Source organism: Leucobacter sp. WKLB1 (genome assembly GCF_059696215.1).
The window spans coordinates 280,180-393,929 of sequence record NZ_AP046115.1 but is presented as its reverse complement, the minus strand read 5'-3'; the positions used below and the strand labels follow the sequence as shown (position 1 = coordinate 393,929).

Genomic DNA, 113,750 nt, shown 5'->3' with positions numbered 1-113,750 from the left:
GTGCCCGCCAGGGTGTATTCGAAGAGCTTCTGCGCACCGTGCGCGGTGAAAATCACGCCGAGAGCGATGCGGATGACCAGGATGCCCCACGAGGTGGCGGTGGCATTCGAGGCGGACTGTCGGGACATGAGTGAAGCTCACTTTCTGTGCGTCGGCAGGTGACCTCTCCACGCTAGGAGCGGCGAGCTGCGCGACGCTGTGACTTCGGAACTCTGCGACACCCCTCGGCGGGCTTCTGGCATCTCGCGCGAGACGGTCGTCTCGCGCGCCGCGTCAGGAGCTCTCGGAGCGCACGTACCCGCGCGGCACGCGCGAACCGATGCTCGTGAGCACCTCCCACGAGATCGTGCCGGCCGCATCGGCCCACTCGCGGGCGTTCGGCCGCCACCCCAGTGACGGCCCGAAGAGGAGCACCTCGTCGCCCTCGGAGACCCCGCGAGGGTGCTCGCCCAGGTCGATGACGAACTGATCCATGCAGACCCGACCGACGCTCGGGTAGCGCGAGTCTCCGATCACGACGTCGAACTTGCCCGACATGATGCGCGGCACCCCATCGGCGTAGCCGAGGGGCACGAGCCCGAGCGTCGTATCGCGCGGCGCCACCCAAGTGTGACCGTAGGAGACGCCGTCGCCCGCACGCACTTGCTTGATGAGCGTCAGCGGGGCCTTCAGGGTCATCGCCGGCGTGAGGCGCTCGGAGGGCTCGTCGAACGGCGAGTACCCGTACATGGCGAGCCCGGGGCGCAGCACGTCGAGGTGCAGGTCGGGTCGCGCGAGCGCGGTGCCCGAGTTGCCGAGGTGCATCTGCTGCACGGCGATCCCGTGCTGGGTGAATCGCGCACGCGCGTCGAGCAGCCGCTCGAGCTGCGCGCTGTTCAGCGGGTGGTCGGGAACATCGGCGTGCGACAGGTGGCTGAAGAGTCCGTGCACGCGCACCGCTCCCTCGGCGACGAGCGCACCGAGATCGCGAAGGAGCTCGGGCAGTTCAGCGTCGGTGACCCCGTTGCGGCTGAGCCCGGTATCAACCTTGACGTCGATGTCGGCGGGCCGCCCGGCCTCGCGCGCCGCAGCGGCGACGGCCGCGAGCTGGCGCGCTGAATTCACGCCGAGCCGCACGTTCGCCGTGATTGCATCGGCGTACCCGCTGGTCGAGAGCCAGCTCAGCACCGGGGCAGTGATACCGGCCGCCCGGAGCGCCAGCGCCTCGGGAATCGTGGCGACGCCGAGCGAGTTCGCCCCGGCGGCGAGCGCGGCGCGGCCGACTTCGATGGCGCCGTGACCGTAGCCGTCGGCCTTGACGACCGCCATGAGTTCGGCCGTCGGCGCGGCCTCGGTGAGCACGCGGATGTTCGCGGCGATGGCGTCGAGATCGACTTCGGCTACGGGTTCGGTGATCATCGGAGCAGCCACACCTCTTCTCTCGGCAACGCCGCACCGGCATCGCACGATGTCAGGGGCTTCGGAGCTTCGGCCGCCGTCTGCGGTGCCGAGCATTGAGCTCCAGTCTAGGCCGCACTGCCATGGCACTCCTGAAGCACGGCGCTGACGAGGCGCCCCGCATCCAATCGCAGCACGGTGTCGGCCGCCGCAATCGCTTCGGAATCGTGCGTGACGCACACCACCGCAGCGCCGCGAGCCGCCTCTTCGGCGAGCACCGCCTGCGTGCGCTCGCGGCTTTCGGCGTCGAGACCCGAAGCGGGTTCGTCGAGGCAGAAGATGTCGGAGCGCCGTGCGAGGCCCTGGGCAAGCAGTGCACGTTGCCGCTGGCCGCCAGACAGCGTCGCGAACGGCCGATCGGCCAGGTCGTCGAGCGCGACGCGAGCGAGCGCGGACTCGATGCGCGCCGCGCGATCCGGTGCCGCGTGATCCTGTCCCCCGCGGCGCCGGGTGCCGCTCGGGTGCCGTGCCCACGTGCCCATCGCCACGACCTCGCTCACGGTGACGGGCAGCGCTTCGGGCGCCAGAATTCGCTGCACGACGAGCGCGATGGATCCGCGGCGTTCGATGCGGCCCCCGTTGAGCGCGCGCACGCCGGCGATCGCCTCGAGCAGCGTCGACTTGCCCGCCCCGTTCGGGCCGACGATTGCGGTGACTGCCCCGCGATCGAGGGCGAGCGAGATGCCGGTGAGAATCGGCCGACCGTCGATCGCCACGTGCACGTCGGTCGCGATCACGGAGAGGGAAGCACTCATGAGTTCAGCGTACCCGATTTTGATAATGATTATCGTTTCCGAATAGGATGACCGAGTGCTTCCGTTCTTCGAATCCACTCTTGCCGCGTTCTCGGCCGACTTCGTGCTGCGTGCGCTCATCGGCGGATCGCTCGTCGCCGTCATCTGCGGCGTCGTGGGCACGTGGGTCGTCATTCGCGGCATGGCGTTTCTCGGCGAGGCACTCGGTCACGGCATGCTGCCGGGAGTCGCCCTCGCCACCGTCATCGGAGCGCCCGCGATCGCCGGTGCGGCGCTGAGCGCCATCGCAATGAGCGCACTGATCGGGTGGCTGCAGCGCCGCGGCAAGCTCTCGTACGACACGACGATCGGCCTGCTCTTCGTCGCCATGCTGTCGCTCGGCGTCATCATCGTCTCGCACTCGCGCAGCTTCGCCACCGACGCGACCGCGATGCTCTTCGGCGACATTCTCGCGATTCGCGGCGGGGATCTCTGGTTGCTCGCCGCCGCCGCACTCGTCACCGTTGTCGTCGCCATCGCTATGCACCGCCGCTTCGTCGCCGCAACATTCGACCCGCGCATCGCTCAGACCCTCGGTCTGCGCCCCGCCCTCGCACACACGGTGCTCGTCGGGCTCGTCACCCTCGCCGTGGTCGCGTCGTATCAAGCGGTCGGGTCTTTACTCGTCGTCGGCCTGCTGCTCGCTCCCGCCGTAGCCGCCGGGCTGTGGACACGTCGCATCGCCCCGCGCATGTGCCTGGCCGTCGCCTTCGGGGTGCTTGCCGTCACCACGGGTCTGCTCGCGTCGTGGCATTTCGCGACCGCAGCCGGAGCTTCCATCGCGGGTGCGTCGATCCTGCTCGCGGCAGTGTCAGCGATCGTCGCACGACTGCTGCGCCCGCTCACCTCGCGTGCCGCACCCGCCGCACCCGCCGCACCCGCAGCAGTCGCTGCACCGCCCCACTCCGCACCCGCATGAAAGGCACGATGAACCCCCTCCGCTCACGCACCGCCGCAGTCACGGCAACCGCACTCGCGGCCCTGATGCTCGCCGGATGTTCGGCTCCCTCGGCCGCACCCGACGCCGCCGACGAGACCGCGTCCACCGACGCACCTACCGCCGGGCGCGGCGCGGTCGCGGGCGCGGCCGAAGCCCCCGAACCCCCATTGCACCTCGTCACCATCGACCGATCGGGTGAGGCGGCACTGCTCGACCTGCTCGACGGCACCGAAACGGCGTTGGATCGCGTGCGCGCTCCCCAGGCGGTCTCGACCGATGGCAGGTACGCGTTCGTCGCCGACGAGACTGGCGTCGACGTCATCGACAGCGGCGCCTGGACCTGGGATCACGTCGACCATTTCCACTACTACCGCGCCGAGCCGGCGATGCCCGGCTCCGTCGCAGGCCCGGGCATCGCGACGGTCGCGACCGGAATGCTCGCGACCGCGGGCGGCACCGGGCTCTTCTTCCCCGAATCGGGCGAGGCCGTGCTGCTCGACAACTCCGCACTCGCCTCGGGCGAGATCAGCGAGACACTGCGCCTCGACGTCGGGCCGCACCGGGGTCTCATTGCGCCGCTCGGAGACGGGGCACTGGTGAGTGCGCCAGCACCGGCGACGAGTGACGGGGCCGCGGGCCACCACGCAGCGGCCAATGCGCCTGCCGCGTCACTGCGCGCCGTCGACGCATCGGGCGACGAGATCGACGACATCGACTGCCCTGCCGCGTCGGGCACCGTGACGACCCGCATCGCGCTCGTCGTCGGGTGCGCTGATGGCGCGGTACTCGCTACGGCGAGCGCCAACGGGTCGATCGCCCTCGACAAGGTCGCCTACCCTGAAGGTGCCGCCGCACCGGCAACCGAGTTCTCAGCGCGCAAGGGCCGCCCCACGGTCGCAGGCCTCGGCACCGATGCCGGCGTCTGGCTGCTCGATACCCGGGCGCGCGCGTGGTCGTGGGTCGCCACACCTGAACGCCCCGTGGCGGCGAGCGCCGTCGACGACGAGGCCGAGCACCTCATCACGCTGACCCCGGCGGGTGCGGTCACCGTGCTCGATGCGTCGGGTACGAACCTCGGCACGACCGAGCCGCTGATCGCCGACGCGGGCGCCGACACCAGCACGCTGACGGTCGATGCCCAGCGCGCATACGTCAACGACCCCGAGACCGGCGAGGTCTTCGAGATCGACTACGCCGATGATGCACGGGTGGCGCGTACGCTCACCACCGCCGTCGACGCCGCATTCTTCGCGGAGACCGGCCGATGAGCGCCGCACTGCACATCAAGATCACGGCGCTCGCCGTCGTAGCGATCGCTGCGAGCGTGGCGCTCAGCGGTTGCGCACCAGCCACGGATGGCGGCGCCGCAGATGACCGCCCGCACATCGTCGTGACGACGAACATCCTCGGCGACATCGTCGGCGAGGTGCTCGGCGACCAGGCCGAAGTCACGACGCTGATGCAGCCGAACGCCGACCCTCACTCCTTCGAGATCTCGGCGCAAGAGGCCGCGATGCTCGGCGACGCCGACCTCGTTGTCTCGAGCGGACTCGGGCTCGAGGAGGGCCTGCAGCAGCACCTCGATCGCGCAGCCGATGCCGGCGCAGAGCTCTTCGTCGCCGGAGACGTTATCACCGCACTGCCGTACGCCTCCGGCGACGCGGCAGGCACCCCCGACCCGCACTTCTGGACCGATCCGAACACGGTCATCGATGTCGTCGACGCGATCGAGAATCGCGCAGCCGATCTCCCCCGCATCGATCGCGCGACGCTCAGCGATTCGGCTGACGCCTATCGCGCATCGCTGACCGCGCTCGACGCTGAGATGACCGAGGCGTTCGCGGCGATCCCGAAGCCGCAGCGCGCACTCGTGACGAACCACCACGTCTTCGGATACCTCGCCGATCGCTACGACTTCCGCATCGTCGGCGCCGTCATACCGGGCGGCACGACGCTCGCGGCGCCCAGCGCCGCCGACCTGCAGCAGCTCAGCGACGCCATCACCGAAGCAGGGGTCTCCACGATCTTCGCCGAGTCGTCGCAGCCCGATCGTCTCGTGCAGGTGCTCGCGAGCGAAGCCGATCTCGATGTGGCGGTCGAAGAACTCTTCACCGAGTCGCTCACCCAACCGGGCGGCGGCGCCGAGACCTACCTCGAGATGATGCACGCCAACACCGAACGCATCGCCACCGGGCTCTCATCCTGACCTCATCAGAAACACCTCACCACAGAAAGCAGGACACCACCATGACCCGACGACACCTCCGATTCGGAGCGCCCGCAGCGCTGCTCGGCCTCGCGCTGCTCGCGACCGGCTGCTCGGCGACCACCGCGGGTGACGCCGCAGCCGACGACACGTCAGCGAGCGCCTCGAGCGAAAGCGGCGCATCGCACGACGACGATCGCCGCGTCGCCGTCTCGTACGACGGCGGCATCGCCGTGCTCGACGCCGACACCCTCGACGTCGTCGACGAGTTCGACAGCGAAGAGTTCACGCGCCTGAACGCCGCCGGTGACGGTCGGCACATCTTCGTCACCACCTCTCAGGGGTTCCAGTTGCTCGACACCGCAGCCCCCGCGCTGACCGACCTTGTGGTCGAGGCCTCGGCCGCAGGCCACGTCGTGCGCCACGGCGGCAAGACCGTGCTGTTCGACGACGGAGCCGGCGAGACGACGATCTTCGACACGCACGACCTGGCGCACGCCGACGGCGCGCTGCCCGAGACGGTCACCTACACTGCTGAGCACGCGCACCACGGGGTCTCGATCGAACTCGAGGACGGCACGCTGCTGACCACCGTCGGCGACGAGACCGCGCGTACCGGCGCGGTCGCACTCGAGCCCCACGACGACCACTGGCACGAGATCACCTCGAGCGATCAGTGCCCGGGTATCCACGGCGAGGGCACCGCGGCCGACGAGGCCGTCATCTTCGGCTGCGAAGATGGCGCGCTGCTCTTCTCGGACGGCACGTTCACGAAGCTGGACGCCCCCGACGAGTTCGGCCGCATGGGCAACGCCTTCGTCTCGGAGACGAGCCCGATCGTGGTCGGCGACTACAAGACGGACCCCGACGCCGAAGGCTACCTGCTCAGCGCCGTGACCCTGATCAACACCGAGACTCAGGAGTTCAAGGTCGTCGATCTGCCCGAGAACGTGCGCTACACCTTCCGCGACGTCACCCGCGGCGCCGACGATCTCGCCTACATTCTGTCGACCGACGGTTCGATCCACGTGCTCGACCCCGAGACCGGCAAGCTCGTGAACGAGTTCCCCGTGATCGACGCGTGGGAGGGCCCGGCTGAGTGGCAGGACGCGCACCCCGCCATCATCGGCAACGGAGACACCGCCTACGTGACCGATCCGGCGGCGAACGCCGTGCACGCGGTCGATCTGCGCAGCGGCAAGATCACGGCGACCGCCGAACTCGAACACACGCCGAACGAGTTCGCCGTGGCGCTCGGCGAGCACTGATCTGACGGTCGGCGCGCATGCCGCGCCCGCCGTGCCGACCGACCCCACCCGCCCAGCTCTGAATCGGTGTCACTTTCTGCGCGTTCTGCGATCGATTTCGCGCAGAAAGTGACACCGATTCGGTGCGTGCGGCGGTCAGGGCAGGCGGCGGTCAGGTCAGGTCAGGGCAGGTCAGGCGGGGCGGGCATGGCCGCAGCAGGTGGGACGCAGCCCGGCGACGCGTCGGCCGCTTCAGTCGCGCTCGGCTGCGGCGGCCTCGGCCCAGGCGACGCCGCTGATGTCGATCTCAGACGTCATATCGCGCAGAAAGCGCTCGACGACGGCGCGCTCCTCCGAGGTGAGCCGCGCGGCCGCGTTGAACCGGTTGGCCTGCTGCTGCCCCACGGTGCGCTTCGCCGCCTCGTGCGTATCGGGGGTGATGCGAATGACGAGGGCACGCCGGTCTTCGGGGTGCCGCTCGCGCGAGATGTGCCCGCCGCGCTCCAGGCGATCCAGCAGCTTCGTCGTAGACGCGCTCGAAATGCCGAGGTGCGCCGCGATCGCACCCGGCGTGGGCAGCACGTCGGTGTTGCCCGCAACGATGAGGAAGTGGAGGGCGCGCATGTCGACGCTGCTCAACTTCATGTATTTGAGGGAGGCCTGCGAGAGGCGTTCTTCGGCATCGCGCAACTGGCGCAGCGCATCCATGAGGTGCGCGATCTCCTCGAAGTCTCGGGGCTCGAGCCCTGCAGTGTCGACCATTTCGGCCCGCGGGTCGGTGTGGTCGACTCGGTAGAGCGCGGCCGAGCTTCCGTCGGTGCCGCGCTCCGTTGCAACCCGCTTGTCTTCCGTCACAGGAGAATATTATCCTGAAGTTGATCACTCGCTAAGTGAGTAATCAAGATTTCTACACGAGCGGGGGACGACGTGGCCGATCAGCGAGAGGTGCGCGCAGTGCTCACCGCCCCGGATCCGCCGACCGACCTCGAGCGCGTGCACGGCCGCATCGACGACTTCTTCGCCACGCGCGTGCGCGAAGCCGAGGCCTATCACCCCGCCTACGCGCAACTCTGGAAGGTCTGCGGCGAGCGCACCTGCGGCGGCAAACGCATTCGGCCCCGGCTGCTGCTGGACTTCGCCGCAGCACTCGGCGCGCACCCCGATTACGGTCGGGCTGATTCGGCAACCGCGATCGACCTCGCCGCGGCGGTCGAGCTGCTGCACACCTCGTTTCTGCTGCACGACGACGTGTTCGACGGCGACCTCACCCGCCGCGGCATCCCGAATCTGATCGGCGTGCTCGCGACTGAGGCGATCGCCCATGCACCTGCGGGGGCTCCCGACACGCGTGCAGACGCGACCTCAGCCGGCACCGGCACCGATTCCGCCCCCACGTCTTCGGCGCAGCGCCTGCACTGGGCGCGCAGCTGCGGCATTCTGATGGGCGACCTGCTGCTCGCCGAGGTGCACCAGATCTTCGCGCGAGTCGAGATCGACGTGACGGCGCGCACCGCACTGCTCGATCTGCTCGCGCACGCCATCACCGAATCTGTGGTGGGCGAGCAGATCGACATCGGCCTCGAAGACGGCACGGTCGTGGCCGACACCGCGACAGTGCTCGAGATGTGCCGCCTGAAGACGGCGACCTATACGTTCGAGCTGCCGCTGCGGGCAGCGGCGACGCTGGTCGGCGCGACGGACCCCGCACTGCACGCCGCACTCGCGGCGGCCGGGGCGCACCTGGGGCTCGCGTTCCAGCTGCAAGACGATCTGCTTTCGACGTTCGGCGACCCCGATGAGCACGGCAAAGACGCTTTCTCAGATCTGCGCGAGGGCAAAGAGACCGCCGTAATTTCGGCCGCGCGCCTCACCCCGACCTGGCCCGAGATCGAACCGACGTTCGGCACCGGAGACCTCGACTTCGCCGAGGGAGTGCGATTGCAGAGCCTGCTGCGCGACTGCGGCGCCGAGCAGTTCGTGCAGCGACTCATCGACGACCAGACACGTGCCCTGCACGAGACGCTCGCCGATCACGCGAACGGTCTGCCCGACGCCGCTCGACGCTGCCTGCTGGCCCTCGCCGACCGACTCGAAGGCCGCCGCGCATGAAGCCGCAGAGTCCCCTCGATCGCTACTCGCGCTCGGCGATGCGCGCGTCGGCGGTCGTGATCCGCAGCTATTCGACCTCGTTCGGCGCGGCGACGCGCCTGCTGGGTGCCCGGCACCGCGCACACGTGCGCAACATCTACGCCCTCGTGCGCGTCGCCGATGAACTCGTCGACGGCGTCACTGATGGCGCCGGTCTCAGTCCGAGCGCACAGCGCGACGCGCTCGACCGGCTGGAGGCCGAGGTCGGCCGCGCCATCGAGACCGGCTACTCGAGCGACCTCATCGTGCACGCCTTCGCGCAGACTGCCCGGGAAGCGCGCATCGACGCGACGCTCACCGCCCCGTTCTTCGCGTCGATGCGCGCCGACTTGCCGCGACCGGCCGACCCAACGGCGGCAGACGCAACGCCGACCGGCCCGGCGGCAGCAAGTCCGACAACCGCCGGCACAGCACCCGCGAACGACGCGGATGCACCGCACCGCGTGCGCGGCTTCAGCGCCGAGCAGCACGGCACCTACGTGTACGGCTCCGCGGAGGTCGTTGGCCTCATGTGTCTTCGAGTCTTCACCCGCGAGCAGCGACTCGACGCCCTGCAACAGCATCAGCTCGAACGCGGAGCGCGCAGCCTCGGTGCCGCGTTCCAGAACGTCAACTTCTTGCGCGACCTCGCCGACGACACCGAGCGACTCGGACGCAACTATCTGGGCTCGGGCGAACGACTCACCGACGCCGATCGCGTCGACTGGCTGCGCCGTATCGACGCCGAGCTCGCCGATGCACGCGCAGTGCTGCCGCTGCTGCCGAAAGATGCGCGCACGGCGGTGCGATGCGCGCTCGATCTCTTCGCGTGCCTGAGTCGCCGGATCGCCCGCACGTCGATCGACGAACTCTATGCGCGGCGGGTCCGCGTTCCCGACTGGCAGAAGTCAGAGATCATCGCGCGTGCGATCGCGCGCACGGCGGTGGAGGCCCGATGAGCGACGCACCTCGGCAGGCGACGGGCGCCGGCAGTACCCGCGCCCGCGGAGATGCCACCGCCCCCACCCGCACCGTGGTGATCGGTGCGGGCATCGCCGGCCTCGCGACCGCAGCGCTGCTCGCCCGCGAGGGCCATGCGGTGACCATGCTCGAGCGCGGATCGCGCGTCGGCGGTCGCGCGGGCTCGTTCGACCGCGACGGCTTCCGGTTCGACACGGGCCCGTCGTGGTACCTCATGCCCGACGTCTTCGACCATTTCTTCGCGATGCTCGGCACGAGCACCGCCGAACAGCTCGACCTGCGACTGCTCGACCCGGGCTACCGCGTCTTCAGCGAGCCAGCGGCACCGACCGCCACGCCAGCACCGGCGGCAGCACCGGCGCCGCAACTTCCGCCCGTGACCATCCCCGCCGGGCGGGCAGCCGCCCGCGCGGCGTTCGAGCGACTCGAGCCGGGCAGCGGCCCCGCGTTCGACGCCTACCTCGACTCGGCGATCGAAACGACGGCGATGGCCGAGCGCTACTTCCTGTACAACCCGTTCACGCGCTGGCGCACGCTCGGCGCCCCGCCCGTGCTGCGCGCGCTGCCCCGTCTTGCGCGGCTGCTCGGCACGTCGCTGCGATCCTTCGCTGCGCAGCGCTTCACCCACCCCGTGCTGCGCCAGATTCTCGGGTACCCCGCGGTGTTCCTCGGCACGAACCCGAAAGACGCGCCGGCGATGTACCACCTCATGAGCGCACTCGACCTCGATGAGGGCGTGCGCTATCCGATGGGCGGTTTCGCGCACCTCGTCGAGCGCCTCGCCGTGCTCGCCCGCGAGGCGGGGGTGGAGATCGTGCTGGGCGCCGACGTCACCGAGATCGAGGTGGCGCGCGGCGGGTCCGCCCACCCGTACTCCGCGACCGCGGTGCACTGGCGCGACGGCGACGGCGATGCGCACCGCCTCCCCGCCGACGTCGTCATCTCGGGCGCCGACCTGCACCACACGGAGACGCGGCTGCTGCCCGAGGCGGCGCGCAGCTACCCCGAACGGTGGTGGCGGCGACAGGTGAGCGGCCCGGGCGCCGTGCTGGTGCTGCTCGGCGTGCGGGGCGACCTGCCCGAGCTGCCGCACCACTCGCTGTTCTTCACGCGCGACTGGGATCGCAATTTCGACGACATCTTCGGATCGGCCCCACGCATTCCCGACCCGGCCTCGATCTACGTGTGCAAGCCGAGCGCGACCGACCCGGATGTCGCACCCGAGGGCCATGAGAACCTCTTCGTGCTCGTGCCGGTCCCCGCCGAACCCGGGATCGGCTCGGGCGGCACCGACGGCGCCGGCGACGACGCCGTCGAACGCACGGCCGATGCCGCCGTCGCGCAGATCGCCGAGTGGGCGGGCGTGCCCGACCTGCGCGAGCGCATCGTCGTGCGGCAGACGATCGGGCCGCGCGACTTCGTCGACGACTATCACTCGTGGCGCGGGGGCATGCTCGGGCCGGCGCACGTGCTGCGGCAGAGCGCGATGTTCCGCGCGCAGAATCGGTCGAAGAGAGTCGGCAACCTCTTCTACGCGGGCGCGACGACCGCTCCGGGGGTCGGCATTCCGATGTGCCTGATCAGTGCCGAGCTCGTGATCAAGCATGTGCGGGGCGACCATTCGGCGGGGCCGCTGCCCGAGCCCAGCCGACGGTCGGCGGCGGGCGCGGCTCGCAACGACGCCGCGGTCGAGAAGCAGGCCTGACCATGGCGTTCCTCTACCTCGGCTCCCTCGTCGCCACGATCGGGTGCATGCTGCTGCTCGACTGGCGCTTTCGCCTGTTCTTCTGGCGCGATTGGCGCGCAGCCTCGGTGGTGCTCGTGCTGGGCGTCGGGTTTCTGCTCGCGTGGGATCTCTGGGGCATCGCCAGCGGCGTCTTCCGCCTCGGTGAGAGCCGCGGCATGACCGGCGTGCTCATCGCGCACGAACTGCCGATCGAAGAGCCCGTGTTCCTGGCGTTCCTCGTGCTGTGCACCATGGTGGCGTTCACCGGGGCGTTGCGCCTGCTGAATGCTCGCCGAGATCGACGAAATCACCATGCGCGGGTCCGCTCATGACGTACGCCCTCATCAGCATCCCGTTCATGCTGCTCGCCCTCGCGGTCGCCCTCGCGTTGACCCCGTGGCGCGATCGGCCGGCCGCACGGCGTCTCTGGGCCGGTATCGGGTTGGCGGCCGCGGCGCTCGCGATCCTGACCGCTGTCTTCGACTCGCTCATGATCGCATCCGATCTCTTCACCTACGGCGACGGGCACACGCTCGGCCCCACCATCGGGCTCGTTCCCGTGGAAGACTTCTGCTACCCGATTGCCACCGCGCTGCTTGCTCCGGCCGTCTGGTTCCGCCTCACCGCACGCAAGGAGCGCCGCGATGCCGACGACTAAGACTTCCGGCTGGAACGCACAGCTGCTGCACCAGGCGTTCGTCGCCTCGCGCCCGGTGAGCTGGATCAACACGGCCTACCCGTTCGCCGCCGCAATGCTGCTCACGACGCGCGAGATCGACTGGGTGCTTATCGTGGGGGCGTTCTACTACCTCATTCCCTACAACCTCGCGATGTACGGCATCAACGACGTCTTCGACTACGCCTCAGATATCAACAACCCGCGCAAGGGGGGCATCGAAGGCGCCCTCCTCGCACCGCGGTATCACCGGCCGATGCTGTGGCTCGCGCTGCTCACGAACGTCCCGTTTCTGCTCGTGCTCGTCGTCGCGGGCGGCCCCGTCGCCTGGCTGCCCCTCGCCGTCAGCACCTTCGCGGTGATCGCATACTCGGCACCGGTGCTGCGGTTCAAGGAGCGCCCGTTCCTCGACTCGGCCACCTCGAGCACGCACTTCGTGAGCCCGGCGGTGGTGGGCCTCAGCGTCGCCGGGGCGCAGTTCACCCCGCAGCTGTGGCTGGTGCTCATCGCGTTCTTCTGCTGGGGCATGGCGGCGCACGCATTTGGTGCGGTGCAAGACGTGGTGCCGGATCGCGACGCCCGCATCGGCTCCATCGCGACGGTGCTGGGCGCCGCCGCCACCGTGCGCCTCGCCCTGGGGCTGTGGGCGCTCGCCGGCGCGCTCATGCTGTTCACCCCGTTCCCCGGGCCGCTCGCCGCGATCGTCGCACTGCCGTACCTCGCGAACTGCGCACCGTATGCGCGAGTCACCGACGCCGACTCGGGTCGCACGAATCGCGCCTGGCGCCGGTTCATCTGGCTGAACTACGCATCGGGTGCCGTGGTCACGATGATCCTGATCCTCTGGTGGGTGCAGACCGCCGGCTGATACATATGGCGCGGCGACGGGTTCGTCAAGGGCATTATCGTGATCGGCACGCCCCCGTAGTCTGATTTTGCGGCCAGCTCATGCGTGAGGTGGTCTGGTCGAGGGGGAACGGGGAATAGGGAGCGCGGTGCTTCACGCACTGCGCTGGTTCGCCGCGCTCCCGCAGTCGGCGTCGATTGCGGAAGTTGCGCCATGCTGCGCGCTTGCCGCTGCAGTGAGAAAGGAGCGGCATGGATCACGCGTTACCTCATCACAGCGGAGCAGTCGCCCCGGTGATCATGCGCGGAGAGACCCCTCGAACGCTGGGCGTCGAAGAAGAGCTGCTGCTCGTCGACCCCCGAACGGGTCGCACCTCGCCGGCCATCGAACTCGTGCTCGAAGCTGCTGCGTCGGCCGATGTCTGCGCACTCGTACCCGAAGCCTACGGCCTCACCAGTCTCGAGCGCGAGGCGAAGCGCGAGCAGATCGAGGCCATCTCAGTGCCGCACACCACGCTCGATGCACTCGAACGGAGCGTGTTTCTCGGGCGAGCCTTCGCCGACGCTGCGGCGCAGCATATCGGACTTCGCGCCGTCGCCATGGGCACGAGTGCCACGGTCGTGCAGACGCAGCTCACCGCATCGAAGCGTTACTCGGCGATCGCGGAACGATTCCAATCGACGATGCGCGAGCAGCTCACTTGCGGCCTCCACGTGCACGTTGGCGTCGCAGACGATGACGAGGGCGTCGCAGTGCTCGATCGCCTCCGACCCTGGCTGCCGCTCGTGCTCGCGCTGAGCACGAACTCGCCTATGTGGGGCGGGGAAGACAGTGGCTATTCCAGCCAGCGCTACCAGGTGTGGAGCCGTTGGCCCACTTCTGGGCCGACCGATATCTTCGGGAGCCCAGCCAACTATCACCGTACCGTCGACGCGCTGCTCGCGACCGACGTTCCCCTCGATGACGGCATGGTGTACTTCGACGCGCGACTGAGCCCGAGATATCCGACCGTCGAGGTACGCGTCGCCGATGTCTGTCTGGAGACGACGCATTCCGTGGCGATTGCAGGCATCGTGCGCGCTCTCGTGTCGACGGCAGCTCAGGAGTGGCGGTCCGGGTTCTCCCCCGACCCGATGCCCACCGCCGTGCTGCGTCTCGCCATGTGGTCGGCAAGTCGGTACGGCGTCTCCGGCGCGCTCCTCAATCCGATTCTCGGCCAGCCCTGCGCGCCACGCGTCGCGATCGATGCCCTCCTCGCACATATCACCCCAGCGCTTGCGGCGACCAGGGACCTCCCTCGGGTCTCCACGATGGTCGACGAAGTGTTCCAGTCTGGCTCGGGGGCCGAACATCAGCGCCGCACCATGCGTGAGCGACGCAGCGCTCGAGCGGTCGTCATCGACGCCGTTGAGCGCACACACCGCCCCATCACCCCGACATCCCCAATCCTCGATGCACTGCCGATCTGAGCCCGCTATGTCATTGAATGCTTCCGAGCCCGTGCCGCTCGCCATCGCCCCAACTGCTGCGTCGGCGCCGCTCGCCCCCGCACCGCCCGTGGGCGCGAGCGACGCCGTCTCCGCGGACGCGCCTACAGGAATTTCGGTTCACGTTTCGCAGGAAATGCCACCGCCGCGGTCGCTGAAACTTGCCGGCCTCGCCGCGTTCTTCGGGCTGCAGCAGCGACGCCGCACCGAGAAACAGGCGATCGCGCCGCACGACGACCCCTACGCCGCCTATCTGCGTTGGAGCGACGGCAGCCTCTCAGCTCTCGACGATCGCGAATCCCCGGCCGCGTAGGCGCGCACGCTCTTCGGCGAGAAAACTCACCAGGCGCTCCCGCGTGCCGGCCGTATGCTCGGCGATCAGTCGTGCCGCATCGTCGGCATCGCGTGACGACACCGCCGCGAAGATCGCCCGATGGTCGTCTCGCACATGCGCTCGCGACTCCGGGGTGCGCACGACCAACCAGCGGGGGCGTGCCAGACGGGTCAGCGTCGCCGCGACCGCATCGAGCAGGAACGGGTTGCCGGTGAGCTCCGCAAGTGCGAGATGGAACGCACTGCCACTCTCGAGCCATGAGGCCGGGTCATCGGCGTGCTGCTCGGTGATGAGCGTCGGCTCGAGTGAGGCGATCTCGGCGTCGGAGGCGCGCTCGATCACGTGCCGCACCACCCCGATCTCGACCGTCTCGCGATACTCCATCACGGCGCGCACCTCGGTGAGATCGATCGGCGCGACCACCCAACCTCGGCCTTCTCGTCGCGTCAGCCCCTCGGGCTCGAGCCGCATGAGGGCTGCTCGAATCGGCGTGCGCGAGGCCTGCAGGGCTTGCTCGAGCCCGCGCTCCGAGAGCCGCTCGCCCGGCATGAGGTCGAACTCGAGGATCGACCTGCGCAGTTCCGCATAGGCTCCGCTGCCCGCAGCGCTCGTGTCTTCGACGGCGTCAGTCATGGATTCATCTTGCCATACCGAAGTGGTATACCATTGCGGTGTTCCAGTGAACGGAGAGTGATTTGATGAGCGTGACGACACCGGCGGCTTCACCCGGCACGGCTGCGGCCACCGCACACGGCGATCGCGTCCCTGCGAAATCGTGGGCGATGCTCGCCCTCGCCCTCTTCGCGCAGGCCGCTGCGACCATGCTCATTACGGCCCCCGTGTATCTGATTCCGATGCTGCACCTCGAACAGGGCATTCCTCTCGCCGTGGCCGGCACCCTCGCCGCCGCGCCGACCGCCGGTATGGTGCTCACCGCAGTGCTCTGGGGTGCCGCGGCCGACCGCTTCGGTGAGCGCTGGGTCATCGCGGGCGGGCTCGCTCTCACCGCGCTCGCCGCGTTCCTCGCCGCGAATGACACCGGGCTCCTCCCCCTCGCGCTCGCGCTGGTGTTCGGCGGCGCGGCCGGCGCCAGCACGAACGCCGCGAGCGGGCGCGTGGTCGTCGGCTGGTTTCCGCGGCACCGGCGCGGTCTGGCGATGGGCATACGCCAGATGTCGCAGCCGCTCGGCACCGCCGCTGCCGCGTTCGTGGTGCCTCCCTTCGTCGGCGTTGCGGGCGTCTCGGGAGTCTTCGTGCTTATCGGGGCACTGCTCACCGTGATGGCGGTTGCCTGCGCGATAGGAGTGCGCAATCCGCCTCGACCGACCGCTGCACCTCACGCGCCCGGCGATCCGGCACCCGCGACCGCCAACCCATATCGCGCCAGTGCGTTTCTCGTGCGCATCCACGCCGTCTCGGTGCTGCTCGTGCTGCCGCAGTTCGCCCTCGCGACATTCGGCATGGTCTGGCTCATCAGCGGCCTCGGATGGAACCCGACCGCCGCAGGGCTGCTCATGGGTGCCGCGCAATTCGTCGGCGCGGTGGGACGCATCGTGGTCGGTGCGATCAGCGACCGCGTCGGCGATCGCGTGCGCGTGCTGCGCTGGGTCGCGGCCACCGGAGTCGCCGTGATGGCCGCGCTCGCGCTCATCGGCGCGGTGCACGATTTTCCCGGCGGCTTCGTGATCGGCGGCATCGTGCTCATCGTCGCCACCGTGATCAGCGTCGCCGACAACGGTCTCGCCTACACGTCGGTCGCCGAAGCCGCGGGTAGCGGCTGGGCCGGCCGAGCGCTCGGCATCCAGAACACCGGGCAGTTCATCGCATCGTCGGCGGTGGGGCCCGGTCTCGGCGCCGCGATCACTCTCCTCGGCTATCCACTGGTGTTCGCCCTCGTGGCGATCGCGCCGCTCATCGCCTACCCGTTGATTCCGAAGCAGGATCGCCACGCCTAACAGCCGTCGCGTATCGGGGCAAGCCCGCTGCCCCCAGCTCACCGAGCACGTACCGTGGACGGTGAAGGAGGAACCTCATGCACACCCCAGCGGATCATCCCGAAACACCGCACGCGGACGGGAATGACGAGGACGACGCGCCGACCGAGCTCGATCGCGACGAGGGAGCCGACGCATTCGAAACTCCTGCAGAGGCCGATACGGCGGCGCGCGAAACGCACGCCCACTCCGATGCTCCCCGCGACGATCTGCCGCACATCAACGTCGACACCCCCGACTGAGCGCCCCTCGCGGTCCGCTCGTCTACGCGGCGTCGCCGGGCCCACGGCGATCCTGAGCGCCCTCATGACGCAGCACGAATCGGGGCAGCACCGCCCACAGGGCGATCACGACGACCACACCGAGCCCAAGCGCGATCATGCCCGCGACGCGGCCCACCGCGAAATCGAACACCAGCGCCGTGACTCCCGCCGCGAGCAGCGCGAGCACCACGAGGTCTGCGATGAGCAGACGCCCACCCAAGCGCACGATGTCGGGTTTGCGGCCGCGCCCGAAGAACGTGCGGTGCAGACTCACCGGGGCCAGCCCCAGCACTGCAGCCACCCCGGCAAGCGCGACGAGCACGAGGTACCACGACAGTTGCACGGGGTCGAGATCGTGGAAGCGCGGTTGAAAGGCGACCGCGAGCAAAAAACCCCCGAGAATCTGCGTGCCGGTCTGGGCGACGCGCAGCTCTTGCAAGATCTCGTTCCAGTTGCGGTCGGCTCGCTGATTCGCCGTTTCGATGCGGCCATCGCCGTCCACGTCTTCCATGCCGAGAATCTACCCCCGTCAGTACCTCAAGCGCGCGGCCTTGACGCCGGCCTGGTCCCCTCTGCGTCAGAACGCGGGATCGACATAGCCTTCGCTCCAAGCGATGCGCCCCAGATCGAGCTTCGACCGCACCGGTACACCGGCGTCGGAGTACTTCCGCTTCACCCGGTCGAGGTATTGCTTCGCGGTCTCACGGCCGATGTTCATCGCCGCGGCAACCTGATCGACGGTGAGCCCTGAAGCGTAGAGCACCAGTGCGCGCTCCTCTTGGATGCTCAGTTTCGGCCGCTCGGGGTCGCCGGCGATGATGCCGGCGAGTTCCGTCGTCATCCACTCCTCGCCGCGCAAAACCGCGTGGATCGCCGCGAGAATATCGCTCTCGGAATCCCGCTTGCCCACAATGCCCGAAACGCCGGCGCGCACGATACCGCGCACCAACGGAGGCGAAGCCAGTGCCGACAGCACGACGATCTTCAGCCCGGCCGCGAGCAATCGTTCGACGAGCGCCACATCGACGCTCGGCTGCCGGTCGACGAGCAGATCGAGAATGAGCAGGTGCGGGCGCTGTTCGCGCGGGGCCTCGCGCACCCAAGCCATGAACTCGGGCGCCGATGCCGCACTGAACACGATCTCGAACCCGGGCTCGGCACCGATCAGCTCTTCCGTACGCACGCGCTGCAGCACATGGTCTTCGACCAACGCGACACGACAGACGTTCTGCGGGGCTTGCGTGTTCATCGTGCACCTCGGTACTCGGCTCGACGCTCGTCGGCAATGCGCGACGCGACGAGGCGTTGGTCGCCAGTGTATGTCAGTTCGAGCAGGTCGACAGACCCGAGGCGTTCGAAGCGCGCATCCGCGGCGTCTGGAGCGACATCGCCGAGGTGGGTGCCGAGCAGCGTCATTCGCAAACCGGAGTGCACCGGAAACAGCGTAGCCACCAGCCGACCGTCGTGCGGCGTCACCGCGATGCTCCGCTCCAGCGCCGTCACGATGCGATGGGCGGTCGACTCGTCGGGGGCATCGACCTCGCCGATGCGGAAATCGACATCGATGCGCCGTCGCCGCGCCCGGGAGAGGCTCGCCATCAGGCCGCTGCCGAGATGCACGAGGTCGGGGCTGATCTGCAGCAGTTGCCGCAGATACCGCTCTTCGTCCGCACAGAGTCGTCGGGTCGCCTCCGCATGCGGGTCGCGCCCGGCGGCGAGTTGCTCGAGCAGCACGACCGCTTCATCGAGACCCGCGGCGAGCCACCGACGGTAGCTCGATTGCGCGGCGATTTCGAGTTCGCGCTGCAATCGCGCGGCAAACACGCGCCTCCGGGCGATCGCCGCCTGTTCTCCGCGCGCCACGACCAACGACTGAAACGCGCTCCACACGACCGAGAACCCGAGCCACACGATTCCGGCGACCGCGGTGATCTTCGACGCAACCGGGTCGACGGGCAGCACCGCCAGGGCGACCACGACAACGAGTATCGCCGCCGCGGCACCGGCAGCGATCGTCGTTCGACGGCTCGGGCCGGTCGCCAGACACAGCACCACCGGCGCGGTCGCGGCGAGCGCTTGCCAGTGCACGGGGTCAACGGTGCCAAATCCAGTTGCGCCCGCAGCGAGCACGAACACCACCCCGGATGCGACGAGCAGCGCCGCGCGCGCGACCCGCCCGCCACGCAACCCTCGCTGCCGCATCACCCACCAGCACGTCAGCATGAGGGCGATCATCGGAGTCAAGAGGTACCCCTCGTTGGTGCCACCACCGACGGTGAGCACGACGCTTACACCGGTCGTTCCCAGCGCCCAGTACGAGGCGGCGCGTCGTGTGAGCTCGGCCACCGGAGTGATGTCGATGCCGGTGTCGTCGGCGTGCACCGCGGCGGTCAGCCCCGCAGCCGCGCTGCCGGCGGCCACAATCGGCACGGTCAGACGCACACGCGTGCCCCGCCCCGGCTGGCTCTCGATCGCCGCCGAGAACCCCGCTTCACGAGCGCGGGCCTCGATCGATCCGGCGATCCCGCGCACCCTGGTGTCGGCTGCCGAAGCGTTCAGCCCGAGCGCCGGCCGTGAAAACCCGACGCCGTCATCGAGCACCTCGACGATGAGCGCCGCATCACCACCACTCGGAGCCTGCAGCCTGGTCTCGACCACGACGTGATCGGCACGCGAGTGCTTGGCCGCATTGGTGAGCGCCTCGCGCACGCACCCGACGATCGCTCCGCAGATGCCGGATCCGATCTCGGCTTCGAGTACCAGCAACCCCGCGTCATCGATACCGCGACGCTCGATCGGCAGCCCCGGCAGTGCAAACAAGTCGGTCAATCCGAGCGTCTCGGGCACCGCCTCAGACCCGCGCAACACCTCCAGCAGCCGAATGTCTCGTGCGCACTGTTCACGGACGCGCTCGGCGTCGGCGAGGCCGGCCGTGCCGTTGGCGATCGCCCCGAGAGTATTGATCGCCGTGTCGTGCAGCACCCGCGCTTCTTCCGCGATCGCCGCACTCGCTCGTCGGGTCACTTCGGTCGCCGCTTCTGCTCGCTCCGCGGCATCCGTCGCAGCGTCGACCTCGCGCGACAGTGTGATCAATGCCGGCAAGCCAAGCCGCATCGCCATGACGATCGAGAACTGGGTCACCACGATCGACACCGGCAGCTGCAGGCCCCAGTCAGGCAAACAGACCGTCATGGCTACCGACACCGCTGCCGACGCGCCGAGTACGACCCCGAAGACCGCGCGACTCATCAGGGTCAGCGCGGCGATGCAACTCGCGAAGTTGATCTGCCAGCACGCCGCGAACGCGAGGGTGGAATCGATGCGACCGCTCACGAGGTAGCCCCAGAGAGCCAGCCCCATCATGGCGAGCGGCACGATCGACGCGTGCAGGGTGTTCCGCAGCGACCACCAGGAAACCGCGGCGAGTACGAGCTGCGCACACGCGAGCGCGATGCCGTCGGCCCCCAGCGTGGTCACGGTGGCTGCGGCCATCACCACCTGCCACACGCCCGCGGTCGTGATCACGACCTGCCGGATGGAGCCTACGAGCGATTCCGTGGCCCAGCGCGCGTTCGACGCATCGCTCTCATCGTCGCGATTCGGGCGCAGGTCGGTCACCAGCAGCGAGCGCAGGCGAGTGAGCATGTTCGATCTCTGGAGGTCAGGGATGGGCCTCGGTGGTTCATCCTGACGGGAGACTATCGCAGACCCCCGACAGTGGCAGCGCCGCCTCGCATTCGCTCGATCACGTGTGACCCCCGCAGCGGGGTCACCTGCGATCTCGGCATCACCGGGGCGCTGGTTCCTGCGAGGTGCGAACTTATGATGAGGATCCCGGCCCACTGAGCAGCCGGCTCGAAGCAGAAGGAGCCCGCCATGAGCGACACCCAGATTCCTGCGGCGGTGCAACGCGTCGTCGATGCGATCAATACCGCTGATGTCGAGGCATTCGTCGCAGCGTTCACGGCTGACGGATTCGTCGACGACTGGGGTCGCGTGCTGCGCGGCCCCGAGGGAGTGCGCCAGTGGGCGCACTCGGACGCCATCGGCGCCGGGGCCCGGATGACCGTGCTGGAGGCCGACACCGAGGGCGATGTCACCGAGATCCGATTCTCCTGGGTCAGCCGGGTCTTCACCGGAGAATCGACGGCGTTCGTCACGCTCGTCGGCAACCGGGTCGCATCGTTCCAGATCCCGCCGCACGCATGACGTCGGCACTGCTCGGCCGCTTCGGCCTGGTACGCATGTCGGGCCGCGACCCGCACGAGCACCACCGAGTCGCGAGTCCGCTCGAACTGTTCTTCGACCTCGTCTTCGTCATCGCTATCTCCCAGGCCTCGCAGAATCTCCATCACGGCATCGTCGAGGGGCACGCGGCAAGCACCACGCTCTCATACGCCATGATCTTCTTCGCGATCTGGTGGGCGTGGATGAACTTCACCTGGTTCGCCTCGGCCTTCGACACCGACGACTGGCTCTACCGCATCACGACGATTGTGCAGATGGGCGGCGTGCTCGTGCTCGCCGCAGGCGTGCACGACGCCATGGCCGAGGGCGACTGGGCGACGGTCACCTGGGGCTATGTGATCATGCGGCTCGCCATGGTCGCCCAATGGGTGCGTCTCGCAGTGTCGGATCCGCAGCTCCGGTCGGTCGCGGCGCGCTATGCGATCGGCATCGTCGTCGTGCAGGCGCTCTGGCTCGTGCGCATCGCGTTCCCGCCAGACGTGCAGTTCTGGACCTTCTGGCCCGCAATGCTGCTCGAGATACTGGTGCCCGTGTGGGCGGAACGCTCACGCAATACGCCGTGGCACCCGCACCATATCGCCGAGCGCTACAGCCTGTTCGTATTGATTCTGCTCGGCGAGAGCCTGCTCGCCTCGGCGAACGCAATCATCGACGCGATCAACGAGGGCGAGCACATCGAGGGCATCATCGGTCTTGCCGCCGCAGGGCTCGTGCTCGCCGCGGGGGTCTGGTGGATGTACTTCTCGCACGAGTACGGCGACCGCCTCGACTCCGCGCGCACCGGCTTCGGCTTCGGGTACGCGCACTACCTGCTCTTCGCGGCCGTCGGCGCGATCTCGGCCGGCATCGAGGTCGAGCTCGACCTGCTGTCGCATGCGTCCGAGCACCTGCACGCTTCGACGGCATCGCTCGCGCTCGCAGTGCCCGTGGCGGTCTTCATGATCGTCGTCTGGCTGATCCTGCTGCGCACCCGACTCTCGGCGCTCGCATCGACCGTGTTCGTCATCATGGCACTCGCCGTGCTTGCCTGCGCACTCCTGCCGGTCGTGACCGTCGTCGGTTCGGCGATCTGCGTCGTCGTCGCAGTCATTGCGCTCGAGACGCACCGGGCGCGCGCCCAGCGGTCCGGGTGATCACGCAGTCGGCGGCCCACGCTGACGAGACAGGCGCAACGGTCCGCACTTCCCTGCCCCGCGTTGCGGTCATCGAAGACCATCGACTGCAGCGCATCGGACTGGTGCACCTGCTGGCCGGCTCCGGTCGCCACCGCACCATATGCAGCGTCGAGACCGCGGCTGAATTCGCCGCATGGCTCGACGTGTGCCCGGTCGAGCACCGCCCGCACCTCGCGATCCTCGATCTCCGCGTCGAACGCGGCTCCGACGTGGAGATCGAGTTCGTGCGCGGCCTGCTCGCGTCGCGCATCCGAGTGCTCGTGTGCTCCGCGTTCTCGAACCCGCAGCAGGTGCAGCGCGTGCTCGCGATCGACGCCGTCAACGCAGTCAGCAAGCACGATACTCCCGCGACGGTGCTGTCGGCGATCGACGCCACGCTGCGCGGAGATCACTGGCGCACCGAGGCGCTCGCTCACGCCCCCTTTCTGCACCCCGACCGGCCCAAACTCAGTCAGCAAGAGGTGCGCGCGCTCGAGCTCTATGCGTCGGGCCTGTCGCTCGCGGCCACGGCAGCGTCCATGGGCATCGGGCGGGAGACCGCGAAGCAGTACGTCGACCGGGTGCGCGCGAAGTATGCCGCATCCGGGATACCGGTGCACTCGCAGTTCGACCTCGCCCGCATGGCCTGGAACGAGGGGTATCTCGAGCACGGGTTGCCGCGCATCTAACGGCGGGACACACCGCCGGTGGCGGCGTGCCCTCCGAGCCGCGCCTGCCCTGCGCCTGCCCTGCGCCTGCCCTGCGCCCGCGCCGAGCCGATCCGCGCCTGCTCTGCGCCTGCGCCCGCGCCGAGCGCACCGGTGATGCGCGAATGCACCAACAAATTACACATGCGCTCGCGAGAAACCGGTGCGCTCGGCGCCGCGGCTGAAGCCGGCGCCCCGGCCTCGCCACCCCGCACACCTGCACAGCAAAAAGCCCCCACCGAAGCAGGGGCTTTTTGTGTTGTTCGACTGGCGGAGACGGGGGGATTTGAACCCCCGGTCGAGTTAACCCCGACCCTTCATTAGCAGTGAAGTCCGTTCGGCCGCTCCGGCACGTCTCCATACGCGAACAACGTCACCCATTCTAACCGGAGGATGCGGCCCGGTGGAAATCGGGGTGGATCACTGCGCGCGGCGGCAATACACACCGATTCCCGATCAGTAGACCGTGCGGCCGGCTGAACAGATCGACTTGTCGGCGGTGACACCCGTGACATTGTCTGAGAGCGCGGTGCCGGTACCGTCTGTGGTTCCGCTCGCGCCGGTGCCGTCGGCGGTACCGCTCGAGTCATCGACGGCGCCAGTTGCCCCCGCACTCGAATCGTCGACGGGGGCGGCGCCGTCGGCTGCCGCGCTCGAGTCGTCGACAGGCAGGCCCGTATTGGGGTCGATCGGCAGACCCGTGGTCGGATCAATCGTCGTGCCGTCGGCCGCGGTACCCGTGCCGTCGGCGGCAGCCGCAGCGTCCGCAGCGGTTTCGCCCTCGACTTCGACCCCCTCGCCCAAGCTGTCGACCGAGAATGGCTGACCAGCCTTGATGAGTTCGAACAGCGCGTCACCGCTCGCGTAGTCGGGAGTCAAGCGCCCCTCTTGGTAGGGGTGGTCGAACGACGGGTACTGCACGAAGTTGATGTGCGACAGGTCGATGTCCTTCACCGTGTTGGCAACCTGCTGCATGAACTGCACACTCGCCATTCCCTTCGAGAGGGTCATATTCTCGACCGCTGCCTTCGCCAGGCCATAGACCTTCACCGGGTCTGAGAGTGTGTCTGCGCTCTTCAGCTTCTGCACGAGCGCCGACATGAAGACCTGCTGATTGCTGATGCGACTGGTGTCTCCACCGTTGCCGACGCCGTGGCGCGTGCGGAGGAACTGCAGCGCCTCCACACCGACCAGCGTATTCTCGCCCGCGGCCAGATCGAGGTCGGTGTACTCGTCTTGGATCGGCTGGGCCAGGCACACGTCGACGCCGCCGATCGCGTTCGATACCCCGACGACCCCATCGAAGGTGATGAGGGCGGCGTTCGGCACATCCATACCGGTGAGTTCGCTGATGGTCGAGGCGACGCAGGGCAGCCCTTCCGAGAGCGTAGAGTTCAGCTGCTGCTCGCTCATGGCGGAGTACTCTTCACCGTTGGGCCCGGTGCACGCCGGAATCGCGAGCATCAGGTCACGTGGGAAACTCACGACGGTCGCGTTCTGGTGATCCGCCGACACGTGCAGCAGCATCGTGACGTCGTTCAGTTCGCCTTCTTCGCCGTCTTCGATCGCCGACTGCCCGGCGCGCGAATCCGAGCCGACGAGCAGTACGGTGAGCTCTCCATCGAGCGCCTGATCGCCGACACCCACTCCGTCGGCCTCGTTGCCGAGATCAACGGTGTCGATGTTCTGTACGAGGCCCCACACCGCGTAGGCCGCGGTGGCGACACCGCTGAGACCCACAACGATTGCAGCGGTGACGAGCACGCGAAGCGCGTTGCCCCATGCGCTCGAACGACGCAGCTTGCCGTGTCGCACGAACGACTGGCGTTCGAGCGTTGCAGCAGGTTTCTTCATCATTCAGCTTCCCGAGAGTCACACGGGTCGCGCGACTCGCTCCCGACAATAACGATTCAATGTACTCGACGCGTCTGGGCGAGTCCTGGAGACGGGTACCAGGTTCGCAAACGATGCGCGAAGTGTCAACGCTTGTCGGAGTGCATCGACGCCCGGTTGCGCAGCATCCACTCCTGCAGTTCGTCACGATTCTCGACGCCGATCTTGCGGAAGGCGTTCGAAAGATGCGTTTCGACTGTGCGCGGCGAGATCGTGAGTCGCTCCGCGATGAAGCGGCTCGTATGCCCGAGCCCGGCGAGCAGCACGATCTCGCGTTCGCGCTGGGTGAGGTTCGGGCCCGGGGTGATCGGAATCCACACGCCGAGGTTGGCGAGCAGGCGGATATCGGGCTCATCGGATTCCGACGGCCGACCGGTGACTCCGCGCCCGATGCGCACGAGGTGAGCGATGAACGCGCTGGCGAGGTCGTCGTCGACGTGCTCGGCGAGCTCGTGCGCGCGTTCGAGCCCGCTGGTGCTCACGGAGCCGGTTTCGACGGCGTGTAAGTGTCGGGCGAGCAGCTCGATGAACGGCAAGTGCTCCTTCGCCGCCCACTCGGCCAAACGTATGGCTTCATCGGCGGTGGTCGGGTCGCGCAGCCAGTGACGCGCGCGCAGAGCAAGAACGCGTCGGTGCCCGCTCAGCACCATGGCAAGCCCAGGGCCCGGGTATTCCGAGGCGACGATTGCTCGGATCGCCGCATCACGCTCACCCAGAACCGCGAGCGCAAGCGCAAGCGCGGCTTGCAGCAGAGGCGCAAGCCCATAGGGGTCGCTCTGCGCGAATCGGTTCAGTTGCTGCTCGGCGGCGAGCACCGCTTCCGACCAGCGCCCCTCTTGCACGCTCAGCAGCACTCCGCAGGTCTCAACGAGACCCGAGTGCTGCGACTCGCCATGCACATCGGTTGCCGTCTCATTGACCAGACCGTCGTAGACGCGTCGTGCACTCTCGCGACTGCCATTCGTCCAAAAGCCCATCAGCCAGGCGAACCCTTGCAGATCGACCATGTCGCCGCGAGAGCGAGGGCCGAGCTGATTGAGGGTGCGCGAGTGCGACGTGCTCTGCACGGCCTCGTCCAGCGCCCCCTGCTGCTCCAGAATCAGCGCAGAGAGTGCTCTGCTCGGGGCGCGCACCCACTCCGTGCGCAGATCTTGTGAGATCCGTTCGGGTGGCAACACCTCGGCGGCCTCGCGCAGACGGCCCGTGTGCGCGAGCAGATGCACGCGGGTCGCATCGATCATCTCCGTGGCCTGACCCGTCGGGTACGCAGCGCGAAGCGCATCGAGCTCTTCGAGTGCGGTCTCGGCATCGGCCCCATCGCGCACGCGCTCGCGCAGCAGCGTCGAGTGCAGTGAGATCGCCAGCGTGTCGGGCATCTGCTCCACCAATTCGGCGACGGCGAGAATCTCGGTGACTCGATCGACGATGCGCATGCGAGCTGCGTCTTCGCCGAGCAACCGACTGAGGCGCAGGGCGTGCAGCGCCGCCGAACCGGCCTGCATTCCACTCGCCTCGCTGCGGTAGGCGATCACCTGAGCGAGACGCAGCATGAGCCGCGGGTCGCCGCCGTGCACCATGGCTTCAAATGCGCTCCAGAGCCACTCGAACGGCACCTTCCGATCGGCAGCGACGCCGAACACCACGATGCGGGTGAGCCGTTCGATGTCGAAACGCGGGTCGTGCATGCCCGGGTCATCACTCAGCAGTTCGTACAGCCGATCGTTCAACTCGATACGACGCACCGGCGACATCCCTGCGCGAATCGATGCGCCGAGCAGGGAATGACCGGTCTCCAACGATGAACCGCCGCCACGAGAGCGGGAGATCACGAGGCCGCGCTCGAAGAGCATGGTGAGCACAGCGGCGTCGATGCCTCGCAGCAGCACGGTTTCGACGACCGGCTCGGCTTGCGCGATGAATTCGAGCGCACGCCATTCTTCAGCGGTGCACGTCGATGCGAGCATTTCGGCGTAGTCACCGGTAATGAACTCGTCTCGCGACGCCACCCAGGCCGTGCCTCGACTGCGCTTGAGTTCGCCGTTGCGGTCGGCGGCGAGCGCGATGACCGCGAGCGCGTACCCGTTGCCGCGCGATGCGTCGTACCAGCGTCGCAACGTGCCCGAGTCGATGGTGTCGACGCCGAGCAGTGAGGCGAGGAATGAACCCGCCTCGTCGAGTTCGAGCGGCGCCACGGAAATGCGTCGCACCTGAGTACTCAGACCGATGCGTTCGAGCCCGCTCGTGAGTTTGCGCGCCGTGGCGATGATTCGGTAACGCCGCGAGCGCGCAAGCGCGTCGAGAATACTGAGGTCATGAGGCGTATATTCATCGACGTTCAGCGCAACGAGCACCACCGATCGCTCGGGGTATCGGCCCCGAAGATCGCGCTCCAATACCTGCACGGCGAGTTGGCTATCAACGGGTGATCCGTCCCACGTCTCCCCGCCGATACCGGACGGCACCGTCTCAGCGCTGAACACCGACATCAGGCCGTCGCCGGGCTGTGGGGCACGGGAGAACACATGCACCGACGTCGCCGGCTCGTCAGCGGCGATCTCCTCAGCAGCGCGCTCGGCGAGGTACGCCTTGCCGTTGCCCGAATCGCCGAGCAGTGTGACGAACATTCCGGCTTCGCGGGCCGCCGTGACGACTTCCCCGATGCGTGAACGCGGCACCGCGACGGACGGCAGGTTCGGACTCGGTTCTGCAGCAGTCATGTACCGACCTCCTCCCCAGCGGGAATCGTGTTCTCCAGTGTATCCACTCTGAGCACCAACTTCGGACCATCGTCCAAATCCCGTCGTGCCGCGGCCGGTAGGCTTTCGGGCATGCGCATCGCCACCTGGAACGTCAATTCGATCCGCACTCGATTCGGCCGGGTGGTCGACTGGCTCGTTCGCGAAGACATCGATGTGCTCGCGATGCAAGAGATCAAGTGCCGACCCGATCAGTTTCCGATCGAGGCGTTTGAACAGGCGGGGTACACCGTCGAAATCCACGGCCTCAATCAGTGGAACGGCGTCGCCATCGCGAGCCGCCACGAGATGACCGACGTTGCGCGCGAATTCGCGGAGATGCCTGGCTTCGGCAAGCCCGTCAAGGGCCAGGAAGACGTGCAGGGCACCGGCCCCAACGGCCTGCCGCTCGAGGCCCGCGCGCTGGGCGTCACCGTGGGCGATTTGCGCCTCTGGAGCCTCTACGTGCCCAACGGCCGCTCGCTCGACGACCCCCATTTCGCGTACAAGCTCGCCTGGTTGGAGGCGCTGCGCGAAGACACGCGGGCGTGGCTCGATGAGGATCCCCAGCTGCCGATCGCATTGATGGGCGACTGGAACATCGCGCCATTCGACAGCGACATGGCCGACCCGTCGTTCCGGGTCGGCGCGTCGACGCACGTGTCCCCCGAAGAGCGCTCGATGTTCGCCTCCTTCGAGGAGCTCGTCACCGACGTGGTGCGCCCCATCGTGCCCGAGGGCTTTACGTTCTGGGATTACCAGGCGGGCAAATTCCCGAAAGACCAGGGCATGCGCATCGACTTCATCATGGGCTCCCCCGCCTTCGCCGACGCGGTGACCGGCGCGACGATCGAACGCGAGGAGCGCAAGGGCGACGCCCCGAGCGACCACGTGCCCGTCGTCTGCGAGATCGATGTCGATCTACTCGGCGGCACCTTCGAAGACGAGTACGACCGCCCGATGGTCTTCTAAGAACGCCGACGCGACCGGCGGGCGGGTTGCCGACTCCCGACGCCGGCAACCCTCCCGTTCAGCGCGAGCCCGCGCCGAGAAAGCGCAGTGCCACCGCGGTGAGCGCCCGGGCTCCGCGCCGCAGCCCCACCTCGGGGTCGGGCGCAAACGTCGGCGAGTGCCCGCGCCGCGCCTCGTCGGGGTGGGCGGCGTCGGGCGACACCCCCGCGTCGAAGTGCCAGTACGCCGATGGGGCGCCCCAGTAGGTCGCGAACTCGCCGAAATCCTCGGCGCCGAGAATCGCGGGAATCTCGGCGTAGCTCCCCGCACCGAACTCCGCCTCGAGCGCCTGCACTGCAGCGTCGAGCGCGTCTGGATCGTTCACGTTGAGGGGGAAGGTGCGGTGCTGGTCGATGACGAACTCCGTCAAGCCTTCGGTGGCGGCGAGCCCCTCGGTGATGCGCAGGATCTCCCGCTCGATGCGATCCAGCACCTCCGCGTCGAAGGCCCGCGCGGCAACCGTGATCGTCACCTCGTCAGGGATGATGTTGGCCTCCGTGCCGCCGCGCACCACGGTCGGCACGACCACGGCGCGCTCCTCGGTCGAGAGCACGGTCGCCGGGATCGCGTGCAGCCGCGAGACGAGCTGCGCCGCGAACAGCAGCGGGTTCACGGTGAGGTGCGGCACCGACCCGTGACCGCCGGGTCCACGGGCGGTGATGTTCCAGGCGCGCACAGCCGCCATGTACGTGCCGGGTCGGCTGGTGAAGAGCGCGGGCGGGCGGGCGCCCGTGTGCTGCCCGAGCACGATGTCCGGGCGCGGCAGCCCCTCGAGCACCCCCGAGTCGCGGATGCGGCGCGCACCGTTGCCGAGCTCTTCGGCGGGTTGGGCGATCAGCACGACGGTGCCGCTCCAGGCACCGAGGTCACCCGAGAGCAGTTGCGCGGTGGCGAGCAGCGCCGTCGTGTTGAAGTCGTGCCCGCAGGCGTGCATCGCCGGGGCGCCGACGCCTCCGACCAAGCTCGCGCCTCCCGCACCACTCGCCGTCTCGCTTGCGTACGCCACCCCGCTCGCCTCGCGAATCGGCAGCGCGTCGATGTCGGCCCGCAACGCCACCGCCGGCCCGTCCCCGTTGCGCAGCACTGCGACGAGCCCGGTCGCCCCCTCGGGGCGGCGCACCTCGAAGCCGGTACCGACGAGCGCCTCGGCGATCCGGTCCGTCGTGCGGAACTCCTGGTGCCCCACTTCGGGGTGGCGGTGCAGGTCTGCGAAGAACGCGAAGAGCTCGGGATACAGCGCCTCGACCCGGGCGGCGAGCGGAGTCTGCACTCCGCTCGCCGCCGCAGTGCCCTCGGCCACGGTCGAGGTACCCACCGGCGATCCGCTCACGCGACCGGCTGCAGTTCGGTGATGCGGCTGAGCCGCTCGACGTCGGCGGCGTCGAGGGTGAGCTGCGCGACGGGCAGCAGCTGCTCCAGCTGCTCCAGGGTGCGCGCTCCGGCGAGCGGTACCGCGATGGTCGGCTGCGCCGCGACCCAGGCGAGCCCGACCGCGGCCTGCGTGGTGTCGTAGCGTGCGGCGAGCTCGTCGAGCACCGGCAACAGGGTCTCCCCGTACTCGGCGAGGTACGAGGTGGCGACGCCCGAGTGGGTGCTGGCCTCGAACTCCTGACCGGGGCGGTACTTGCCGGCCAGGAATCCCTTGGCGAGCGATCGGAACGGCAGGTTCACGAGCCCGTGCTCGCTCGCCACGTCACGGGTGCCGCGTTCGTAGGGCTCGCGGTTGACGAGGCTGTATTCGTCTTGGATCACGGTGAACTCGCTCCACCCGTGCTCGCGCGAGATCTCGAGTGCGCGTTGCAGGCGCTCGGTCGAGAAGTTCGAGGCGCCGATGTAGCGCACCTTCCCTGCCTGCACCAGCTCGTGCAGGGTTTCGAGCGGCTGCTCGAGCGGCGTCTCCTCGTCGTCGCGGTGCAGGTAGAGCACGTCGACGTAGTCCGTCTGCAGACGCTGCAGGGACGCGTCGAGCGCCGCACGAATGTTCTCGGGAGTGTACGTGCGGTAGGGCTCGAGCGCGCCGACCTTCGTCGCGATGATCTGCTCGTCGCGGTGCCCGCGCTGCGCGAGCCAGCTGCCGATGATGCGCTCGGACTCTCCGCCCGAGTTGCCCTCGATCCACGCCGAGTACACGTCTGCCGTGTCGATGAAGTTTCCGCCGACCTCGCGGTAGCGGTCAAGGATCGCGTGCGAGGTCTCCTCATCGGCGGTGTGGCCGAAGGGGTTGCCGCCGAGCTGCAGTCCGAAGACGTCGAGTCCGGTCTTTCCGAGTACTGGCATGTTCAGTTCCTTTCGGTGGTGCGATGGTGTGGTGATGGTGCCGGATCAGGCCCCCGACGCATTACGCGTCGGCGTCCTTCCAGAGGTCGTAGACGTAGGGAATCGCGGCGCCGCCGAGCTTCAAGCCATCAATGTCGTCTCCGTAGGCGTAGGGGCGCGAGATCGGGTACAGCGGCAGCTCAAGGCCCTCGGTGATCACGTACGCCTGGATGTCGTGGTAGATCTGCTCGCGCTCGTCACCGTCGGGCGTCTCGGCGCCCTCGTTGAGCAGCGTCTCGAGCTTGTCGTCGGTCGGCCACGAGAAGCTGTACCCCCACGGCGGCACGAACTCCTGCGCCCAGACGGTGCGGGCGATATCGGCTTCGGCGCGGAAGTAGCTGTGGATCTGCACGTCGTAGTCGCCGGCATTGATGCGCTCATTCCAGATCGCACGGTCGAGCTGTTCGTACTGGATATCCCAACCCGCTTCGAGGCCCGCCTGCTGCAGTGCCTGGACGAGATTCAGCACGTCTTGCGAGGGCTCCGGGAACGAGAGCAGGCGCACGGTGAGCGTCTTACCGTCTTTCTCTCGAATGCCGTCAGCGTTCTTCTTCGACCACCCCGCGTCGTCGAGCAGCTGATTGGCCCGCTCGATGTCATAGCCGTACAGCTTGCCGACCTCGGCGTCGTAGTACTGCGAGTTCGGCGTGAACGCGCCGCCGGTCTGCGCCTTGACGGCCCCGTAGAAGGTGGAGTCGATGAGGGTCTCGACGTCGAACGAGCTCTGGAACGCGGTGCGCACGTTCTTGTCGGCGAAGATTCCCGACTTGAGGTTGAGCGCGAGGCCATTGCCCACGCCGCCCGGCTGATAGTCGGTGAACGTGACCCCGTCGGTGTTCTCGAGGGTGTCGTACTGCGAGTAGGTGACGTTATTGATGAGGTCGAACTCCCCCGAGGCCACGCCGTTCACGCGCACCGACGACTCGGGCACGTACGAGAAGGTGACCTGGTCGAGATAGGCGGCGCCGTGGTCTTTGGGCTCGGGCGCCCACGCGTAGTCGTCGCGCTTCTCGAGCGTCCACGACTGGCCGGGGGTGAGATCGGAGAGCACGTAGGGGCCCGATCCGATGACCGAGTTCGCCGTATCGGCGCCGGCTTCCTCAAGGTACTTCGGTGATTGGATGCCGAGGTAGGGCAGACTCAGCCCCTGCAAGAACGAGGTGAGTGGCTCGCTGAGCGTCACCTTCGCGGTGAATTCATCGACGACTTCGGTCGAGACGTATGGCCCGAGCAGCGACTTCGCATACGACGACAGGGTGTCGGGGTTCGCGATGCGGTCGAAGTTGACCTTGACGGCCTCCGCGTTGAGCGGCGTGCCGTCGCTGAAGGTGACGTCGTCGCGGAGATGGAAGGTGTACTCGGTGCCGTCATCCGAAATGTCCCAGCTCTTCGCGAGCCAGGGCGCGAACGTGTAGTCGTCGTTCTGAAAGACGAGAGAGTCGACGACCTGGCCCGTGATCCACGAGTTGCCCGGGGAGAGCGACGGGTCGAGCGTGTCGGTCGTCGAGCCGACGGCGTAGGTAATGGATCCGCCGGCGTGCGGCTCGCTCGATGCCTCTGCGGCGTCGGCGGAGGATCCCTGCTGCGTGACGATGATGGCGCCGACCGCGAGCGCGGCGACCACGGCGATCGAGCCGCCGATGATCAGCCCGCGCCGGGAACGGCGCTCAGGCGTGATCTCGAATTCGGTTGGGTCAGACATGACTTCCTTTCCAGGGTGATGTGATGCGGGCGAGGCGATTCGGGCGAGGCCGAGTCGCTCACACCGCTGAGTGAGTGCGCTCTCGAGCGCGGCCGAGCTTCGGCACGGCATCGAGCAGACGACGGGTGTACGGGTGTTGCGGGTCTTGGTAGATGTCGACGACATCGCCGGTCTCGACGACCTGCCCGTCTTTCAGCACGAGCACGCGATCGGACACGTGATAAATGACGCCGAGGTCGTGCGAGACGAACACCACGGAGGTGCCGAAGTCGCGGCGCACGTCGTGCAGCAGGTCGAGCACCTGCGCCTGCACCGAGACGTCGAGCGCCGAGACCGGCTCGTCGCAGACGAGGATGCGGGGGTCGGCGGCGAGGGCACGAGCGATCGCGACGCGTTGCCGTTGTCCGCCCGACAGGTTCCGCGGCGAGGCGGCGAGCATGCGGGTCGAAAGTCCGACCGCGTCGCCGAGTTCGGCGGCGCGGGCACGAGCTGAGGCGCCGCGCAATCCGGAGACGCGCGCTCCATCGGAGATGAGGCGGAGGGCGGTGTAGCGCGGGTCGAAGGAGCCGAGCGGATCCTGCGGCACGAGCTGCAACTCGTGGCGGCGGTCGCGCCTGGCTCGCTCGGCGAGCGGTGCCCAGGGTGCGCCGTCGAGCTCAACGGTGCCGGAGTCGGGGCGCTGCAGCCCGAGAATGGTGCGCAGCAGTGTCGTCTTGCCCGACCCCGATTCGCCGACGACGCCGAGCGTCTCCCCTGCGCGCAGCTCGAACGAGACCTCGTCGAGGGCGACGCGGCGCCCCCCGGTGCCGGTCGGGAACGCGACCGAGAGGCGGTCACCACGCAGCAGCGTCGCTGTGCCGGTGGCGGGTCCCGGATCCGCTACCGCTGCCGCGCCCGCCGTCGTATCGCTTACACCCGGCGACAGCCGGCGCCCGCGCGCCTCCGCGGTCGGCACTGCCAGCAATAGCTTCTGCGTGTAGGGGTGGCGCGGGTCGCCGAGCACCTCGGCGGTCTCTCCCGCCTCGACGACGACGCCGTTCTCGAGCACCGACACGGTGTCGGCGATCTCGGCGACGAGCGAGAGATCATGACTGATCAAGAGCAGCCCCACCTCGTCACGCACGGCGGTGCGCATCAGCTCGAGGATTTCGCGCTGAATCGTGGTGTCGAGCGCGGTGGTGGGCTCGTCGGCGATGATGAGTCGCGGTTGCCGGGCGATCGCGGTCGCGATGAGCACGCGCTGGCGCAGCCCGCCCGAGAGCTGGAACGAGTGCTGGTCGATGCGACTCTCGGGGTCGGTGATGCCGACGCTGGCGAGCAGTGCTGCGATCTGCGCTCGTCGCTGCGCGCTCAGCACGAGGCTGGTGTCGCCGAGCGCCTCGGCCACCTCCTTTCCGACGGTGCGCAGCGGGTCGAGCGACTGCAGCGCGTCTTGCAGCACGAGTCCGACCTGCTTGCCCCGCACCGCGCTCCAGTGGTGCGCGCCGAATCGCAGCACATCGTTGCCCCGGTACGACAGCTCCTGGGCCCGAACGCGCGCGTCGCGCCCGTTCAGCCCGACGAGTGAGCGCGCCGAGACACTCTTGCCCGATCCCGACTCCCCGACGAGCGCGTGCACGCGCCCGGGCCACACGTCGAACGAGACGCCGCGGACGGCTGAGTGGGTGATGCCGCGCGACCGGAAATCAACGTGCAGGTCGGAGACGCGGGCGAGCGGTGACTCCGGCTCGATAGCTGCGGGAGCGGTCATGATCAGGCTTCCGTTCCCTGATAGCGGTGCTGCAGGCGGCGGCCGACAACGGTGATGAGGCACACGGTGCCGAGCACGGCGAGTCCGGGGAAGACCGCTACCCACCAGCCGAGGGTGAAGTAATCTCGGCTCTCGGCGAGCACAGCGCCCCACTCGGGAGCGGGCGGTTGCGGGCCGAGCCCGAGGAACGAGAGGCCGGCGGCGTTCAGAATCGCGGTGCCGGTGCCGATCGTCGCGAGCACCACGACCGGACCGATGGTGTTGGGCACGATGTGCTTGCCGACGCGGTGCCAGAACCCGAGGCCCTGCGTGACCGCGCTCTCGACCCAGCCGCTGTGCTGCAGCGCGCGCACCTGCACGCGCACCACGCGGGCGAAGCGCGGAATCGCGGCGATGCCGATGGCGATGATGATATTGAGCGGCCCGGGCCCCACGATCGCGATGACGACGAGGGCGAGCAGGATCTCGGGCACGGCGTTCACCACATCGAGCAGGCGAACGATGACCTCGTCGGCCGCGCGCGGCGCGATGCCCGCGAGGGTGCCGAGCACGGTGCCGATGATCGCGGCCAGGAGGGTCGCGCCGACGCCGATCGACAGCGAGTAGCGAGCGCCGTAGATGAGGCGAGACAGCACGTCGCGGCCGATCGGATCGGTGCCGAGCAGGTGCGCGGCGCTCGGCGCCTGCAGCGTCGCCTGCGTATCGGCGGCAAGCGGCGGGTAGGGCGCGAGCCATCCTGGAACGGCGACCGCGGCGGCGAGCAGGGCGAGCAGCAGGCCCAGAGCGATCACCCCGGCGAGGTGCGCGATCCGGCGCCACCTTGGTGCGGTGCCGGGCCCCACCGGTGCTGCAGCGGCCGCGGTGTCGGCGACGGTGCGCGCGAGCGTCGGCGGCGCGGCAGAGGGCGCGGCGGCTTCGGACCCCTCGGGCACAGCCGTAGGCGCGGTCGGGCGGGTCCCGGAGTCGAGCAGGGTCGGGGTGGTCATCAGACGGCCCTCCGTTCGGCGTGGGCGGTGCGCGGATCGAGCACGGTTTGCAGCAGATCGGTGATCGTGCTCACGATCACGTAGACGGTGGCCGAGACGAGCACCACCGCGAGCACCACAGGGAGATCGCGGCGCACGATCGCCTGCAGGGCGATGGATCCGAGGCCCGCACGGCCGAAGACGCTCTCCGTCAGCACGGCGCCGCCGAGCAGGCCGCCGATCACGAGGCCCGCGACGTTGAGCGCCGGCCCGGCCGCGTGGCGCAGGATGTGTACGTACCGCACCCGGCGTTCACTGATGCCGCGCGCCCGCGCCGAAAGCACGAAGGGTTCGGACTCCGCGCGATCCGCCCCCTCGCGAATCACCTGCGCGAGCATCGCCGCGATCGGCAGCCCGAGCGCGAACGCGGGCAGCACCAGGCTTTGCCAGCCGTCATCGCCCCAGATCGGGAACCAGCGAAGGCCGAACCCGAAGATCGTCAGCAAGATGATGCCGAGCCAGAACGTCGGCGTCGACACGAGCACGAGCTCGAGCGCCTGCGCGATGAAGCGCGGCACCGGGCGGGTGCGCGAGGTGCCGAGTCCGACGAAGAGCGCGATCACGATCGCGACCACCGCGGCGGCGAGCGCGAGCTGCGCGGTGGGGGCGAACCCCACGGCGAGCACCTCGCTCACCGGCTTCCGCTGCACGTACGACAGGCCGAAGTCACCGAACGGCAACCCCGACAGGTAGTCGAGGTAGCGAATCCAGACCGGCTGATCCAACCCGTACTGCGCGATGACGGCCTGCCGCGTCGCTTCGTCGATGACCGCGTTCTCACCCAGCACGGCAGACACCGGATCACCGCCCGCGAGTTCCATCACCAGGAAGGTGAGTGACGCGGTGACGAACAGCACGAGCACGAGGGAGACGAGGGAGCGTGCGACGCGCCACGCCACCCGAGCACCGGTGCCCGCACTGGCGCCGAGGCCGACGCGGGTCAGGACCGCGGCGCTCACGCCGGCACCCGCTCGCGCGTCCGCCCGATCGGAGCCTCGGGCTCCGGGATGCCGTAGTGGCCGCGCAGGGTGGTCGCCTCGTAGGCCTCGCGGAAGAGGCCACGCTCGCGCAGGATCGGCACGACGCCGTCCACGAGCGCGTCGAGCTGATCGGGAACGAGCGGCGGCATCAGCGTGAAGCCATCGGCGGCGCCCGCGACGAACCAGGTCTCGAGTTCGTGGGCGAACTGCTCGACCGAGCCGACGAATTCGCGGTGGATCGATCCGCCGCTCACCCGCAGCAGCGCCTCGCGCACCGTGTACTCACCAGCCTGCAATGTCGCCCGCAGCTCCGCGTAGGTGCGAATCGAGTTCGTCGCCTCGGCCACGTCCGGCAGCAGGTGCGCCGGGAAGGGCGCGTCGAGGTCGAACCCCGACAGGTCGACGAACAGCCGCTTTTCGGCCTCCGGCAGAAGCGCGGCGACGTCGATGCCGGCCTCGATCTCGCGCTTCACACGGCGGGCCTCCTCCTCGGTGCCGGCGACGAAGGGCACCACCCCGGGGGCGATGGCGATGTGCCCCGGGTCACGGCCGTACGACGCCGCGGTCTCCTTGAATTCCTGCAGGAAGGCGCGCGACGACTCGAGCGACCCCGCGTTCGCGTAGACGAGTTCGGCGTAGCGCGCGCCCAGGCGGATGCCTGCCCCGGAGCCACCCGCCTGCACCTGCACGGGTCGGCCCTGCGGGCTCGGCGGCACGTTGAGCGCCCCCTCGACCGAGAAGATCTCGCCCGCGTGCTCGATGCGGTGCACGCTGCCCGGACGCACCTGCTGACGTCGCTCGGGCACCACGTCGACCGCGCCGCGCTCCCAGCTGTGCCACAGCTGCTGCACCACCGCGATGAACTCGTCGGCCCGCTCGTACCGCACCTCGTGCGCGAGATGGGCGTCGAGCCCGAAGTTGCGGGCCGCATCGAGGTTCGAAGTGGTCACCGCGTTCCATCCCGCGCGGCCGCCGCTGATCAGGTCGAGCGACGCCACGAAGCGGGCCAGGTTGTACGGCTCGTTGAACGTGGTCGAGGCGGTCGGGATCAGCCCGATGTGCGACGTGCGCGCCGCCAGGGCGGCGAGCAAGGTGATCGGCTCGAACGGGTTGCCGAGGTACGCACCCGCACCCGTGCCGAGCGCCGGAGCGTCGGCGAACAGCAGCGCGTCGAACGTGCCGCGCTCTGCCGTCTCGGCGATGCGTACGTAGTGCTCGAGGTCGCGCGGATCGAGTCCCCGCGCCGACGGATGCAGCCAGGCGCCGCCGTGGGTGCCGAACCCGGAAACCAGCAGATTGAGGTGCACCTGACGGGGTGATGAAGTCACGAGGGCTGTCCTTTCGAGGAGGTTGTGGCAGTGGAGTGCGGGTGCGGGGTCGCCGGTCAGGCGGCCGCGAGTACCGGGGCCGGCCGCGGGGAGGGCTCGGTGATGGGATCGTTGGCGACGATCTCGCCGGAACGCCCCGTCGCGGCCCGGTGGGCCAGTTCTTCGCGCACGAGCGGCAACAGGTACCGGCCGTAGTCGATGACGTCGTTGAGGTTGTCGTACCCGCGAATCGAGAAGAGTTCGGCACCGAGGTCGACGTAGTCGAGGATCGCGGCCGCCACCGTCTCAGGGGTGCCGACGAGTGCCGTCGAGGCGCCCGCCGCATTCGTCGCCGCAGCGGGCGAGGTCCAGAGCGCGCGGTCGTGCAGGTCGCCCCGCGCCGCGATGTCGAGCAGGCGCTGCGATCCGACGTTCTCGGGAGTGCCGTGCGCGCGTTCGGGGCGGGGCGATGACGCCGCCGCGGGCCGGGTGAGGGCACCCAGCACGCGCTCCGCTTTCTCCCACGCGAGCGCCTCGGTCGGCGCGATGATCGGGCGGAACGTCACCCACGTGCGCGGCCGCGTGGTGCGCCCGGCCGCGTCGGCCGCCGCCGCGATCCGTTCGATCTGCTCCTGTGTCTCGGCGAGCGGCTCGCCCCAGAGGCCGAAGATGTCGGCGAGCGCTCCGCCGACGCGGTAGGCGTCGGCGGAGGATCCTCCCACCGATATCGGAATGGTGCCGTGCACCGGGCGCACGCGGTTCGAGAACCCCGTGAACCGGTAGTGCTCGCCGTCCCAGTCGAATGGTTCGTCCGATTCCCACGCGCGGCGGAGGATGCGAATGTACTCCTCCGTGCGGTCGTACCGGGCCTCTTTGGAGAGGAAGTCGCCCTCGCGCGCCTGCTCGATCGCGTTGCCACCTGAAATGAAGTGAACGACAGCGCGGCCGCCGCTCACCTGGTCGAGCGTCGCGAGGGTTTTCGCCGCGTAGGTCGGGTGGATGTTGTTCGGGCGCAGTGCGATGATCGGGCGCACGCGCTCCGTGTGCTGCGCCAGCGTCGCCCCCGTGATGAATGGGTCGAACGACGACGATCCGTAGGGCTGCAGCGTGTAGTCGAACCCGGCGTCTTCGACGGCTCGGGCGTAGCGGATCAGGTAGTCGCGGTCGATCTGCGCGTTCGGGATGGGCGCGAGCTCGGTCGATGCATTCGGGTAGGTCAGGCTGATGAATTCGACCGGCATAGTGTGCGCCTCTCCTGGAGCTTCGGGGGTTCTACGTGAAACATCACGGTGCCCGAGCGCTCGTCGGAGCGTCCAATACTCAGCGGTAATGGGGCCGCATCGACGACCCTGATGATCCGCGGTGGAGCGCGCAGATCGGCGCGACGGCGGGGATCTCGCGGTGCACGCGGCCGCTTGGGCACGGTGCGGTGCGCGTCGCCGCGTTACGGGATGCAACGAACTGTGACGCGGCGGTACTCGGCTGAGGTGCGTCTGGGCGGCGGTCGGCATCTTCCGTCGCGGCGGAGAAATTCGCTCACACGGTGCAGTCGCCGGCGCAGGATCCGCACGACGGAAGTTCTCCGGCGCGACCGGCGGGGCCGGCCCGAAGTAGACTGGCGGGCATGGCTGAAACCTTGCGTCTCGCATCCGTCAACGTCAACGGCATCCGGGCCGCGTACCGGAAAGGCATGGGCGACTGGCTCGAGGCACGCGGCGTCGACGTGCTCGCCCTGCAAGAGGTGCGCGCTGATGACTCCCACCTCACCGAGCTGCTCGGCGAGGGCTGGCACTTCTTGCACGATCCCTGCCAGATCAAGGGCCGCGCCGGCGTCGCCATCGCGAGCCGCGTTCCCGCCACTGCGCACCGCGTGGGCCTCGGCGCCCTCGACGCGCAGGAGCAGATCCAGTCGTCGGGTCGCTGGATCGAAGCAGACTTCGACCTCGGCGGCACCCCGCTCACCGTCATCAGCAACTACACGCACTCGGGTGAGGTCGATACCCCGCGTCAAGAGGCGAAGTGGGCCTTCCTCGACGCAATGGGCGAGCGCATGCGCGAGCTCTCGGCCGAGCGCGAGCTCGTCGCGATCGTCGGCGACTTCAACGTCGGCCACCGCGAACTCGACATCAAGAATTGGAAGGGCAACGTGAAGCGCGCCGGGTTCCTGCCGCGTGAGCGCTCCTACTTCGACCGGTTCTTCGGGGCCGACGGCGAGACCATCACCGGTGTCGACGGCACCGAGGGCGCCGGCTACGGCTGGGTCGACGTGGGTCGCCGCTTCCACGGCGAGATCGACGGCCCGTACACCTGGTGGTCGAACCGAGGCCAGGCATTCGACAACGACACGGGCTGGCGCATCGACTACCAGGTCGTCACGCCGGCGCTCGCCGAGCGCGTCGAGCACTACACGGTCGACCGGGCCGAGTCGTACGACGCCCGCTGGTCGGATCACGCCGCCACCGTGGTCGATTACCGCGCCTGAACTCCCGCTCGCAACACTTCGCAAGGAACTCCCATGAGTGACACCACCAAGCCCGTGCTCTTCTCGGGCATGCAGCCGTCGAGCGATTCGCTGCAGCTCGGCAACTACATCGGCGCCCTGAGCCAGTGGACGCAGATGCAGGAAAACTTCGACGCGTTCTTCTGCGTCGTGAACCTGCACGCGATCACGGTGCCGCAAGATCCGGCCGAGCTCGTCGCCCGCACCCGCCGCACTGCCGCCCAGTACATTGCCGCCGGCATCGATCCTGAAAAATCGACGCTGTTCGTGCAGTCGCAGGTTCCCGCGCACGCCGAGCTCGCCTGGGTGCTCAACACCGTCACCGGCTTCGGCGAAGCCAGCCGCATGACGCAGTTCAAAGACAAGTCGCAGAAGAACGGCGCCGACGCGTCGTCGGTCGGGCTCTTCACCTATCCGATCCTGATGGCCGCCGACATCCTGCTGTACCAGGCCGCCAACGTGCCGGTGGGTGAAGATCAGCGCCAGCACGTCGAACTCACTCGCGACCTCGCCGCGCGCTTCAACTCGCGCTTCGGCGAGACGTTCGTGGTGCCCGAGGCGCAGATCCCGAAGGGCACGGCGAAGATCTACGACCTGCAGGTGCCCACGGCGAAGATGTCGAAGTCGGCCGAGAGCGAAGCCGGCCTCATCAAGGTGCTCGACCCCGCCAACGTCACGAAGAAGAAGATCATGCGGGCCGTTACCGACGCCGACGGCGAGATCCGGTTCGACCGCGAGGCCAAGCCCGGCGTCGCGAACCTGCTCACCATCTACTCGGTGCTCAGCGGGCGCACGATCCCCTCGCTCGAAGCGGAGTACGCGGGCCGCGGCTACGGCGACCTCAAGAAGGGCCTCGTCGAGGTCGTCGAGGAGAGCCTCGCTCCGGTGCGCACGCGCACGGAAGAGCTGCTGGCGGATCCGGCCGAACTCGACCGGCTGCTTGCACGGGCCGCCGATCGCGCCAACGAGGTCGCGAACCGCACACTCGACCTCGTGTACGAGCGCATTGGGCTGATCCGGTAATTTCTCACCGGCGCACCACGAAACCCCGCAGCGGCGACGCTGCGGGGTTTCGTGCTTCCGGGCCCGGCGGCCGACTACTTCGTCGCGTCTTCCCCGGTCTCGCCGGTGCGCACGCGAATCACCTGGAGCACGTCGGTAACCCAGATCTTGCCGTCGCCGATCGAGCCGGTGCGCGCGGCGTCTTGGATCGCCGTCAGCGCTGGTTCGAGTACGTCATCGGCGACCACGATCTCGACGTACAGCTTCGGGAGAAAGTCGACCTTGACCTTCTGCGAGCGGTAGACCTCGACCTTGCCGGTCTGGGTGCCGTGACCCTTCGCATCCGAGATCGTCATTCCCTTCACGCCGACTTCGGCGAGGGCGAGCTTGACGGGTTCAAGGGCGCTGGTCTGCAGCACTGCGGTGATGAGCTTCATGATGCGTATCCTTTCAAGATTTCATGCGAGAGCGGAGCGGATGCGAGCGGAGGAGCAGCTCACGACCGCGTATCGTCGAACTCGTACGCGGTCTCGACGTGCAGCGAGGTGTCGAGACCGGCGCGCTCCTCGCCCTCGGGTACGCGGAGCCCGATGGTCTTCTTGAGCACGAATGCGATGATCGCCGTGACGATGAACGTGTAGGCGAAGACCGCACCGACCGCCGTGAGCTGTGCGCCGAGCAGTTCCCAGCCACCGCCGAAGAAGATGCCGGTCGCACCCGCGGGCGAGCTGGGATCGGCGATGAAGGCGATTGCGATCGTGCCGAAGATGCCGGGGAACATGTGGATCGCCACCGCGTCGAGCGCGTCGTCGTAGCCGAGCTTCTCCTTGAGGCCAAGCGTCGCGAACGCGACGATGCCCGCGAGGAATCCGATGCCGAGTGCACCGACCGGCGATACCGAGTTCGCGGCGGGGGTGATGCCCACGAGCCCGCCGAGCACGCCCGAGATCGCACCGAGCGAGGTGGCCGCCTTGCGTACGATGCGCTCGATCAGCAGCCAGCCGAGCAGACCGGCGCAGGCCGCGACGAGCGTGTTGGTGAGCGCGACTCCGGCGCTGTCGTTGATGCCGCCTGACGATCCGCCGTTGAAGCCGTACCAGCCGACGAGCAGCAGGCCGCCACCGAGAATCGCGATGGGCAGATTGCCGGGCCGACCGACGTGCGGAAAGTCGCGGCGCTTGCCGAGGAAGAGCGCGAGTACGAGTGCCGCGACACCCGCATTCATGTGCACGGCGGTGCCGCCGGCGAAGTCGATGGCGTGCACGCGGTTGGCGATCCAGCCGCCGATCGTCGATCCGTCGGCTGCATCGAACGCGAACACCCAGTGCGCCACCGGGAAGTACACGAGTGTCGCCCACAGGCCACTGAAGATCAGCCACGTCGAGAACTTCATGCGCCCCTCGACCGCACCGCCGATGATGCCGACGGTGAGGCCGGCGAAGATCAATTGGAAGACCGCGATCAGAATCGCGGGCACCGCTCCCTCGGGAGTTTCAGCGCCGAGCAGGTCGCCGATGCCGATCAGGCCGGTCGGGTTGCCGATGATGCCCGCACCGCCGACCGAGTCGCCGAGCGTGAGACCGTAGCCGACGAGCACCCACAGCACGGCGGTGACGGCGAAGCCGCCGAAGACGATCATGATGGTGTTCAGGATGTTCTTGGTGCGCGAGAGGCCGCCGTAGTAGAGCGCGAGCCCGGGCAGCATGAGGGTGACGGCGACGGTGGCGGTGAGCATCCACGCCGTGTTCACCTGCGAGGTGATATCCATATCGGTCCTTTCGGGGGCGGTTCGGGGAGGGTGTTTCGAAGCACGGAATCAGCTGGTGAGGAGCGACTCCAGCACGTCGGTGAGTGCCTCGACTCCGGCCGCGACATCGGCGGGCTCGGAGGTTTCGGCGGGGGTGTGCGATGCGCCCGTGGGGTTGCGCACGAACAGCATCGCGGTGGGAATCACTGCGGCAAGCACGCCCGCGTCGTGGCCGGCGCCAGTGTCGAGCACAGGGGCTTCGGGGAGCACGCCGCGCAGGTGCGCGCGCAGCTTCGGGTCAAAGTCGACGGTCGGCGAGAACGACTGCTCCTCGACGCGCACCGTGCACCCCTCGGCTTCGGCGGCGCGCTGCACATCGGCGCGAATCTCGGAGACGATGCGACGCACCGAGGCTTCGTCGCGGTGGCGCACGTCGAGCCACGTTTCGGCGCGCGAGGCGATGACGTTGGTGCCGCCGGGTACGACGGCGATGCGGCCAACGGTGCCGCGGGCGTCGGCGACGGCGAGGGTGCGCTCGCGCGTGCTCCGGATCATCTCGGCCGCGACCACCACCGGGTCCTGGCGATCGCTCATGCGCGTCGCCCCGGCGTGATCGCCGCGGCCTTCGATGATCACGTGCCAGCGGCCGTGACCGAGAATCGCGCCCGCGATAGCGATCGGCTGCCCGAGATCTTCGAGTCCACGGCCCTGTTCCACGTGCAACTCCACGAACGCTGCGATGCGGGCGAGGCGCTCGGGGTCGGGGCCGATGCGATCCGGATCGAACCCGGCCGCCGTCGCGGCCTGCGCATAGCTCACCCCCGCGTCATCGGTCAGTTCGCGCACGCGGCTCGGCGGCGTCACTCCCGCCATCAGGCGCGAGCCGAGACACGCGACGCCGAAGCGGCTGCCCTCTTCTTCGGGGAACACGGCGACGGCCAGCGGCCGACCGGGCTGGATGCCGCGCTCGCGCAGCCGATCGACGGCGGCCAGTCCGCTGACAACGCCGAGCGGGCCGTCGAAGTTGCCACCACCCGGCACGGAGTCGAGGTGCGAGCCGGTGACGATGGCACCGCTGCGGTCACCGCTCGGCACGTCCCACCAGGCCCAGATGATGCCGTTGCCGTCGGTTTCGAGCGAGAGCCCGCGGTCGACGGCGTGACGCGCGAACCAGGTGCGTAGTTCGAGCTCGGGGGCCGAGAAGACGGGGCGCGTATATCCCCCGCGCACGGGGTCGGTGCCGACGCCGGCGATTTCGGCGAGGAGCGCGTTCGCGTCGCCGGCCGTGGTGATCCGCCTCATCTCACACCCCCGCGAATCGCTGGCCCGTGGCACGGAACCGATCGTGCGGCACCTGCGAACCGGCCACCAGGTCGGCGACGAGCTCACCGAGCAGCGGGGCGAACTTCGCGCCCTGGCCCGAGCACGGAGAGAGGATCGTGATGCCCTCGGCCCGGTCGATGATCATGTCGTCGCCCGGCACGTTCGTGAAGAGGCACGTGGTCTCCTCGTAGGATTCCGGAATCAGGCCCGGGGTGAAGTCCGTGACGAACTGCACGATGCGGTCGCGGTTCGCCGGATCGATCTGCCCATCCTGATCGCGCGCCGAGCGGATCGCCCGCCCGCCGTTGTACTCGGCGATCTTTTGGCCGCGGAAGTCGGCATCGCGCCCGCCCGGCAGGCTGTACGTCTGCATCTCTTCGCCCTTGTAGATGAAGGTCGGCCACGACGTCGATCCGTAGCGGGCGGTCTCGCCGCGATGCAGAATGTCGCGATACGGGAAGTGGTACGCGTTCTCCTGCCGCACCTCGAACTGCGGCATCGCCTCGGCGAACCCGGTCGGCAGGTCGAGGTCGCCGAGCAGCGCCGGCAACCACCCGCCCGCGGCCACGATGACCTGCTCGGCGTGCACGGTGTCGCCGCGGGTCGAGGTGACGACATACCCCGCCCCTCCCGATTTCGCCTGCACGTTCGCGGCCTCCCACCCGATGTACACCTGCGCGCCGGCGCCCTGAGCGAGATCGAGCATGGCTTTGACCGAGGCCTCGGCGTCGAGTACTCCGGCTCCCGGGTGCCACAGCACCTCGGTATCGAAGCGCAGCTGCGGCCAGCGCGCTTCGGCAGTCGTAGCACTCACGAGCTCGTGTTCGATGTCAGCCTGCTCGAGCACCTCGGCGAGACCGCGCGGGTTGCGCACGGCACCGAAGTCGAGCGCACCGCTCGGCGTGATGAGTCGCTTGCCGCTCGCCGCCTCAAGCTCATCCCACCCGTGCTTCGCCCGCACCACGAGGTCGGTGTAGAACGCATCGGGGTAGGCGTATCGAAAGATGCGGGCGGAGCCGTGCGAGCTGCCCTGCGCCGATGCCGGGATGTCGCGCTCGAGCACGATGACCTCGGCGCCCGACTGGGCGAGGCGCCAGGCGGCCGCGGCGCCGCTCAGCCCGGCTCCGATGATGGCGTAGGTGGTGGTTTCGGAGGTCATGCGGTGATCACGTGCTCTCTGGGAAAGGGGGCGAGAAGGGGGCGACTGCGGCGGGATGGGGTCAGGCCAGATCCGGCGCATCCCAGAGGTTGAGCTTCGTGCCGATGCCGAGCTCGACCGCGTTCTCGTAGACCGTCTTGGCCCAGGCCACGTCTTCGACGCCCATGCCGCCGACGCTGAAGAGCACGGGCTGCTCCTCGAACTCGCGGCCCTGCGCGGTGCCGTCGAACACATCGCCGATGTTGACGACGCGCGACTCGTCGAGCTTGCCGGCGTCGATCAGGTCTTGCCAGTACAGGCCGATCATGCCGAAGGCGGTCTCGTGCGAAGGCGCCGGGTACTCCTCGGCCCAGGCCTCGTAGATCTTCTTCGCGTCGGCGATGAGTCGTGCCTTGCCCGAGACCGTGTAGGCCTCATCCATCTTGAGGTTGGCCGGCAGACTCAGAAAGGCACCCGGCTTGATCCAGTCGCCGTCGATGTACGGGTAGTTCTCGGAACCGACGAGGCCGGTCACGGCTTCAGAAACGATGTCGGAGTCGCGCACCGCGGCCTCGGCGGTTTCGGCGATCTCGATGGTGGTGAACTGCGGGTAGTGCAGCTTCACGTAGTCGGCGAACGCCTCGGACGACTCCTTGCGGCGCCCATTGATGCGAATCGTGTCGAGCGTGGGGCGCGCGGTGGTCATGGCGTGCAGGGCGCTCTTGTTCATCGCACCGGGGCCAATGATGCCGAGCGACTTCGCGTTGATCGGTGCGAGCTTCTTCGCCGCCGCACCGGGCACGGCCGCCGTGCGGTACGCGCTCTCGAGGTTGCCCGACATGATGGCGAACGGTGCGCCTGTTTCTTTGTCGTTCAGCACGATGAGGTGGATGGAGCGGGGCAGCCCCTGCTCGCGGTTGTCGATGTTGGATCCGTACCACTTCACCCCGGCGGCGTCGAAGCGGCCGCCGAGATAGGCGGCCATTGCCATGAACCGGCGGTCTGCGGCATCGAGCGGCATTCCGGGGAAGGGCGACGACTGCGGAAAACTGATCTGCGCGCCGTGCGAGTTCGCCGAGTTGCCGGCCATGCGGTAGTCGCCCTTGGCCACCAGCACGAGCACCTCTTCCATGACCTCCATGCAGCGCTCCATGTCTTTGACCCCGGCGGCAATCACCTCGGGCTCGCTGAGGTAGAGCATGTCGATGCGGGTGCTGGGGGTGGTCTGCGTGGTCGGTTCGGTCACGGTGAACTCCTTCGAATCCGGGTCGGTGCAACCCAGAAAAGCCAGGTTTCAGCATCCAGTCAAATACCCTTTTGACCTGGGATTCATACCGTTTCACTCGTAATCAACCGGTAACGGAATGGGAACATTCGCGGCGTATCGTGGCCCCATGGAACTCCGTCAGCTGCGCTACTTCTTAGCGGTATCAGACGAGCTCCATTTCGGCCGCGCGGCCGAACAGCTGCATATGTCGCAGCCCCCGCTGAGCCTCCAGATCTCGCGGCTGGAGCAGGAACTCGGGGTCACGCTCTTCGAGCGCACGACGCGCAGTGTGCGCCTGACCGCAGCCGGCCGGCACCTGCAGGCCCGCGCCCGGGCAGTGCTCGCCGAGCTCGATGAGGTGCGCGGCGAGCTCCGCGACTTCACCGACGGGTTGACCGGCGCGTTGCGCGTCGGTTTCGTGAGCTCCGCGAATTCCACGCTGCTGCCCGGTGTCGCGCGTCGCTTCCGGGCAGAGCGACCCGGGGTGGCCCTCGAGTTGATTCCGCTCACCTCGGGCGAACAACTCGAGCGGTTGCGCGACGGTTCGCTCGACGTGGCCATCGTGCGCGACGAGGCCCCCGGCCTGACCGGTCGCGCAGCATCGGCGATCCGCGCCGAGGTCGTGTACGAGGAGCGTCTCGTCGCCTGCCTGCCGCGCACGCATCCGCTCGCCTCGCAGCGGGAGGTCACTGCCGCAGAAATCAGTACGGTGCCGATGATTGCGTACCCCCGATCGATGATGTCGGGGTTCGTGGATCGCGTCGCCCAGGTTCTCGGCGAGGCGGGCAGCGTCGCCCGTGTCGCCGAGGAAGTCGTGCACCAGGAGACGGCGATCGGCTTCGTCGCCGCCGGGGTCGGCACGAGCATTCTGCCCGAGTCGATCGGCCTCCTCGTGCCCCCGTCGATCGCGACCGTACCGCTCGCGGGCTCCCCGACGACCCAACTGCTGGCCGCCCGACGCGCGCGCAGCGATCAGGGCGCGGCGATCCGCACGTTCCTCTCGTGCCTGCGGGCCTCGGCCGCCGAGCTGCGGGCGCCCGCGGCAGCCGCTGCCTGACAACGGCCGGATCGCCGGGCGCCCACGAGTCCACCCGCTACGGGACGAGCACCGCGCGGCCCTGCACGCGCCCGTGATGCAGGTCGTCGAACGCCTGCACTGCGTCGTCGAGCGAGTAGCGCACCACCTCGACGCCGATCTTGCCGGCGCGAGCGAGCGCGACCGCCTGGCGCATATCCGAGCGGGTGCCGCCGTACGCGCGCTCGATGTTGACGCCCCAGGGCAGCGGCGTACCGCTGCCGGCGACGTAGCTGAACGCACCATCGCCGAGCCCGACGAAGCGGATGGCCCCACCGCCGCGCACGACGGCGAGCGCCAGGTCGACGGTGGGCTGCACGCCCACGAAGTCGAACACGACGTCGGCCCCGACGCCACGGGTCTCCGCGAGAATGCGCGCGGCTGCATCTCCGTCGCTCGGCAGCGCGAGGTCGGCGCCGTGCGATTCGGCGAACGCGAGCTTCGCGGGGTCGGTGTCGAGTGCGATGATGCGCGCGCCGGTTGTCGCGGCCAGAATTTGCAGCGCCATGTGACCGAGGCCGCCGAGCCCGATGGTCACGACGGTGGCGTCACCGGTCATGCGATCACGCACCGTGTTGATGGCGTGCATGGGGGTCAGCGCCGCGTCGGCGAGCGGCGCCGCAGCGACCAGGTCGAGGTCGCCGATCGGGTCGAGGTGGTGCGATTTCACGGCGATGTAGTCGGCCATGCCCCCGGGGCTGCCGATGCCGGGCGACAGCGGCGCGAGAGCCGCGCGCGGGTACACCGTTTCGCACTGATTGTCGCGGCCCGCAAGGCACTCGCGGCACTGCCCGCAGGCGAGAATGAGGGCGACGAGCGCGCGATCCCCCACCTGCCAGCCCCGCACGTCGGCACCGAGCTGCTCGACCGTGCCCGACACCTCGTGGCCGAGCGTGCTGCCGATGAGCGGGTTGTCGTCGCCGAAGCCGATGATCGCGATATCCGAGTGGCAGAGCCCCGCGCCTCCGACCTTCAGCAGCACCTCATCGGGCGCGATCTCGGGCACCGGCTTGTCATGGATCTCGACGGTGTTGTTCCTGACGTACGTTACGGCGCGCATCACCACTCCAGTTCCGGCCGCGGCAGCCCGCGACCTCGCGTTGCAGACAGGCGGAGTCCCCGCCCGCAATCCACGCTAGCCGCCTCTCGCCACGATCTCTAGACTGAGTCCATGACTGCCGCCGAGGCCCCCCAGCGACCCGACGAACGCACTCCGAACCGGGTGCTCGGCGTGCTGCGTCGCACCCGGTTCACCATCGCATTCCTGCTCACCATGCTGGTGGTCGGCATCGCGACCGGCACGCTCTGGCAGCCCACCGTCGATCAGCCCTGGTACCCCGAAGTTGCGACCGGCCTCCCCGCCTTCCAAGAGGGCCGCTGGTGGACGATCTTCACGTCGCCGTTCTTCGTCGATCATCCGCTCGTCTATCTCACACTGCTTCCTCTGCTCGTCGGCGGCCTCAGCTGGGCCGAGTGGCGCTTCGGCGCGCTGCGCACCGCCGGCCTCGCGCTCGGCGGGCACGTGCTCGGCGTGCTGGGCGCCGCGGGCATTCTGCTGCTCGTCTCTCAGACGGGGTGGGTCTGGGCGGTGCGACTGTCGAACGATCTCGACGTCGGCCCGTCGTGCGCGGCGTTCACCGCGCTTGTGTTCGCGATCGCGACGCTCCCGGCCCCCTGGCGCCTGCGCGCCCGCATCGCGATCGGCCTGTGGGTCGGCATCTCGGTGCTCTACCTGGGCGAGCTCTACGATCTCGAGCACGCCGTGGCGATGACGGTGGGCCTGATCGCGAGCGGCTGGCTCCCTGCCTTCCGCCACCCGGCGGGGCGGCCCACGCAGCGCGAGTGGCGCCTCATCGGGCTCTCGGGCCTCATCGCGGTCGGCGTGATCCAGATCATCGACCTCGTTGTTCCATTCGACGGCCCCCTCGGATCGAATCACCCCGCAGCCTCGTTCATCGATGTCGCGATCGACATCGTGGTCATCGCGCTCATCGCCAACGGCATTCGCAAGGGCTATCGCGTGGCGTGGATCGCGGCGCTCGTGCTCGGCCTTTTCAACCTCGCCACGGCGATCCTCGGGTTCATCTTGATTCCGACCGCCGTGGCGGCCGGCGCCGTCGACTCCCCGCGCGAGCTCTTCGCGCTGCTGTTGGCCCCCGCACTGCTCTGGTTGGCGATCGTGGTGTTCCTCATCGTGAGCCGCGGGGCTTTCCGCGTGCGGCTGCGTCAGTCGCGCCGCACGCTTGCCGCCGAGCCGCTCACCCGAGACCAGCTCATCGACCGTCTCGAGCGATTCGGGGGCGGCACGATCTCGTGGATGACCACGTGGGAGGCCAACCAGCGCATCGCCGCCGGCGACGGGGCGATCGCGTATCAGGCCCACGCGGGCGTCGCCATCATGCTCGGCGACCCGCTCGTTGCCGCGTCGGAGCGCTCGGCAGCGCTCGAGCAGTTCGCGCACACCACGCAGCAGGCCGGGCTGATCCCGTGCGCGTTCTCGGCCAGCACGGCGTCGGCTGTTGCGAAGCCCGAGGGGTGGCGCTCCGTCGTCGTCGCCGAAGACACGATTGTAGATCTGCCCGGGCTCGCGTTCACCGGCAAGGCTTGGGGCGCGGTGCGCACGGCGGTCAACCGAGCAGGTCGCGAAGACATCTCCTTCCGTATGGTGACTCTCGCCGACGAACCGTGGAACGTCCTCGCGCAGGTGCGCGCCATTTCGGAGCAGTGGGCCGGCGACAAAGGGCTCCCCGAGATGAAGTTCACGCTCGGCACCGTCGAGGAGGCCCTCGACCGAGACGTGCGCGTCGGCCTCGCCGTCGACCCCGAGGGCAACTTGCACGGGGTCACCTCGTGGCTGCCCGTGTACGGGCCGGCCGCCGCCGACACCGGCGAGCCCCGCATCGTCGGGTGGACGCTCGATCTGATGCGCCGTCGCGACGGCGGCTTCGGCCCGGTCATGGAATTCTTGATCGCCTCCTCGGCGAAGCATTTCTCAGATGAGGGGTTCGACTTCGTCTCACTGTCGGGGGCGCCGCTCGTGCGGCCATCGGCAGCCGAGGCGGGCCCAGTCGATCAGGTGCTGGATCAGCTGGGCGGTCTGCTCGAACCCCTCTACGGCTTCTCCTCGCTCCATCGCTTCAAGCAGAAGTTCAATCCGCGATCCGAGTCGCTGCATCTGCTGTTCCGAGACGAGGGCGACCTGCCGCGCATCGGCATCGCGCTGACGCGCGCCTACCTGCCCGACGCCTCGATGCGCGATCTCGTCTCGTCGGCGACGGCCGGCGCGTCGGGCTCCGGCCATGACTGAGCCTGCTGCGGCGAGCGCTGCGCGCACGGCACAGACCGCGCGGGCCACGCGCCGTGCCCGTGTCACCACCGCGTTCAACGTCGCGAATGAGATCGGCGGCCTGCTCGTCCAGTTGCTGCTCGTCTGGGTCGGCTGGTGGGTGGTGTGGGGCTCCGACGACGAAGCCACCGACACGGTGCAGTTGGTGCTGTGGTGCATCATCGCGACGCTGTATCTCGGCTCGACGGTCATCGCACTGAATGTGCTGGTGCGCATCGACCGGCCCGACCCGACCGCGGTACGCATCATCGTCGGCCACCCGATCACGCGCGCACTCTCGACGATCGTCACGTTCGGAGCGAGCGCCATCGGCCTCATCGTCGCACTCGACCTCATCTCCCAGCTGGGCCAGGGCACGCACGAGCCGATCGCCGAGTTCTCAGCCGTCTGGGCGATGCTGCTGTCGTGGGCGATCTTCAACTGGGGCTTCGCCCGCATCTACTACTCGAAGTATCACCGCGCAGCCGAGCCATCCCTGCTTTTCCCCGGCACCCCTGAGCCCCGGCTCGTCGACTTCGTATATCTCGCGTTCACCAACGCCACGACCTTCGCGGTCTCCGATGTGCAGATCACGAGCACTCGCATGCGCTGGACCATCGTGTGGCACACCTCAATGGCGTTCTTCTTCAACGCGCTCATCATCGTGCTGACGATGAACGTGATCGCGAGCGGCAAACTGCTCACCGATCTGTTCGAGTGATCCCGGTATCGACCCGATCGACGCGCTGCTATGTTGCGCCGTGTTGCGCCCCGGGCGAAATCAATGCACCCGCATTCACACTTCCGAGCGATGCGGACTACGATGATGATCGTGTTCCGGGGTCGGTGTGATTCCGAACCGGCGGTGACAGTCCGCGAGCGTCGTACCCACGATGTTGAATCGGTGAAACTCCGATACCGACGGTGATGGACGCCTGATGGCGTTCGAGTCCGGATGAGAGGAACGCGCGGGTGACGGGCGTCCGTCGACCCTGCGCACCCGGCACGCAGTGGAGAACGGCGGACCGGGATGCTCGATCAGGGCCTCATCGAGGAGGGCATGCGGCGCGGTCTGACGATCGCACGACGCGGCCCCGCCGACACCCCGAATCCGCAGGTCGGCTGCGTGCTGCTCGACCCCGAGGGGCGCATCGTCGCCGAGGGGTGGCACCGCGGTGCCGGCACCCCCCACGCAGAGGTCGATGCCATCGCTCATCTGCCTTCGGAGTGGCGATCCCGCACCCGCGAACTGACCGCCGTGGTCACCCTTGAGCCCTGCAATCACACCGGCCGCACCGGCCCCTGCGCCGTCGCGCTCGTCGAACTCGGCGTGGGCGCGGTCGCATACGCGCTCTCCGACCCCGGCCAAGCGTCATCAGGCGGCGCCGATACCCTGCGCACGGCCGGTATCGAGGTGCGCGGAAACGTGCTGCCGGGCGAGGCGCGAGCGCTGCTGGGTCCGTGGCTGGCGGCGCAGGGCGGATCCGGCACGACTGCCACCGACGCCGTCCTCGAATCGACCGACGACCTCGCCGCCACGCGCCCGCGCGTCATCGTCAAATGGGCGCAGACCCTCGACGGGCGCGCCGCCGCAACCGACGGGTCGAGCCAGTGGATCACGGGGCCCGAGGCCCGCGCCGACGTGCACGCACGCCGTGCCGCGGCCGACGCGATCCTGATCGGCACCGGCACGCTGCTCGCCGACGACCCCACGCTCACGGCGCGAGACGCGCACGGCGAATTGCTGGTGCCCGCGGCGGATCAGCCCATCCCCGTGGTGCTCGGCCATCGCGCGATCCCCGACGCCGCACGGCTGCGCCAGCACCCGGCGCTCGCGGCCCACGGACTCGCGGCGCCGATTCAGCTCACCGGCGATGACCTCGCCACCGATCTCGCGGAGCTCGCATCGCGCGGCATCCGCAGCGTATTCGTCGAGGGCGGGCCCGCGGTCGCGAGTGCACTGCTCGCCGCCGGGTTCGCCGACGAAGTGCTCGTGTACGTCGCCCCCGCGCTGCTCGGAGGCCCGAAGCTCGCGATCGGCGACCTCGGCATTCCGAATATCGACGCGATCGCTCGCCTCTCGGACGCGGCCACGACGGCACTCGGCGACGACCTGCTCGTGACCGCACGACTGGATCACCGGCTCGATACCGCGCTTCACCCCGACACCGCACCCCCTGCCGCTCTCGGCGCCTCCACGGAAGGATCCTGATGTTCACTGGACTCATCGAAGAAATCGGCGAAATCGTCTCCGTGGAACCGGTCGACGATTCGCTGCGACTCGTGGTGGCCGGGCCGACCGTCACCAGTGACGCGGCGCACGGCGCCTCGATCGCCGTCTCGGGCGTCTGCCTCACCGTGATCGATCGCGGCGAGACAGCCGACGGACGCGCGACCTTCACGGCCGACGTCATGGCGCAGTCGATCAAGATGTCGACGATCGGCGACGTCGCCCCCGGCAGCCGGGTGAACCTCGAGCGCGCTGTGCGCGTCGACACCCGCCTCGGCGGGCACATCGTGCAGGGCCACGTCGACGGCACGGCCACGCTGATCTCGGCGACCGAGCACGAGGCCTGGCGCGTGCTGCGCTTCTCGCTCGACGCGGCGCTCGCACCCCTGCTCGTCGACAAGGGCTCGGTCACGCTCTCGGGCGTCTCGCTCACCGTCTCGTCGATCTCTGCGGAGTCGGAGCCCGAGCAGTGGTTCGAGGTGTCGCTGATTCCCGAAACGCTCGTCGCCACGATCCTCGGCGGCCTGCAGCCCGGCGACCGGGTGAACGTCGAGACCGACATTCTCGCCCGCCATGTCGCCCGCATGCTGCGCCTCGGCGTCGGGCCCGCCGCAGTCGAACTCTCCACCGCTTCCGAGCTGTCCGCCTCCACCACCGAAGGAACCCGCGCATGAGCACCACCGACTCCGCAGCCCCGCGCACGCCCGGCATCTCCACGATCGACGAGGCCATCGCCGCCATTCGTGAGGGTCGACCGGTGATCGTCGCCGATAACGAGGATCGCGAGAACGAGGGCGACATCATCATCTCGGCGGAACTCGCTTCGGCCGAGTGGATCGCCTGGACCGTGCGCTGGTCATCGGGCCTGCTCTGCGCGCCGATGACGAATGCCATCGCCGACGAACTCGACCTGCCGATGATGGTGTCGCGCAACGAAGACGTGCGCGGCACCGCGTACACGGTGACCGTCGATGCGGCGCACGGCGTCACCACCGGCATCAGCGCGAGCGACCGCTCCACGACGCTGCGCGCGCTCGCGAACCCGAACGCGGTGCCGACCGACGTGCGCCGCCCCGGCCACGTGCTGCCGCTCCGGGCGGTCGACGGTGGCGTGCGCGCCCGCGACGGGCACACCGAAGCCGGCGTCGAACTCATGCAGCTCGCCGGGCTGCGCCCGGTCGCCGCGATCGCCGAGATCGTCGCCGACGATGGCGAGATGATGCGCTTGCCTGAACTCATTCAGCTCGGCGCGCGCGAGGGGGTACCGGTGATCACCATCGAGCAGCTCATCGCATACCTGAACGAGCACGACCCCGCGGGTGCCCCCGCTGCCGAAGAGCAGATTCGACGCGGGGTGAGCCTGCGCGCCGATACCCTGCTGCCGACCGAGCACGGCGACCTCCGCGCACTGGCCTACCGCGACCGCCGCGCCGGTATCGACCACGTCGCGCTGGTCGCCCCGCTCCCCGACGGCTCACTCCCCAGCGGCCAGGCGCTCGTGCGCGTGCACTCCGAGTGCATCACGGGCGAGGCGTTCGGGTCGCTCAAGTGCGAGTGCGGCCCACAGCTCGACGCCGCGCTCGACCGCGTGCACGAGGTCGGCGGCGTCGTGATCTACCTGCGCGGCCACGAGGGGCGAGGCATCGGGCTCGCGAACAAGCTCCGTGCGTACCAGCTGCAGGAGCAGGGCGTCGATACGCTCGACGCCAACCTGCAGCTCGGCTTCCCCGCCGATGCCCGCGACTACACCGCGGCCGCCGAGATCCTCGCAGACCTCGGTATCGACCACGTGCGCCTGCTCACCAACAACCCCGAGAAGGTCGCACAGCTCGAGGCGCACGGCATCACCGTCACCGAGCGCGTGCCGCTGCTCGTCGGCGTGACCGAGCAAAACCTCAACTACCTCGCCGCCAAGCGCGACCGCATGGGGCACCAGCTGCCCGAGAACGTGCGCGACAGCCAGTAGGCTCGGCGATCCTGCACCCCACCCACCTCTTTCGAAGGAGCACCACATGAGCGGAGCCGGAGCCCCGGATCTCACCGTCGACGCCACCGGCCTGCGGGTCGCCATCATCGGCGGCAGCTGGCACGCCGAGATCATGGATCACCTCGTCGCGGGCGCGCAGCAGTCGGTCTCGGCCGCCGGCGCCGAGCACGAGACGTTCACCGTGGCCGGCGGGTTCGAGCTGCCGCTCGCCGCGCAGGTCGCGCTCACCCCTCGCGAATCGGGCGGCGGAGGGTTCGACGCGGCGGTGTGCCTCGGCATCGTGATTCGCGGCGGCACCCCGCACTTCGAGTACATCAGCTCGTCGGTGACCGACGGCCTGACGCGCGTGCAGCTCGACACGGGCAAGCCCGTCGGCTTCGGCGTGCTCACCACCGACACCGAGCAGCAGGCGATCGACCGCTCGGGCCGCCCGGGCGCCCCCGAGTCGAAAGGCCGCGAGGCCGCCGAAGCCGCGCTGCACCTCGCCGTGCAGCTGCGCGCCATCACGGCGTAGGTTTCGCAGCTCCGCTGCGCTCCCGCCCGCGCTTCCGCCCGCACCTCTGCGATCGGGGTAACTTCGGACCAGTGTTGCGGCGCATTTCGGCGCCCGCACTGGTCCGAAGTTACCCCGATCCGGTTGGGGGCGAAGCGGTGGGGCGGCGGGGTGTGGCCGACGCAGCGCGGCGGATCACCCAGCCCCGAGCGCGTAGGCTGGGCGGGTGACCGGGTCAGCAGCACCAGCAGCTTCTTCTTCAGCCGACAGCACTTCGGACGGCGCCTCCGCCAACGCCGGCGAACGGCAGCCGGACGGCGGCGCCGGGCCCCGCTCGCGCGGCCGACGCGGCGGCGCTGACGCGGCGTCTCAGGCGACCCGCGGCCCACGCGCGTCGATCCGCCAGTTGATCCCGTACCTCTTCGAGCAGCGTCGCCTGCTCGTCATCGCGCTCGTGCTCGGCCTTGTCGCCGCCGTCGCGTCTCTCGTGCAGCCGCCGATGCTCGGCCAAATCATCACGCGCGTGCAAGAGGGGCTGCCGCTCGGCGGATTCCTGGCGGCACTCACGGCGATCGTGGTGGTCGGCGCCGTGCTCAGCGGCCTGCAGCACTATGTGCTGCAGCGCATGGGCGAGGGCGTGGTGCTCACCAGCCGCAAGCGCCTCATCGCGAAGATTCTGCACCTGCCGATCTCGCAGTTCGACCGCCGCCGCACGGGCGACCTCGTCTCGCGCGTCGGCAGCGACACGACGCTCCTGCGCGCCGTGCTCACCCAGGGGTTGGTCGAGGCGATCAGCGGCCTCCTCATCTTCGTGGGCGCGCTCATCGGCATGCTCGTGATCGATCCGGCACTGTTCGGCATCACCTTCAGCGTCATCGCCGTCGCGCTCGTCGTGGTGGTCGCCGTCTCGTCGCGCATCCGCCCGGCCGTGGCCCGCGCGCAAGAGAAGGTGGGCGACCTCGCAGCGCAGGTGGACCGCTCCATCTCGTCGATCCGCACCATCCGGGCCGCCGGCGCCGCCGACCGCGAGCAGGCGGCGACGGAGCGCGATGCGACGGAGGCGTACGTGCTCGGCGTCAAGGTCGCCCGCATTTCGGCGTTCATCGTGCCGGTGTCGTTCCTCGCACTGCAGCTGTCATTCCTCGTGGTGCTCGGGCTCGGCGGCTACCGCGTCGCCACCGGTGCGATCACCATCGCGCAGCTCGTGACCTTCATCATTTTCCTCTTCCTGATGGTCACCCCGCTCGGCCAGGCGTTCGGCGCGATCGCCGCGATCAACCAGGCGCTGGGCGCGCTGGGCCGCATCCAAGAGATCGCTGGCCTCGACACCGAGACCGAGCATGACGCCGAGCGATCCCCCGCCGGCCGTCTGGTGCCGCTCGATGAGGCGCGCGACGATGCCGCCCCCGCCATCGAACTGCGCGATGTGCACTTCACGTATCGCTCCGCCGCCCCCGAGCGCGCCGACGCCCGCGAACTCGTGCGGGGCGGTCGCGGGTCGCGCCGCGACGCCGAGGCCGCACCCGCAGACCTCATCAAGACCGAGGTGCTGCGCGGCGTGAGCTTCACGGTGCCGCGCGGGTCGCGGGTCGCACTCGTCGGGCCATCGGGCGCGGGCAAGTCGACGATCTTGGGCCTCGTGGAACGCTTCTACGATCCCGAATCGGGCGTTGTCGCACTGCACGGTGCCGATATCCGATCGCTCGACCGCGCGGAGCTGCGCCGCCAGTTCGGCTACGTCGAGCAAGACGCGCCCGTGCTCGCGGGCACGCTGCGCGAGAACTTGCTGCTCGCGGCCCCCGACGCGACCGATGCCGCGTGCGAGCGTGTGCTGCGCGCGGTGAACCTCGGCGGGTTGCTGGATCGCGCCGGCACCTGGCAGTCCGGCCCCGCGAGCAGCGGGCTCGCCGGGGCGCTCGACCTCCCCGTCGGCGAGAACGGCGTGATGCTGTCGGGCGGTGAAAAGCAGCGCCTGGCCATCGCGCGCGCGTTGCTCACGGCCCCGCCGATCCTGCTGCTCGACGAGTCAACCGCGAGCCTCGACGGGGTCAACGAGCGCCTCATGCGCGAGGCGCTCGACGCCGTATCGACCGGCCGCACCCTCATCGTGATCGCGCACCGTCTGTCGACGGTGGTCGACTCCGACAAGATCGTGGTGCTCGATGAGGGCCGCGTGATCGGCGAGGGCACTCACGAGCAGTTGGTCGAGAGCACCCCGCTGTACCGCGAGCTCGCGCAGCATCAGCTGCTGGTGCCCGAAGACGACTGAACGCGGGTCGCCGGCCGCGCACGCTCCGGCTCCGGCTGCGGCTCCGGCTCCGGCTCCGGCTCCGGCTCCGGCTCAGTCTGCGAGCGGCACCCGCTCGAGCAGCTCGCTCAGCGCTGGCCGGTACCGGTCAATGTCCGCGCCGTTCGTTCGGGCGAGGAAGCCGACCGCAGGCCCTTGCGCTGAGTCCTGGTTGAGCATGAGCGTTCCGAATACGGCCCGGTCGCCGTCAAGGTGGAGCAGTGCTGCGCCGGAGGCCAACCGTTCGCTCACCATGTCAAAATCGGCGATCTCTCCTGACTCTTTCAGTCGAGCTACACCGAACTCCTCTACGGCCCCCGCACGATTCCAAGTCGAGCTGTCAGAGATCTCCACCGACAGCACCCCGTCGGGCGAGGTGAGTACGACGCCGGTCTGCGCGCCGAACACGACCGACCAGTCGAGCAGCGGGGGCAGCGGCGGCCACGAGATGAGTTCGCGCACGAGCGGCCGCACGACCCATCCCTCGGGCGCAATCAGCGCGGCGTCGCCCCCAAGACCGATCGATTCCGATCCGTCGGCGACGCGCTCCTGCAGGTGTGCGACGTGCGCCGGGGCGAGCGTGGCTCCGTAGCCGACGAGCACGACGACGAACGCGAGGGCTGAGAGCAGCAGCGCGCGAGGCCAGCGTCGCGCGCGTTGCGGCTCGGGCTTCGGCGGCGTCGACGGTGCTGCGCTCATCGTCCGAACACCTTGCCGTTCGGCAGCGAATCGCCGAACATCGTGCTCACCGTCACCGGGGTCAGCCCGCGATCGCGCAGCCCGCGCATCACCGGCCCGACCGCCTCGACGCTGTCGCCGTGCGTGTCGTGGAAGAGGATGATGTCCCCGGGCTTCGCCACATCGACCGACCGGGCAACGAGTTCGTCGACCCCCGGGTCCTTCCAGTCGAGCGTGTCGATGGTCCAGAGGATCGCAGGCTGGTTCACCGCTCGCAGCACCGCGTCGTTCACCGCACCATAGGGCGGACGGTAGGTGCGCACCGGCGCCCCCACGAGGTCGCTCAGAATGCGTTCGGCGTCGCGCACTTCCGCGCGCGCGGCGCGGGGCTTCAACGTGGTCAGGTCGGTGTGGGTCATCGTGTGGCTGCCGATCTCGAAGCCGGTGGCGGCAGCGGCGCGCACGAGAGCCGGCTGCTGCTGCGCTGCCGGTCCGAGCATGTAGAACGTCGCCGGTGCGCGCTCGGCGCGCAGACTGTCGAGCAGCTGCTGGGTGTGCGATGACGGGCCGTCGTCATAAGTGACGGCGACGCAGGCGACGAGCGCGCAGTCGACCGGAAGATCGGCTCGCCACTCGGGCAGTCCCGAGAACGGGGTGCCGCGCTTGGCGAACAATGACTCAGCGGTGTCGCTATCCCACGCGTCGAGCACTTCGGCATCGACGGTCACCGGAATGGGGTCGGTCGTGGGTTCGACGCCCAATTGCTCCAGTTCGGGTGAGGTGAGGCCCGCGGGCACCACGAAAGTCGCCCCGCCTTCGGGGGTGTGCCCCGCTGTCTCGAGCGCTCGCTGTGCAAGCTCGAGCTGCGCGGCATCGGGTTCGGCGAGCGGCGCGGCGCTCAGCGCTCCGGCGTCACGGCGCACGCTCTCCGCAACACGCGTCCACAAATCGGCCGCCGCTGCCGGCTCCCACATCGCCGCGCTCTCGGTGAGCGTGTCGGTGGCGACATCGATGAAGAAGGTGCGCGTGCGATCGGCAGTCACGCCGGTCGGCGTGCCCGCGACCGTGCGGAACGAAACGCCGACCACGGAGTCGAACGCCGATGTGATTTCGCAGACGACGGCAGTTCCCGTGCCGCCCGCGGGGCCGGTGCGCTCGTCGGAGAGCACCTGCGCGGCCGGCCAGGTGAGCGCGCCGGCGATGCAGCCGCGATCTCCCAGGCCCGCGGTGGCGGGGAACACCTCGGGAACGTAGGTCGCCTCGGTGAGCAGCCCGCGCACGCGAGCGTTGAAGGCGGCGGCACCGGCGATCTCGATATATCGCGCCTGCAGGTGGATGCCGTCGTTGCGGATGCGCCCCGATATCGCCCCCGGCCCGACGGTGTCGTGCAGAGAGAGCGCACCCTCGGTCGCGACTGGAGCCGTATCAGACGAAGCTGCGGTGGCGGCAGTCGACTCGACCGTCACCGCACCCGTTGCGCGATTCTGCCACTGCGGCGGCTGCCATGCATGATCGACGGGAATCGACGCGCAGCCGACCAGCGTCGCGGTACCCGCGGCCAGTAACGCCACGAGCACACCCCGGCGAACTCGGAAGCGCTGCCGCCGCAGCGGCTCACCCGACTGCGAGGCAGATCGTGCCTGCACCATGCCAGATCCCTCTCGCTCAGGTCATCCATAGCTGATGCTGAGCTTACCGGTTCTGCGCCGGTCAGTCCCCCTTGATTCTGCGGTTCTGGCGCTCACTCTCGTCGCGCCACTTCAGCATCCAATCGATGTTCGGAGTCAGTACCCACGAGAACAGGCGTTCGACCGGGGCGAGTGCGAGCAGCGCTGCGAGGGCGATCGACATGACGATGAGGATCGCGATGCCGGCTTCCCCGAGCGAGCCGATGGCGTCGATCACGCCGAGTTGCCGCAGCCCCCAGACCGCGGGGCCGTGCAGCAGGTACACCGATAGGGTGCGCGCACCCCACGCCGTCGTGAAGCGTTTGCGCCGGGAAGTCACTCCGAGCAGCGCGAACGTCATCGCAGCGGCAAGTGCCAGCAGGCCGGCAGCGACAGCAATGCCTCCGAGCGTCGTCTCGATCCAGAGGTGCGGCTCCCAGTCGCCGATGGGGGCGTTCTCGAATTTCCAGGCGTACCCGTCTCGCCAGGTGAGCCAATCGTCGACGCCCCAGAACGATTGCAACCCCGGGATCAGTGCGAGTGCGGCCGCCACGGCTCCGAGCAGCGCCCACGACGCCGCGCGTACCCATCGTGCGGGCCTGGCAAACCAGTCCCCGTCGAGCCAGCCGCGCTCTCGGGCAAGCCAGCCGGCGACGAAGAACGGGAGAAACGTGAGCGTGCGTGCGGCCGAGAAATCGGAGTTGATCACTGGGATCGCACCGCCCACGAGCGCGAGGCCGATCGACCACAGCAGCGGATGACGCAGTTGTGAGATGTAGGGCAAGATGATGCGCATCGTCACCAGTGTGACCAAGAACCACAGCGTCCACGACGGTGAGACGAGGAATGATTCACCCGGCGTGCTGTCCCAGGCCACGAAGCCGATGGCCGCCCAGATCGCCTCCCACATGATCCAGAGCACCACGAGCTGCACCGTCGATCGCACCGTCTTCGTCGACGCGTTCGCGCGCGAGAAATACCCACTCAGCAGGATCATCGCGGGCATGTGGAAGAGGTAGATGTAGGTGTAGATGCCGTAAGCGAGCGGGGTATCGCCCCGCACCGTCGAGATCATGTGGCCGATGACCACGAGCACGATCAGCGAGAACCGCGCGTTGTCCCAGAAGGCGACGCGAGGCTGCTTTCCGGGTTTCGTCGGGAGAACTGCCGTCGAAGCACTCATAGCTTCTAGGCTAAGCGACGTCTTGAGGCGTAGCCTGACCACATGTGCGCGTCATATGGACTCAGCGGGTCGCTTCCCCTCGACCTCGATCCGCTGAGCGAGCCCGAGAACGCAGCGCTGATCGATGCCTGGATCGCGCAGCGGTCGACCGGCGCGAAGATCACCGGGAAGAACGCGCGCAATCTCAATCCGGTGATCCGCGCCGATGCCGCTGGCGAGCGCTCGGTGCAACTCGCCTGGTGGTGGCTTTGGCTCGACGCGAGTGGGCCTGTGAAGTTCTCCGCATTCAACTCGCGTGACGACAAGCTGTTGCGCTCATGGAAGCGCCCGTTCCAGCACCGGGCGATCCTGCCCGCCACCTGGTACGTGGAGAAGCAGGGCCGCTTCCGTCTGCCCGGAGATGAGGCATTCGGCATCGCCGCACTGACCTCGACCGTCACCCTTGATGACGGCTCCGAGCTCCTCTCGTACTCGATGGTCACGCGCAACGCCGTGGGTGAGGCCGCCGACGTGTGGCCGCGTATGCCGCTCGTGCTGCCGCGCGAGTTCCACGACGACTGGCTCGACCCGGATCGCCCGGGAGATGCCGCGCTGGTCGCCGAGTCGCAGCTCGCCTCCGAAGAGATCTCGCGCGAACTCACGGCGCAGTAGCGCCTCCCTCGCTGATTCGCGCACCGCGCCTAGATGTACTGACCTCGACCGTTGTTGACGCGATCGATCGGAGATTGGCCCCCGATACCGAGATGGGGCCTGTCCAGGTTGTAATAATCGAGCCAGGCAGTCAACCCTGCCCGGCGATCCTCGTTCGACGCCCACGGCCGCGCGTACGCCCACTCCGTCGCGAGTGTGCGATTCAAGCGTTCGACTTTCCCATTCGTCCACGGGCAATGCGGACGAATGAACCGTTGCGCGATGTTGTGAGCGTCAAGAACACCACGAAACACTGCGGAGTGCCGGTATGCGAAAGCGTTATCGCTGATGACACGCTCGACCCGCACCCCAAGCAACGCATAGAACGCGATCGCACGCTCCAAGACCCCAGCCGCGGTAACACCTTTCTCATCATCGTGGATCTCGGCGTACGCGACACGCGAATGATCATCGATCACGGTATGGACATAGTCGTACCCGTGTCCCCGTTTCCGGTTCGGTCGTTCGCGACGACCGTGTAGCCGCCAACCGCCACCGTCGGGGATGCGGCCGAGTTTCTTGACATCGATATGGATCAACGAGCCTGGATGATCGTGCTCGTATCGGTTCGCGGATCGTCGTTCTGCGCGGATCCGAGTTCCCGTGACGGGATCGATATCGCGCAGCAATGGTTCCCGGTGGCGGCGCAGCACCCGTCCGACCGTCGAGGCGTGCATGCCGAGCTTGCCCGCAATGAAGACCGGGCCGCGGCGGGTCAACTCACGCATGATCCGCACACGAGTCTCCGCGCACGCATTGGTGCGGTTGGGATGCGTGTGCGCGACGCTGGATCGATCTTTCAAGCCCACGATCCCCAACTCACGGAATCGGCGCCACCACCGCCACGCAGTCGTGCGAGAGACCCCCATCTCAGCGGCGACATGCGCGACCGCACGCCCGGACTGGATGCGCTGAATCATGATCAAACGGCCCGCGGGAGCCAGTCGGGCGTTAGCGTGGGACATGAGAAGCCTCCGTGGTTCGAGATGTAGAACTAGACAGCTCCAACTCGACACCGGGGGCTTCTCTTATGTCAACAACGATCCGGGTCAGTACACCTAGATCAGGTCGGGCGCGCGCTTCGCGTACTTCTCGGCCTCCTCCTCGCTGACGACGACCAGACCGCGCTGCGTGTGCGAGAGCGCCGCAAGCGCGCGAATCCATACGGGATTCAGTTCGATCCGGTCGCCGCCGAGCCGAAAGGCTACGGTGACGTGCGGCGACAGCCACACCGACACTCGGCCGCTTCCTTCATCCGCAGTCTTCGTCCAGCTCAGGAAAAACCCTTCCTGCTTCAGCAGTTTCTGACCGATGACGGTCTTCAGATGCGCGAGCAGCCGATCCTCGAACGCATACTCATGATTACCGTGTATCAAGTACCCCATAGGGCTCAGACTGGCAGTGGAGAAAGTTCTGACCAGTGGTTGACTGAGCACGCTGCGACTGATAGTTCTTTCGTCAGGCCCCCGCGAATAGCCGGTCGGCGTACCTCACCGGCCGTTCGCTTGCGGAGTCGAACTCGGGAAGGCGGGGCTGAATGAGTTCATCGAAAGATGGCTCATCGGTTCCGTACGGGTTCTCGAAGTCACCGCTTGCAAACGGGTGGTGTACCAGTTCGTAATCCCACGCGGCGCGCAGACGCCGGCGCAGCTTGCGAACGTCAGGGCTTTCGACGATATTGCCCATGATGGCCCCCTATGCCGCCAAGACGGGATTGCGCTTCGCCCACTTCAGGGCGTCCATCTCGGTGAGGACGACGAGCCCGCGTGAACTGTGCGAGATTGCGAGGAGCGCTCGGAGCCAGTCTTGGTTGAGTTCAGGCTGTTTCCCGCCAGAGAAACGAAATGCGATCGGTGAGTGTTCTGAAATCCAGAGCTCATAGCGGCCGCTCCCCTTCGCAATGGGGAGTGACCAGCTGAGAAAGAACGACTCTCTCCTGCTGAGCTTCTGGCCGATCACCACTTTGAGGTGGGCCAGAGTGCGGTCCTCGAATTCGTATTCACGGTTTCCGTGTGCAATGTACCCCATACCCAGAAGTATGTCACAAGTTGTGCAATCTAGAAAACAATTCACCGCTTGGGTTAATTATTGTGTCTTCCACAATCTGGCGAACCATGGCAGTATCGACTCTCGTCCGGCCTCGATCGTCCTTGTGTACCCCATACACCGTCGAGGTTCGGCACGCGTCGATTCGCACAGATGAGACACCCTGCCCCCTCGTTTCCACACCCGGGCGAGGGGGCAGTTCATAGACGGTGTCCGTTCACCTCATGGGCCTGACCCTGGGCATTCAACCCGCGGGCCTCCTTCCGAAGCCGTCGGAGATGCGCTCGCAAAACAGAACAGGCCGCCCACCCAATCGGGCGGACGGCCTGTGTTTCCAGCGGAGCCGACTCCGGGATTTGAACCCGGGACCTGTTCTTTACGAGGGAACTGCTCTACCCCTGAGCTAAGTCGGCGCGGTGCGAAATCTCTCTCGCACACGAGAGATCACTTTAGCACGATGTGGGCCACCGTTTGCACATCGACGGTCAGCTCGCGCACGTTGTCACCGGTCATCGGCACTGCGGATCTGAGCTCGGGGTCGCCCCGGTGAGGAAGTAGTCGTCGATCACTTGGTTGATGCAGGAGTTGTTGCCGTATGCCGTGTGGCCCTCGCCATTGAACGTGACGAGTACTCCGCTGTCGAGCTGATCTGCCAGCGACTCCGCCCAGCGGTAGGGCGTCGCTGGGTCACCCGTCGTGCCAACGACCAGAATCGGGTCGGCGCCCGCCGCTTCGACGGGCCCGCGTTCCGCTGCCGGTGCTTCAGGCCACGCGGCGCAGAAGAGGTCGCCGTACCCCTGGTACCGCCCGATCGTCGGCGCGATTTCGTTCAGCTCCGCCGCTTCTGCGCGCATCACCTCGGGGTCGATATCGCCCGCGGGGTAGTCGAGGCAGTTGATCGCTGAGAACGCCTCCGTCGAGTTGGAGAGGTACTCTCCGTTCTCCCGGTCGTAGTAGAAATCTGCGAGCGACAGCCCGATGTCGGCGTTGCCCTCGGCCACCGAGGAGAACAGTTGATCGAGGTAGCCCCAGTTGCTCTGCGAATAGAGCGGGGTGATGATCGCGGTGATCATCGTGGACACCGAAAACTCGCGGCCGTCCGACCCGCGCAGCGGGGTGGCTTCGACTCGGTCGAGGAGCGCGCTGATCTGTGCCATGCCGACGTCGACCGGGCCGTCAAGCGGGCAGTCGTCGCGTGTCAGACAATCCGTCGTGTACGCGCGCAACGCCTGCTCGAAGCCCCGTGTCTGCTCGCGTACGACATCACCGATGCTGGTCGACGGGTCCATCGCCCCGTCGAGCACGAGCCTGCCGACGCGTTCGGGGTAGGCATCCGCATACCTTGCCCCGATGTAGGTGCCGTAGGAGTAACCGAGGTAGTTGAGCTTCGGGTCGCCCACGATCGCGCGGAGCATGTCGAGGTCTTGCACGGTCTCTGCCGTACTCACGTGGCCCAGGAGGTCGCCGGTGCGCTGCAGGCAGGCCTGACCGAATTCGGAACTGCGTTGCGTCATGGCCGCAATCCACTCGTCGCTCCCGACCTTCATTTCGGCGTCCTCGTCACCGAAAAGATAGTCGTCCATGCCCTGGGAATCGAGGCACGTCACGGGACTCGACTGACCCACTCCGCGCGGATCCCAGGCGATCACGTCGTACTGCTGCTGCACGTCGTTCTGCACTGCGCCGCCGACACCACCCGACAGGTACTCGACACCCGAGGCACCCGGCCCCCCGGGGTTCACGAAGAGCGAACCGAGCGCCGAACCGCCGAGCGCCGGCTGCTTTACCAGGCTGAGCGTGATGGTCTCGCCGGCGGGGTCGGTCCAGTCGAGCGGCGCGTTGACCACGGCGCACTGCAAGCCGTTCTGGCACGCCACCCATTCGGGTTGCTGCGCGCCGAACCCCGCGACTGTGCGCTCAGGTATCGGCGGCACTTGGGGCGTGCGCTGCAGAGCGCCCTGAATCAGGGCACTGATCGGCGCACACCCGCTGAGCGTCAGCGCCGCCGCAGCAGTCACGGCCACCGCAGCGATCGCCCATCCGGCGCGCCCCTGGCGTCGTCGCGCACTCATCGTGCGCCCTCGAGCACGCGCGAATCTGCCGTGCTCTGCAGCGCGAACAGGGCCTCGAGCACCAGACCAGGTGTGATGCCGCGCTTCAGCCGCTCGCGCGCCGACTCGACGGCTGCGACCACCGCGAGCGCGCACTCTGCCCCCCAGCGGGCCGCGAGTTCGCGGATCGCCGCCTCGCGCTCGCGGTTCACGAGTTCTGGCTCAGCATCGAGCGCGATCAGCAGCACATCGCGAAACAGCGAGAGCAAGTCGGTCAGAATACGGTCGATCCCGTCGCGCAGACTGCGCGTGGCGCGCCGCTTCTGGTCCTCTTCGAGTGCGCGGATCTGGGACCGCATCTGCGGAGGAATCGCCGCCCCCGGGGCCAGGCCGAGGCCGCGCATCGCCTCGTCGCGCTCACGCGCATCGAGCTCCTCGGTGATCGCGGCCGCGTCGGCCTCAGCCACTTTCACGAGTGCGGCGGCGGCGCGCATGGCGTCACCGAGCGTCTGGATGCCGAGTGCGATCTCAATCGTGCGTTCGCGGCGCTGCATCGCTTCGGTATCACTCGCGAGCCGGCGCGCCATGCCGATGTGGCTCTGCGCGAGCCGCGCCGCGCGCTCCGCCGCCTCAGCGTCAATGCCGTCGCGCTCATGCAGCAGGCGCGCAATGTCGGTCGGGCTTGGCGTGACCAGGCGCAGCGAGCGCGCCCGAGACCGGATCGTGGGGAGCAGATCAGCCTCGCTCGGTGCGCACAGCACCCAGATGGTGCGCTCGGGCGGCTCTTCGAGTGCCTTCAGCAGCACATTCGACGTGCGCTCGGGCATGCGGTCGGCATCTTCGATCACGATCACCCGGTAGCGCCCCTCGGCGGGCGAGTAGTGCGCCGTCGTGACGATGTCTCGAGCCGCCTTGATATCGATGAGCAGCTTCTGCGTGGTGAGCACCCCCAGATCGGGGTGGGTTCGCGCACGCACCTGCTCGAACACGGCATCGCGGTCGTGACCGCGAGCGATGAGCGCGGCGGCGAACCGAAAGGCGAGGTTTGATCGCCCCGATCCTGGAGGGCCCGTGATCAGCCAGGCGTGCGCCGGAGCCGCGTCGGGTGCCGATGCCGCATCGAGCATGCGCACGGCATCGGGCTGACCGACGATTTCTGCCCAGTAGTCCACCCCGAAAGCGTATCGCGCCCCTCCGACAACTCGAGCTCGAGGTCCGCGCGCATGAATTCCTGGACTCAGTCTCGCCAGCGGGTGAATCCTCGGGTGAATCCGAGGTGAATCACACCCACGGTCAGAAACTCCCGCATAAGCTCTTCAGTGGTTGAAGATTCGTTCCCCCGAGTTCAAACCATCTCCCGCAACGGTACTTCCCCTACCATGCGGGAGGCACGCCCCCGGACCTGTCCCCCAGGCTACCGGGGGCTTTTTCGTGCCGGTGCGTGCTTCGAAGCGCGCCCGCACCTATTGCACAGCGCCGACCGCGCGATCCAGGTCGACGTACTCGGCGGCGCCCGTCTCGAGCTCGGCGGAACCGGCACTCACCTCGGCGGCCAACGCGGCCAGTCCCGACACCTCGTCCTCAGCGAGAGCGAAGCGCTGCGCAACTCGATCGGTGTACTCTGCCGCGCCGATCCCGTAGCCTCGCCGTCGAGCCTCGGCCTCGATCTGCGGCGCGATGTCATAGGCGCAGTGCACCGTGACGGATCGCCGCAAGCCGCGCGGCTGACGTCGCGCCCGCTGCGTGGCGCTCGCAACGCTCGAACGATACGCGCGCGTCAGCCCGCCTGCGCCCAGCAGCACCCCGCCGAAGTAGCGGGTGACGACAGCGACGACATCACTGAGACCCGCCGAGACCAGCGCGTCGAGCATCGGCGCTCCCGCCGTACCGCTGGGCTCGCCATCGTCGTTCGAGCGCTGCACCCGCCCGTCCGGCCCGAGCACGAACGCCGAGCAATGGTGGCGGGCACGCGGATGCTCAGCGCGCACCCGTGCGATGACCGCACGGGCGGCCGCCTCATCGGCCACGCGCTCGAGGCGCACAAGAAATCGGGAGCGCGAGATCTCCTGCTCGGCATCCACAGCCGTGACGATCGTCTCGTACTCCATAGCCCCTCGATCTCGCTCGGCACCCCGACGGCGCCGACTACGATCGAGTCTATGGCGGGCGAGAGCGTACGGGTAGACACCTGGGTCTGGGGCGTGCGCCTCGCGAAGACCCGCAGTCAAGCGACGACGGCGTGCCGCGCCGGTCACGTCCGTGTCAACGGCGTGACCGCGAAGGCGGCCCAACCGGTGCGCATCGGCGACGAGGTGCGTGTGCGCCAGCACGGGTTCGACACGATCTACCGTGCAACTGGCCTGCCGGTGCGCCGGGGCAGCGCTGCCGAAGCGGCGAAGCACTTCGAAGATCTCACTCCGCCACCACCTCCCCGCGTCGAGCGCCCGGCCGACATCATCCGCGATCGCGGCGCGGGCCGACCGACCAAGCGCGAACGGCGCGAGATCGATCGGCTCCGCGGCCGAGAGTCTGACGACTAAGCGGTCGCCCCCTCAGTGCCGGCTCGATCACGACGGCGGCGAGCGAGCATCAGGGCGCCCGCTCCACCGACCAGGAGGAGCAGGGCTGCCAGCGCGGCCAGGGGAGCCGCGTTGCCTCCCGTCGTCGCCAGCCCGTCAGCGGCACGCACCTCAACGGTGGCGTCGTCGGTCAGCTGAGCTCCATCTGTCTGCGTGGTCTGACTCGATACCGTGACCGAGTTCGTCACCGATGGATAGGCCCCCTGATCCACGTGGACGAACAGCGTGAACTCCGCGCGCTCGCCCACTTGCAACCCGTGCTCGATCGTCCAGGCAACGCGCTGTCCGTCGACGGAGACCCCGTCAGAGGGCGACGAAGCGAACCGCAGCCCATCGGGCAGTTGATCGATCACCGCGATCGGGCCTGGGTCCGCAGTGGGGCCCTGGTTCTCGACGGTGATTCGGTACTCGCCCGTTCCGCCGACCTGGAAGTCGCCCACCGCGGACTTCTCAACCACGAGCGTCGCAACGGGGTCGATGACCACGGTCGCGTCGGCGACGTTGTTCGCCGGGTTCGCGTCGTCGCCCGAACGCACCGATGCGACATTCGTGACGCCCTGGGCCGAGAAAAGCGTGTCGTCCACGCGCACCTGCAGGTCGACCGCAATGGTGTCGTCCACGGCGAGGCTCGCCCCGCCGGCGACCGGCGTCCAAGTCAACCGCTCGGCGCCCGACACGGCTTCAATGCGCGGTTCAGTCGACTGCACGTCGCCAGACGCCACGGCAACCCGCGCGCTGCCAGGCACGTAGTGCAGGCCGGTCGGCAGCGAGTCCACGATGTCGATGGGGCCGCGTGAGATGCTCGGGCCCTCGTTGGAGACGAGCAGACGGTAGGCGATCGTGCCCCCGGCGTTCACGCGATCCTGATCGCTCGTCTTCACGATCGACAGGTCGGCGCTTGCCGACTGATCGCTCGAATCGACTGCCTCGGCCGGATCCACGGCGTTCTCAGCGGTCGCCTCAGCCGTGTTCACCAGCGGCTGGGTGACGTCAAGGGCGGGATCCGTCGTGTACGTGACGACGAATGAGCGTGCGTGCTCCTGGCCGACCTGCTGGGTGCCCGAGAGCTCGAACGTGTCCCACGCCGCGTTCGTCGCGCCCGTCGCATCGGCCCCACCCGCGGTGCGTGACCACTCTCCGGTCTCGCTGACGAACGACTGGTAGGTCAGCCCGGCCGGCACACGGTCGACGACCCGCACGGCACGGGCATCGGCCGGCCCCTCGTTCAGCGCGGTAAAGCGATACGAGACCTCCGTGCCGGGAACGACGCGATCGGTCTCCGTGGCTCCGATCCAGACGCCGTTCTGCTGCACGACGCGGTGCTTCGCGAGCGAAATGGCGGTCGCGTCGCCGGGCGAGGTGATCTGCACCCCGTTCTGGTTGTTCTCAGTGTTCGGGTCGGGGGTGCCGCCCGCGTCGACCGCGGCCGTATTTGTGATCGTGCCACTGACCCACGCCGGATCGACGACCGCCGTCAACTCGATATCCGGCGTCGCTCCCACGAGGATCGACGCGCCGAGATACGTCCACGTCACCGTGTCACCCGCGGTCGCGGCGCTCCAGCCTCCGACGTTCGACAATGTCGCGCGCCAGAGGTCGTTCGACGGATCCGAAGCGAGTGCACGGATTCCTGCAGGCAGCGTGTCGGTCACAGTGATGGGCGTCGTGTCAGAGCTCACCGAGATCGACGGTCCGAGATTGCGGGGTTCGATGATCCAGGTCACCGTCTTGCCCGCCGAAATGTCGTCGACCGACGTCTGCACGCGCTTGGTGAGCGCGAGATCGGCTGAGCCGGCAACGTCCACGGCATCGGTATCGATGTCGTTCAACGGGTTGTGGTCGTCGGGGCCGGCGACGGTCGCCGTATTCACCGCCGACGCGCCCTGCTCGTAGGACGCATCGATCAGCGCGTCGAAACGCACGACGATCTTTGCATCGGGCGCGAGGGTCGCATCAGCGGTCGTGTTCACCCAGATGAGTCCGCGGCCGTCGGCGACGGGTGCGAATGGCACCGGTTCGGAGTCGTCGATCGAGATCGTCGACGAGTCCGCGACGTAGCTCAGGCCTTCAGGCAGCACGTCGCTGATGTCGATCGACGGGCTTGAGACGCTCGGACCGTGATTCTCGACGACCAGCTCGTACGTCACCGTCTCGCCCGCGATCGCGGCCCCCGATTCGGGTACGACGTGCGTCTTCGTGATCTCGAGATCAGCGCTGCGCTTCGACGCGATGTGATCGTCGTCGCGTGCACGACCCGGATCGCCGTCGCCGACGACCCAGTTGGTCGCCGTCGCCTCCACGGAGTTGGTGAACGAGTCGCCGTTCGGCATGGCCGGATCGGTGCGATAGGTGACCACGAAGGATCGCGCCGAATCCGCGCCCACCTGCTGCGAGCCGCTCAGCGAGAACGTGTCCCAGTCGGGTCGGGTGCCGACACTGCTCGTGCCGCCCGCCGTGCGCGCCCAGTCGCTCACGCCCTCGGACTCGTGGGAGCGGTAGCTCAGCCCCTCGGGCACTTCATCCACGACGGTCACGTCGCGGGCGTCCGCGGGCCCGTCATTCACCACGGTGACGCGGTAGCTCACGTCGTCGCCTGGCTGGAAGACGGGAACGGGATCCTGATCGACCGCCGTCACCCACGCACCGTCGACGCGCACGACGCGCGTTTTATCGACGCGCAGCGACGTGTCGTCACCGGGCGCGACCGTCACCTGATCGACGTTGTTCGGCTGATCGGGATCGACCGTCTTTCCGGCCGCGATATCGACCGAGTTGGTGATGTCGCCGCTGGTCCAGCCCGCGTCGATGTCGCCCGCGATGCGAATATCGAATCGGGTGAGCGTCGGGTCGGCGAGTGCATCGGTGCCGACCGGGAACTCCGAGACGCCCGGGTCCAGTGTCCAGGTCACGACATCTCCGGCGCGCGCCGGGAACGTCGAGGGGGCACCGGCTCGCGTCACGGTGGCGGTCCAGAGTTCGGTCGACGGATCGGCGACACCGTGAATGCCCGCAGGCAGACGGTCGATGAGCGTGATCGGGTCGGCCGACGAGTTCAGCGATACCGATGGTCCGGCGTTGCGCGGCGCGATGATCCACGTCAGTGGCTTACCGGCGCTGACCGCCTCGTCGAGGATCGTATTCTCCACCGACTTGCGCACCTGCAGGTCGGCGAGCGGCACGACCGTCACCCGGTCATCGTCTTCCGCAGCGCGCGGATCGTCGGTGTCGGGTACGACCTGAGCCGAGTTCGTCACCTCATCAGCGGTGCCGATCGCCACGGTGACGGTTGCCGTCAGGCGCGCGGTCGGTACAGCTTCACCGGGGAGCACGGTACCCGTGTACGAGGCCACAACAGTCGTGGAACCGTCTGCGTGCTCCGTCGCCGAGTCAAACGCCCAGCCGTCGCCCGACAGCGTGCCATCGACATAGTTGAGACCGGCGGGCAGCGTGTCCGTCAGCGTCACACCGTTGACTGCCGAGGGGCCGTCGTTGGTCGCGTCGAACACGAAGGTGACCTCGTCGCCGATGCGGTACGCGTCGCTCTCCGTGGCGACGTGCGATTTCTCGAATCCGAGTTCCGCAGTGCGCACGAGCGCGATGTCGGCCGAGGCCTCGTTCGAATGGGGGTCGTCCACGGGCTCCGCGGTGGCCGAAGCCACCACGGCAGTATTCGTGATCGTGCCCGAGAGCGTCGAGGCGAGCTGCGCCTCGAACTCGATGACCGGAGCCACGCCGCGGTCTGGATCGCCAGCGGTGTCGGCGGCGAGGCCCGATGCGAGCGTGAACGTCACGATCTGCGGGGTGGCGGGGTCTGCCTCCGTCGCCGAGACCTGCCACTCGCCCGCCTGCGTGAGCGACGCGGGCACCGTCAGCCCCAATGGCAGCGTGTCGGTTACGACGACCGGCCCCGCAGCATCACTCGCGCCGTAGTTGTGAGCCTGCAACCGGAACCAGACCGAGGTGCCGGCCACCCCGGTACCCGGGTCGACGATCTCGCCGCCGGCCCCGTCGATGACGACCTTTTCGAGACCGAGATCGGCCTCGGCGCGCACCGTGACCGCTGCCTCGTCGTCGTCGGAATGCGAGCCCGCGGTGTCGCTCCAGGTCACCGTTGCGGTGTTCACCAGTTCGGTGCCGTCGAGCACGGTCGGTGCGATCGCCGCCGTCACGGTGACGACCGTGGGCGATCCGACCGCGAGCAGACCATTGGCATCGGTGTATTCGCACTGGGCGCTCTGCGACCCGGCGTTCGATGCGCTGCAATCCCAGCCATCGCCGGAGATCGAGACGAGCGACATGCCCGACGGCAGCGCATCGGCGATCATCGCCGGAGCGGCAGAGGGGCCATCGTTCGTGACGGTGAGCTCGTACTGCATCTCGCCACCGGCGATACCGGTCTCGGCAGCTGCGCGCTTCTCGATGCGCATCGTGGCCTCGCGCACGATGTCGACGGTATCGGTGGCGACGTCATTGCCCGGGTCGGTGTCGTCGTCGCTCTGCACGCTCGCCGTATTCACGAGCGACTGCGCATCGAGCGTCGGGTCGGCGGTCACCGAGAAGGTGATGATCGCGGTCCCCGAGTTCGGCAGATCGGCGTTCGAGGTGAGGTTCCTCCACGACAACGTCTGGCCGTCCACAGTCGGTTCGAATGCCGTCGTCGCGCCGCCGAAGGCGAGTTGCGCGCCACCGGCATAGCTCAGACCCACGGGCAGCTCGTCGACCACGTCGATCTCGGCCGAGGCGTCGCTCGGCCCCTCGTTCGTCACGGTGAGCACGTAGGCGAACGTGGAACCGGCTGCCGCCGCAGTTGCACCGTCGGCGAGCACGTGCGACTTCGCGATCGAGAGATCGGCGTTGCGCTCGGCGTCGCTGACACTGCTCGCATCGGGGTCGTTCGTCGAGTTATCGGCGTGCGCCGTCACGGTATTCGTGATCTGTGCGCCGTTGATCGATGTCGACGCCGTGTCGTACGTCACGACGAAGCCGACCGTCGTGCCGGGCGCCTGGGTGCCGTTGAGCGTGAAGGTGTCGGTGCTCGAGTCGTGCGCGTCGGTCCAGGCGGTCTCGTCGAGCCCTTCGTGGCTCGCGTAGGTCAGGCCCGCAGGCCGCTGATCGACGGCGTGCACGTTGCGAGCGTCGGCCGGTCCGTGGTTCGCGATGCGCACCAGGTAGCTCACGGGAGAGCCGGGCACGTAGGGCTCGCTCTCGGTGGCCGGGCGCCAGTCGCCGTCATCATTCACGACTCGCGTCTTGGTCACGGCGAGCGTGGTGCTGTCGTCGGGGGTGACGCTGACCTCCGCGCTGTTATTCGCGGTTGCGTTCGCGGGCTCGGGCGTCGCGCCCGGGTGCACGGTCGCGGCGTTCACGAGTTCACCGGTGTGCGCGGTGAGGATCGTTCCCGTCAGCGTCACCTGCGAGGATGCGCCGAGGGGCAGCGTCGCTCCGGTGTAGGTCCAGGTCAGCTCGGTGCCCGGATCGACCCCGCCCTCCGGCAGCGGACTGCCATCGGCGAGCGAGACAGTCCAGTCGCTCGTGCTCGTCGCGGTCACTCCCGTCACGCCCTCGGGCACTGTGTCCGTGATCGTGATCGGTGCGCCAGTCGTCGCGGCGGAGACCGACGGCCCATTGTTGCGCACCGTGATGCCCCAGGTCACCGGGGAGCCGACGACAACGGTCGACGAATTCACCGTCTTGGCGATGGCGAGATCGGCCACGGGCGTGAGCTCTCGGCTCGCGTCATCCGTGTTGTTGCCGAGGTTCGACGGGTTCTCGTACGTGCGGCCCGTGACGGTCGCCGTGTTCGCGAGCTGATCCGCCGTCGCGGTCGCAGTCGCAGCAATGTCCACATTCGCGGTCAGCACGATCCGATCGGCCGATCCGGTCTTGAGGAACGTCGAGCGTGTTCCCACCGTCAGCTTTCCCGCGCCGTCGGTCGCGACCGCCAACGGGGTACCGACCACGTCAGTACTTCCGGAGTAGTACCGAGCGGTGAACGCGCCCGTCGTCACACCGGCCGGTTGCGTCACCGTATCGGAGATCACGAAGGGGCCGTAGCCGTCACTCGTGCCGGCATTCTTCACCGTGATGCGCCACTGCGGCTGCGCGTACGCGGTCGAGGCACTCGCACCCGGGATCCACGCTCCAGCTTCGGCAGCGAACTGCGCAGCTCCACTCTCGGTGACGCCCCCGATCGCATCCTTCTCAAGCACCAGGTCGGCTTCGCCGATGCGCGCGTCTGCAGACTTCGGATCGCCGGCGTAGGTCGCCGTCTGGTTCCGGGTCTCGCCGCGGCGGTCGGTCACGCTGGCGCTGACCGTGTTGGTGTGCGCACGCGCGGTGCCGGGGTCGGAAATCGCCTCGGGGTCCTTCGGAATCGCCGTGTAGTGGATTTCGATTTTCGCGCCCGGAGCCAGCACTGCAGCGGGCGCACCGCTCACCGCATCGGCGCCGAACGTCCACTCGATGGTGCCGGTAGCGCCGGCCGACGGCTGCGTCGCGGCAGTCGCTCCCGTCACGCTGATCACCCGGTCGAACTCCCAGTTCTTCGGCAGCGCGTCCGAGAGCGTGATGCGCTGGGCATTTCCGTTGCCCGTGTTCGTCGCGGTGACCACCCATTCGAAGGGCTCACCGGCATACGCGTTCGCGGGGCTCGCCGCGGCCGCCTTGGTGAGCGCGATCTTCGGGAACTTCGGCGTGACATTCGCCTGCGCCTGAGACGTCGACGTGAAGCGTTCGGCCTCAGGGGTCGTGTACGAGAAGTACTCCGAGATCTTCGCCGTGTTCTGCTGCGCTGAGGCCGTCAGCTGCGCCGATGCGGCGAGCGTTGCCTGGTACCCCAGCGTCGAGGTCGCGCCCGGCTGCAGCGGGCCGGCAATCGTCCACGTGATCGTGCGCCCGTCGACCTGCACGGCCCCCGCCGGCGCAGCGACTCCGTCGAGCGTGAACGACGACGTGTCGAGCACGATGCCGGCCGGCAGCTGGTCGGTGAACGTCGCGTTGTACGCCGCACTGCTCGAGGCGCTGTTCGCGTTCGTGGCGCGGACCCGGTACTCGAGGCGTTGATCCACATCCGCATTCACGGAGGTCGCATACGAACCAGTTGTTCCTGCGATGCGCACACCCTTCGTGAGGCCCAGGGTCGGTCGCAGAATGCTGACGTTCGCGTCATCGTCGAGGTTCTGCAGAATGGCGTTTTGCGCGGTGCTCGCCTTCCAACGGAAATTCGCCGTGTTCGCGACCGCATTGCTCGCGACCATGTCCTTCGTGACGACGACGTTGTAGCGCAGCACGAGCGTGCGCGCGCTCGTGCTGCTCGCGATCGTGCCGCCGTTCGCAGTGTAGGTCCATGAGCGCGAATCCGCACCCGTGGTCTGCAGCGACCAGTTGGCGGTGTCGTCGGTCGAGGTGCTGCCCGACTCGATCGAGACCTGAGCGCCGGTAATCGGCTGGCTGGTCTTCAAACCCGAGTCATCGATACGCACGCTGTAGTAGTTGATCTTCCGCTTCAGCTCGACGCGCACCTCGTACTCCGCTGTCGTGCCAACGGGTGCGCTGATGCTCTCCGAGAACGCGGTCGAACCCGCCGAGCGCACGCGCTTGGTCACGCCGGCGGTGTCGGCCTTGATCGTTGCGGTGGTCTGCGCCGAAAGGTCGCCACTGCGCTCCTCATTGGGCTGGATCGCAGCGGGCAGCGTCGCTCCCGCAACTGCGGCGGTATTGACGTATTCCTGACCGGCACCGGCAGCGGGATCGATGGTGGCCTGATAGGTCAATTCGACTGCGGGTCGCACCTCGGCGAGCGCGGGGATCTGCTCGTGCGTCCAGGTGATCCGCCCGCCATCTCCGGCGAGAGCTCCGGCCGCAACAGAGACCGCGTCGTCAGCGATCGGGTCCCCATTGACGCGGAACGAGCCCGCGACCACGTGCAGCCCCTCGGGAACGTCGTCGTGCACCACGTTGTCGTAGCTCTTCGGCGACGACGCCCCGGTTCCCACCACGATCTTGTAGGTGACCAGAGCGTCCGCGGCCACCGGCCCCGTCGCATCAGAGGTCTTCGTCACCGAGAGCGCGGGAGTGACAGAGTCGACGGTGGCGTTGGCAGCGTGCGTGATCTGCGCTCCACCGTTCGGGTTGTCGGTGGCAAACGTGGCACGGTTGGTGAGCTGACCGGGGTTCGTCTGACCGACCCAGTACGTCGCCTGGACTCGGAACGTCTGGTCGGCGTTCGTCGCGTTCGTGTAGCTCGCCGGGAATGCGAGTGTGGCACGCGCGTCATCATCGCAGGTGAAGCCGGCGAGTGTTCCGCTGCCGCAGGAATCCGCCGTCTCGCTCGTATTGCCGGGGCCGAAGAAGCGCGCGCTTCCGGCCCGGTAGTGCGTATCGACGTTCTGGCCCGACGCGTTGGTGAGCACGCCGCGGTCCGAAAGAGTCGCGTTCGCCACGGTCGTCTTCGCCGGAATCGTCACCGCGTATTCGAAGGTCGCGTACTCGCCCTGCACGATCGACCCGGCACCGTTGTTCGCGTCGGTCGGCGTGGTGCCGCTGCCGGCTATCTCGGTCGAGACGAGTTTCTTCGTGACCGAGACATCGGGCAAGTGAACCTCTGCGGAATCGAACGTGTCGGTATCGTCGAAACCGATCTCGCCGGCGTCCGTATCCGGCGCGCGATCAGTGAGCTGCTGTCCGCCGCCCTCGCGCTGCGGCACGACCGTCGTCGCCCCCTCCGTGCCCGGGTTCGGGATTCCGTAGCTGACGATGCCTGCCGTGTTCTCGAAGCTCTGCGTGACCTGCGCGGCGTCCCCGCCATCGGCCGATCCGGCAGGCACGGTGAGCGTGTAGCCCACGGTGAACCCGCGCGTGACCCCCGGCGTCGAGCCCGCGGCAGCGGTCGATCCGGCAATGCTCTTCGAGATCTTCCAGACAATGACGGATCGCCCGGCGTAGGCCGCGCTCAGCTGCGGCGAGCCGGCCGGACTGTCCGTCGCAATGGCGGTGAAGTCGCCCGAAGCGAGCGGCGTCTCACCCGTGCCCGAGCTCGCCGCAGCACCGTCGTAGGTCGCCGCGGTGAACGCAGAAATATCGGCGGCGCGCACGCCCTTCGGTAGCACGTCCCAGATCACGTATTCGTCGGTGGTGTTCTGCGGCGCGGTCACATCGATGCGATACGTCACCGCGTCGCCCTGGCGCACGATCTCGCCGGCGGCGGGTCCCTCCTGCCCGAAGGTGCGCGATGCGCCATCGCCGATCGACTTCACGTTCTTCTGCAGCGTCGCACCCCAATCGAGGGTGACGGTCGCGTCGTCGCGCAAGAAGGTGAGGTCGCCGTCGACGTTCACCTGCTGATACTTGGCATGGTTTGCGGGGCTGTCGACGTCATCGGCTGATGCGGACTGCTGCTGCACCACGCCTTCGAGGTAGACCGTCAGAGTGCTGTCGAGCGGCATGAAACGGTAGTCGCCGCGGCGCTCGCCGAGTTCCCAGCTGAGACTGCTGCCAGACACCGTCGGCTCGGGAATATACGCGGTGGGGAATCCCGGCGCAGAACGATCGACGGGCGTCTCTGTATCAGCAACTCCCGTGATACCGGAGTAAGCGTATGTCGCCCCGACGAACGTGACGCCCTCAGGCAGGTAGTCGTCGAGCACCGGGTTGCGCGTATCGATGCCTTCTGCGAAGGGCACCTGAATGCGGTACCAAACGTGGTCGCCGGGCGAGAACGGGGTCTGCGCAGTCGCATTCCAATTCGCAGGCTGGGCGTTTGCGATCGTCTTGCCGCGGTCGAGCACCTCTTTCACGAGCTGCGAGAAGTTTGACGAGATGGTGGCGCTCGAGTCGTCGAGCGGATAGCGCTTGGCGCCCACCTTCGCCGGCAGCCCTGGCGTCGCCTCAATATCGGCGGTTGACGTCGTGGTTCCGGTGATCGACACCCGGTTCGTCAGCCGGTCACCCGAACTCGTGCTGCCCTTGCTCCCGGTGTAGTTCGGGCGCTGCATCAGGGTGTAGCGCACCTCGGCGTGGTCGTTCGCCGTCATCTCTGCGACCGCGAAAACGACCGTGAATGCGCCAGTGCTCGCGTTGAAGTCGATCGACTCGACCGTCGCGTCGCTGACGTTCGCCCCGGTCTCGGTATTGGGGTAGTTGCACGCTGAACCGGGCGTGACAATCTGGCTCCACTCGGCCGCATCGGTGTAGGGCGCTGTCGCGCCGTTCGTCGTGACGCTGAGCTTGGGCTGCGTCTGCTGCGCCGGGAAGGCGGGGCAAAGACCGTTCGGAATGACATCGGTCAGACGGATGTCATCGGCGTCGACGTACTCGCTCGTGCGCACGTTCAACGTGTATTCGGCGAGCGCGCCCGTCTTGAAGGCGTCCTCCTGCACGCTCTTGATCACGTGCAGATCGACCGCATCAACCGATTCCGTATCCGAGTCGCTGGTCGTGCGCAGGGCGTCATTTTCGTCGAGCACCGGGCCGGTGAAGGCACCCGAGGCCGTCGCGGCGTTCACCAAAGCCTGCGCATTGGCGGGCGCCGAGCCGCGCTCCGAGCCGTGTCGCGTCGAGGGCCCGGTGTTGTTGTCAAGGTTCGCCCCCTGCAGACCGGATTCGGCGGCGGGCGCAGTTCCCTGCCAGAGTGCGTTCTCGAACAGCGGCACAGCGGCGTAGTATTTCAACTCGCTCACGCCGGCCGTCGCCGCCGTCGTCGGCAGCACCTGCGCGCTGCCGCCCGACAGCGCCCCGAGCACCCAGGTGACCTTGGTGTAGACGCCCGCGCCGGCGAGGCCGAGCTGGGCCGCCTCGGCTGCCCCGAGCTGCACGGTTTCGACGCGCGATGCCTCGGGCGAAGCCAACTGTGGCTGAGCGCCCATGCGCAGCGGCTGCCCGTCCACGAGGTACTCGCCTGTGCCGGGCGCGGAGTTGTCGCCGCCTGCGGTACCGAGAAACTCGAGCCCTGCAGGCAGGTAGTCGACGACGGTCACGTCTTCGGTCGGAGCCTGGCCGGTGTTCTCGATCTTGATCGTGTACACCGTGGGGTGCGAGTGCACACCGCGCAGCAGTTCGTCTTCGGGGCTGGGCTCCGATTTGCTCACGCGAATCGCTCGTACGTCGGGCTGCGTGAACCCGGCATCGGTGCCGGGCTTCGAGGTGTGCGTCGCAGCGACTGCCTTGCTCGTCGATCCGTCGAACGTGGGCAGCCGCGAGGGATCGTTGCTTGTGTAGGCGGTCGCGGCAAAGTTGATCGTGCTGCCGACCGGGTAGGTCCCGGCATCGGGGCGCACCGTGACGTCGAGCGGCACGGTACCGCCCTCGGGCAGATCGTTGATGTTCGACCACACCCACAGCTGCTGGCCCTCCGGTACTGCGCAGCGGTTGGCCTTGCCCGGAGGGGTCAGCGTCGAGGCGGGAATGAGGCCGCTCGCCGCGCAGCTCTCGGCCGTCACCGGCGCGGTGCGCGTCTCGTTCGGCACTTCCTCAAGCGCCCGGTAGATCTTCGTGGGCGCCGCAGTGCCACTCACGTACGACACGGAAAGCGGCAGTAGCGCCGACACCCCCAGGTTGAACTGCTTGCCGCCGCCTCCGTTCGCCGGGTTCGACACATTGACACGGAAGCTGGCGTCTTCTCCTGCGAGAATGAAGCCTTTGCCACCGGTGCCGGTGCTCTGCACCTCGACCGTCGGCGCCCACTCCGCCGCAGCAGCCTGATTCGCGCCGACCCCGACGGCGACGAGGGATCCCGCAACCACCGCGCCCGTGACGATGCCCGCAATGAGCGTTGCGAATCGATTGCGTTTCGGTGCGGCTGCGACTTCCACCATGATGCGTTGTTCACTCCCCCGCGCGCACGTCTGCGCGCCTGATCTCCGACGATCGGGCGCGAACACGAGTTTCGGTGCGCCCAGCGGCTCACACGCACCCACGCGCGAGCCGCAAACTCACCCAGCTAACCAACGCGAGGGCCTCCAATATGCACAAACATGAACAATTCACCCGCCTTTTCACCCGAAGGTGAACGTCGCCAGGCCGACGTCTCGCGCGTTACACTCACTGGGTGTCTTGCCCCGTTCCACTCCCGGTCGGCAACTGGTGTGAGCGCGCGGCGGCGCATGAGGCCCGTTCCGACGCGCTCACGGACGCGCATCGCGCCCGTCGACTGCGGCAGGAATCGCATCCGGTCGAAGATTTTCTCTGGACCTACTACTCGGTCAAACCCGGGGAACTGCGTCGATGGCACCCGGGGGCCGGCGTGTTACTCGCCGAGGCTCCGGATCGCGCGACCTGGCGCCACTACCGCGTCGAGGGCGATGTCGCATCCGTAGATCTCACCACCTTCTTCGCGAAACGCGGCGGCACGGTCGATTACGTCGAACAATTGCTCGCCGCAACGCGCGAACGCACGCCGCGCTTCGGGTGCTTCGGGCTGCACGAGTGGGCAATGGTCTACCGCATGACGCCCGAGCAACTGCGGCACACGCGCCTGCCGCTGCGCATCGGCCACGCGGCCACCGACGCCGTCGTCGAGACGCACACGATCGGCTGCTCGCACTTCGACGCGCACCGCTTCTTCACGAACGATGCGCGACCGCTCAACACGATGCAGCCGACGCGCGAGAACCAGGTCGACACCGAGCAGTCGGGCTGCCTGCACGCGGGCATGGACCTCTACAAGTGGGCCGGCAAGCTGGGGCCCATCGTGCCGGGCAACGTGCTGCTCGACGCGTTCGAGCTCGCGCGCGATATTCGCGAGGTCGACATGCGCGCCTCACCCTACGACGTGAGCGCCTACGTCGGCACCGACGGGCTTCCCCTCGCCCCAGTCGCCATCGAGACGGCCGAAGGCAAGCGCGAGTACACGCGATTGCAACGCGCGTTCGCTGAGCGGGGCAATGCGTTGCGCGCTCGAGTGCTCGCCGCGATCGCTCAGGCCCGCGCAGCCCACAGCATGGAGTCGCGCACGGCGGCCTGACATCGCTGGGCGCGTGCTCGCGGACCGCGTCAGAACAGCGTCGGAGCCGGCGCGCCGGGCGTCGCCACGGCGTCTCGGGGGCCGGGCATCGCGACGGATCGCGACGACCCGCTGCGGTCGAGCCCGTACTGGCGCATGAGCGGTCGAATGCGGCCGGCGAGCTCCATGCGATAGGCCTGCGGCGCTCGGCTCGACGTGCCCGGGTAGAGCGAGCGATAGAGCGGCAGCAGCTCGGGGTGCTCGCGTTCGACCCAGCTCATGAACCACGGCTTCACGTGCGATCTCAGGTGCAGCGCCCCGTAGACGACCGATCGCGCACCCGCATCGCGAATGTCTCGCAGCAACGGACGTAACTGTTCGACTCGGTCGGTGAGGCCGGGGAGCACCGGCATCAGAAAGACATCGGGCGCGAGACCAGCATCGCGCGCCGCGGCGATGGTGTCGAGTCGCGCCCGCGTCGATGGGGTGCCCGGCTCGATCGATCGCTGCAACGCATCGTCGCCGACCGCAATCGACATCGCCAGCTCGACGGGCACGCGTTCGCTCGCCTCGGCCAGCACCGGGAGATCACGGCGCAGCAGCGTGCCCTTCGTCAGAATCGACATGGGTGTGCCGCTGCGCGCGAGCGCCGCGATAATGCCGGGCATCAGTCGATACCGCCCCTCGGCGCGCTGATACGGGTCGGTGTTCGTGCCGAGCGCCACGCACTCGCGCTGCCAGCTCGGGCGCATCAGCTCGCGCCCGAGCACCTCGGCAACGTTCATTTTCACCACGATCTGCGCGTCGAAGTCGCGACCGGTGTCGAAGTCGAGATACCGGTGCGATCCGCGCGCAAAGCAGTACACGCACGCGTGCGAGCACCCCCGATACGGGTTCACCGTCCAGGAGAACGGCATCGACGATGCGCCCGGCACCCGATTCAGTGCGCTCTTCGCGAGCACCTCGTGAAACACCGCACCTGCGAACTCGGGCGCGCACACGGTGCGCAGGTGCCCGGGCAGCGCAGCAAGCTGCCCCACCTCCATGCCGGGCAGTGCCCCGTCATCGGACGACGCCGCAACCGATTGTCCACTCCACCTCACGACACCATTCGAACATATGTTCGAATGGTGTGCAAGCGGGCATTTCGGCGATTAGGCCGAATTGCGCTCGTCCGCGATCTGCGTGTGGTGCTGAATCACCTCGGCGACGACGAAGTTGAACCACTTCTCGGCGAACTCGGGGTCGAGGTGGGCGTCGGCCGCGAGCGATCGCAACCGCTCGATCTGCCGAGCCTCGCGCCCCGGGTCGGCGGCGGGCATCTCGTGCTCAGCCTTCAGCTGCCCGACCTCTTGGGTGCACCGGAAGCGCTCGGCCAGCATGTGCACGAGTGCCGCGTCGATGTTGTCGATGCTCGACCGCAGGCGATCCAGCCGCTCTTGCGGAGAGTGCGCGCTCATCGTGCCGCTGCTCAATCGAGCAGGTCGTGAAGCACCACGACCTGCTCACGCTCGGGGCCGACACCGACAGCCGAGATGCGCGCACCGCTGATGCGCTCGAGCGCGACGATGTAGTCTTGCGCGTTCTGCGGCAGATCTTCGAAGCGGCGCGCACCCGAAATGTCTTCGTTCCAGCCCGGGAACTCCTCGTAGATCGGCTTCGCGTGATGGAAGTCGCTCTGGTTCACCGGCATCTCATCGTGTCGCACGCCGTTCACGTCGTAGGCGACGCACACGGGGATGGTCTTGAGACCTGAGAGCACATCGAGCTTCGTGAGCACGAAGTCGGTCACCCCGTTGATGCGTGCTGCGTAGCGCGAGATCGGAGCGTCGTACCAGCCGCACCGCCGCGGGCGACCCGTCGTCGTGCCGAACTCGAAGCCCTGCTTGCGCAGGTAGTCGCCCGACTCGTCGAAGAGTTCGGTCGGGAACGGGCCGGCACCGACGCGCGTCGTGTAGGCCTTGACCACCGAGATCACGCGGTCGAGCGCGTGCGGGGGCAATCCGGAACCCGTGCTCGCGCCACCTGCGGTCGCGTTCGACGAGGTGACAAATGGGTACGTGCCGTGATCGATGTCGAGCATCGTCGCCTGACCGGCCTCGAAGAGTACCGTCTTCTCGTCTTGCATCGCCTCGTGCAGCAGGAGACCCGTATCGCAGACCATCGGCTCGAGCATCTCGCGGTAGCTCAGCAGATCTTCGACGACTTCGTCAGCCGAGATAGCACGGCGGTTGTAGATCTTGACGAGCACCTGGTTCTTGAACTCGAGTGCGGCTTCGACCTTCTGACGCAGAATGCCCTCGTCGAAGATGTCTTGGATGCGGATGCCGACGCGGTTGATCTTGTCGGCGTACGCCGGGCCGATCCCGCGCCCGGTCGTGCCGATCTGGCGCTTACCGAGGAATCGCTCCGTGACTTTGTCGAGCGTGCGGTGGTACGCGGTGATGACGTGCGCGTTGGCGCTCACCTTGAGGCGAGAGACGTCGACACCGCGACCACCGAGCGCCTCGAGCTCGCCGCGCAGCACCTCGAGGTCGATGACGACGCCGTTCGAGATGACGGGGGTGACACCCGGTGTGAGGATGCCCGACGGGAGCAGGTGGAGCGCGTACTTCTCGTCACCGACCACGACCGTGTGGCCGGCGTTGTTGCCGCCATTGAACTTGACGACGTAGTCGACGCGGCTGCCGAGGAGGTCGGTCGCCCGACCCTTGCCCTCGTCGCCCCACTGGGCACCGGTGATGAGCACTGCGGGCATTTCAGCCCCTTCCTAGACATCGGCAATTACCGAGCCAGTCTACCGAAGGGGCGTCGCGGTGCGAGGTTTCGGCGACCGCGGGCGGTGCGGCGCGCGCGGTCGGGGTGCCGGATCAGCGCGCCTCAGGCGATCGTCAGTCTCCGGCTTCGATGCGGTCGATCGCTGCGGCGTCAGCTCCGTTCAAGAACTCGGTGAGGCGTTCGACCTCGCTCTGCTCGCCGATGCGCCCGGCTGCTCGGCGCAGGGCGTAGAGGGCGCGCAGCACCCCGCGGTTCGGCTCGTGCGACCACGGCACGGGGCCGGCACCGCGCCACCCCGACTTGCGCAGCGCATCGAGGCCGCGATGGTATCCGACCCTCGCGAACGCGTACGATTCGATCTCGCGCCCGTCGGCCTCAGCAGCGTCTGCGAGCAGCGCCCACGCCAGGGGCGACTCGGGATGCGCCCGCACGACCGTTTCGACGGGCTGGCCGGCGGCGAGCGCGACGTCGACCGCGGTGTCAGCGGCGAGCAGCGTGGGTTCGGGGCCGAGGAGATTGGTGCCGATCATGCAGTCAGTGTAGCGATGCCGCGGTCGTGTCGCCTCGGCCTCAGGCCTGCATCTGTATCGACATCAGAATACGCTTGAGGGTCGCGTGCTCCTCGGACTGCATGAATGCCTCAGCTTCGGCGCGCGTCGCGAAGATGCGACCGCTCGAAGTGCTGTCGACCTGCATGAAGTCGGCGGCCACCACCGACGTGGATTCGCTGCCTACCGCTCCCCCGAGCAGCAAGTTGTAGTACATGCAGGCATCACGCGGAATGGAGTTCGCGAGCGACAGACTGGCGACGGCACCATCGCCGAGGTTCGAGACCCGATAGACGAAACGCACGGGAGTCGTCGGTGTACCGGCCGGATCGGCCGCGACCGGGGCGAACCCGGCGATCTCGACTGGCGCCGAATCGAGTTCCTCCACGTGCAGGGTGGCCATCTCGCCGGTGCACGCACCGCCCAATCCTGCGACGTTGTTGGAGAAGTAAAGCTGACCGACCCCCGCCGCATCGACGATCTGTGCTTGGAAGAAGCCCAGGTCGTCGTATGCCGAGGGCAGGTGCACGAGCGACCACCCGGGTGGCAGTTCGAAACTCACCGGGCCACGTGCGTCACCCGAACGCACCCACGGATCAGGTGTGGGCTCCGGCGTCTGCGTGGGCTCCGGCGTGGGTTCCGGGGTTGCGGTCGGAGTGGCCGACGGCAATTCCGACGTCGGCGGCGCGGAGGTCGCTCCCGGATCTGATGTCGGTTCAGCCGCACAGCCCGCCAGCAGGATCACGCCGCACAGCGCCAGCGCAACGCAGACAGTAGAGGTTCGCATGCGCTCACAGTAACGCGCGCGGGCGAAGCCCGGGGAGGGGCTAGCGGTAATTGACGAACTGCAGTGCGGTGTCGATATCGGCACCCTTGAGCAGCGCCATCGTCGCCTGCAAATCGTCACGGCTCTTCGACGACACGCGCAGCTCATCGCCCTGAATCTGCGACTTCACTCCCTTCGGCCCCTCGTCACGAATCAGCTTGTTGAGCTTCTTCGCGGTGGCCTGATCGATGCCCTCCTTGAGCTGGGAATCGATGCGGTACTCCTTGCCGCTGGCGTAGGGCTCGCCGGTGTCGAGCGACTTGAGCGAAAGACCCCGCTTGATGAACTTCGAGTGGAGCACGTCGAGCACCGCGTTCGCGCGCTCTTCGGTGTTCGCCTTGATCTGGATCTTCTCGCCGGTGAGGGTCACGTCCGCACCCACGCCCTTGAAGTCGTAGCGCTGCTCGACTTCCTTGCGGGCCTGGTTCACCGCATTCTCGACCTCCATCGAGTCGATCTTGCTCACCACGTCAAACGAAGAATCAGCCATGCGACCAGAGTAATCGAATTGCTCGTCGCGCTGCACCCGACGCCGGGCGATTACGATCCCGACACGCATTGAATCAGCAAAGGTGATGTCAACTATAAAAATCTTGAATGATTTGCTAGGCTGTTGGGGTTCATCGGGAGAACACCGCAGCACCGCCACCACTGGCGAGAGCGCGCTCACCGGCCCACGGGCCGGCGGTTCCCCGCGCACGCAGTCGAAAGGATTCTTCACCGTGTCCACCACACAGGCCGCCCCTCAACAGGCACGCCGCCTTCCGCGTTGGATGACCAACTTCGGTTGGCAGATTCTCGCAGCCCTCATCGTCGGCCTCGTGCTCGGCGGCATCGCGATGTCGCTCGGCCCCGATGCCGAGGGCAACCCCAACGGCCTGCACGCCACGCTGTCGACGATCGGCAGCAGCTACGTCTCACTGCTGCGCGCGGCGGTCATTCCGCTCGTCTTCACCGCGATCGTGTCGAGCATCGTCGGCCTGCGCAAGGTGACGAACGCCGCGCGTCTCGCCGGTCAGACGCTGCTGTGGTTCGCGATCACTGCCCTCATCGCGGTGACCATCGGCATCGTGCTCGGCGTGACTTTCCGCCCGGGCGCCTCGGCCTCGCAGACGGCACTGACCCCCGAGGCGCCGCACTCCGTCGGCACCTGGTGGAACTTCCTGATCGGCCTCGTCCCGTCGAACTTCCTCGGCCTCGGGGTATCGGGCAGCGTCACCGACGGCTCGTTCAGCGGCAGCGCGAGCTTCAACGTGCTGCAGATCATCGTGATCTCGGTCGCGGTCGGCATCGCCGCGCTCAAGATCGGCGAGAAGGCGGAGCCGTTCATCGCGCTCACCGAGTCGGCGCTCGCCATCATCCAGAAAGTGCTCTGGTGGATCATTCGCATCGCCCCCATCGGCACGATCGGCCTCATCGGCAACGCCGTCGCCGAGTACGGCTGGGACAAGATGGGGTCGCTCACCTGGTTCGTCGCCGTGCTCTACATCGGCCTCGCGCTCGTGCTCTTCGTCGTCTACCCGATCCTGGTGAAGGCGCATGGCCTCTCGGTCAAGCAGTACTTCTCGGGAGTCTGGCCCGCGGTGCAGCTCGGATTCGTGAGCCGATCCTCGATCGGCACCCTGCCGCTGACCCAGCGCGTGACCGAGCGCAACTTCGGCGTGCCCCGCGGGTATGCGTCGTTCGCCGTGCCGCTCGGCGCCACCACCAAGATGGACGGTTGCGCCGCGATCTACCCCGCGGTCGCCGCGATCTTCATCGCGCAGTTCTTCGGCATCGACCTGACCATCGTGCAGTACCTGCTCATCGTGGTCGTCTCGGTCGTGGGCTCCGCGGCCACCGCCGGCACGACCGGCGCCACGGTCATGCTCACGCTCACGCTGTCGACGCTCGGCCTGCCGCTCGAGGGCGTGGGCCTGCTGCTCGCCGTCGACCCGATCATCGACATGGGTCGCACCGCGGTAAACGTCGCGGGCCAGGCACTGGTGCCGACGATCGTTGCGAAGCGCGAGGGCATCCTCGATCTCGATCTCTACAACGCTCCGCGCCAGGGAGTTGCCTTCAGCAACGACGACGCTGACGAGCGCGGCGCAGAGCAGTCGGAGCCCATCCAGCGGGAGACCGCCCGCGCGTAAACGCTCCGACCACGCACCACCTCGAAGCCCCGTTCCGGCCAGCGCCGGAACGGGGCTTCCGTCGTTTCCGGAAGATTTTCCGCCCGCGCGGAAAAGACCTTATTGGCGGCCATCGCGATACTGGCAGCACAATCGAGGTCGACCCTGGCAAAGGAGGCGGAATCATGCAGGAGAAGGCGCGCGTACTACTCGTGTGCGGCGCTGGCGCGTCCAGCCAGTTCATCGCCCTCCGTCTGCGCGGCCGACTTGCCGAGCACGATCCGGCCGTCTCTGTCACGGCGATCCCGCTCGATCTGCTGCCCGATCAGCTCTCATCAAGCGCCGCACCAGCGCTCGTCTATCTGGGCCCGCACCTCGCGCCCCAAGCCGCAGCCCTGCGCACCTCCCATCCCGATGCGCGCGTCATCGTGATGACCGACGCCGAGTACGGCGATGCGACAGGTGCACTGCCGCACCAGCGCATCGCCTCAGAACTTCACCTCACCGACCCCCGCTCCCCTCGAGAAAGCACCGATCATGGCTGAACGCAGCACCACCGTCCGATCCGCCCACGGCCTCCACGCTCGCCCCGCGGCACTCTTCACGCAGGCCGTCGCCGCGACCGGATCCGCAATCACCATCCAGAAGGCCGGCGGCTCCCCCGTCGACGCGGCCAGCATTCTCGGCGTGCTCTCGCAGGGCATCAACCACGGCGACGAGGTCGTGCTCACGGCCACGGGTGGCGACGAGGAGGCGGCGCTCGACACGCTCATCGCCCTCCTCGAGACCGACCACGACGAGGCCTGAAGCCGATCCCGCACCGGGCCGCGCGCAGCGGCCCCACCCATCCGTCTCCGAGGAGGACCCCCATGCAGCTGACCGGCACCGGCATCGGACGCCGCACCATCACCGGCCCGGCCGTCCGGATGCCCGACCCGCTGCCCGCTCCGGCGAGCACGCCGAGCACGCTCGGAGCAGAGGCCGAGCTCGGCCGCGCGACCGATGCACTCGCCGGGGTATCCGTCGAGCTCGCCGACCGCGCTGAGCGCGTCAGCGGTGCCGCACAGGGCGTGCTCCTCGCGCAGTCGCAGATGGCGAACGACCCCGCACTGCGCACCGAGGTGCAACAGCTGATCGATGGCGGCGCCACCGCCGAGTCCGCCGTGTTCACCGCGTTCGCCGCCTACCGCGACATGCTGCTCGGTCTCGGCGGCTACCTCGCCGAGCGCGCGACCGACCTCGACGACATCTCGCAGCGGGTGCGCGCCCGTCTCCAGGGTCTCCCTGCACCCGGCGTGCCCGACCCGGGCTACCCGTTCGTGCTCGTGGCGACCGACCTCGCGCCGGCCGACACCGCCTTGCTCGACCTGACGCAGGTGCTCGGCCTCGTGACCAGTGAGGGCGGGCCCACTTCGCACACCGCGATTCTCGCCCGCGAACAGTCGCTCCCGGCGCTCGTCGGGGTCAGCGGCGCCGAGGGCATCACCGACGGACAGACCCTGATCGTCGACGCGGCGGCGGGCACCGTGGTCGTCGATCCGACGGAAGCAGAGGTCGCAGCGGCGCAGGATCGCATCAGCGCGCTCGACGAGGCCGCATCGGCACCCATCACCCCGGGCGCTCTCGCCGACGGCACCCTCGTGCCGCTGCTCGCGAACCTCGGCAACCCGTCGGGGGTCGCCCGCGCCGTCGAGCTCGGCGCCGAGGGCGTCGGCCTGTTCCGCACGGAATTCCTCTTCTTGGACGCCGACCGCGCGCCGACCGTCGCCGAGCAGCAGGAGCAGTACCGCGCCGTGCTCGCCGGGTTCCCCGGCCAGAAGGTCGTCGTGCGCCTGCTCGACGCCGGCGCCGACAAGCCGCTCGCATTCTTGAACGATGCGCATGAAGAGAACCCGGCGCTCGGCGTTCGCGGGCTGCGCGCACTGCGCGCCCACGAATCGATCCTGCGAGACCAGCTCACGGCACTCGCTGCGGCCGATGCCGAAACCGACGCCGACCTGTGGGTGATGGCACCCATGGTCGCGACGGTCGAGGAGACCGAGTACGTCACCGCGCTCGCCCACGAACTCGGCCTGCGCACGGCCGGCGTCATGGTCGAGGTTCCGTCGGCCGCGCTGCTCGCCGACCACGTGCTCGCGGCCACCGACTTCGCATCGATCGGCACCAACGATCTGACGCAGTACACGCTCGCCGCCGACCGCGTGCTCGGTTCGGTGGCGCAGCTCCAAGATCCGTGGCACCCCGCCGTGCTGCAGCTCGTCGCCCGTGTCGGCGCTGCGGGGCGCGAGCACGGCAAGCCCGTGGGCGTCTGCGGCGAAGCCGCCGCCGATCCACTCCTCGCCGTGGTGCTCGTCGGCCTCGGCGCCACCTCGCTGTCCATGTCCCCGGCCGCGCTCGCAGACGTGCGCGCCGAACTGGCGCGGCACACCCCGTCCCAGGCGCAGGCCCTCGCGGCCCTCGCTCTCCAGGCGTCCGGCGCTGCCGAGGCGCAGGCCGCGGTTCGCGCCGCCATCACCCACCCCCATCACGAAGGAACCAACGCATGACCACCCAGACCACCCCCGCCCGCGGAGGGACACGAATCGCAGTGCAGCGGTTCGGCACCTTCCTCTCCGGCATGATCATGCCCAACATCGCGGCATTCATCGCCTGGGGCTTCATCACCGCCCTCTTCATCAAAGACGGCTTCCTCCCCGTGCCCGAACTCGGCGGCTTCCCCAGCGCCGACGGCACCGAGCACACCGGCCTCGTCGGGCCGATGATCACCTACCTGCTGCCGCTCCTCATCGCGAACACCGCGGGCCGCATGGTGTACGAGACTCGCGGCGGCGTGGTCGCCACCATCGCGACCGTCGGCGTGATCGTGGGCTCCGATATTCCGATGTTCCTCGGCGCCATGATCATGGGCCCCCTCGCAGCGTGGCTCATGAAGCAGGTCGACAAGATCTGGGACGGCAAGATCAAGGCCGGCTTCGAGATGCTGGTGAACAACTTCTCCGCCGGCATCCTCGGCATGCTGCTCGCCATCGTCGGCTTCTTCGCCTTTGGCCCGGCGTTCTCGGCGGTGTCGAAGTGGCTGGAGTACGCCGTCGATTGGCTCTACGGTTTCGGCCTGCTGCCGCTGCTCTCCATCATCGTCGAGCCCGCCAAGGTGCTGTTCCTCAACAACGCCATCAATCACGGCGTCTTCACGCCGATCGGCACGCAGCAGGCCCTCGAGACCGGCAAGTCGATCCTCTTCCTCGTCGAGGCGAACCCCGGCCCGGGTCTCGGCATCCTGCTCGCCTTCTCGATCTTCGGCGTCGGCATGGCCCGCGCCTCGGCTCCGGGTGCCGCAATCATCCACTTCTTCGGCGGCATCCACGAGATCTACTTCCCCTACGTGCTCATGAAGCCGATGATGATCATCGCCGCGATCGCCGGCGGTGCGACGGGTGTCGCGACGAACGCGCTGTTCGGCAGCGGCCTGCGCGCTCCCGCGGCGCCCGGCTCGATCATCGCCGTGCTCGCCCAGACGGCGAGCGACAGCTACGTCGGCGTGATCCTCTCGGTCGTGCTCTCCACGCTCGTGTCGTTCCTGATCGCCGTGGTGATCCTGCGCGCCTCGCGCAAGCGCGACCTGGCGGCGGAGGGCGCTGGCGATCTGAGCGACGCGATCGCGCAGACCCAGGCCAACAAGGGCAAAGAGAGCTCCGTGCTCGGCGGCCTGGCGGGCTCGGCCGCTGCGGCGCCGGCAACCGAGGCCGCGCCGACGGCGGTCGCCGTGGCTGAGACCGACGTCGCGGGCGCAGACGCCCCGAGCGCCCCGATCTCGAAGATCATCTTCGCCTGCGATGCGGGCATGGGATCGAGCGCTATGGGTGCCACGGTGCTCCGCAACAAGCTGAAGTCGGCCGGGATCACCGGCGTCGAAGTCACCAACCGCGCCATCGCGAGCCTGAACCCCGGCGACGCGCAGCTCGTCGTCACTCACCGCGACCTCACCGAGCGCGCGCGCACCCGCATCCCGGAGGCGCTGCACGTGTCGGTCGAGAACTTCATGGCGAGCCCCCGCTATGACGACGTGATCAACCTGGTCGGGCGATCCTCCACCGACCAGGCCTGAGCGCCCGCACCCGCTACGAAAGGAACCACCCCATGTCTGAGATTCTGAGCCCGCAGAGCGTCGTCGCCGCCGGAAACGCGCGCGACCGCGACTCCGCGATCCGCGAAGCCGGCGCACTGCTCGAGTCGGCGGGCGCCGTCTCGCCGGCGTACATCGACGCGATGCTCGAGCGGGAGGCCTCCGTGTCGACCTACATGGGGAATTTCCTGGCGATCCCGCACGGCACGAACGAGGCGAAGGGCGAGATTCGTCGCTCGGCGCTCTCGTTCGTGCGGTACGCGGAGCCGATCGACTGGGACGGCAACGAGGTGCGATTCGCGGTCGGTATTGCCGGCCAGGGTGATGAGCACCTCGAGATCCTGTCGAAGATCGCGGTGCTGTTCTCGGATGCCGATGCGGTCGAGCGCCTGCTCGCTCTGCCCGACGCCGAATCGCTCACCGCTGCGCTGAGCGAGGTGAACGCGGCGTGACCGCCGTCCACTTCGGCGCCGGCAACATCGGTCGCGGCTTCGTCGGATTTCTGCTCGGGCGCGCCGGGTACGAGCTCGTCTTCGCCGACGTCAACGCAGAGCTGATCGGGGCGTTGGCCGCCGCCGACAGTTACCGCGTGCACGAGGTCGGCGTCGAGTCGCAGACCCACGAAGTATCGGGATTCCGGGCGATCGACAGCAGCGCCGACGCCGACGCCGTGGCGCGCGAGATCGCCGCTGCCGAGGTCGTCACCACCGCAGTGGGTCCGAACATTCTGCGATTCATCGCGCCGCACATCGTCGCCGGGCTGCGCGAGCGGCCCGCCGACGCTCCCCGTCTCGCCGTGCTCGCGTGCGAGAACGCGATCGGCGCGACCGACCTGCTGGTCGAGCAGATGCGGGCGCTCGTGCCCGCCGATGAGTGGGACGCGCTCGCCTCGCGGGCCGTCTTCGCGAACACGGCGGTCGACCGCATCGTGCCCGTGCAAGATCCGGGCGCGGGTCTCGACGTCACCGTCGAAACCTACTTCGAGTGGGCGATCGAGTCAGGCCCGTTCGGCGACGACCGACCCGAGATCCCCGGCGTCACCTGGGTCGAGCGCCTCGAGCCGTACATCGAGCGCAAGCTGTTCACCGTGAACACGGGCCACGCGACGACCGCGTACGTGGGGCGTCGTGCTGGGTACTCCGAGATCTCCGAGGCGATCGTCGCCGCCGAAGTGCGCGAGCGAGTGCTCGCCGCACTGCGCGAGACGAAAGAGTTGCTCGTTCGCGAGTACGGTTTCGACCCCGACGAGCAGGAGGCCTACCTGCAGCGCATCCTCGTGCGCTTCGAAAACCCGCACCTCACCGACACCGTGCAGCGCGTCGGCCGGCAGCCGCTGCGCAAGCTCTCGCGCCACGAGCGCTTCATCGAGCCGGCGAGCCGACTCGCAGCGCTCGGCGTGCAGCCGACGGGCCTCCTCACCGCGGTCGGTGCGCTTCTCGCGTTCGATGTCGCGGACGACCCCGAGAGCGTCGAGTTGCAGCGCCTGCGCAGCGAACTGGCACCCGCGGAGTTCGTGGAGCGCACGACCGGCATCGCCGACGGAGAGCCCCTGTTCGCGGAGCTCGTCGCGGTCGTGGCAGGATCCGCCGCCGCGTAGCGCTCGCCCGCATCGGCGAGCCGGAGCCGCTAAGGTTCCGGCTCGTCGATGAGCAGCGCCAGTTGCTCGACGAGACTCTCGAAGTCGGTGACCGTGCGCCGCAGGTGCGTCACGCGGCCCGGCTGGGAGAACACGCCGACGAGCTGCTCGAACAGGCTCTGGAAGAGGCCGCGATCGGCGCGGGCGAAGGCGATCTGACACACCAGGTGCACCTCGGCGCCGTTCCACGCGATCGGGGCATCTGAAAGCAGCACGGCGATCGCGGTGCGCCGCGCCTCCATTGTCATCGTGTGCGGCACCGCGACGGCGTCGGCAAATACTGTCGACGACATGCGCTCGCGCTCGAGCACACCCGGCACGAAGTGCTCGTCCACGACGCCCGCGGCCGCCATCGACGCCCCGAGCGCCGTGATCGCGTCGGTCGCATCCGCGACACCCGGCGGGTTGCGGAAGAACATGTCGGGGCTGAGGTGCTGCAACAGGTGCAGTCGGGTGCTCTCGCGCCGACGGCGGCGCTTCACGCCGCGGATCATGCGTCGCAGTCGCTGCACGTCGGTGTCTGAGAAGAACGGCTCGATGAGCAGCACCGAATCCTTGTAGGCCGACGGGGGCACCGTGGTCACGATCAGCTCGGTGCTGAGCTGCTCCCACGACGCCTCGGCGCTCGAGACGACGGCCGCGATCTCGATTTCCGCGCCGAACGCGGCCTCGATACGGTCGCGCAGCAGCTGGTGCATGCCGTAGTAGTTCGGGCACACGAGCGTGCAACTCACTGGCCACTCGTCGCCGGCATCGCGCATCATGTGCGCGCCGACGTGCAGCGCGATGTAGGCGATTTCGTCGTCGTCGAGCGACACGTCGAAGGCCTGCTGCAGCCCGCTCGCGATGTAGACGGCAACGTCGTAGACCACGGGGTACCCCGATTTGATCGAGGCTGTCACCGGGTTGTGCTGCACAGCGCGATCGCGGGATCGGGCGAGCACGTTCGACACGTGCGCGGTCAGGCGCTGCAAGAACTCCTCGCCGTCGAGCGGCACCGAATAATTGCGCGCGGCCGTGGCGACCACGTCGCGAACGACGTGCTCGACCTCGGGCGACGGGCCCGAGGCGCCCAGGTGGCGCGCGACCGTCGGGGTCGCGGCCCGCGAGCTCAGCATCACCGTGGCCTGCACGAGCTCGGCCTCGGGGATCGCGGGCGCGATGTGACGCTCCAGCAAGGTCTGCAGGATTTCGCGCAGCAGCTGCTCGTGCGGGGCCAGATGCTCTCGCACCGGTCGATCGAGCACGCGCCCGGCACGCACGCGTACCGCAGCGACCACGAACTCGAGCAGCACGTCGGGCAGCGTCAACTCGTTCACTTGGAAGCCGTTGGCGTCAAGGGCTGCACTCAACTCGCGGTTCAGAGCGGGGAGGCCGGGCACACCGAACTCGGCAGCGATCTGCGCGAGGTTCAGGTACCCGGAGGCGTGCGCGTCGCGGTGCATTCGAGCGATGAGGCGACGACGCTCTGGCTCGTCGCCGCGCACCACGAGTCGCCCGCTGACGCGCGCGAGAGAGAGACCGTGCTCGGCCAGGAGTGAGCGCAACGACGGCAGTTCGAGTTCGACGGTCGGATCGCTGACGTGGAACCGCTCGGCCAGGTCCGAGACGGTCGGCGCCTGGTCATCCGCCGGATCGAGCAGCGCTTGCGCGAATTGCAGCGTGCGCACGGGGCGCCGGGCGCCGTCTTCTCGGGGCAGCGACAGCGCCGCGAACGCAGCTGCGTCGATGCGGTAGCCGCGATCCGACGATGCAATCAGTGCGTCCCCGTGATCGTGTTTCAGCGTCGAGACATAGTTGCGCACGGTGCGAGTACTGACGCCGAGCGCATCGGCGAGTTCGAGCGCCCCGGCCCAGTCGTCGCGGTCGGCGAGCAGCCGCAGCAGGCGGCTGTGCTTGTCCGAGATGGTCGCCACCCCTCCACTGTACGGTGTCGTACGTGCGTGACCCGCGCGATTCAGTCGACCGGAGTCTTGCCAGTGTCGGTGGTCCGTGTCAGAGTCAGAACCACCGACCACGGGCGAGGCCCCTGCCGAACGGAGACCCCATGCAATTCATGCTCATCATGCGCGCGACCGACGAAGCCCTGGCCGCAGCGGCCGAGGTGCCCTTCACCGAGATGATCGAACGGGTCGGCCGCTTCAACGAGGCCATGATCGAGGCGGGCGTCATGGCCGGCGGCGGCGGGCTGGCGCCGGCCGAAGAGGGCCGGGTCGTCGATTTCTCCACCACCCCGCCCACCATCATCGAGGGCGGGTACGGCACCACTGAGTCCCGCTTCAATGGGTACTGGATGATCGATGTGCCCACCATCGACGACGCGGCCGAGTGGGCCGCGCGCGCTCCGCTCGACCCGGGCAATCAGCTCGAGGTGCGCCGCATTCCCGGCGCCGACGAGTTCCCCGAAGACAACGAGTGGGTGCAGAAGGAGAAGGAGTGGATCGAGGAGGGTCAGGCTGACGCGCACTGACCCTGCTCGATCTCACCCGAGATGAGGCTGCCGTTCGCTCAGCGCACGGCAGCTCGCCGCATGGCGAACCAGGTGACGGCGAGCGCCGCGACGATCACGGCGATCGCTCCGACGGCGAGCCCGCCGCGAGTGATGCCGGCGATCAGCTCGGGCAGTTGGGGCGCGAGCAGCAACAGCAGCACCGCCAGTACGAGGCCGAGACTCGCCCCGACAATCGCGGGCCCCTTCGCGCCGAAGCGCACCCAGATCGCTCCGAAGAAGCCGCCGATCGTCAGGCAGAACCACACGCCCAAGAACGCGGTTGCGCCGAGCACCCACGGGTTTCCGGCACCCACCGCGTAGGTGTCGAGCACGTACACCGACGCGAACCAGTGCCCCGTGGCGAGTTCGATACCGAGTAGCACCACGAGCAGCACCGCGATGTAGAGCGACTGCAGCAGATTCGCGAGCGCCGTGCCGAGAATGAAGTTGCGCCGCGTCGTACCGAGCGCCAGTGCAAACGGGTAGGTGGTCGCTACGGCCTGAACGCCGTAGTAGATGAGGAAGCCGGGCAGCGACCAGACGATTCCGCTGTTCCAGCGCGCACCCTCGATGTAGTCGGCGGTGTTGGTCGCACCGCCCGCGCGCTGAATGGCGAGCGCGATGATGACCGAGACGACCATCACGAGCGCGAGAATCACGACGGGGACTCCGATGAAGCTCCCGAGCTTGTTGGTGTGGAGCCTCGTGACTTTCACGATGCGGATCATGCTGCGCTCCGTTCTGTGTGCAGTTCGGCCGGGGCGTCCGTCGCGGTGTCACCGAGGCCGTACGCGGCGACAAGATCTTGCAGTGAGACGGAGCTGAGTTCGAGGCCGCCCGCGGCGGCGCGATGGTCAGCTGTGAGGCTCTCATCGACGACCGCGGTCGCGAGACCGCCGATGCGTCGCCGCGACAGCACCGGACGCCCGACGAGGAAGGCGTCGACCTCGCTCGACTTGCCAGCGACCTGGAAGGCACTCCCCCGCATTTCATCGACGTCGTCGTGCCGCACGACGCGGCCCTGGTCGATCACGATGACCCGCTCGAGCAGTCGGTCCATTTCGTCGATCAGGTGCGTCGACAGCACGATGGTGCGCGGATGCTCCGCGTAGTCGTGCAGCAGCTCGTCATAGAAGATCGCGCGGGCGGTCGCGTCGAGCCCGAGGTACGGCTCGTCGAAGAACGTAATCGGTGAGCGTGAAGCCAGACCGAGCACGATGCCGAGCGCCGAGAGCTGACCGCGCGAGAACTTCTTGATCACCGGTTTCTCGGGGATGCGGAATGCCTCGATCAGGCGGTCGGCCGTGGCCTGCTCCCAATTGGGGTACGAAAAGCGCGCCGCGCGAATGCCCTGCTTGAGCGTGTAATCGTCGGGATAGCGCTGATTGTCGCGCACGAAGCACATCTGCTCGATCGTCTCGGCGCGTTCGAACGGGTCGTGCCCGCCGACGGAGACGCTGCCCGAGCTCGGGCGATCCTGCGCGGTGATCAGCGACATGAGCGTGGTCTTGCCCGCGCCGTTGCGGCCGAGCAGCCCGGTGATGGTGTTGGCGTGAATCTGCACCGTGACGTCGTCGAGCGCGGTGCCGCCGCGGTACCTGCGCGTCAGGCCGCGGGTGTCGATGGCGATCTGGTTCATTGTTCCGTTTCCTGTTCGATCAGTCGGATCACGTCGGTGGGGCCGAGGCCGAGTGCTGCGGCTTCGGTGAGCAGTGGGCGCACGAAGCGTTCGGCGAGCCCCTCCTGCCGTTCAGCGGCGATACGGGCGCGAGCGCCCGGCGACACGAACATGCCGATGCCGCGTCGTTTGTACAGAATCTCCTCGTCGACGAGACGGCCAAGCGCCTTGCCCGCCGTGGCGGGGTTGATGCGCATGTGCGCGGCCAGTTCGTTCGTCGAGGGAACCTGTTCGTCTTCGTCGTAGGTGCCCCGCAAGATGTCGTCGGCGAGGCGGTCGGCGAGCTGGAGGAAGATCGGTCGATTGTCGTCGAACACTCCTCACCTCGTTTCGATCGGGGCTGTTGCGACGTCGGGCCCGACATCGCAACCTCCTTGGTTAGTTACTTCACTAATGAACCTAAGCACCGCGCATCAGATTGTCAAGCACCCTTGCGAAGTATTCATCTGATGAACTAGCGTGGGGGTGCCTCGGCGCGTGTGCAGCGCGCCCGGGCGCCAACGCTTCCCGCACGACGAAGGACCCGCATGCCCGCCAGCAACATCGCCGTCGCCCACGCCGACACCGGACTCGTCACAGCCGAGGTCGTGCGGGCTGATCGCATTTCGCCGAACTTCGTGCGGCTGACGGTCGCCGGTGATGAGCTGGCCCGGTGGCGCGACCTCGGCTTCGATCAGTGGTTCCGCCTCGCGATCCCCGTCGCCGGCGACGCCACGCGCTTCGATCGCATGGCCGACAAGTTCGACATGCGGGGGTACCTGAAGTTCCTCACCCTCCCGAAGGCCACGCGTCCCGAGATCCGCAACTATACGGTGCGCGAGTTCCGCGCCGATGCGCGCGAGATGGACATCGACTTCGTCGTGCACGAATCCGATGACCCCTCGCACGCAGGCGTCGCCGCACCCTGGGCCGCGTCACTGCCCGTCGGCGCGCGCGTCGCCCTCATCGACCAGGGCTGCGGGTACCGCACCGTTGAGAACGCCGACCGCGTCGTGCTCGTCGGCGACGAGAGCGCTCTTCCAGCGGTGCTCGGCATTCTGCGCGATCTGCCGCGAGACGCAGTCGGGCACGCCATCATCGAGGTGCCGAGCGATGAGGATCGCCAGCCCATCGAGTCCCCCAGCCGCGTCTCGGTGCAGTGGCTCGTGCGCGAGCACGGCGCGCGGCCCGGCGCAGCGGCGCTCGACGCACTGCGGGCGCTGCCTGCCGAGGCAACCGAGGGCACGGTGTCGGCGTTCGTCGCCGGAGAGCAGCAGCTCGCCACTGGCGGGCGCCGCTTCCTCGTCGGCGAGCGCGGCGTCGCCAAGCAGGCCATCGACTTCTGCGGGTACTGGCGCGATCGCTGAAGCTCGGTCAGCACGCGTCCCCGCATCCCTCACGCCGCATGCGGTGACCCCAAGCGAACCCGCCTGTGAACGACAGTGGCGTAATTCTCCACAGGGGTGTGGATAACTGTGGATAACTTGGTGGAGAAGCGCCGGTGATCATGCCCGAGATCCGCATGATGACGCGCTTCTCATGGCATGGCTCCCGGTGAATTACACTCGTGCAATTATCCACAGTGCGGCGTGCGCGACCGGGGAGAATGTGGGGACAACCGGGCGCTCGCATCCGTTCGCACGACGCTTCAGATCAAGCGGAGCTCCATCGCCCGAGTGACCGCTCGCGTCCGATCCGAAACGCCGAGCTTCTCGTATATCCGCAGCAGATGGGTCTTGACCGTGGACTCGCCGATGAACAATCGGCCTGCGATCGACGGGTTGCTGAGCCCCCCAGCGACGAGGCGCAGAATCTCGGTTTCGCGCGGAGTCAACCGAATCGAGGCACCCGCGTCGCCCGGCACCCCACCCGACGCGCGCAGCACGAGTTGTGCGGCGATCGACGGCGCCAAAACGGTCTGCCCCGCGGCAACCGCGCGCACCCCGGCGGCGAGCTCCTCGGCGGGTGCCGCCTTCACCAGGTAGCCGTTCGCGCCGGCCTCGATCGCGGCCAGAATCTGATCGTCTTCCTCGTACGTCGTGAATACCAGCACCCGCGGCGGTGCATCAGCGAGACGCACCAGACGACGCGTCGCCTCCACCCCTCCCATACCTGGCATTCGCAGGTCCATCAGCACGACGTCGGGCGCAGCTGCAGCGACCAGCGCGAGTGCCTCTTCACCCGACGAGGCTTCGCCCACGACGACGAAATCTGGCTCCGTAGCGAGCAGCCCTGAGATCCCCGACCGCACAATGGGGTGATCGTCGACGACCAGTATTCTCACCATTGCTGCGCCTCCCGTGATTCACGCGTTTCCGATGCCGGTGCGAGCGTGGTGCTCGACTCCGCGTCAACGCCAACGCCGGCGCCAACGCCGGCGCCAGCGATCGGCAGCCGCGCCTCGAGACGAGCCCCGCGTCTCGGACCCGCTCCGAAGCGCACGGATCCTCCCGCGCCGCGGAAGCGATCGGAAAGCCCCGTCAGACCATAGCCGCCGATGTCCGCGCCCTCCGTGCTCTCGGCAGCCGGACCGACACCGTCGTCGTCGACTCGCAGCACCGCGTCCGTACCAATGCACACCAGGGTGACCTGCACCGAGGCCGCCCGGGCATGTTTGCGGGCATTCGCGAGCCCCTCCTGTGCGGCGCGCAGCAGCATCACCTGTTGCTCACGGTCGAGAGCGACGCCGCGCGGCATCGAGTACTCGCACTGCACCTGCAGATCGGTGTCGGCGCGCAACCGCGCTGCGGTGCGTTCAAGAGCCGCCTCCAGCCCCCCGTCGCCCAGCGGCTGCGTTGTTGCGACCAACGCACGCGCCTCCTGCAGTGAATCCCGCGCCGCCGAGCGGACGCGGTCAAGCCGATCCCTGGCCGCGGCTGCGTCGCCGGCGGCGAGCGCCCGGTCCGCCTGTTCGCTGAGCATGACCAGCCCGGTGAGCGTCTGCGTGAGGGTATCGTGCAGGTCGCGCGAGAGCCGCTCGCGCTCCGCGGCCGCGCCCGCAGCCTCCGAGAGCGATGCGACCTCACGCTGCGAATGACGCAAAGCCTCCGCCACCTCGCGGTGCCGCTCCCCCGCAGCGAAGATGCGCGTGATCCACGTGCCCATTGCCACCGCGAAGACGAATGAGATCGCCTGCACCGCGACCGCTGCTCCGATGCTGCTCCCGGCATCGACCGCGAGGCCGAAGCCCACGAAGCCGAACCCGAGCAGCACTGCCAGCACCGCGCACCACAGCACCGCCGCACGGTAACTCCGCGCGATGGTCCAGATGATCGGGTAGCCGATCGCCTGCAGTGTCGCGTATGACGGCACGATTGCCGTTGCAATGCCCATCAGCACGACGAGCCCGACGAGAAACACGGTGTCGCCGGCGCTCGCCGGCGCATCGCGGATCGCCCGGCGCAGCGCAGAGCGGCCGACCGCGGTGTACCAGACGGCGATCGCGACCAGGGCACCGAACGTCAGGAGGATTTCGGTCGCCGTGAGCTGCGACGCAGGCGACAGCGACAGCACTCCGGCGCCCGCCATCGCGGCGAGCGTCGCGGCCATCCCCGCATCCCACCACCGCAGCGGATGCGCCTCTGCGCTCATGCGGGCCTCCGGAACTGTCATGCGCTCACTCTCTCACGACCTCCGCTCACCCCTCGCTCCGCTCCGTGTGCTGCCGCCGTGTGCGGCACCAGCGCCGGTCGCGAATGCTCACGACCTCCGCTCACCCCTCGCTCCGCTCCGTGGGCTGCCACCGTGTGCGGCACCAGCGCCGGTCGCGAATGCTCACGCATCCGCTCACGACCTCCGCTGCCACCTGAACGTGACGAGGCTCAGCACGAGACCGACCACCAGCCAGATACCCAGATTCAGTGCGACGAGGCCCAAATCCCACGATTCGCCGAGTTCCTGCAGCTTGAAGTGATCCGGCAAGAACACGGATCGCATGCCCTGCGCCAACCACTTCAGCGGGAACAGACCGGCTACCTGTTGCAACCAATCGGGCAGCATCGAGAACTGCAGGTACACCCCCGAGATGAACTGCAGCAGCAGCACGATCGGCAGAATCACCGCGGTTGCGCTGCGCGACGAGCGCGGCAGGGCCGACAGTGCGACGCCGAGGAGGGCCATGGCGATGATCCCGAGCCCGAACAGCCAGGCGAATCGCAGCCACAGTTCGGGCTCGGTGGGCAGCTCGACCTGGAAAGCGACGACCGCGAACGCGGCGAGCAGCGCGAATTGCGCCAGTGCGGTGACGAGGATCATGCCGATCTTGCCGATGAAGTAGCTCACGGGTGAGAGCGGGGTGCCCCCGAGTCTGCGCAACCAGCCGTCGCTGCGCTCGCGCGCGATGTCGGTCGCGAGGTTCTGCACACCGATGAGCAGCAGCCCCGCGGCGGCCATGCCCGGCAGGTAGTACGCCGCCATCGTCACGCCGCCCGTGCCATCGGGCAGGGTGCCGACGTCGCCCGCCGATTGGAACGCCACCCCGAAGATGCCGAGCATGACGAGCGGAAACAGGAAGGTGAAAAATACGGCGTCGGGAGTGCGGAAGTAGCCGCGCAGCTCGAAACCGATATTGGCGAAGCCGGCGCGCAGGATCCCGGGGCCCCGGCCTCCGGCCGCCGAGGGGGTGCCCGTGTCGCGGCCTGAATGAGCCGCGTGGTGAGCGCCCTGCGCCGTTGCATCGTTCGTGCTCATCGTTCCGCTCCGTTCGCGCCGATCAGTTCCAGATAGATGTCTTCGAGCGCCGGCCGGCGCACTTCAAGCTCTGCGGGGCCCGTCTCGACTCCGATCTCACGTGCTTCGCGCACGAGCCGCTCGACGAGCACCCCCGGCACCGACGTGCGCTCTTCGTGGCGCACCCCCGCGGCATCCCGCCACGTCACAATCGGCGTGCGTGCATCTGCCCCGCCGAGCTGATCGGGACTCGCCTCGGCCACGATGCGCCCACCCGCCAGCACGCCCACGCGATCCGCCAAATACTCGGCCTCGTCGAGGTAGTGCGTGGTGAGCAGCACCGCGGCGCCCTCCACCGTCAGGCCCTCGAGCATCGCCCAGAACTGGCGCCGCGCCTCGGGGTCGAAGCCCGTCGTCGGCTCGTCGAGGAAGACGAGTTCGGGCCGCCCGACGATGCCGAGTGCCACATCGAGGCGCCGTTGCTGACCGCCCGACAGTTTCGTCGCCCGCGTTTTTGCGTGTTCGGTGAGCCCCACAAGATCGAGCACCTCATCGACGCCCCGCGGATTCGGGTACAGTGCCGCGAAATGCGTGATGAGCTCGCGCGGCGTGTACGGCCCCAGATCGCCCGTCGACTGGGCGACGATGCCGATCCGCGACCGCCAACTGCGCGGCGCTCCGAGCGGGTGTTCGCCGAGCACCCGGACGTCGCCCTGGGTTGCCTTGCGCACCCCCTCGAGCACCTCGATGGTGGTGCTCTTGCCCGCGCCGTTCGGGCCGAGCAGTGCGTACGTCTCGCCGCGCGCAATGTCGAGGTCGACGCCGTCGAGCACGACGCGGTCTCCGTAGTGCTTCGTGAGGCCGCGCACGCTGACGGCGGCGGATCCGGTTCTCTCGTTCATGCTTCCAGCGTGCCGCGCGCAGGCGAGTCGCGGAACAACTGACCGGGTGAATCCGGGGTCCACCGATCGGTGGACAGTGCGGCGCGTGCGCCTGCGGACTGCCGCACCCCGCGACTACACCACGTTCCCAAGCCAGGTCAGCAGGAGGAATACCGCACCGTAGACCCCGATGAGGATCGCGCCGGCGCCGATCCCGAGCCGCAGCCTGCGCCCGCCCGCGCCGACGACCCCACCGCGGCCCCGAGATCTGCCCGAGCTGACCGCGGCCTCGCCGGTGCTCTCGTCTGCAGCGTCTTCTGCACCCTGCAGCCGCGCCTGGGCGACGTCCACCCGATCGTCGCGCCACCGCTCCCACTGCACGATCCGCGCCTGCAGCGCCTGAAGCGCGCGAGCGAGGTATGCCCAATCTGCGGGATCGCGCGTCACCAGCGTTCCCCGCGACCGGAGCACCAGGCGGTTCTCAATGAGTTCGACGTCGAAACCGCGCACATCGTCGACCAACCAGGCCATCACGTCAGGGGTGAACAGGTACAGCGCGTCGCGCTCATATCCTTGCGGGCAGTAGAGCTCGAACGAGCGATCGAAATCGCCCTCGAGCGAGAGCCGCTGCGAGCGCGCGGGGGCAGTCGCAGCCGCAAACGCGGGCGCACGGTGATGGGTGGAGTGCAGCCAGAGGTGCGGCAGCTCCGTGGCGAGTTCGATCTCGCAGAGGGCCCCGAAGTGCGTGGTGTGAACTCCCGCTGCGCGCTGTGCCTCGGCCGAGGATGTGTGACCTCGGCGGGGCCCCTCGCTGTTGGCGATCACCACGCCGCGTTGCCGCTCCGGTGCGCGCAGCACCCGGGTGAGCAGGTCGATTCCGCGCCCGTCGACTGGGCCCGGAACGTAGTCGAATCCGTTCTCCGCGGCGAACCGGGCGAATCGCAAATGATCGGCGATCGAGGTCATGCGCGCACGCGTCGCCCCGCTCCACCAGATCAGCACGATCCAGGCGAGCACCATCAACGACAAGATTGCCGTCATCGCGAGCAGCTCGCCCACCATGTCGTCGTGACGCTCGCGCACCTCCTGCGCCATCCCGTAGAGCAGCGCGAAGATTCCGAGCGGCATGACGACCACCACGAAGGTGACGTAGGCGAGACGTGCTCCGAGCCCGACCTCCTGGGTGCGCGGTGCAGCGGCGCGGAACTCCCGCTGCTCGGCGCGCGTTACTGACGCGTTCAGCGGACGCACATCGAACCAGACGCCGTCGCGATCGCCCACCGCATCAACGCCGGCCCAGTCGCGTGCGAGCGCCGAGCGCTTGATGCCGGTGGATCGCTCCCGCAGCTCGGCGATCCGCGCTCCGATATCAGCGGCCGGCAGCATCACGAGGGGCACCGCCCACATCGGATATCCCGCGAAGCTCCAGCACAGCAGCAGCGCCAGCACGGTCGGCACGCCCGCGACCACGAACCCTCGCGCCCACTTCGCCGCGGGCCGGGCGCGATACAGCACAAAACCCAGTACCGCGCCGAACACCGCGAAGAACACGACGGAGCCGCCACCGGCCGGCCACGCCGCACCCGACAATCCGATCAGGATCGCCCACTGCACCACATCTGCGCACCATCCCGGCAGTCCGCGTCGGGCGACCACCTGCCCGGCGAGCGACCCGCGAAAGAACCGGAGGCGATCCGGCGCTACTCGCAATGCGGACGCCACGCTCGTGTCAACATCTGCTTGCGGTCGCGTCAGACTCACGTGGTTTGGCGGCTGAGCGTGCTCGGCTGACTCGTGCTGCATTGCTCCCACACTACCTACGCGGATGCCGCGCCCGGGCCCGCGCATGCGTGCGCAGCTCAGCCTGCCCCAGCACCTCAGCCCCCACCCGCACCACAGCCCCCGAGTCGTAGGCTGGCCCCATGAGCCAGCACGCCGCCGCAGCCACCGAATCCACAGACTCCGAGGCGTCACGCGCCTTCGCCTCCGACAACTGGTCGGGGGCGCACCCCGAGGTGATCGAGGCGATTGCGCGGGCGAACGCTGGTCACGTGGCGGCCTACGGCGGAGACCCGTACACGGCCCGCTTCCACGAGGTCGCGCGGCAGCACTTCGGTGCCGATGCCGAGGCATTTCCGGTGTTCAACGGCACGGGCGCGAACGTGCTCGCGCTTCAGGCGGCATTGCCCCGTTGGGGTGCCGTGATCTGCGCGCGCACTGCCCATATCAACACGGATGAGGCCGGCGCCCCCGAGAAGACCGGCGGGTTGAAGCTCTTCGGCGTCGACACCCCCGACGGCAAGCTCACCCCCGAGCTCGTCGCGCGTGAGGCCTGGGGCTACGGCAGCGAGCACCGGTCGCAGCCGCTCGCCGTCTCGATCTCGCAGGTCACCGAGCTCGGCACGGTCTACACGGCCGACGAGATCCGCGCGCTCGCCGATCAGGCACACGAGCTCGGCATGGTGCTGCACGTCGACGGATCGCGCCTCGCCAACGCCGCCGCACACCTGGGCACGACGCTCGGCGCACTCACCACCGAAGCCGGCGTCGACCTGCTCAGCCTCGGCGGCACGAAGAACGGCCTGCTCGGAGCCGAGGCCATCGTCGTGCTGCGCCCAGGTGCAGCCTCAGGCATCCCGTTTTTGCGCAAGATCGACCTGCAGCTCGCCTCGAAGATGCGGTTCATCTCCGCACAGTTGGTCGCACTGTACGAGGGCGACTTGTGGCTGCGGTCGGCGTCGCGCGCGAACGAGCTGGCGCAGCGCCTCGCGGCGGGCGTGCGTGCACTCGAGGGCACCTTGCCCGGGCTCCGGATCACCCAGCCTGTCGAATCCAACGCCGTATTCGCAGAGCTCCCCGCCGAGGTCGCCGCCCGCGCCCAGTCGCAGTTCGCGTTCGGGGCGTGGCCGACGCAGCCGGGGCTCTACCGTCTCATGTGCGCGTTCGACACGACCGAGGCCGATGTCGACGCGCTGCTCGCCGCCCTCGCGGGCGCGTAGCCTTCCCTGCCTGCCACTAAGAAGGATTGCATCCAAAATTCTATTTCGACACACCAATTAATTTCCACACTGCAATACAACGGCTGAATTACCGTTCACGGCGGGAAGTTCCCGTTATGCAGCAAAGGAAATCATCATCGTGCACAGCTTCTGGGGCGACCTCCCCACTTGGGTAACGACGCTCGCCGTCCTCTTCGCAGCGGCTCAATTGAGACAATCTCGCATCGCAAGCAAGAAGGAAAGCGAACGAGAAGCTCGGGCCCAAGCAGACGGCGTTTGGGCATGGGCAGGATCATGCCGCACGGAGGATGGAAAAGCCAGTGCTTACGGTGTCGTGATCACCAACTCCTCACCAGCACCCATACGCAATGTGCGTGTCAGCCTGCATCTACATGGCAATGCTCTCGAGACTGAACTCATTCGCGTACTTCCGCCCGGCGAGTACTTTGTGGAGCGGAAAGGGTCGAGCTGGGTATATCCGATGACTTTGGAAGAGTACGGTGCAACAATTCGCCCGTACGCCCAGACCGAGCGCTACATGGTGCACTCGACCGAATTCGTCGATGCCGTGGGAACGAATTGGAACTATCTTTCCGATAGTGGCCTGCAAAGGAGGCCACGGTAGCTTGAGCCGTTCAAAATTCATCGTGTAGACCCAGCCTCAGAACTTGGGGAGGTCTGAGGCCGCCGCTTCGGTGAGAGATTCGGCTTCGGTGAGCCCGAATCGCTCTCACTCACCAACCGAAGCCGAATCTCTCACCGAGCACGCGGCACAGCAGCGCCGCCTACCCGATGCGGCGGGGCGACAGTCGCGCCAGACCGACCGACAGAATCAGCGCCGCGACGACGCCGATGATCGGCGGGATGCCGATACCGAATTCGCCCGCGACCCACGCGAGTGCGCACGACACCGCGTACACGCCGAGGTTGACCCAGTTCGCGCGCGGCAGTGCTTCGCGCTGCGGCATCTGGCTCGAGCGCCAGCGCGCGAGGTAGTCGCCGATGATGACACCGCCGAGCGGCGGAATGAACGTGCCGAGCAGCCCGAGGTACTGCGGCAGGTGCTCGTTCACCCCGAAGAGCGCGAGCACGGTGCCGATGATCGACCCGATGATGACGAAGCGCGTCTTGCTGGGCTTCGAGAACAGCTCGGCGCCGGCAACGCCGAAAGAGTATGCCGCATCGGCGTTCGACTTCCAGAGGTTGCCGAAAAGCAGGAAGAGCCCCCAGCCGACGAGCCCGAGATTGAACAGCACGAGCACGAAGTCGCCCTCGCCGAACGTGATGGCGCCGATCGCGCCGAAGAAGATCATGAGGCCGTTGCCGATGAGGAAGCCGATGATGCACGCGAGCACGGCTTGGCGGCCCGAGCGCCCGAAGCGGGTCCAGTTCGGGGCCTGCGTGCCCGCGGAGACGAAGGTGCCGACGACCGCGGTTACGGCGACTGCGATCGGCATGGAGGCGTCGGGCTGCACGGCGGCGAGGCCGGCCCACCCGCCCACTTCTTCGAGCGAGCGGAACATCACCCAGAACGCCAGAATCAAGATGAGCGGCGTCGAGATGAGCGACACCCAGTACATGCCGCGGTAGCCGTACACGGCGGTGGCGCACATGAGCGCGCTGACCACGATCATCACGGCGGCCTTCGCGGCGAAGCTCTCCCAGCCGAACGCCTGAGCGGTGAGTTCGCCGATGGTGCCGATGACGACGCCGTACCAACCGATCTGCGTGCCCCCGAGCAGGATCGAAGCGAGCTTCGCGCCCCGCGTGCCGAGCGTGTAGCGCGCCATGACCACGGTCGTGAGCCCGGTGCGGGCGCCGATCCACCCGAGCACCGCGACGTACGCGCCGAGCACGGTGGACCCGAGCAGGATGACGATGAACAGATCGTTCAGCGCGAACGACTGCCCGAGCGCCGCACCCGCGAGCATGGTCGGTGTGAAGATGGTGAAGCCGAGCAGCACGACGACGAGCGAGAAGAACCCCTTGCGCGCGTGCAGCGGCACGGGCGTGACCGGGTAATCGCGGTCGACAACGGCTTCAGCCGCGTGCGCTTCGGCAGTCGCGGGCGCCGGCTCGGCGATGCGCTCAGTGCGCTCCCCGCTCATCGGCCGCCCTCGGAGTCGATCGCATCGGTGCTCGCAGCGGCGGCGCCGCCCGCGAGCTCACTCGTCTCGACCCCGATGTCTTCTGCCCACACCTCGGGGCGCTCGCTCATCATCCGCTCCATGAGCCCGATGCAGGTCGCATCGTCGGCGATCACGAGCTCGGTGCCGTTGCTGGCGAGCCACGACTCGGACGCTTCGAAGCTGCGGTTCTCACCGATCACGATGCGCGGGATGTCGTACAGCATGGCCGTGCCCGCGCACATCGTGCAGGGCGACAGCGTCGTGTAGAGCGTGCACTCGCGGTAGACGCTCGCCGGCAGGCGCCCGGCGTTCTCGAGGCAGTCGGTTTCGCCGTGACGGATCACGCTGCCCATCTGCACGCGGCGATTGCGGCCGACGGCCAGCACCTCGTCGCCGTCTGCCCCGTGCCGCACGAGCGCGGCACCGATGGGCACCCCGCCCTCGTCCCAACCGATCTGCGCCTGTTCGATGGCGAGGTCGAGATATGTGCGGTCTTGAGCAGAAATTGGCATACCTGCAATCCTATGGGCGGCCACCGACACCAAGCGTCGCCGATCAATTGCTGCAGCGCTTCAGATCACGTCGGGTGACGATAGCCGCACTACTCCAAGTCGCGGAGATTCAGGAAATCGCGGACCGTTCTGCAGAATACGGTCCGCGATTTCCTGAATCTCCGCTACCTGGGCCAAGGTGACCCCAGCAAGCGCCTACGCCTCGACAGCTTCCCGCTCAGCCGCCAAAGCAGCCGCAGCCGCCTTCGCCCGACGCCGACCCACGATCCGCCCGCGCACCGCGAACACCAGCACGGCGAGCAGCAGCGCGTACAGCGTGAGGGCGATCGGCCCCTGCACCAGCACGGAGAAGTCGCCGTTGGCGCTCATCGCCGCGTCGCGCAGGCTGGTCTCGGCGAGCGGCCCGAGCACCATGCCAATGATGAGCGGCGCAAGCGGGAAGTCGAGCGCGCGCATCAAGAATCCGACGATGCCGATGCCGAGCAGCATAATGAGGTCGAAGACCGAGCCAGAGGTTGCGTAGATGCCGAGCGCGCAGAACAGCGTGATGCCGGCGTACAGGTACGGGCGCGGAATCAGCAGCAGCTTGGCCCACAGCATCGCAAACGGCAGGTTCAAGATGAGCAGCACGATCATCGCGATGAAGAAGCTGGCGAGCAGCACCCACACGAGGTCGGGCGCGCGCTCGAAGAGCAGCGGCCCGGGCTGCAGCCCGTACTGGCGGAAGGCGGCGAGCATGATCGCCGCGGTCGCGGAGATCGGCAGGCCGAGCGCGAGCAGGGCGCCCATTGCCATACCGGTGGTCGAGTTGCCCGCAGCCTCGGGCGCCGCAAGGCCACGGATTGCCCCGGAACCGAAGCGGGGCGACTTGCGGCGCTGATCGAGCCGCTTCTCGAGGCCGTAGGCGAGGAAGGTCGGGATCTCCGAACCGCCGGCCGGCACGACGCCGAAGGGCAGACCGATCGCGGTGCCGCGCAGCCACGCGGGCGCCGCCTCCTTGAATTCGGCCTTCGACAGCCACGGCCGACCCTTGGGCTTGATCATCGACTTGTCACTCATGTGACGCTCGAGACAGGCGACGTAGATGACCTCGCCGAGCGCGAGCACCGCGACGGTCACGGTGACGAGCGAGACGCCGTCGAAGAGGAAGGGCGAGTCGAGGGTGAAGCGCGGCGCCCCAGAGGCCCCGTCGACGCCGATGACCGCGATCCCGAGCCCGATAAACAGGGCGGCGAGGCCCTTGACCGCGTTGTCGGTGACCACCGAGGAGGTCGCGGCGAAGGCGAACACGGCGAGGGCGAAGAACTCGGCCGGCCCGAAGCTCGACGAGAAGTCGGCGAGCGCGGGTGCGAGGAATACGACGAGGATCGACGCGATGAAGCCGCCGATGAACGCGCCGATCGCGGCCGTTGCGAGCGCCTGCGCCGCTTTGCCGTTCAGCGCCATCTTGTGGCCTTCAAACGTCGACGCGATCGCGGAGGCCTGCCCCGGGGTGTTCATGAGGATGCCCATGGTCGAGTCGCCGAAGAGGCCGCCGAAGTAGACGCCCGCGAACATAATGAACGCGGCGGTGGGCTCGAGCGAGAAGGTGACGGGCAGCAGCAGGGCGACCGCCATCGACGAGCCGAGGCCGGGCATGACGCCGACGGCGGTGCCGAGCAGGCAGCCGACGAGCACCCAGACGAGGTTCTGCCAGGTGAGGGCTCCGGCGAAGCCCTCCATGAGAAGCTGCAGTGACTCCATGATCAGAACCCTCCGCCCAGAATGCCCGAAGGCAGCGACATGCCGAGCGCCATGTCGAACGCGATGTAGGCCAGCGAGCTCACGGTGAGGCCGGTGACGAGGCTGGCGATGGGCTTCTGCGATCCGAAGCCGCGCGCCACGCACCAGAAGAGCAACCCGGCGCCGATGATCCACCCGAGCACATCGAGCAGCAGCGCGAACGCGAGAAACGAGCCCACGATCCAGGCGAGGGATCGCCAGTCGAGCTTCACCGCGCGCTGAGGGGCTGCGACACCGTCACCGGCGTCCATCCCCGCGAGACCCTCGGAGACGCCGCCCTCAGCGGTCTCGTGCTCCATGCTGAGCAGCTCGAAGTCGCCGAGATCGCGGGTGGCAGCGGCGCGCTCGGCATCGGCGGTGCGTCGCTGCTTCAGCGCAGACAGCACGAGCAGGATCGCGAAGAGCACGAGGCCGCCCGCGATGATGGCGGGGAAGAAGCGCGGGCCCGGAAAGGCGGTGCCCTCGGGCACGCGCATCGTGAGCATGCCGTACCCCAGGTAGGCCGCGAAGGCCACCAGCAGCGCCGGCATGATGAGCTGTTTCAGCAGTTCCGCGGTGCGACCGTCGCCAGCCCGCAGCCGGATCTCCTCGCCGACGACCGCGGACATCGCGGTCGGGTTGTTCGAAGGCGTCATTGCCCCATCTCCTCGTACAGGCGGGCGATACGGTCGCGTTCCTCGACGAGGAACGCCTCCAGATCGTCGCCGGTGATCACTTGGTCGGTCCAGTGGTAGCGCTCCACCGCTTCGGCCCACTCGTCGGTCGCGAGCGTGTCTTCGACGAGTTCGGTGAGCCCCGCGGTCTCGTCATCGGTGAGGCCCGCGGGTGCCGCGAGCATGCGCCAGTTCGCGAGCGTGATGTCGTATCCCTGCTCGCGCGCGGTCGGGATGTCAATGCCGTCGACGGGCTCTTCGGCGACGATCGCGAGCGCCCGCAGGCGGCCCGACTCGATCTGGTCGATGTTGTCGGGGTAGCCGCCGGTCGCCGCCTTCGCCGTGCCGTTGAGCAGCGCCGCCACGGCCTCGCCGCCGCCGTCCGACGAAATGTAGGTCGTGTCGACGGGGTCTATGCCTGCGGCGAGCGCGAGGTCGGTCACAACGAGCTGATCGAAGGATCCGCCGCCCGTCCACGGAATCGACTTCGGATCGGCCTTCCACGCTTCGACGAGGTCGTCGAGCGTGTCGTAGGGCGAATCGGCGGGTACGACGATCACGTCGTACTCCTCGAACACGACGGCGAGCGAGGTGACGTCGTCGAGGGTCGCTGCCGAGCCGTACTGGATGGTCGCGGCGAGCAGCCCGGTGCCGCCGACGAGCATGGTGTTCGCCTGCCCCTCGAGCAGCGAGAGGTTGCCGAGCGCGATGGTGCCGCCGGCGCCCGGCATATTGACGACCTGCACGTTGGCGCTCAGACCGTTGGCGCGCTGCGCCTGCTGCATCTCGCGCGCGACGGTGTCCCAGCCGCCGCCCGCAGCCGCCGGAGCGATGATGGTGAGCGACGAGTGGATGTCGCTGCCGAGTGCGGCCGAGCTGATCGACCCGAAGGCGGCGACTCCGATGGCCGAGGCGGCGATGGCGCCGCCCACGACGCGGAGCACCGCGCGACGAGTACGTCCTTGCGGTTTCTCTGTCATGTGCTTCCCTTCGCGCGGACTCCGTTGTGCCGCGCCGACTGCACCACGATGCCATCGGGCGCGAGCGTCGAAGCGCGCGACCCGCTTTGTGCTCATAGATGCTCACGCGGGCCAGATGGCGGAGTTGTAGAGTGTGCGCCATGCGCCTCACCAAACATGCCCACGCCACGATCGCGCTCATCGACGGCAGCCACTCGCTGCTGCTGGACCCGGGCACGTTCACCGCCAACGCGGGCGAGCTCATCGCGGCAACTGACGCTGTACTCATCACGCACGACCACCCCGATCACTTCGATCCGGCGACCCTGAAAGCCGCGCTCGTCACCCGCCCCGAGTTGCGCGTCTGGGCACCCGAGAGCGTGGTCGCCGCTCTCGGGTCGCACGGAGGCCAGGTCACGCCGGTCGAGCCCGGCGATCAGTTCGACGCGGGCGGCTTCACCGTCGACGTCGTGGGCGGCGCGCACGCGGTGATCCACCCCGATATTCCGCTCATGAGCAACGTGGGCTATCTCATCTCGAGCGACACCACCGGCGCCGACGCGGTCTACCACCCGGGCGACTCCTACGTCGTGCCCGAGGCGCGCATCGCCACGCTGCTCGCTCCGAGCTCGGGGCCCTGGACGAAGATGGAGCATCTCGTCGATTTCATTCGCGCCGTCGCTCCCCAGCGCACCATCCAGATCCACGACATGATGCTCAGCGACCTCGGCCGCGGCTCGTTCGCGCGCTTCACCCAGCAGCTCACCGGCACAGAGCTGCTCACGCTCGCCGACGGCGAGTCGCTCGACGTGTGAAACGCCCTGCGGTGAAGAGCACGGCGGGATCGCAGGGCGTCTCTGCGCGAAGCGTCTCCCCGCGCTGGGCGACCTCGCGGTGGGCGC

Annotated in this window: 99 protein-coding genes, 2 tRNA genes and 1 riboswitch (2 of these 102 only partly in view); of the genes, 44 read left to right on the top strand and 57 right to left on the bottom strand. The window is 68.2% G+C overall.

Annotated features, from left to right (window positions below):
* The 3 genes from ACZF5Y_RS01900 to ACZF5Y_RS01890 all read right to left on the bottom strand — a co-directional run.
* Window positions 1-128, bottom strand: partial view of a DoxX family protein gene (locus tag ACZF5Y_RS01900; RefSeq protein WP_497534144.1) — the 5' end (the start) only. It extends 316 nt beyond the left edge of the window; 128 of the gene's 444 nt are visible here — the first part of the coding sequence; the start codon lies at window positions 126-128; its stop codon lies off the left edge, out of view.
* Between the two features lie 145 nt (window positions 129-273).
* Window positions 274-1,410, bottom strand: coding sequence for an alanine racemase (alr, locus tag ACZF5Y_RS01895; protein ID WP_497534143.1), 1,137 nt, complete (start codon window positions 1,408-1,410; stop codon window positions 274-276).
* Between the two features lie 95 nt (window positions 1,411-1,505).
* Window positions 1,506-2,192: a metal ABC transporter ATP-binding protein gene (locus ACZF5Y_RS01890; protein WP_497534142.1), complete on the bottom strand. Its 687-nt coding sequence runs from the start codon at window positions 2,190-2,192 to the stop codon at window positions 1,506-1,508.
* A gap of 55 nt (window positions 2,193-2,247) precedes the next feature.
* Between ACZF5Y_RS01890 and aztB the strand changes: the two genes are divergently transcribed.
* From aztB to aztD, 4 genes are read left to right on the top strand one after another with little or no spacing between them, the layout of a single operon-like run.
* Window positions 2,248-3,150: a zinc ABC transporter permease AztB gene (aztB, locus tag ACZF5Y_RS01885; RefSeq protein WP_497534141.1), complete on the top strand. Its 903-nt coding sequence runs from the start codon at window positions 2,248-2,250 to the stop codon at window positions 3,148-3,150.
* Window positions 3,151-3,158: 8 nt separating this feature from the next.
* On the top strand, window positions 3,159-4,439 hold the full coding sequence (locus ACZF5Y_RS01880) for an ABC transporter (protein ID WP_497534140.1): 1,281 nt from the start codon (window positions 3,159-3,161) through the stop codon (window positions 4,437-4,439).
* Complete coding sequence (aztC, locus tag ACZF5Y_RS01875; RefSeq protein ID WP_497534139.1) at window positions 4,436-5,377, top strand: zinc ABC transporter substrate-binding protein AztC; 942 nt, start codon at window positions 4,436-4,438, stop codon at window positions 5,375-5,377. Before ACZF5Y_RS01880 ends, aztC begins: the two co-directional genes overlap by 4 nt.
* 41 nt (window positions 5,378-5,418) lie before the next feature.
* Window positions 5,419-6,645, top strand: a complete 1,227-nt coding sequence (gene aztD / locus ACZF5Y_RS01870; protein ID WP_497534138.1) for a zinc metallochaperone AztD — start codon at window positions 5,419-5,421, stop codon at window positions 6,643-6,645.
* A gap of 231 nt (window positions 6,646-6,876) precedes the next feature.
* Here the strand turns inward: aztD and ACZF5Y_RS01865 are convergent, their stop codons facing one another.
* A complete protein-coding gene (locus ACZF5Y_RS01865) occupies window positions 6,877-7,479 on the bottom strand; it encodes a MarR family winged helix-turn-helix transcriptional regulator (RefSeq protein WP_497534137.1) in 603 nt (200 codons plus the stop codon).
* A gap of 72 nt (window positions 7,480-7,551) precedes the next feature.
* Between ACZF5Y_RS01865 and ACZF5Y_RS01860 the strand changes: the two genes are divergently transcribed.
* The 8 genes from ACZF5Y_RS01860 (at window position 7,552) to ACZF5Y_RS01825 (ending at window position 14,781) form a co-directional block, all read left to right on the top strand.
* Entirely contained in the window at window positions 7,552-8,733 is a 1,182-nt protein-coding gene (locus ACZF5Y_RS01860; protein ID WP_497534136.1) for a polyprenyl synthetase family protein, read from the top strand.
* Window positions 8,730-9,710: a phytoene/squalene synthase family protein gene (locus ACZF5Y_RS01855; protein WP_497534135.1), complete on the top strand. Its 981-nt coding sequence runs from the start codon at window positions 8,730-8,732 to the stop codon at window positions 9,708-9,710. Before ACZF5Y_RS01860 ends, ACZF5Y_RS01855 begins: the two co-directional genes overlap by 4 nt.
* Window positions 9,707-11,437 carry a phytoene desaturase family protein gene (gene crtI / locus ACZF5Y_RS01850; RefSeq protein ID WP_497534134.1) on the top strand — a complete coding sequence of 577 codons (1,731 nt, stop codon included), beginning with the start codon at window positions 9,707-9,709 and terminating at the stop codon, window positions 11,435-11,437. The genes ACZF5Y_RS01855 and crtI overlap by 4 nt, the downstream gene beginning before the upstream one ends.
* 2 nt (window positions 11,438-11,439) lie before the next feature.
* Complete coding sequence (locus ACZF5Y_RS01845; RefSeq protein ID WP_497534133.1) at window positions 11,440-11,790, top strand: lycopene cyclase domain-containing protein; 351 nt, start codon at window positions 11,440-11,442, stop codon at window positions 11,788-11,790.
* Window positions 11,787-12,116 carry a lycopene cyclase domain-containing protein gene (locus ACZF5Y_RS01840; RefSeq protein WP_497534132.1) on the top strand — a complete coding sequence of 110 codons (330 nt, stop codon included), beginning with the start codon at window positions 11,787-11,789 and terminating at the stop codon, window positions 12,114-12,116. Before ACZF5Y_RS01845 ends, ACZF5Y_RS01840 begins: the two co-directional genes overlap by 4 nt.
* Window positions 12,103-13,002 carry a prenyltransferase gene (locus tag ACZF5Y_RS01835; RefSeq protein ID WP_497534131.1) on the top strand — a complete coding sequence of 300 codons (900 nt, stop codon included), beginning with the start codon at window positions 12,103-12,105 and terminating at the stop codon, window positions 13,000-13,002. Before ACZF5Y_RS01840 ends, ACZF5Y_RS01835 begins: the two co-directional genes overlap by 14 nt.
* Before the next feature lie 230 nt (window positions 13,003-13,232).
* Window positions 13,233-14,450, top strand: a complete 1,218-nt coding sequence (locus ACZF5Y_RS01830) for a glutamate--cysteine ligase (RefSeq protein WP_497534130.1) — start codon at window positions 13,233-13,235, stop codon at window positions 14,448-14,450.
* A gap of 7 nt (window positions 14,451-14,457) precedes the next feature.
* Window positions 14,458-14,781 carry a hypothetical protein gene (locus ACZF5Y_RS01825; RefSeq protein WP_497534129.1) on the top strand — a complete coding sequence of 108 codons (324 nt, stop codon included), beginning with the start codon at window positions 14,458-14,460 and terminating at the stop codon, window positions 14,779-14,781.
* Here ACZF5Y_RS01825 and ACZF5Y_RS01820 read toward each other — a convergent pair.
* Window positions 14,746-15,435: a GntR family transcriptional regulator gene (locus tag ACZF5Y_RS01820; RefSeq protein ID WP_497534128.1), complete on the bottom strand. Its 690-nt coding sequence runs from the start codon at window positions 15,433-15,435 to the stop codon at window positions 14,746-14,748. The two genes, ACZF5Y_RS01825 and ACZF5Y_RS01820, sit on opposite strands and share 36 nt — an antisense overlap.
* A gap of 65 nt (window positions 15,436-15,500) precedes the next feature.
* Here ACZF5Y_RS01820 and ACZF5Y_RS01815 point away from each other — a divergent pair, with 65 nt between their 5' ends.
* Window positions 15,501-16,757, top strand: a complete 1,257-nt coding sequence (locus tag ACZF5Y_RS01815) for an MFS transporter (protein WP_497534127.1) — start codon at window positions 15,501-15,503, stop codon at window positions 16,755-16,757.
* Window positions 16,758-16,834: 77 nt separating this feature from the next.
* Window positions 16,835-17,038 carry a hypothetical protein gene (locus ACZF5Y_RS01810; protein ID WP_497534126.1) on the top strand — a complete coding sequence of 68 codons (204 nt, stop codon included), beginning with the start codon at window positions 16,835-16,837 and terminating at the stop codon, window positions 17,036-17,038.
* Between the two features lie 22 nt (window positions 17,039-17,060).
* Here ACZF5Y_RS01810 and ACZF5Y_RS01805 read toward each other — a convergent pair whose 3' ends face one another.
* The 3 genes from ACZF5Y_RS01805 to ACZF5Y_RS01795 all read right to left on the bottom strand — a co-directional run bounded on the left by ACZF5Y_RS01805 (window position 17,061) and on the right by ACZF5Y_RS01795 (window position 20,704).
* Window positions 17,061-17,570 (bottom strand): DUF6328 family protein, encoded by a 510-nt coding sequence (locus ACZF5Y_RS01805; RefSeq protein ID WP_497534125.1) that lies wholly within the window; start codon window positions 17,568-17,570, stop codon window positions 17,061-17,063.
* A gap of 66 nt (window positions 17,571-17,636) precedes the next feature.
* Window positions 17,637-18,308 carry a response regulator transcription factor gene (locus ACZF5Y_RS01800; RefSeq protein WP_497534124.1) on the bottom strand — a complete coding sequence of 224 codons (672 nt, stop codon included), beginning with the start codon at window positions 18,306-18,308 and terminating at the stop codon, window positions 17,637-17,639.
* Window positions 18,305-20,704 carry an ATP-binding protein gene (locus tag ACZF5Y_RS01795; RefSeq protein WP_497534123.1) on the bottom strand — a complete coding sequence of 800 codons (2,400 nt, stop codon included), beginning with the start codon at window positions 20,702-20,704 and terminating at the stop codon, window positions 18,305-18,307. The genes ACZF5Y_RS01800 and ACZF5Y_RS01795 overlap by 4 nt, the downstream gene beginning before the upstream one ends.
* A gap of 231 nt (window positions 20,705-20,935) precedes the next feature.
* On the opposite strand from ACZF5Y_RS01795, the gene ACZF5Y_RS01790 reads away from it, so the two are divergent.
* From ACZF5Y_RS01790 to ACZF5Y_RS01780, 3 genes are read left to right on the top strand one after another with little or no spacing between them, the layout of a single operon-like run.
* Window positions 20,936-21,268, top strand: coding sequence for a nuclear transport factor 2-like protein (locus ACZF5Y_RS01790; protein ID WP_497534122.1), 333 nt, complete (start codon window positions 20,936-20,938; stop codon window positions 21,266-21,268).
* Window positions 21,265-22,440, top strand: a complete 1,176-nt coding sequence (locus ACZF5Y_RS01785) for a low temperature requirement protein A (protein ID WP_497534121.1) — start codon at window positions 21,265-21,267, stop codon at window positions 22,438-22,440. Before ACZF5Y_RS01790 ends, ACZF5Y_RS01785 begins: the two co-directional genes overlap by 4 nt.
* A complete protein-coding gene (locus ACZF5Y_RS01780) occupies window positions 22,437-23,150 on the top strand; it encodes a response regulator (protein ID WP_497534120.1) in 714 nt (237 codons plus the stop codon). Before ACZF5Y_RS01785 ends, ACZF5Y_RS01780 begins: the two co-directional genes overlap by 4 nt.
* Window positions 23,151-23,436: 286 nt before the next feature.
* On the opposite strand, the gene ACZF5Y_RS01775 is transcribed toward ACZF5Y_RS01780, so the two are convergent.
* From ACZF5Y_RS01775 to ACZF5Y_RS01765, 3 genes are all read right to left on the bottom strand, one after another.
* A tRNA-Ser gene (locus ACZF5Y_RS01775) sits at window positions 23,437-23,527 on the bottom strand.
* A 97-nt stretch (window positions 23,528-23,624) separates the two neighbouring features.
* Complete coding sequence (locus ACZF5Y_RS01770; RefSeq protein WP_497534119.1) at window positions 23,625-25,025, bottom strand: LCP family protein; 1,401 nt, start codon at window positions 25,023-25,025, stop codon at window positions 23,625-23,627.
* A gap of 122 nt (window positions 25,026-25,147) precedes the next feature.
* Window positions 25,148-27,778, bottom strand: coding sequence for a LuxR C-terminal-related transcriptional regulator (locus ACZF5Y_RS01765; RefSeq protein ID WP_497534118.1), 2,631 nt, complete (start codon window positions 27,776-27,778; stop codon window positions 25,148-25,150).
* A 111-nt stretch (window positions 27,779-27,889) separates the two neighbouring features.
* Here ACZF5Y_RS01765 and ACZF5Y_RS01760 point away from each other — a divergent pair, with 111 nt between their 5' ends.
* Window positions 27,890-28,768: an exodeoxyribonuclease III gene (locus tag ACZF5Y_RS01760; RefSeq protein ID WP_497534117.1), complete on the top strand. Its 879-nt coding sequence runs from the start codon at window positions 27,890-27,892 to the stop codon at window positions 28,766-28,768.
* 58 nt (window positions 28,769-28,826) lie between these two features.
* On the opposite strand, the gene ACZF5Y_RS01755 is transcribed toward ACZF5Y_RS01760, so the two are convergent.
* The 8 genes from ACZF5Y_RS01755 to ACZF5Y_RS01720 form a co-directional block, all read right to left on the bottom strand.
* Window positions 28,827-30,122, bottom strand: coding sequence for a M20 metallopeptidase family protein (locus tag ACZF5Y_RS01755; protein ID WP_497534116.1), 1,296 nt, complete (start codon window positions 30,120-30,122; stop codon window positions 28,827-28,829).
* A gap of 11 nt (window positions 30,123-30,133) precedes the next feature.
* The gene (locus tag ACZF5Y_RS01750) at window positions 30,134-31,084 is read right to left on the bottom strand and encodes an aldo/keto reductase (protein WP_497534115.1); all 951 of its coding nucleotides are present in this window, start codon (window positions 31,082-31,084) and stop codon (window positions 30,134-30,136) included.
* Window positions 31,085-31,145: 61 nt separating this feature from the next.
* Window positions 31,146-32,825, bottom strand: a complete 1,680-nt coding sequence (locus ACZF5Y_RS01745) for an ABC transporter substrate-binding protein (protein WP_497534114.1) — start codon at window positions 32,823-32,825, stop codon at window positions 31,146-31,148.
* 58 nt (window positions 32,826-32,883) lie between these two features.
* The gene (locus ACZF5Y_RS01740; protein ID WP_497534113.1) at window positions 32,884-34,575 is read right to left on the bottom strand and encodes a dipeptide ABC transporter ATP-binding protein; all 1,692 of its coding nucleotides are present in this window, start codon (window positions 34,573-34,575) and stop codon (window positions 32,884-32,886) included.
* A gap of 2 nt (window positions 34,576-34,577) precedes the next feature.
* The gene (locus ACZF5Y_RS01735; protein WP_497534112.1) at window positions 34,578-35,561 is read right to left on the bottom strand and encodes an ABC transporter permease; all 984 of its coding nucleotides are present in this window, start codon (window positions 35,559-35,561) and stop codon (window positions 34,578-34,580) included.
* Entirely contained in the window at window positions 35,561-36,559 is a 999-nt protein-coding gene (locus ACZF5Y_RS01730; protein ID WP_497534111.1) for an ABC transporter permease, read from the bottom strand. Before ACZF5Y_RS01730 ends, ACZF5Y_RS01735 begins: the two co-directional genes overlap by 1 nt.
* Window positions 36,556-37,908, bottom strand: a complete 1,353-nt coding sequence (locus ACZF5Y_RS01725) for an NtaA/DmoA family FMN-dependent monooxygenase (RefSeq protein ID WP_497534110.1) — start codon at window positions 37,906-37,908, stop codon at window positions 36,556-36,558. The genes ACZF5Y_RS01730 and ACZF5Y_RS01725 overlap by 4 nt, the downstream gene beginning before the upstream one ends.
* A gap of 56 nt (window positions 37,909-37,964) precedes the next feature.
* Window positions 37,965-39,128, bottom strand: a complete 1,164-nt coding sequence (locus ACZF5Y_RS01720; protein ID WP_497534109.1) for an LLM class flavin-dependent oxidoreductase — start codon at window positions 39,126-39,128, stop codon at window positions 37,965-37,967.
* A gap of 383 nt (window positions 39,129-39,511) precedes the next feature.
* On the opposite strand from ACZF5Y_RS01720, the gene ACZF5Y_RS01715 reads away from it, so the two are divergent.
* Complete coding sequence (locus ACZF5Y_RS01715; RefSeq protein WP_497534108.1) at window positions 39,512-40,369, top strand: exodeoxyribonuclease III; 858 nt, start codon at window positions 39,512-39,514, stop codon at window positions 40,367-40,369.
* Window positions 40,370-40,402: 33 nt separating this feature from the next.
* On the top strand, window positions 40,403-41,410 hold the full coding sequence (gene trpS, locus ACZF5Y_RS01710) for a tryptophan--tRNA ligase (protein ID WP_497534107.1): 1,008 nt from the start codon (window positions 40,403-40,405) through the stop codon (window positions 41,408-41,410).
* A gap of 74 nt (window positions 41,411-41,484) precedes the next feature.
* On the opposite strand, the gene ACZF5Y_RS01705 is transcribed toward trpS, so the two are convergent.
* From ACZF5Y_RS01705 to ACZF5Y_RS01685, 5 genes are all read right to left on the bottom strand, one after another.
* Window positions 41,485-41,826 (bottom strand): P-II family nitrogen regulator, encoded by a 342-nt coding sequence (locus ACZF5Y_RS01705; protein WP_497534106.1) that lies wholly within the window; start codon window positions 41,824-41,826, stop codon window positions 41,485-41,487.
* 59 nt (window positions 41,827-41,885) lie between these two features.
* Window positions 41,886-43,157 (bottom strand): ammonium transporter, encoded by a 1,272-nt coding sequence (locus ACZF5Y_RS01700; RefSeq protein WP_497534105.1) that lies wholly within the window; start codon window positions 43,155-43,157, stop codon window positions 41,886-41,888.
* A gap of 48 nt (window positions 43,158-43,205) precedes the next feature.
* A complete protein-coding gene (locus tag ACZF5Y_RS01695) occupies window positions 43,206-44,438 on the bottom strand; it encodes an allantoate amidohydrolase (protein WP_497534104.1) in 1,233 nt (410 codons plus the stop codon).
* Between the two features lies 1 nt (window position 44,439).
* The gene (locus ACZF5Y_RS01690; RefSeq protein WP_497534103.1) at window positions 44,440-45,618 is read right to left on the bottom strand and encodes an FAD-dependent oxidoreductase; all 1,179 of its coding nucleotides are present in this window, start codon (window positions 45,616-45,618) and stop codon (window positions 44,440-44,442) included.
* 61 nt (window positions 45,619-45,679) lie between these two features.
* A complete protein-coding gene (locus ACZF5Y_RS01685) occupies window positions 45,680-46,843 on the bottom strand; it encodes a tyramine oxidase subunit B (protein ID WP_497534102.1) in 1,164 nt (387 codons plus the stop codon).
* Between the two features lie 148 nt (window positions 46,844-46,991).
* Here ACZF5Y_RS01685 and ACZF5Y_RS01680 point away from each other — a divergent pair, with 148 nt between their 5' ends.
* Window positions 46,992-47,921, top strand: a complete 930-nt coding sequence (locus ACZF5Y_RS01680) for a LysR family transcriptional regulator (RefSeq protein WP_497534101.1) — start codon at window positions 46,992-46,994, stop codon at window positions 47,919-47,921.
* Window positions 47,922-47,958: 37 nt separating this feature from the next.
* Here ACZF5Y_RS01680 and ACZF5Y_RS01675 read toward each other — a convergent pair whose 3' ends face one another.
* Window positions 47,959-48,999, bottom strand: a complete 1,041-nt coding sequence (locus ACZF5Y_RS01675) for an alcohol dehydrogenase catalytic domain-containing protein (RefSeq protein ID WP_497534100.1) — start codon at window positions 48,997-48,999, stop codon at window positions 47,959-47,961.
* Window positions 49,000-49,110: 111 nt separating this feature from the next.
* On the opposite strand from ACZF5Y_RS01675, the gene ACZF5Y_RS01670 reads away from it, so the two are divergent.
* The 7 genes from ACZF5Y_RS01670 to ACZF5Y_RS01640 all read left to right on the top strand — a co-directional run bounded on the left by ACZF5Y_RS01670 (window position 49,111) and on the right by ACZF5Y_RS01640 (window position 58,243).
* Entirely contained in the window at window positions 49,111-51,246 is a 2,136-nt protein-coding gene (locus ACZF5Y_RS01670; protein ID WP_497534099.1) for a bifunctional lysylphosphatidylglycerol flippase/synthetase MprF, read from the top strand.
* Window positions 51,239-51,985 (top strand): DUF1345 domain-containing protein, encoded by a 747-nt coding sequence (locus ACZF5Y_RS01665; protein WP_497534098.1) that lies wholly within the window; start codon window positions 51,239-51,241, stop codon window positions 51,983-51,985. Before ACZF5Y_RS01670 ends, ACZF5Y_RS01665 begins: the two co-directional genes overlap by 8 nt.
* Before the next feature lie 108 nt (window positions 51,986-52,093).
* A riboswitch (FMN riboswitch) is annotated at window positions 52,094-52,235 on the top strand.
* Between the two features lie 59 nt (window positions 52,236-52,294).
* Window positions 52,295-53,476 (top strand): bifunctional diaminohydroxyphosphoribosylaminopyrimidine deaminase/5-amino-6-(5-phosphoribosylamino)uracil reductase RibD, encoded by a 1,182-nt coding sequence (gene ribD / locus ACZF5Y_RS01660; protein ID WP_497534097.1) that lies wholly within the window; start codon window positions 52,295-52,297, stop codon window positions 53,474-53,476.
* Entirely contained in the window at window positions 53,476-54,168 is a 693-nt protein-coding gene (locus tag ACZF5Y_RS01655; protein ID WP_497534096.1) for a riboflavin synthase, read from the top strand. Before ribD ends, ACZF5Y_RS01655 begins: the two co-directional genes overlap by 1 nt.
* On the top strand, window positions 54,165-55,460 hold the full coding sequence (ribA, locus tag ACZF5Y_RS01650) for a GTP cyclohydrolase II (RefSeq protein ID WP_497534095.1): 1,296 nt from the start codon (window positions 54,165-54,167) through the stop codon (window positions 55,458-55,460). Before ACZF5Y_RS01655 ends, ribA begins: the two co-directional genes overlap by 4 nt.
* Before the next feature lie 46 nt (window positions 55,461-55,506).
* Window positions 55,507-55,995: a 6,7-dimethyl-8-ribityllumazine synthase gene (ribH, locus tag ACZF5Y_RS01645; RefSeq protein WP_497534094.1), complete on the top strand. Its 489-nt coding sequence runs from the start codon at window positions 55,507-55,509 to the stop codon at window positions 55,993-55,995.
* Window positions 55,996-56,200: 205 nt separating this feature from the next.
* Window positions 56,201-58,243, top strand: coding sequence for an ABC transporter ATP-binding protein (locus tag ACZF5Y_RS01640; protein ID WP_497534093.1), 2,043 nt, complete (start codon window positions 56,201-56,203; stop codon window positions 58,241-58,243).
* Window positions 58,244-58,315: 72 nt separating this feature from the next.
* Here ACZF5Y_RS01640 and ACZF5Y_RS01635 read toward each other — a convergent pair whose 3' ends face one another.
* From ACZF5Y_RS01635 to ACZF5Y_RS01625, 3 genes are all read right to left on the bottom strand, one after another.
* Window positions 58,316-58,960, bottom strand: a complete 645-nt coding sequence (locus tag ACZF5Y_RS01635) for a hypothetical protein (protein ID WP_497534092.1) — start codon at window positions 58,958-58,960, stop codon at window positions 58,316-58,318.
* On the bottom strand, window positions 58,957-60,588 hold the full coding sequence (locus ACZF5Y_RS01630; RefSeq protein ID WP_497534091.1) for a polysaccharide deacetylase family protein: 1,632 nt from the start codon (window positions 60,586-60,588) through the stop codon (window positions 58,957-58,959). The genes ACZF5Y_RS01635 and ACZF5Y_RS01630 overlap by 4 nt, the downstream gene beginning before the upstream one ends.
* Window positions 60,589-60,649: 61 nt before the next feature.
* Window positions 60,650-61,789, bottom strand: coding sequence for an acyltransferase family protein (locus ACZF5Y_RS01625; RefSeq protein ID WP_497534090.1), 1,140 nt, complete (start codon window positions 61,787-61,789; stop codon window positions 60,650-60,652).
* 42 nt (window positions 61,790-61,831) lie between these two features.
* Between ACZF5Y_RS01625 and ACZF5Y_RS01620 the strand changes: the two genes are divergently transcribed.
* A complete protein-coding gene (locus ACZF5Y_RS01620; protein WP_497534088.1) occupies window positions 61,832-62,440 on the top strand; it encodes an SOS response-associated peptidase family protein in 609 nt (202 codons plus the stop codon).
* Between the two features lie 29 nt (window positions 62,441-62,469).
* Here the strand turns inward: ACZF5Y_RS01620 and ACZF5Y_RS01615 are convergent, their stop codons facing one another.
* The 8 genes from ACZF5Y_RS01615 to ACZF5Y_RS01580 all read right to left on the bottom strand — a co-directional run bounded on the left by ACZF5Y_RS01615 (window position 62,470) and on the right by ACZF5Y_RS01580 (window position 68,684).
* Window positions 62,470-63,444, bottom strand: coding sequence for an IS481 family transposase (locus tag ACZF5Y_RS01615; protein ID WP_497534087.1), 975 nt, complete (start codon window positions 63,442-63,444; stop codon window positions 62,470-62,472).
* Between the two features lie 93 nt (window positions 63,445-63,537).
* On the bottom strand, window positions 63,538-63,864 hold the full coding sequence (locus tag ACZF5Y_RS01610; protein WP_053351263.1) for a DUF7882 family protein: 327 nt from the start codon (window positions 63,862-63,864) through the stop codon (window positions 63,538-63,540).
* Between the two features lie 73 nt (window positions 63,865-63,937).
* Window positions 63,938-64,165 carry a hypothetical protein gene (locus tag ACZF5Y_RS01605; protein ID WP_497534085.1) on the bottom strand — a complete coding sequence of 76 codons (228 nt, stop codon included), beginning with the start codon at window positions 64,163-64,165 and terminating at the stop codon, window positions 63,938-63,940.
* 9 nt (window positions 64,166-64,174) lie between these two features.
* Complete coding sequence (locus ACZF5Y_RS01600; RefSeq protein WP_497534084.1) at window positions 64,175-64,507, bottom strand: DUF7882 family protein; 333 nt, start codon at window positions 64,505-64,507, stop codon at window positions 64,175-64,177.
* A 359-nt stretch (window positions 64,508-64,866) separates the two neighbouring features.
* Window positions 64,867-64,938: transfer RNA gene (locus tag ACZF5Y_RS01595), tRNA-Thr, on the bottom strand.
* 96 nt (window positions 64,939-65,034) lie between these two features.
* Entirely contained in the window at window positions 65,035-66,597 is a 1,563-nt protein-coding gene (locus ACZF5Y_RS01590) for an alpha/beta hydrolase (RefSeq protein ID WP_497534083.1), read from the bottom strand.
* Window positions 66,594-67,748, bottom strand: coding sequence for a DNA polymerase III subunit delta' (locus ACZF5Y_RS01585; protein WP_497534082.1), 1,155 nt, complete (start codon window positions 67,746-67,748; stop codon window positions 66,594-66,596). Before ACZF5Y_RS01585 ends, ACZF5Y_RS01590 begins: the two co-directional genes overlap by 4 nt.
* Window positions 67,749-68,039: 291 nt before the next feature.
* Window positions 68,040-68,684, bottom strand: coding sequence for a YigZ family protein (locus ACZF5Y_RS01580; RefSeq protein WP_497534081.1), 645 nt, complete (start codon window positions 68,682-68,684; stop codon window positions 68,040-68,042).
* 51 nt (window positions 68,685-68,735) lie between these two features.
* Here ACZF5Y_RS01580 and ACZF5Y_RS01575 point away from each other — a divergent pair, with 51 nt between their 5' ends.
* Complete coding sequence (locus ACZF5Y_RS01575) at window positions 68,736-69,116, top strand: RNA-binding S4 domain-containing protein (RefSeq protein ID WP_497534079.1); 381 nt, start codon at window positions 68,736-68,738, stop codon at window positions 69,114-69,116.
* Here the strand turns inward: ACZF5Y_RS01575 and ACZF5Y_RS01570 are convergent.
* Complete coding sequence (locus ACZF5Y_RS01570; RefSeq protein WP_497534078.1) at window positions 69,113-80,965, bottom strand: isopeptide-forming domain-containing fimbrial protein; 11,853 nt, start codon at window positions 80,963-80,965, stop codon at window positions 69,113-69,115. The genes ACZF5Y_RS01575 and ACZF5Y_RS01570 overlap by 4 nt on opposite strands.
* 233 nt (window positions 80,966-81,198) lie before the next feature.
* Between ACZF5Y_RS01570 and ACZF5Y_RS01565 the strand changes: the two genes are divergently transcribed.
* A complete protein-coding gene (locus ACZF5Y_RS01565) occupies window positions 81,199-82,113 on the top strand; it encodes a 3-methyladenine DNA glycosylase (protein WP_497534076.1) in 915 nt (304 codons plus the stop codon).
* 29 nt (window positions 82,114-82,142) lie between these two features.
* Here ACZF5Y_RS01565 and ACZF5Y_RS01560 read toward each other — a convergent pair whose 3' ends face one another.
* The 6 genes from ACZF5Y_RS01560 to ACZF5Y_RS01535 form a co-directional block, all read right to left on the bottom strand.
* Window positions 82,143-83,195, bottom strand: coding sequence for an Rv2578c family radical SAM protein (locus tag ACZF5Y_RS01560; RefSeq protein ID WP_497534074.1), 1,053 nt, complete (start codon window positions 83,193-83,195; stop codon window positions 82,143-82,145).
* Between the two features lie 51 nt (window positions 83,196-83,246).
* Window positions 83,247-83,552, bottom strand: coding sequence for a chorismate mutase (locus ACZF5Y_RS01555; RefSeq protein ID WP_053351254.1), 306 nt, complete (start codon window positions 83,550-83,552; stop codon window positions 83,247-83,249).
* Between the two features lie 11 nt (window positions 83,553-83,563).
* Entirely contained in the window at window positions 83,564-84,850 is a 1,287-nt protein-coding gene (locus ACZF5Y_RS01550; RefSeq protein ID WP_497534073.1) for an adenylosuccinate synthase, read from the bottom strand.
* 133 nt (window positions 84,851-84,983) lie between these two features.
* Complete coding sequence (locus ACZF5Y_RS01545) at window positions 84,984-85,400, bottom strand: DUF3151 domain-containing protein (protein WP_497534071.1); 417 nt, start codon at window positions 85,398-85,400, stop codon at window positions 84,984-84,986.
* Between the two features lie 40 nt (window positions 85,401-85,440).
* Complete coding sequence (locus ACZF5Y_RS01540) at window positions 85,441-86,205, bottom strand: hypothetical protein (protein WP_497534070.1); 765 nt, start codon at window positions 86,203-86,205, stop codon at window positions 85,441-85,443.
* A 40-nt stretch (window positions 86,206-86,245) separates the two neighbouring features.
* A complete protein-coding gene (locus ACZF5Y_RS01535) occupies window positions 86,246-86,734 on the bottom strand; it encodes a YajQ family cyclic di-GMP-binding protein (protein WP_497535283.1) in 489 nt (162 codons plus the stop codon).
* Window positions 86,735-87,017: 283 nt separating this feature from the next.
* On the opposite strand from ACZF5Y_RS01535, the gene ACZF5Y_RS01530 reads away from it, so the two are divergent.
* The 7 genes from ACZF5Y_RS01530 to ACZF5Y_RS01500 all read left to right on the top strand — a co-directional run bounded on the left by ACZF5Y_RS01530 (window position 87,018) and on the right by ACZF5Y_RS01500 (window position 94,078).
* On the top strand, window positions 87,018-88,379 hold the full coding sequence (locus tag ACZF5Y_RS01530) for a dicarboxylate/amino acid:cation symporter (protein ID WP_497535282.1): 1,362 nt from the start codon (window positions 87,018-87,020) through the stop codon (window positions 88,377-88,379).
* A 164-nt stretch (window positions 88,380-88,543) separates the two neighbouring features.
* Complete coding sequence (locus tag ACZF5Y_RS01525; RefSeq protein WP_497534069.1) at window positions 88,544-88,903, top strand: hypothetical protein; 360 nt, start codon at window positions 88,544-88,546, stop codon at window positions 88,901-88,903.
* On the top strand, window positions 88,896-89,165 hold the full coding sequence (locus tag ACZF5Y_RS01520) for an HPr family phosphocarrier protein (protein ID WP_497534068.1): 270 nt from the start codon (window positions 88,896-88,898) through the stop codon (window positions 89,163-89,165). The genes ACZF5Y_RS01525 and ACZF5Y_RS01520 overlap by 8 nt, the downstream gene beginning before the upstream one ends.
* Before the next feature lie 62 nt (window positions 89,166-89,227).
* A complete protein-coding gene (gene ptsP / locus ACZF5Y_RS01515; RefSeq protein WP_497534067.1) occupies window positions 89,228-90,904 on the top strand; it encodes a phosphoenolpyruvate--protein phosphotransferase in 1,677 nt (558 codons plus the stop codon).
* Entirely contained in the window at window positions 90,901-92,463 is a 1,563-nt protein-coding gene (locus ACZF5Y_RS01510; RefSeq protein ID WP_497534066.1) for a PTS mannitol transporter subunit IIBC, read from the top strand. The genes ptsP and ACZF5Y_RS01510 overlap by 4 nt, the downstream gene beginning before the upstream one ends.
* 32 nt (window positions 92,464-92,495) lie before the next feature.
* Entirely contained in the window at window positions 92,496-92,933 is a 438-nt protein-coding gene (locus ACZF5Y_RS01505) for a PTS mannitol transporter subunit IIA (protein ID WP_497534064.1), read from the top strand.
* The gene (locus ACZF5Y_RS01500) at window positions 92,930-94,078 is read left to right on the top strand and encodes a mannitol-1-phosphate 5-dehydrogenase (RefSeq protein ID WP_497534062.1); all 1,149 of its coding nucleotides are present in this window, start codon (window positions 92,930-92,932) and stop codon (window positions 94,076-94,078) included. The genes ACZF5Y_RS01505 and ACZF5Y_RS01500 overlap by 4 nt, the downstream gene beginning before the upstream one ends.
* A 29-nt stretch (window positions 94,079-94,107) precedes the next feature.
* Here the strand turns inward: ACZF5Y_RS01500 and ACZF5Y_RS01495 are convergent, their stop codons facing one another.
* Entirely contained in the window at window positions 94,108-96,033 is a 1,926-nt protein-coding gene (locus ACZF5Y_RS01495; protein WP_497534061.1) for a BglG family transcription antiterminator, read from the bottom strand.
* A 131-nt stretch (window positions 96,034-96,164) separates the two neighbouring features.
* On the opposite strand from ACZF5Y_RS01495, the gene ACZF5Y_RS01490 reads away from it, so the two are divergent.
* On the top strand, window positions 96,165-96,587 hold the full coding sequence (locus ACZF5Y_RS01490; RefSeq protein WP_497534059.1) for a YciI family protein: 423 nt from the start codon (window positions 96,165-96,167) through the stop codon (window positions 96,585-96,587).
* 38 nt (window positions 96,588-96,625) lie between these two features.
* On the opposite strand, the gene ACZF5Y_RS01485 is transcribed toward ACZF5Y_RS01490, so the two are convergent.
* From ACZF5Y_RS01485 to ACZF5Y_RS01475, 3 genes are read right to left on the bottom strand one after another with little or no spacing between them, the layout of a single operon-like run.
* Window positions 96,626-97,336, bottom strand: coding sequence for a hypothetical protein (locus ACZF5Y_RS01485; RefSeq protein ID WP_497534058.1), 711 nt, complete (start codon window positions 97,334-97,336; stop codon window positions 96,626-96,628).
* Window positions 97,333-98,247 carry an ABC transporter ATP-binding protein gene (locus ACZF5Y_RS01480; protein WP_497534057.1) on the bottom strand — a complete coding sequence of 305 codons (915 nt, stop codon included), beginning with the start codon at window positions 98,245-98,247 and terminating at the stop codon, window positions 97,333-97,335. Before ACZF5Y_RS01480 ends, ACZF5Y_RS01485 begins: the two co-directional genes overlap by 4 nt.
* Entirely contained in the window at window positions 98,244-98,603 is a 360-nt protein-coding gene (locus ACZF5Y_RS01475) for a GntR family transcriptional regulator (protein WP_053351239.1), read from the bottom strand. Before ACZF5Y_RS01475 ends, ACZF5Y_RS01480 begins: the two co-directional genes overlap by 4 nt.
* Before the next feature lie 210 nt (window positions 98,604-98,813).
* On the opposite strand from ACZF5Y_RS01475, the gene ACZF5Y_RS01470 reads away from it, so the two are divergent.
* Window positions 98,814-99,632: a siderophore-interacting protein gene (locus tag ACZF5Y_RS01470; protein WP_497534055.1), complete on the top strand. Its 819-nt coding sequence runs from the start codon at window positions 98,814-98,816 to the stop codon at window positions 99,630-99,632.
* Window positions 99,633-99,913: 281 nt separating this feature from the next.
* On the opposite strand, the gene ACZF5Y_RS01465 is transcribed toward ACZF5Y_RS01470, so the two are convergent.
* From ACZF5Y_RS01465 to ACZF5Y_RS01445, 5 genes are all read right to left on the bottom strand, one after another.
* Window positions 99,914-100,552, bottom strand: coding sequence for a response regulator (locus tag ACZF5Y_RS01465; protein ID WP_497534054.1), 639 nt, complete (start codon window positions 100,550-100,552; stop codon window positions 99,914-99,916).
* On the bottom strand, window positions 100,546-101,877 hold the full coding sequence (locus ACZF5Y_RS01460; protein ID WP_497534052.1) for a sensor histidine kinase: 1,332 nt from the start codon (window positions 101,875-101,877) through the stop codon (window positions 100,546-100,548). Before ACZF5Y_RS01460 ends, ACZF5Y_RS01465 begins: the two co-directional genes overlap by 7 nt.
* A gap of 174 nt (window positions 101,878-102,051) precedes the next feature.
* Window positions 102,052-102,954, bottom strand: a complete 903-nt coding sequence (locus tag ACZF5Y_RS01455; RefSeq protein ID WP_497534051.1) for an ABC transporter permease — start codon at window positions 102,952-102,954, stop codon at window positions 102,052-102,054.
* Complete coding sequence (locus ACZF5Y_RS01450; RefSeq protein WP_497534050.1) at window positions 102,951-103,835, bottom strand: ABC transporter ATP-binding protein; 885 nt, start codon at window positions 103,833-103,835, stop codon at window positions 102,951-102,953. Before ACZF5Y_RS01450 ends, ACZF5Y_RS01455 begins: the two co-directional genes overlap by 4 nt.
* A gap of 114 nt (window positions 103,836-103,949) precedes the next feature.
* Complete coding sequence (locus tag ACZF5Y_RS01445) at window positions 103,950-105,617, bottom strand: hypothetical protein (RefSeq protein WP_497534049.1); 1,668 nt, start codon at window positions 105,615-105,617, stop codon at window positions 103,950-103,952.
* A gap of 119 nt (window positions 105,618-105,736) precedes the next feature.
* Here ACZF5Y_RS01445 and ACZF5Y_RS01440 point away from each other — a divergent pair, with 119 nt between their 5' ends.
* Together ACZF5Y_RS01440 and ACZF5Y_RS01435 are read left to right on the top strand one after the other, a co-directional pair.
* On the top strand, window positions 105,737-106,813 hold the full coding sequence (locus tag ACZF5Y_RS01440) for a threonine aldolase family protein (RefSeq protein WP_497534048.1): 1,077 nt from the start codon (window positions 105,737-105,739) through the stop codon (window positions 106,811-106,813).
* A gap of 139 nt (window positions 106,814-106,952) precedes the next feature.
* On the top strand, window positions 106,953-107,438 hold the full coding sequence (locus ACZF5Y_RS01435) for a hypothetical protein (RefSeq protein ID WP_497534047.1): 486 nt from the start codon (window positions 106,953-106,955) through the stop codon (window positions 107,436-107,438).
* Window positions 107,439-107,598: 160 nt separating this feature from the next.
* Here the strand turns inward: ACZF5Y_RS01435 and codB are convergent, their stop codons facing one another.
* The 5 genes from codB to ACZF5Y_RS01410 form a co-directional block, all read right to left on the bottom strand.
* Window positions 107,599-108,921 carry a cytosine permease gene (gene codB / locus ACZF5Y_RS01430; RefSeq protein WP_497534046.1) on the bottom strand — a complete coding sequence of 441 codons (1,323 nt, stop codon included), beginning with the start codon at window positions 108,919-108,921 and terminating at the stop codon, window positions 107,599-107,601.
* Window positions 108,918-109,454 carry a nucleoside deaminase gene (locus ACZF5Y_RS01425; protein ID WP_497534045.1) on the bottom strand — a complete coding sequence of 179 codons (537 nt, stop codon included), beginning with the start codon at window positions 109,452-109,454 and terminating at the stop codon, window positions 108,918-108,920. Before ACZF5Y_RS01425 ends, codB begins: the two co-directional genes overlap by 4 nt.
* A 195-nt stretch (window positions 109,455-109,649) precedes the next feature.
* On the bottom strand, window positions 109,650-111,197 hold the full coding sequence (locus ACZF5Y_RS01420; RefSeq protein WP_497534044.1) for a tripartite tricarboxylate transporter permease: 1,548 nt from the start codon (window positions 111,195-111,197) through the stop codon (window positions 109,650-109,652).
* A gap of 2 nt (window positions 111,198-111,199) precedes the next feature.
* A complete protein-coding gene (locus tag ACZF5Y_RS01415) occupies window positions 111,200-111,871 on the bottom strand; it encodes a tripartite tricarboxylate transporter TctB family protein (RefSeq protein ID WP_497534043.1) in 672 nt (223 codons plus the stop codon).
* Window positions 111,868-112,869, bottom strand: coding sequence for a tripartite tricarboxylate transporter substrate binding protein (locus tag ACZF5Y_RS01410; protein WP_497534042.1), 1,002 nt, complete (start codon window positions 112,867-112,869; stop codon window positions 111,868-111,870). Before ACZF5Y_RS01410 ends, ACZF5Y_RS01415 begins: the two co-directional genes overlap by 4 nt.
* A gap of 140 nt (window positions 112,870-113,009) precedes the next feature.
* Here ACZF5Y_RS01410 and ACZF5Y_RS01405 point away from each other — a divergent pair, with 140 nt between their 5' ends.
* Window positions 113,010-113,663 carry an MBL fold metallo-hydrolase gene (locus ACZF5Y_RS01405; RefSeq protein WP_497534040.1) on the top strand — a complete coding sequence of 218 codons (654 nt, stop codon included), beginning with the start codon at window positions 113,010-113,012 and terminating at the stop codon, window positions 113,661-113,663.
* Window positions 113,660-113,750 carry the start of a sensor histidine kinase gene (locus tag ACZF5Y_RS01400; RefSeq protein WP_497534039.1) on the top strand. 1,205 nt of this gene lie beyond the right edge of the window, so the window shows 91 of its 1,296 coding nt (coding positions 1-91); its start codon is at window positions 113,660-113,662; its stop codon lies off the right edge, out of view. The genes ACZF5Y_RS01405 and ACZF5Y_RS01400 overlap by 4 nt, the downstream gene beginning before the upstream one ends.

Coding starts and splice junctions, on each gene's coding strand:
- ACZF5Y_RS01440 (WP_497534048.1), top strand. CDS start 105,737: ATGAGCCAGCACGCCGCCGCAGCCACCGAATCCACAGACTCCGAGGCG.
- ACZF5Y_RS01705 (WP_497534106.1), bottom strand. CDS start 41,826: ATGAAGCTCATCACCGCAGTGCTGCAGACCAGCGCCCTTGAACCCGTC.
- ACZF5Y_RS01855 (WP_497534135.1), top strand. CDS start 8,730: ATGAAGCCGCAGAGTCCCCTCGATCGCTACTCGCGCTCGGCGATGCGC.
- ACZF5Y_RS01530 (WP_497535282.1), top strand. CDS start 87,018: ATGACCAACTTCGGTTGGCAGATTCTCGCAGCCCTCATCGTCGGCCTC.
- ribA (WP_497534095.1), top strand. CDS start 54,165: ATGAGCACCACCGACTCCGCAGCCCCGCGCACGCCCGGCATCTCCACG.
- ACZF5Y_RS01670 (WP_497534099.1), top strand. CDS start 49,111: ATGACTGCCGCCGAGGCCCCCCAGCGACCCGACGAACGCACTCCGAAC.
- ACZF5Y_RS01880 (WP_497534140.1), top strand. CDS start 3,159: ATGAACCCCCTCCGCTCACGCACCGCCGCAGTCACGGCAACCGCACTC.
- ACZF5Y_RS01575 (WP_497534079.1), top strand. CDS start 68,736: ATGGCGGGCGAGAGCGTACGGGTAGACACCTGGGTCTGGGGCGTGCGC.
- ACZF5Y_RS01665 (WP_497534098.1), top strand. CDS start 51,239: ATGACTGAGCCTGCTGCGGCGAGCGCTGCGCGCACGGCACAGACCGCG.
- ACZF5Y_RS01480 (WP_497534057.1), bottom strand. CDS start 98,247: ATGAACCAGATCGCCATCGACACCCGCGGCCTGACGCGCAGGTACCGC.
- ACZF5Y_RS01815 (WP_497534127.1), top strand. CDS start 15,501: ATGAGCGTGACGACACCGGCGGCTTCACCCGGCACGGCTGCGGCCACC.
- ACZF5Y_RS01620 (WP_497534088.1), top strand. CDS start 61,832: ATGTGCGCGTCATATGGACTCAGCGGGTCGCTTCCCCTCGACCTCGAT.
- ACZF5Y_RS01550 (WP_497534073.1), bottom strand. CDS start 84,850: ATGCCCGCAGTGCTCATCACCGGTGCCCAGTGGGGCGACGAGGGCAAG.
- trpS (WP_497534107.1), top strand. CDS start 40,403: ATGAGTGACACCACCAAGCCCGTGCTCTTCTCGGGCATGCAGCCGTCG.
- ACZF5Y_RS01450 (WP_497534050.1), bottom strand. CDS start 103,835: ATGAACGAGAGAACCGGATCCGCCGCCGTCAGCGTGCGCGGCCTCACG.
- ACZF5Y_RS01625 (WP_497534090.1), bottom strand. CDS start 61,789: ATGAGTGCTTCGACGGCAGTTCTCCCGACGAAACCCGGAAAGCAGCCT.
- ACZF5Y_RS01520 (WP_497534068.1), top strand. CDS start 88,896: ATGGCTGAACGCAGCACCACCGTCCGATCCGCCCACGGCCTCCACGCT.
- ACZF5Y_RS01490 (WP_497534059.1), top strand. CDS start 96,165: ATGCAATTCATGCTCATCATGCGCGCGACCGACGAAGCCCTGGCCGCA.
- ACZF5Y_RS01810 (WP_497534126.1), top strand. CDS start 16,835: ATGCACACCCCAGCGGATCATCCCGAAACACCGCACGCGGACGGGAAT.
- ACZF5Y_RS01740 (WP_497534113.1), bottom strand. CDS start 34,575: ATGACCGCTCCCGCAGCTATCGAGCCGGAGTCACCGCTCGCCCGCGTC.
- ACZF5Y_RS01720 (WP_497534109.1), bottom strand. CDS start 39,128: ATGCCGGTCGAATTCATCAGCCTGACCTACCCGAATGCATCGACCGAG.
- ACZF5Y_RS01805 (WP_497534125.1), bottom strand. CDS start 17,570: ATGGAAGACGTGGACGGCGATGGCCGCATCGAAACGGCGAATCAGCGA.
- ACZF5Y_RS01635 (WP_497534092.1), bottom strand. CDS start 58,960: ATGAGCGCAGCACCGTCGACGCCGCCGAAGCCCGAGCCGCAACGCGCG.
- ACZF5Y_RS01540 (WP_497534070.1), bottom strand. CDS start 86,205: ATGCGAACCTCTACTGTCTGCGTTGCGCTGGCGCTGTGCGGCGTGATC.
- ACZF5Y_RS01845 (WP_497534133.1), top strand. CDS start 11,440: ATGGCGTTCCTCTACCTCGGCTCCCTCGTCGCCACGATCGGGTGCATG.
- ACZF5Y_RS01750 (WP_497534115.1), bottom strand. CDS start 31,084: ATGCCAGTACTCGGAAAGACCGGACTCGACGTCTTCGGACTGCAGCTC.
- ACZF5Y_RS01700 (WP_497534105.1), bottom strand. CDS start 43,157: ATGGATATCACCTCGCAGGTGAACACGGCGTGGATGCTCACCGCCACC.
- ACZF5Y_RS01415 (WP_497534043.1), bottom strand. CDS start 111,871: ATGACGCCTTCGAACAACCCGACCGCGATGTCCGCGGTCGTCGGCGAG.
- ACZF5Y_RS01570 (WP_497534078.1), bottom strand. CDS start 80,965: ATGGTGGAAGTCGCAGCCGCACCGAAACGCAATCGATTCGCAACGCTC.
- ACZF5Y_RS01580 (WP_497534081.1), bottom strand. CDS start 68,684: ATGGAGTACGAGACGATCGTCACGGCTGTGGATGCCGAGCAGGAGATC.
- ACZF5Y_RS01420 (WP_497534044.1), bottom strand. CDS start 111,197: ATGGAGTCACTGCAGCTTCTCATGGAGGGCTTCGCCGGAGCCCTCACC.
- ACZF5Y_RS01455 (WP_497534051.1), bottom strand. CDS start 102,954: ATGAGCACGAACGATGCAACGGCGCAGGGCGCTCACCACGCGGCTCAT.
- ACZF5Y_RS01590 (WP_497534083.1), bottom strand. CDS start 66,597: ATGAGTGCGCGACGACGCCAGGGGCGCGCCGGATGGGCGATCGCTGCG.
- ptsP (WP_497534067.1), top strand. CDS start 89,228: ATGCAGCTGACCGGCACCGGCATCGGACGCCGCACCATCACCGGCCCG.
- ACZF5Y_RS01790 (WP_497534122.1), top strand. CDS start 20,936: ATGAGCGACACCCAGATTCCTGCGGCGGTGCAACGCGTCGTCGATGCG.
- ACZF5Y_RS01505 (WP_497534064.1), top strand. CDS start 92,496: ATGTCTGAGATTCTGAGCCCGCAGAGCGTCGTCGCCGCCGGAAACGCG.
- ACZF5Y_RS01555 (WP_053351254.1), bottom strand. CDS start 83,552: ATGAGCGCGCACTCTCCGCAAGAGCGGCTGGATCGCCTGCGGTCGAGC.
- ACZF5Y_RS01535 (WP_497535283.1), bottom strand. CDS start 86,734: ATGGCTGATTCTTCGTTTGACGTGGTGAGCAAGATCGACTCGATGGAG.
- aztC (WP_497534139.1), top strand. CDS start 4,436: ATGAGCGCCGCACTGCACATCAAGATCACGGCGCTCGCCGTCGTAGCG.
- ACZF5Y_RS01840 (WP_497534132.1), top strand. CDS start 11,787: ATGACGTACGCCCTCATCAGCATCCCGTTCATGCTGCTCGCCCTCGCG.
- ACZF5Y_RS01615 (WP_497534087.1), bottom strand. CDS start 63,444: ATGTCCCACGCTAACGCCCGACTGGCTCCCGCGGGCCGTTTGATCATG.
- ACZF5Y_RS01890 (WP_497534142.1), bottom strand. CDS start 2,192: ATGAGTGCTTCCCTCTCCGTGATCGCGACCGACGTGCACGTGGCGATC.
- ACZF5Y_RS01600 (WP_497534084.1), bottom strand. CDS start 64,507: ATGGGGTACATTGCACACGGAAACCGTGAATACGAATTCGAGGACCGC.
- ACZF5Y_RS01630 (WP_497534091.1), bottom strand. CDS start 60,588: ATGGTGCAGGCACGATCTGCCTCGCAGTCGGGTGAGCCGCTGCGGCGG.
- ACZF5Y_RS01655 (WP_497534096.1), top strand. CDS start 53,476: ATGTTCACTGGACTCATCGAAGAAATCGGCGAAATCGTCTCCGTGGAA.
- ribH (WP_497534094.1), top strand. CDS start 55,507: ATGAGCGGAGCCGGAGCCCCGGATCTCACCGTCGACGCCACCGGCCTG.
- ACZF5Y_RS01485 (WP_497534058.1), bottom strand. CDS start 97,336: ATGATCCGCATCGTGAAAGTCACGAGGCTCCACACCAACAAGCTCGGG.
- ACZF5Y_RS01605 (WP_497534085.1), bottom strand. CDS start 64,165: ATGGGCAATATCGTCGAAAGCCCTGACGTTCGCAAGCTGCGCCGGCGT.
- ACZF5Y_RS01835 (WP_497534131.1), top strand. CDS start 12,103: ATGCCGACGACTAAGACTTCCGGCTGGAACGCACAGCTGCTGCACCAG.
- ACZF5Y_RS01735 (WP_497534112.1), bottom strand. CDS start 35,561: ATGACCACCCCGACCCTGCTCGACTCCGGGACCCGCCCGACCGCGCCT.
- ACZF5Y_RS01830 (WP_497534130.1), top strand. CDS start 13,233: ATGGATCACGCGTTACCTCATCACAGCGGAGCAGTCGCCCCGGTGATC.
- ACZF5Y_RS01690 (WP_497534103.1), bottom strand. CDS start 45,618: ATGACCTCCGAAACCACCACCTACGCCATCATCGGAGCCGGGCTGAGC.
- ACZF5Y_RS01760 (WP_497534117.1), top strand. CDS start 27,890: ATGCGCATCGCCACCTGGAACGTCAATTCGATCCGCACTCGATTCGGC.
- ACZF5Y_RS01675 (WP_497534100.1), bottom strand. CDS start 48,999: ATGCGCGCCGTAACGTACGTCAGGAACAACACCGTCGAGATCCATGAC.
- ACZF5Y_RS01765 (WP_497534118.1), bottom strand. CDS start 27,778: ATGACTGCTGCAGAACCGAGTCCGAACCTGCCGTCCGTCGCGGTGCCG.
- ACZF5Y_RS01510 (WP_497534066.1), top strand. CDS start 90,901: ATGACCACCCAGACCACCCCCGCCCGCGGAGGGACACGAATCGCAGTG.
- codB (WP_497534046.1), bottom strand. CDS start 108,921: ATGAGCGGGGAGCGCACTGAGCGCATCGCCGAGCCGGCGCCCGCGACT.
- ACZF5Y_RS01610 (WP_053351263.1), bottom strand. CDS start 63,864: ATGGGGTACTTGATACACGGTAATCATGAGTATGCGTTCGAGGATCGG.
- ACZF5Y_RS01770 (WP_497534119.1), bottom strand. CDS start 25,025: ATGATGAAGAAACCTGCTGCAACGCTCGAACGCCAGTCGTTCGTGCGA.
- ACZF5Y_RS01800 (WP_497534124.1), bottom strand. CDS start 18,308: ATGAACACGCAAGCCCCGCAGAACGTCTGTCGTGTCGCGTTGGTCGAA.
- crtI (WP_497534134.1), top strand. CDS start 9,707: ATGAGCGACGCACCTCGGCAGGCGACGGGCGCCGGCAGTACCCGCGCC.
- ACZF5Y_RS01695 (WP_497534104.1), bottom strand. CDS start 44,438: ATGAGGCGGATCACCACGGCCGGCGACGCGAACGCGCTCCTCGCCGAA.
- ACZF5Y_RS01795 (WP_497534123.1), bottom strand. CDS start 20,704: ATGCTCACTCGCCTGCGCTCGCTGCTGGTGACCGACCTGCGCCCGAAT.
- ACZF5Y_RS01525 (WP_497534069.1), top strand. CDS start 88,544: ATGCAGGAGAAGGCGCGCGTACTACTCGTGTGCGGCGCTGGCGCGTCC.
- ACZF5Y_RS01715 (WP_497534108.1), top strand. CDS start 39,512: ATGGCTGAAACCTTGCGTCTCGCATCCGTCAACGTCAACGGCATCCGG.
- ACZF5Y_RS01465 (WP_497534054.1), bottom strand. CDS start 100,552: ATGGTGAGAATACTGGTCGTCGACGATCACCCCATTGTGCGGTCGGGG.
- ACZF5Y_RS01785 (WP_497534121.1), top strand. CDS start 21,265: ATGACGTCGGCACTGCTCGGCCGCTTCGGCCTGGTACGCATGTCGGGC.
- ACZF5Y_RS01680 (WP_497534101.1), top strand. CDS start 46,992: ATGGAACTCCGTCAGCTGCGCTACTTCTTAGCGGTATCAGACGAGCTC.
- ACZF5Y_RS01425 (WP_497534045.1), bottom strand. CDS start 109,454: ATGCCAATTTCTGCTCAAGACCGCACATATCTCGACCTCGCCATCGAA.
- aztD (WP_497534138.1), top strand. CDS start 5,419: ATGACCCGACGACACCTCCGATTCGGAGCGCCCGCAGCGCTGCTCGGC.
- ACZF5Y_RS01405 (WP_497534040.1), top strand. CDS start 113,010: ATGCGCCTCACCAAACATGCCCACGCCACGATCGCGCTCATCGACGGC.
- ACZF5Y_RS01745 (WP_497534114.1), bottom strand. CDS start 32,825: ATGTCTGACCCAACCGAATTCGAGATCACGCCTGAGCGCCGTTCCCGG.
- ACZF5Y_RS01460 (WP_497534052.1), bottom strand. CDS start 101,877: ATGACAGTTCCGGAGGCCCGCATGAGCGCAGAGGCGCATCCGCTGCGG.
- ACZF5Y_RS01825 (WP_497534129.1), top strand. CDS start 14,458: ATGTCATTGAATGCTTCCGAGCCCGTGCCGCTCGCCATCGCCCCAACT.
- ACZF5Y_RS01545 (WP_497534071.1), bottom strand. CDS start 85,400: ATGATCGGCACCAATCTCCTCGGCCCCGAACCCACGCTGCTCGCCGCT.
- ACZF5Y_RS01445 (WP_497534049.1), bottom strand. CDS start 105,617: ATGCAGCACGAGTCAGCCGAGCACGCTCAGCCGCCAAACCACGTGAGT.
- ACZF5Y_RS01820 (WP_497534128.1), bottom strand. CDS start 15,435: ATGACTGACGCCGTCGAAGACACGAGCGCTGCGGGCAGCGGAGCCTAT.
- ribD (WP_497534097.1), top strand. CDS start 52,295: ATGCTCGATCAGGGCCTCATCGAGGAGGGCATGCGGCGCGGTCTGACG.
- ACZF5Y_RS01470 (WP_497534055.1), top strand. CDS start 98,814: ATGCCCGCCAGCAACATCGCCGTCGCCCACGCCGACACCGGACTCGTC.
- ACZF5Y_RS01410 (WP_497534042.1), bottom strand. CDS start 112,869: ATGACAGAGAAACCGCAAGGACGTACTCGTCGCGCGGTGCTCCGCGTC.